Consider the following 112,541-nt stretch of genomic DNA (forward strand, 5'->3'; position numbering starts at 1 on the left):
TGCAACGGGTGCTTCGAAATCGGCATACACAGGCGCTTTGCCCGCTGCCTTCACGACTGCTGCTTTCATGGTGACTCCTTGTTGTGTGGTCGCCGCGAGGCGTCGCTCAGCGCGCGTCGACCCAATCGCGCAGCGCGACATCGCGAATGTCGAGCACGTCGAACAAGCCAATCGCGCGTAGCGCGGGCAGTGCGTCGAGCATGTCGGCCTCGGCTTCGGCGCGTGCCTGTTCACTCGTTTGCGGGTCGGTCCAGAGCCGCGCATTGGCGAGGAAAGCGCCTACCGTGCCCTTGCGAATCGTCGCGCCATGGATTTCGATTCGATCGGCGGAATCGGGGAGAACCTGTTCGGCTCGCATGTCATTGCCCTCCAGTCATTGAAAGAATGGAAGCGAGTGTAGGCGTGCAAAAGCGGCTGGTCTCCGGTATAAAGGCCATTCAATACGGTGTTCTAGCCATGCCGAAGCATTTAATCCGACCGGATCTCGTCACCTCGCCCGAAGGGCCTTTCCTCGCCGCGGCGGAGTTGACACAGAGCGAGGCGCGCGCGACGTCGTCGCATAGTCACGCGCGCGGGCAACTCATGGGGGCATTGAGCGGGCTCGTGTCGGTCGGACTCGATAAGCGCCATTGGGTCGTGCCGGCCACTCACGCGATCTGGATTCCGCCGCATTGCGTCCACTCGGTTCGCTCGTATGGTCCGTTCTCGGGGTGGAGTGTTTTCATTACCGAACACCGCTGCGAGCAGTTGCCGCGTGAGCCGCGCGCGATCAAAACCACGCCTTTGCTGCGCGAAGCGGTGAGGCGCGTCGCCACATGGCCGGGTGTGGAACTCGATCAGAGGCAGACGCGGATTGCAGAGGTGATCGTCGACGAGTTGATCGCGTCGAAAGAGGAATCGCTGGATTTGCCGCGCCCGGAAGACCCGAGGCTGGTGCGGATCACGGACGCGCTAGCTAGCGATCTGTCCGATAACCGGCGTCTGGAAGAATGGGCGACGTGGGCCGGGCTCGCGCCGCGCACGCTGAGCCGCCGCTTCGTGAGCGAGACAGGCATGTCATTCGCGCAATGGCGTCAACAGGCGCGGCTGCTGCGCGCGCTTGAACTCGTCGCGGACGGCGTACCCGTCACGACGATTGCACTCGAATTGGGTTACGACAATGTCAGCGCGTTTATCGATATGTTCCGCAGGGCAATGGGAACGACGCCGGGCCGATATCTCGCGGCGGACTCGCAGGAGCCGAGCGTCGCGCCTGGCTGATCATCGACCGCGACTCGAACGTGTTGATGGCGCAGCGCGCTCTCGCAAGCCACCTCACGGCGTGCAGTTCGCGCCCAACCTCACCTTGCGCTTATCCAGTTGCAAACGGTTGCCGCTCAGTCTGACCTTGCCGGAAAACGAATCGCTCTTCCACTGGATCTTGCAGGTCGACGCATCGATCGCATAGACCACCTGCTCGCTGCCGGAATACGTGGAGACGAAAAGCTGCTTGCCGTTCGTATAAAGCGGCCGCTCGACGATGCTCACATTCGGATCCACGGAGCACGATGCGCCTCCCGCACGGTTCAACGTGACCGGACCGAGCCAGGCCGTCGGACTTTCTGTGCCGTCGTTCTGGCCCAGATCGATGGACAGGTCGCCTACGCTGACCCTGCCCGTGCCGGGATTCACTTCGCTGTAATGACACGGCTGCGCGATAGCAACCGGCGCTGCAATCAACAGGCCCGCAACGGCCATGACCGCTCGCCTGATAAGACTCTGCTTCATGGTTTGATAGCGTAATACTGGACGTTCGCGAGATCCGCATGCGTCCAGGAAAAGTTAATGGCGGTGTTTTTCCGCCCGACGCCGCCATATCGGCCCCAATACGCGAGCGGATAAGGTTTCGATTGGCCCGGCATGATAATCACGACATGGCCATGATGCGTCGCCTTCAATCCGGCAACCACCAGATAGCCGAGCCCGGCATAAGCGACGGCCTTATCGGCATCCGATCCGAGTTGAGTCCATGGTGCACGGCCGATCTTGTCGATAATGCTATTCGCATCACCTGTCAGCGTTATATCGAGGTCCGCCGCGACGGCCTTGAGGAAGCCGCTGCAATTGGCCTTCCACTGTGTCCAGTGGTTCTCACACAGGGTTTTGATGTTTTGTCCGCCAGCCATTGTCGTGATCCGTTTTGCATGTGACGTTGTCAGTTTTTCTCCGGCCGCAAAAAAGCCGTGACGTAAGCGTTCGGATTATAACGAGGCTTACAGAAATGTAAATGAATGAATGCCGTAATGAATGCCGTATGCGGTGCGGATTAAAAATGATGCGTCTATTCTGAATGCAATCGTGGGTCGCCGCGATTCACGCGGCTTATCAATAAATGCCTCGCTTCATTTAACATTTGACGGAATGAGGTTCGGTAGCTGTGCGGCTAGCCTCAGGCAAGAGAGCTATATCTGTCGATTGACTTCGGCAACGTGCCCGAGCAAGACAGCGCCGAAACAAATGAAAACGGATGCCTCCAATCCTCCCAGACAACGATATCCCGCTCGCCGTGCGCACCGCCTCTTGTTATAATTCTTTCACCAAATCGAACAAAACGTAACGCCCCTCCACACACTGCGCGACAGGAGCTCCATGCTGAAACCCGACCGCCTCCGCGCCCTTGCCGATGCACTGGGCCGGCAAAACGTGATGCGCCTGCGCGACGCCGCCGGCCTGCTGGGCGTTTCGGAAATGACTGTGCGGCGCGACATCGCCGGCAGTCCCGAGCGATTCACGTATCTCGGCGGCTATATCGTCAGCGCGACCGACGTCCCCAACAACGCCGGCTACTCACTCGAAGAAGAGAAAGACCACTTCGCGCAGGCCAAGGCCGAGGCGTCGGCGATCGCGGCGGGACTCATCGGCAACAACGAGACGCTGTTCATCGACTGTGGCACCACGCTCACCACATTGGCCAGGCTGATTCCGGTCGAGCGGCATGTTACGGTGGTGTGCTATTCGCTGAACGTCGCGGAGATTTTGCGGCGCAAGCCCAATGTGCGGATGATTCTGCTGGGCGGCGTCTACGTGCCCTCTTCCGATTCGTTCGCGGGCGAAGAAAGTCTGGAGATGTTGCGCCGCATGGGCATCAACAAGGCGTTCATTTCCGCCGGCGGCGTAGACACGGCGCGCGGCGTGACGTGCTGGAATTTTCATGAGGTTGCGCTGAAACAGGCGGCTATGGCGAGCGCGGTCGAGCGGCACCTGGTGGTGGACCAGAGCAAGTTCGGCGTGGTGAAAGCCGTGCGTTTCTCGCAAGTGGACGACTTCGACTCCATCATCACCGAGAAAGGCCAGGAGCATCGCAAGCGCCGCTAGGCGCGCTTGCTCACCGCTGCATTTGCGGCCCCCGGCGAGCAACGCCGAGGCCGCCGCTTCAAAAATCTTCAGTTCTTGCGCTGCAAGGCGAACAGCGTCCCGGCGATCAGAATGAACGCGCCGATAATCACCTTCTGCCACGTACTCGGCACGCCCACCAGAATCAGCACGCTATTGATCAGCGTGACCAGCACCACGCCGAGCAACGTGCCGGCCACTGTCCCGGTGCCGCCCGTAATGCGCGCACCGCCCAGAATCACGGCGGCGATCACATCGAGTTCCGTGCCCACCAGATCGAACGGATTCGCGAGCCGGTTGTTCGACACGTGCAGAATGCCCGCTATGCCGGCCAGCATGCCGGTATAGCCGAACACGAACAGATGGATCGCGCGCAGGTTGTAGCCAAGCCGTTCGGCAATCGCGAGGCTGCCGCCCATCGCATAGACGCCGCGTCCCATCATCGTGCGATTCAGCAGCCACCACGTGACCACCGCGGCCGCCACCAATGCCACCACCGACGCCGGCAGCACGGCGCGCAAGCCGTCAGCGGTGTGATAGAAAAACAGCGGAATGCGGCCGAAATGATCCATGCTGTGCGGGATGTTCATGAAGAACGTCGTGCCGATAAACGTCAGCAGCAGCCCGCGATACAGATACTGCGTGCCGATCGTGACGATCAGCGAAGGCGCCTTCAGCCGATGCACCAGCAGTCCGTTCACCATGCCGAGCACGACGCCGCCGAGCGCGCCCGTGATCAGGATCAGCGCAAACGGCGCATCCGGCCACCATGCGAACACGGCCTTGGTGATGCCGTACATCGTCAGCGCGGCAATCGCCGTGAAGGACACGTCGATCCCGCCGGAGGCCAGCACGACGAGCGTGCCCAGCGCGAACAGCGACATGGTCGTCGCGGAATGCAACAGGTCGAACAGCGTCGCCAATTGAAAGAAACGCGGATTGATCGCACCGACGATCAGGCACGTCACCACGATTAATGCCAGGGTGAACCATTCGGGATTGCGCGCGAGCTTGGTGCGCAAGCTCGGCGGCTTGACCTCGGGGGCGACTTCGACGACGGTCGGGGTGGTCATAGTCTGGTTCAGGCGCGAATCGATGCGCGAGTTCATAAATGGGAACGTCCTTTATGCGGCTTCCGAAAGCAGCGCGTGATACAGATCGGCTTCGCTCAACGTGTCGGCCTGATATTCGCTGGCCACACGCCCTTTCTTCATCATCAAGATGCGGTCGCAGTTCTGCAGCAGTTCCGGCAAGTCGTCGCTGATCAGAATGATGCCGATGCCGCGTTGCGAGAGGCGCTGCATGATGCGGTAAATGATGTCCTTCGAGCCGACGTCGACGCCGACCGTCGGTCCATGCAAAATCAGCACGCGCGGATCGATGGCAAGCCAGCGGCCAATCAGCACGCGCTGCTGATTGCCGCCCGACAGCGATTGCACCGGCTTGTCGACACCCGGCGTGGCGATCTGCAAATCCTTCACCGTCTGCTCCGCAAGCGCCTGCGCGCGAACGCGGTCGATCTGGCCGAAGCGGTCGCGCAAGCTGGAGATCATCGCGGTGATCACGTTGTCGCGAATCGGCTTGTCGAGAAAAAGCCCTTCGTTCAGGCGGTCTTCCGGCACATAGCCGATGCGGTGATTCTTCGCGTCCGAGGGCGTGCGCAGTGAAATCGCTTTGCCGTCGAGCCTCACTTGCCCGGATTGCGCCGGCGCGACGCCCGCGAGCGCGCGCGCGAGTTCGTTGCGGCCCGAATCGAGCAGACCGGTAATGCCGAGAATTTCGCCGCCGTGCAGCGCGAACGACACGTCGCTGAACTGGCCGGCGCGCGTATAACCGCGCACCTCAAGCACGACGTTGGGCTCGTGCGCGCCTTCGCGATAGCGCTCATTCGAAAGATGCCGCCCTGTCATCAGCTCGCTGATCTGCGCCTTGGTGAATTGCGCGATCGGTCCTTGCGCCATTTTCTGCCCGTCGCGCAGCACGATCACTTCGCCGCCGATCGCATAGCATTCGTCGAGCTTGTGGCTGACGAACAGCACGGTAACGCCCTGCGCGCGCAGATTGGCTAACACGGCAATCAGATTGTCGACTTCCTTCTGCGTGAGCGACGTGGTGGGCTCGTCCATGATGACGAACTTCGCCTCGCTCGCGATCGCGCGGGCAATCGCCACGAGTTGCCGCGTGGCGAGCGGCAATTGTTCGATCAGCGTGGCCTGAAACTCCGCGTTGCCGGGCAGGCCGACCGCTTCGAGCGCGCGTGCGGCCGTGCGCGCCAGTTCGCGCCGGTCGAAGGTGCGGGCCAGCTTGCCTTGATGTGTGGCGAGTTCCGACGTAAGCGCGACGTTCTCAGCCACGTTCATGTTGGGCAGCAGCGAGAGATCCTGGTAAACAGTCTCGATACCGGCGGCGAGCGATTCGAGCGCGGAAAGCCGCGCATGCCGCACGCCTTCGATCACGAGCTCGCCTTCGTCGGGAGGCTGCGCGCCGGAAATGATCTTGATGAGCGTGCTCTTGCCGCAACCGTTTTCGCCGAGCAGATGATAGATCTGCCCGCGCTCGAACGACAGGCTCACGCCGCGCAGCGCATGCACGCCGGTAAAGCGCTTGTGCACGCCGACAACCTGCAAAAACGGCTGCGAGGCATCAGGCTGCGGTGACCACCGTGGTGACTGCGGTGAGGTTGCGTCTTGATTCATTGTAGCGAGTCACAGGTTGAGGCGTCCCCTTTCGAGGACGCCATGGCACATGAAACAAAAACCGGAAGCCGCAAAGTTCAGAACGGATACTGCTTGTAGTTCGACTTGTCGACGTTCACCCAGCCCTGCCCGCGCACGATGATGCCCTTGCCCGGACCTTTAGCGACCGTCACCTTCGTGTAGCCCGGAATGCCGAGGTCGGCGCCGTTTTCAACCGTCTTGCCGTCCACCAGCATCTGCGCGACCTTGTTCATCGCGATGCCCGCGAGCTTCGGATCCCAGAACGCGATGCCGTTGATCGCGCCGCTTTCGAGGAACTTGCCGGCTTCCGTCGGCAGACCCGTGCCGTAGACGCAGATCTTGCCCTGCATGCCGGCCTCTTCCACCGCGCGGCCAATGCCGATCACGTCGAGCGACGACGAGCCCTGGAAGCCCTTCAGGTCCGGATGCTTGCGCAGCACTTCCTTCGCGACTTCATAGGCGCGCTCGCCGTCGTTGTTGGTTTCGAGCTTCGGCTCGACCAGGTTCATCTTCGGATACTTGGCCTTGGCGTTGCCGATGCCGCCGTCCGCCCATTGCACCTGCGAGCGGCTGCCGAGCGAGCCCACCAGCACGGCCCACTTGCCGTCGTCGTGCATGCACGAAGCGAGCCGCTCGTTGAGGCCCGCGCCGTAAGCGGTGTTGTCGAACGCCTCGATGTCGACCATCGTGTTCTTGGCGTTGTCCGCTTCATGCGTGACCACCTTGATGCCGCGATCCATCGCCTTCTTCAGCGCGGGTTCGAGCGTCGGCGGATCATAGGGGACCACGGCGATGGCCGTGACCTTCTTGGCGATCAGGTCTTCGATGATCTTCAGTTGCTGCGCCGCGTCCGCACGGCCCGGGCCGGTCTGATACGCGTTGATGTTGGGGTTGTCCTTGGCGAACTGCTTGACGCCGTCGTCCATGCGGTTGAACCAGTTGATGCCGGTCACCTTGACGACCGTGACGATCGTTTCGTTCGTGGCAGCCTGCGCGGCGGCGATCACGCCTACCGTCAGCGCGCCTGCCGCGAGCGCGGCACCCAGTCGAGTCAATTTCATGCAATGTCTCCTTTATCGTTCGATGTCGCCCACTTCACCGTCACGGACAGCCTGGGCTCGTTGTCCGCCGCGTACTGAAACTCCATGCAACGCCGCTAACTTTTTGGCGTTGAACTCGCTGAACTCGCCGCATTCGTAGCGCCCGTCCCGCCGCCGAAGCCGAAGATCGCGCGCACCCGTTCGCCGCCCGCAAACGCCAGCGACAACAGCAACAGAAACCCCCACGCGCAGTCGCCGAAAAACTGCGACACGCCCATCAGATTGAACAGGCTGGAGAGAAACTGCAGCACCGTCGCGGCGAAAAACACGCAGATGATGCGGCCATGACCGCCGGCGGGATTCACGCCGCCCATCACCGCAATCAGGATCGCGATCAGCAGATAGGAATTGCCATAGTCCCACTTCGCGCTGGACGTATGCGTCACGCTGATCAGCCCGGCCAGCGACGCGAGCACGCCGCACATCGCATACGTCGTGATCAGCATGCGGGCGCGCGGAATGCCGGCATAAAAAGCCGCCTTCGGATTCGTGCCCATCAGATAGAGACGTAAGCCGAACGGACTGCGTTTGAGCAGCCAGCCGAGCACGATCACCGCCGCGATAAAGATGCAGAACGCGATCGGCACCTGAAACACCGTACCGTTGCCGATATTCGAGAGCGGGTCCACGTAATCGACGTGCACCGACGCGCCGTTGCTGAGCACCACCGCAAAACCGGTGAACAGCAACTGCGTGCCGAGCGTGCAGAGAATCGGCGTGAGTCTGAGGCGCGCGATCACCACGCCGTTCAGCAGTCCGCCGAGCAAACCCATCGCCACGACGATCACGCAAAAGAGCGACGTGTACAGCGCCGGCGAGTCGTCGCCATTGACGAAGCGCGGCACGACCAGCGCGGCCACCATGCCCGACAGGTTGGCGAGCCCGACACCCGAGAGATCGATGCCGCCGTTGCCCGACACCATCGAGAGCATGATGCCGAGTGCAAGCAAGCCGAGTTCGGGCAACTGGCCGCCCATCGACTGCAGATTGTCGATATCGACGAATTGGCCGCGCGAGAGCCACGTCGCGACCAGCACGACGAGCACGTTGACGATCAGCAGAAAATTCAGTTGCCGGTCGCCGAACAGTTTTCCAGCGGTGAACGCAGACTTCATGGTGACGACACGCTCCTTCAGGCTTCGCAAACGGTCAGTTCAGGATGGCTGGGATACGCCGGCCGGCTGGCTCGGCTGGTTCAGCACTTGATTCACTTCGTCGAGCGTCGGCATGGAAGGCGCCGTGCCCGGACGCGTCACGGAAATACCGGCGAGCGCGCAACCGAAACGCAATGCGGTGGTCGCATCGTCGCCACGTGCGAGCGCTGCCGCGAAGCCGCCCGTGAAGCCGTCGCCGGCGCCGGCGGTTTCCACCACGCGGCCACAGTGATACGCGGGCACGAGTAGCGATTGATTCGCCGAGTGCAGCAGCGCGCCGCCCTCGCCCAGCGTGATGATCGCCGTGCCGACGCCTTTGGCGAGCAACACGTCGGCGGCGCGGCGGGCGTCGTCGGCGTTCGCGATCGGCACGCCGGTCAAAGCGGTCGCTTCGGTTTCATTCGGGGTGATGTAATCGCACAGCGGGAAGATGGCGTCGTCGAGCGGCATGGCGGGCGCCGGATTGAACACGGTGATCACGCCGTGCTTGCGCGCCACTTCCAGCCCGCGGCGCGCGGCCGCGAGCGGCTGCTCGAGTTGCGTGACGAACACGCGGGCGTCGGCGATGTCCGCTTCAATTGCGTCGACGTCGGCGGCTTCCATCGTGCCGGCCGCGCCGGATGCGACGATGATCGCGTTCATGCCGGTGTTGTCGTCGACGAAGATGTGCGCCGCGCCCGTCGACACGCCGTCGATCACCGACGCGCGCGCGGTGATGCCTTCAGCGGCCCACGTGGCGCGTGCAATGGAGCCGAACGCGTCGTTGCCGATGCGGGTGCAGAACACCACGTCCGCGCCGACCCGCGCGGCAGCGACCGCCTGATTCGAGCCCTTGCCGCCCGGCCCCATGGCGAACGCCGTGCCCGCGATGGTTTCGCCGATCTGCGGCATGCGTCCCGCGCGGAACGTCAGATCGGTCACATAGATGCCGAGAATGACGACGCGCCCTTTTCCCTTGGGTTGCGCAGGCGTGTTCATGCGTGCTCCCCTTTTTGCAGGGCAGCCTGATTCAAAAGGCGTTGAGCCGATGCTTCACATGCGCACAACACCGCTGTCTGCAACGGCAAATCCAGATTCTTCAGCACGTTGTCTCCTCCATTTTCTGGTTGGCGTGCGTGTCTTTACATTGAGACGTTCGGTACGGTTACCGGATCAGCCGGTCAATCTCCGTACGGTATCCAGATGTTCTTCACCTGCACCGCCTGACGCAGGAACGGCCGGCCTTCGCTGGCGCGGTCGAACCAGTCGAACTGGCGGCCGTAATCCACAAACGTTCGCTTCAGGTTGCCGACCGATTCGCGCTCGACCAGCGTCGAATCCGCCGCGCTGCCGAAGCACCAGACCGCGTCGACGTCGTCGTGTTTGACGAGCGCGGGCAGCAACGCGCCGCGTTCACCCGTGACGATGTTCAGCACGCCGCCGGGCACGTCCGAAGTCTCGGCCACCTGATAGAGGTCGGTGACCGTGAGCGGCGACGCTTCGCTCGGCAAGACCACGACGCGATTGCCCATCGCCAGCGCGGGCGCCGCCAGCGAAACGAAGCCGAGCAGCGGCGCTTCGTCCGGGCAGGCGATGCCGATCACACCGAGCGGCTCATTCATGGCCAGCGCGACGCCGCGCAACGGCGGCGTGTGCACGGCGCCATCGAATTTGTCGGCCCACGCCGCGTACGTGAAAAGACGCTGCACGGAGGCATCCACTTCGGCACGCGCTGCGGCTTCCGTCGCACCGTTTCGCACGACGAGCTGGCGCACGAATTCGTCCGCGCGCACGGCGAGGTTTTCCGCCAGATAGAACAGCACTTGCGCGCGGTTATGCGTGCTCGCCTGCGACCATTTCTGCGCCGCGCGTGCCGCTTCGACCGCGTTGCGGATGTCCTTGCGATTGCCCGCGGCGACTTCGCCGACGGGTGTGCCGTCCGGCGCATGCACCGGCAGCGAATAGCCGCTGTCAGGACGCGCCTGCTTGCCGCCGATAAACAGCTTCGCGGTGCGATCGATCGAGGTGACGTTCGACAACGGATCGAGCGCGGCCACGTCGCGCACGACGGCTTGCGCCGTCCGACGCTCCGCAAGCTTGAGCCACGCCCGGGGTTTCAGATATTCGTAGATGCCCTCACGCCCGCCTTCACGGCCATAGCCCGATTCGCGATAACCGCCGAAGCCGACCGCCGCGTCGAACAGATTCGTCGCGTTGATCCAGACGACGCCGCTCGCGAGGCGCGGCGCGACATCGAGCGCGCGGCCGATGGTTTCGCTCCACACGCTCGCGGCGAGTCCATAACGCGAGTTGTTGGCGAGCGCGATCGCTTCGTCGGGCGTGCGGAAGCTCATCGTCACCAGCACCGGGCCGAAGATTTCTTCCTGCGCCAGCGTGGAAGCCGGTGCCACGCCGGTGACGAGCGTCGGCGGGAAAAAACAGCCGCCGGAAGGCATCGTCGTATCGGGCGACTGCCACACCGAGCAGCCTTCACGCCGGCCGGTTTCCACCAGCGATTGAATACGTTCGAGCTGCACCGGATCGACAATCGCGCCGAGGTCGATGCTCTTGTCGAGCGACATACCCACGCGCAGCGTCTCCATGCGCCGTTTCAGCTTGGCGACGAAACGCGCTTCGATGCCTTCCTGCACGAGCAGCCGCGAGCCCGCGCAGCAGACTTGCCCCTGGTTGAACCAGATTGCGTCGACCACGCCTTCGACCGCGCCATCCAGGTCCGCGTCGTCGAACACGATGAAGGGCGATTTGCCGCCGAGTTCGAGCGTCAGCGACTTGCCCGAACCCGCCGTGGCCGAACGGATCAGCCGGCCTACTTCCGTCGAGCCGGTAAAGGCAATCTTGTCGACTTGCGGATGCTCGACCAACGCCGCGCCGGTGCGCCCGTCGCCGGTCACGACGTTCAGCACGCCGGCCGGCAAACCCGCGCGATGCGCGAGTTCGGCGAACAGCAACGCGGTGAGCGGCGTGTATTCAGCCGGTTTCAACACGACGCAGTTGCCCGTGGCAATGGCCGGCGCGATCTTCCACGCGAGCATCAACAGCGGGAAATTCCACGGCACGATCTGACCGACCACGCCGAGCGGCGCGTAATCCGCGAACTCGCTCTCCTGCAATTGGGCCCATCCCGCGTGATGCAGAAAGTGACGCGCGACGAGCGGCACGTCGATATCGCGCGTTTCGCGAATCGGTTTGCCGTTGTCGAGCGCTTCGAGCACGGCGAACAGCCGGCTATGACGCTGCACCATACGGGCAAGCGCATACAGATGCCGCGCCCGTCCGGCGCCGCCCAACGCGAGCCAGCCCGGCTGCGCGGCGCGCGCGGCGGCTACGGCGGCGTCGATATCGGCCGCGTCGCCTTGGGCGATATCAGCGAGTTGCTCGCCGGTCGCGGGCGCGTTCGAAGCGAAACGCTCACCCGCCGCCGGCGCATGCCACGCACCGCCGATGAAATGCCCGAAGCCATCTTCATGCTGCGCCAGCCAGGCGCGCGCGGGTTGATCGTCCTCGGGTGCGGGACCGTACTCCATCGATGAAAAATACTCGGCTACGCTCATGGGATCGGTCTTCTGTTCAGGCTACGGGGTGACGGTTGAAAGCGGAGTAACGGCCGCTCACGTAATGTTCGAGCTGGCGTTCGATATCGGCCAGCAGGCTCGACGCGCCGATCCGGAACAGCTCCGGTTCGAGCCACGCACGGCCGAGTTCTTCTTTCATCAGGATCTGATACGACAGCACGGACTTCGCAGTCGATACTCCGCCCGCCGGCTTGAAGCCGATCAGCACGCCGGTGCGTTCCTGGTATTCGCGGATCATGCGCACCATCACAAGCGACACGTCGAGCGTCGCGTTCACGCCTTCCTTGCCGGTGGAGGTCTTGATGAAGTCGGCACCGGCCATCATGCACACCATCGACGCGCGCGCCACGTTCGAGAGCGTGCGAATGTCGCCGGTGGCAAGAATCGCTTTCAGATGCGCCGGGCCGCAAGCCGCGCGGAAGTCGCGCACTTCGTCGTAGAGCGCCTGCCAGTTGCCGGTCAGCACATATTCACGCGTGACGACGATATCGATTTCCTGCGCCCCGTCCGCGACCGAGGCTTCGATCTCTTTCAGCTTCAACGGATGCGGAATCAGGCCCGCAGGAAAACCCGTAGAGACCGCGGCAACCGGAATGCCGCTGCCGTGCAACGCATCGACCGCCGCCGCGACGAAGCGGTGATACACGCACACCGCGCCCGTCGTGATGCTTTGCGGCGCGATGCCGAGCGCTTCGAGCAGATCGGCGCGCACCGGCTGCCGGGCCTTCGCGCAGAGCCGCCGCACGCGGGCTTCGGTGTCGTCGCCGTTGAGCGTGGTGAGGTCGATGCAAGTGACGGCTTTGAGCAGCCAGGCCGCCTGCGCATCTTTCTTGACGCTGCGGCGCGTGCCGAGCGTGGCCGTGCGCCGCTCGACCGCCGACTGGTTGACGCGCAGGCCGTCGAGCCAGGAGGCGTCGAACGGCATGCCGGGATTGCGCTCGGGATGAACGATCGGTGTGCCGCGCAGCGCGACGACCGATGAAGACTGCATTGGGGCTTCTGGCATAAGACATCCGAAAATATGATGCGACGCACAACAGCCGCCGACAATTTGTTCGCACTTATGCTACAACGATTGATAGAATCATAACAAGCTTTGCGAGCAATCGTTACATCATCAAGCGGTTGAGCCCGGTGAACGCCCGTGAATGTTATTGACGCACCATATTCATGATGCGAAGATCACAACACGGTTTCGGCCGGATAGCGTTATACAAAGAAAAGAATTTCGTCGCGTGGACGAAGGAGACATGTCAGATGAGTGAGCCGGTTGCGGTCGCGGCCGCGTCATCGCCTCAGGTTCCATTGATCCGTGTTGCGGGCGTCACCAAACGATTTGGCGGCGTGCACGCGCTGCGCGGCGTCAACCTCGAAGTGTTGCCCGGCGAAGTCCACGCACTGCTCGGCGAAAACGGCGCGGGCAAATCCACGCTGATCAAGATCTTGAGCGGTGTGCATGCTTACGACGACGGCGTCATAGAAATCGCCGGCCAGAAAGTCGCGTTCGACTCGCCCGCGCAATCGCGCGACGCGGGTGTCGCCGTGGTCTATCAGGATTTGAGTCTCGTCGAATCGCTCTCGGTCGGCGCCAATCTCATGTTGGGACGCGAGCCGCGCACGCGTCTGGGCTTCGTGAAAAATCGTCAGCTCATGGCGACGGTCGGCGAGTTCCTGCGCTCGCACGGCATTCCACTCGATCCGAAAGTACCGGTCGGCTCGCTGCCCTTCGCTTACCGCCAGATGACCGAGATCTGCAAGGCGCTGATGGGCGAAGTGCGCGTCCTGATACTCGATGAACCCACTTCCGCGTTGACCGGCGGCGAAGAGCAGATTCTGTTCGACGCGATTCGCGCGGTCACGGCGCGCGGCGTCGGCGTGATCTATGTGACGCATCGCTTGAACGAGGTGTTCAGGATTTCGCAGCGCGTGACCGTGTTCCGCGATGGCGCGAATGCCGGCACATTCCAGACGGCGCAAACGGATATGAAGCAACTGGTGGCGGCGATCGTCGGTCCCGCTCATGCCGCGTTGCAGGCGCGGCAGAAAACGGCGGTGGGCGATGGAGCCGCAGTGGTGGCCACTACCGCAAGCGCGTTGCCGGTAGCGGAACCAGCGTCCAACGCCGACGCCGCGCCCGTGCTCAAGTTATCGAACGTCAGCAACGACCGCCTGCATCACATCGATCTCGTGGTTCGGCGCGGCGAAGTCCACGGACTCGCGGGATTGATCGGCAGCGGACGCACCGAGATTCTGCAAACGGTCTTTGGCCTGCGATCCGTCGACGCCGGCAGCATCGAGCTGGACGGTCGAACGCGCTCGCGCATCACACCCGCCGAGGCTATTCAACTCGGCGTGGCGCTCGTGCCAGAGGATCGTCACCTGGAAGGGCTCGTGCTCGATCATTCGATCGAACGCAATCTGACGCTGCCGCGCTTGCCGCATTTTTCCCGCTGGGGATGGCTGCGCAGCCAGGCCGCCGTTCAGCAGGCGAAGCGTTCCATGAAAGAGCTGGCCGTGAAAGCGCCCAACTCCTCCACCGCAGTCAAGTTTTTATCCGGCGGCAATCAGCAGAAAGTGGTCTTCGCGAAGTGGAATCAGCCGCGCCCCAAGCTGCTCATGCTCGATGAACCGACGGTCGGCGTGGATGTCGGCGCGCGCGAGGAAATCTACGGCGTGGTGAACGACGCCGCGCAAGCCGGCACCGGCGTGCTCGTCGTCTCGTCGGACCTCGATGAACTCCTGCGCCTGTGCGACCGTATTTCGATTGTCGCCGACGGCTGCATTGTCAACACCGTCGAGCGCGCGGAACTCGTCAACGCCGAAGCGCTGCATCACCTGATCCAACTTTCCCGTTCTTCCCTCGAGGCGTTAGCAACATGAATGAATCTGTCTCGCCGCTGACTGCCGAACGGCAGGCATCGCCGCCGCAGAAAAGCCGTATGCGGCGCATCGCGCAAGCCCTGCTGCAAGGCGACCGACCTTATGCGCTGTATGCCGCGTTCGCGATTCTGCTGGTGGTGTTCAGCTTCGCGTCGCCGTGGTTCCTGTCCATCGACAACTTCCTGAATATCGGCCGGCAAACCGCGCTCGTCTCGATCATCGCGATCGGCATGACCTTCGTGATCATCGCGCGGCAAATTGATCTTTCCGTCGGGTCGACGCTGGCGCTCTCGGGTATGTCGGCGGCGCTCGCCATGGCGTATGTGGGCAACAACTGGGTGATCGGCGCGATTGCCGGCATCGGCACCGGCGCGATAGTCGGCGCGATCAATGGGATCGTGACCACGCGCGTGAACATTCCTTCGTTTCTCGTCACGCTCGGCACACTGAGCGCCGCGCGCGGACTCGCGCTGATGGTCACGACCACCAAGCCCGTGATCATCGATAACGACTCGTTCATCTCGATCTTCGGCGAGGGCGATATTTTCGGCGTGCCGGTGCCGATCATCTGGACGCTGCTCGCCGTGATCGCCGGCATTCTGCTCTTGCACTACAGCGTGTTCGGCCGGCAAATCTACGCGGCCGGGGGCAATCCGACTGCGGCGCTGTATTCGGGCATCAACACGCGGCGCGTGACCACCCTCGCCTTCATTCTGACCGGCATGCTGGCCGGACTCGCCGCGCTCGTGCTCTCCGCGCGCTCGCACGCGGCACGGCCCGACGTCGTGCAAGGCATGGAACTGGATGTGATCGCATCGGTCACGCTCGGCGGCTGCAGTCTGTTCGGCGGACGCGGCTTCGTGCTGGGGACGCTGCTCGGCAGTCTGATCATCGGCACGCTCAATAACGGGCTGGTGCTGCTCGGCGTGAGTTCGTCGCTGCAACTGGTGATCAAAGGCGTGATCATCGTCGCGGCGGTTGCGTTTACGAGGAAGTAGGCAGGAAACAAGGCAGTTCGGACGTGAAGACGCGAAGCACAGACATGAAGACCAACGGAGGAGAAACATGAAACAACGTCGTGGTTCAAGAATAGCGTTAGCCAGTGTCATGGCGGTCGCCGCCGTCGCCTGTCTGGCTTCCTCGGGTGCTTACGCGCAATGCGTGACCGGCATTCCCGCAGGCTCGATCGGCCCGAAGGGCATCGTCGGGCAAGGACCGAACGGCGAAAAAGCCGCCTCGGTGGATGCCGTGAAGCTGACCGACGCCGACATCGCCAAGATCAAGGCCGGCAAGTTCAAGGTGGGCATTTCGATGCAGACCATGAATCTCGACTGGTCGCAACTTCAGGTGGCGGGCATTACCGATACGCTGAAGAAGTACGGCGTGGAAGTGATCGGCACGGCGTCGGCGGAATATCAGGTCGACAAGCAGATCGCCGATATCGAAAACACGATCCAGCGCCACCCGAACGGCATCATCTCCATTCCGGTCGACGGCACGGCGACGGCGGCGACTTACAAGAAAGTGTCCGCGGCCGGCATCAAGCTCGTGTTCATGGACAACGTGCCGACCGGCCTGAAGCATCCGGAAGAATACTCGGCGATGGTCTCGGCGGACAGCGAAGGCAACGGCCAGATCGCGGCGAAAGTGCTGGCCTCGTGCGTGCCGCAAGGCGCGACCGTCGGGCTCGTGAATTTCGGCGTGGATTACTTCAGCACGACGGAGCGTACCAAGGCCGTCAACGACTGGCTGAAGAAGAATCGTCCGGACATCAAGATCAAGCAGGTCGCCTTCACGGACCCGTCTAAAGTCGGTCAGATCGCGGGTGACTTTCTCACCGGCAATCCGGACGTGAAGGGTCTGTTCGCCGTGTGGGACCAACCGGCGCTGGACACGCTTACATCGATGCGCGCGCAAGGGGTGACGATTCCCATGACGACGGTCGATCTGGGCCTGCAATCCGCGATCGAAATCGCCAAGGGCGGGCCGCTGAAGGCGACCGGTTCGCAGCGTCCATACGATCAAGGCGTGGCCGAGGCCATGGCGATGATGAAGGCGCTGATCGGTCAGACGCCGCCGGCGTGGATCGGTGTGCAGTCGTTGCCGGTGGTTCAGTCGAACGTGCTTGAATCCTATAAGACGGTGTTCAAAAAGGATCCGCCGCCGCAACTGGCGGATGCGTGCAAGAAGGCCGCGCCGGCCTGCGGCTGACGCGGACAAGCCGCGTTCTTCCATCGCACTTCTCTCCTTCCGCTTCCGGACTCCGGCCTGACAAGCCGGCCTCGGGCGCGAATCCTGCTACTCGATAGGCCTACTACGTCGATTCGAACGAGGAGAAAAGATGACCCTGCTTATTTACCTGGTCGGCTGGATCATTCTGATCGGCGGCGTGTCATGGGGATTGATGGCCATGCACGTCGCGCAACATACGATCGCCATCGTGGCGGTCATTCTGCTCGGCGTCGCCGTTATCACCGGCGCGACGCGGGCACGCAGCCGAGACCGGTCATAGCGTCCAGCCTGCCTCCCTCCGGACTTCGCCGCCAGGTAAAAAAAGCATTTTCACCTTACATTTTCAACATGCTATGATGCGAATCGTTCTCATTTACAGAGACGCCGCATCATTCGATCCGGCGCACACGGCGGGTCATGGCGGCGAACAATCCGACCCTGCATGGCGACATGCAGGCGCTCTACAGCGATCATCACGGCTGGCTTCATACGTGGCTGCGCAGGAAGCTCGGCTGCGCGCATCGCGCGGCCGACCTCGCGCACGACACCTTCCTGCGCCTGCTCGCCCGTGATGAGCCTCTGGCGCTCGACGAGCCGCGCGCGTTCCTGACCACAGTCGCGCAACGCGTGATGGCCAATTACTGGCGCCGCGAGCAGATCGAGCGCGCGTATCTGGAGGCCCTCGCCCTCGTGCCGGAACAGTTCGCGCCATCGCCCGAAGATCGCGCGCTGCTGCTCGAAGCGCTGTGCGAGATCGACAGCCTTCTGGAGCGCTTGCCGATCGCCGTCAAGCGCGCGTTTCTGCTCGCCCAGCTCGACGGTCTGACGCACGCCGAGATCGCCGCGCAACTGAAAATCTCCATCGCGACTGTCAAACGCCATCTGGTGCGCGCCGGTGCGCAGTGCTTCTTCGCGCTCGCCGCGTAACCGCATGGCAGGCCTGAACGGGAGCGAGCGCCCCGACGTTGCGCAGCACGTCGCCATGCGCGCCGTCGTGTGGTGGATGGAACTTCAATCCGGCAAGGACACGCGTGCCCAGCAGCTGGCGCTCGCGCAGTGGCGCGCGGAGCATCCCGACCACGAACGCGCATGGCAGCACATCTGCAGTGTCAGCGGACGTTTGCGCAACCTCACCGATGCAACCGGCGACGCCGCCAGCGCGGCCGCCGCGCGTGCCGCGCTCACGCGCACCGGCGCGTCGCGGCGCCGGGCCGGCGTCAAGGCGCTGGCGACGCTGCTGTTCGCCGGCGGCGCGAGCTGGATCGCCAGCGAGCATGCGCCGTGGCGGGCATGGAATGCGGACGCGCATACCGCCCTTGGCGAACGCCGCAGCCTCACGCTTGCGGATGGCACGCGCGTCACGCTGAACACCGACAGCGCCATCGACATCCGCTTCACGAATGCCGAGCGGCGCGTGCGTCTCGTCAGCGGTGAAATCATGATCGCAACCGGGCATGCCGATGGCGAGCGGCGGCCTTTCATCGTCGAGACGGCGCAGGGCAGTTTGCGGCCGCTCGGCACGCGCTTCGCGGTCCGCCAGCAAAGCACGCTGTGCCGCCTGGACGTGTTCGAGGGCGCGGTACGGATCAATCCCGCGGAGGCCCCGGCCCTCGCGCCGGTCGTGCGCGCCGGGCAGCGTGCGCGTTTCACGCGCACCGACGTCGGCGCGCTGGAGCCGATCAGCGAGAACGATGCCGCATGGACGGATGGTTTGCTCGTCGCGAGCGGCATGCGGCTCGGCGATTTCGTCGACGAACTCGGGCGTTACCGGGCGGGCCATCTGAGTTGCGATCCTGACGTGGCGAATTTGCGTCTGTCCGGCACGTACCCGCTCGCGGACACCGATCGCGTGCTCGACACCGTCGCCAGAATCTTGCCGGTGGAAGTCGTCTTCATGACGCGCTATTGGGTCACCGTGCGCGCGCCGCGTGCATGACAACCTCCGCGCCCCTCGCCCGAAAAAAATATTTCGCCAGTTGTGAGCCGTTTTCGAATCTCGCGTGACAAGGGAGATGAGAGCAACACATCGTCTATCTTCCTGCGAGCTTTGAACATGGGACAGTATCGAAAGACCGGCGCCGGCCGGAGTCAGCGCGGCAGCCGCGGCGTTCCGCGCATGCGGGCGCCGGCGCACATGGCCCGGCATATTGCGACGGCCGCGCTGATTTCGGCGGGGCTGCCGTTCAACATGGCGCTCGCCGCCGAACCTTCAGCCGACACATCCGTCAGCACAGCGGCGGCGCGTAACAGCTACGACATCCCGGCCGGGCCGCTCGAAGGCGCGCTGAATCGCTTCGGTCGCGAAACCGGACTGCTGCTGTCGTTCCCGGCCGCGCTGACGGCCGGCCGCGCCAGCGAAGGTCTGCATGGCGACTACGCCGTGCCGCAGGCGCTCGAGCGCCTGCTGCGCGGCACCGGGCTCGAGGCGGTGCAACAGTCCAACGGCGGCTACACATTGGTGGAGCACGCCAGTTCGGCAGCGGAGGACGGCATGACGCTGCCCACCGTGGCCGTCACGTCGCGGCTGGTGAAAGCCGGCAGCTACCGTCCACCCGCCGAAGCCGTAGTGACGCGCTCGGACACGCCGATCCTCGACACGGCGCAGGACGTCGCCGTGGTGCCCGCGCAGGTGCTGCGCGACCAGCGTCCGCGCAATCTGGACGACGCGCTCGCGAACGTCAGCGGCATCGTGCAGGGCAATACGCTGGCCGGCACGCAGGACACCTTGCTCAAGCGCGGGTTCGGCGGTAACCGCGACGGCTCGATCATGCACAACGGCATGCCGCTCGTGCAGGGCCGCGGCCTGAACGCGGCGGCGGACAGCGTCGAAGTGCTCAAGGGGCCGACCTCGCTGCTGTACGGAATCATGGACCCGGGCGGCGTCATCAACGTGGTGAGCAAGCAGCCCTTGCTCACGCCTTATCACGCGCTCTCGGTGGGCGGCTCGACATACGGCCACGGCCGCAACGGCGGCGACGTGACGCTCGATACGACCGGTCCGATCGGCGACTCGGGGCTGGCTTACCGGCTAGTGGTCGATCAAACCGAAGAGCAGTACTGGCGCAATTTCGGCGAGCATCGCGAGACGCTCGTCGCGCCCTCGCTCGCATGGTATGGGCGCGATACGCAGGTGGTCGCCTCGTACGAAAACCGCAACTTCATGTATCCGTTCGACCGCGGCACCGCGCTCGATCCGAAGACCAACAAGCCCCTCGCGATTTCAAGCCGCGAACGGCTGGACGAACCCTTCAACGAGATGGACGGCGAATCGCATCTCGCGCAACTCAGCGTCGATCATCAGATCAACGCCGACTGGAAGGCCCACTTCGGCTACAGCTACAACCGCGAGACCTACGACGCAAACCAGTTGCGCGTGCAAGGCATCAACAGCACGACAGGCGCCGTTTCGCGCAGCAACGACGCGACGCACGGCGCGCTCAGCACGGACAGCTACGCGATTGCGTATGTGGACGGGCACTTCGACATCGCCGGTTTGCGCAACGACCTGCAAGTCGGCGTCGACGATGAATACCGGCGCATCTATCGCAAGGACTTGCTGCGCCAGGCCACGAAATATACGTTCAACTATTTCCGCCCGGTCTACGGTCTGGAAAGCCCGTCGACCACGGTGTCGGCGAGCGACAGCGATCAGACCGACACGCTGCACGACCGCTCGCTGTTCTTCCAGGACAGTCTGCACCTGGGCGGCAAGTGGATACTGAGCGGCGGCGCGCGCTTTCTGGATTACAACCAGATCGCGGGCAAGGGCCGCCCGTTCGTCACTAACACCGATATCAACGGCAGCAAATGGCTGCCGCGCGCGGGCGTGGTGTACAAATGGACCGAGACGGTGTCGCTGTACGGCAGCTACTCGCAGTCGCTCAGGCCGACTTCGACGATCGCGCCGCTCTCGTCCGGCGTGGTGATCGATTCGTCGGTGGCGCCCGAGCAAGCCACCTCGTGGGAGCTTGGCGCGAAAATGGCGATGCCCGGCGGCCTGACCGGCACGCTGGCGCTCTTCAATATCGACAAGAAGAACGTGCTGGTGCAGCAGTACAACGACACCACCAAGCTGACCGACTGGCGCACCGCCGGTAAGGCGCGCTCGCGCGGCGTGGAACTCGATGTGGCGGGTCAGATCGGCCAGCATTGGAGCGTGATCGCGAGCTACGCCTATCTCGACGCGAAGACCACCGAAGATCCGCTCTATGCCGGCAACCGTTTGTGGAACGCGCCGCAGAACACGGCGTCGTTCGCGGCGGTGTACGACTTCGGCGCGATCTTCGGCGGCGACCAGTTGCGCGTGGGCGGCGGCGCGCATTACGTCGGCGCGCGCCCGGGCGACTCGGCGAACAGTTTTACGCTGCCTTCGTACACCGTCGCGGATGCCTTCGCCACGTATGAGACAAAACTCGGCAACCGCCACCTGTCGTTCCAGCTCAACGTCAAGAACCTGTTCAACAAGACTTACTACCCGTCGAGCGTGAACAAGTATTTCGTGTCGGTGGGCGACGCGCGTCAGGTTGCCCTGCTCTCCACGCTCGAGTTCTGAACGGCGCGCGTATCGCGCGCAAGTGGAACATGTGCGCTCAATCGATCAACACGGCACGGGATATTTCATGAAACTCCTCAATCGCGGCACGCTCAGCGACCACGCGTTCGCACGCAAACGCCGCAGGCTGTTCACCGCCGCTGCCGGCCTCGGCGCACTCGCGGCACTCACGATGCCGGCAGCGCGTGCCACGTCGAATGACGGCCGTGGCACGGGCAAGAAGGTAGCAATGGTCGTGCAACTCGACGGCCCGGCTATCACCGTCGACCAGAAAATCGCCGCGCACCTCGGCGCGCGCGGCTACAACGTGCGCATGCTGGATCAGGCGCGGCCACCCGAGGCCGTCGGCGACGCCGATCTGGTTCTGATCTCGTCGACGGTGTCGTCGAAACAGGTGGCGAGCGGCTGGCGTTATCTGGCCAAACCGCTGCTCACCTGGGAGAACGACTTGCTCGACGACTTCGCGATGACAGGCAAGCGTCACGATGTCGATTTCGGCGAAGCGGAGAAGGAGCGCTATCTGTGGCTCGTCAATGCGCCGCATCCGATCGCGGCCGGCTTGCCCGCGGGTGTGACGAATGTCTACGGCAAGCAGGCCGCGATGAGTTGGGGCAAGCCGGGGCTCGGCGCGACGATCATCGCAACCCTGTACGGCCAGCCGGAGAAAGCGGCGATTTTCGCGTACGAGAAAGGCGCGACGATGGACTACGAGTCGCTCGCGCCCGCACGAAGAGTCATGTTTTTTCTGAACAACGATACGTTCGGCAATCTGTCGGCGGCGGGAAGCAGCCTGTTCGACGCCGCGGTCGAGTGGGCGGCGGCCGACACCTCCCGGCGATCCTGAACGGCTGGCAACCGGTCCGCTTCGAATGTGGGCTGAGCTACTCGCCCACGCCTCAATTCGAAGCCGGTTCTCCTTGCGCCGCCGGCATCTGCGCGGTGCGCGTCGCCGCAGCGCCATCCGTGCCGTGCTGGATCGCATAGATCTCCCGATTTCGCGCCACTTCGGCGGCCGAGGGCGGATAGTCGTTCTTGCGTGTCGGCAGCAATCCTTCGGCCTGCGCTTCATGCAACTGCGCCATCACATCGGCGTGCGTGAGCCCGGACGGACTCGTTTGCGCAAAGGCATTCGCGCCGAACACGAGGCTGAGCGCGGTGACGGCAACGGCGGTAAATAATTTCATGATGTCTCTCCGGGTAGGGGCAAGGAATAAGTGGCCTGAACCACGCTTCCCATTCTTGTCACTTCTCCTGTCGGAGCACTGACCATGAGATTACCGTTCTGTTATCTACACCAGCCTCTTGAGACGCCACGCGCCGTTTCGGTACGTCACATCAGCGCCCACATAACAGAACGGTAATCTAACCGACGGCAGCCCGTCAGCGCCCCCACGCCACACTCCTGACTCACGAAGCCCGCGTCACGCGCCCCACAGCGCTGCATCGACGCGTGCCTCCACCTATTTTCAGGAACCCGTCATGTGGATCGTCAGGCTGGCGCTGCGCCGCCCTTATACCTTCGTGGTCCTCGCCGTGCTGATCTTTATCGTCGGCCCGCTCGCGATACTGCGCACGCCGACCGATATCTTCCCGAACATCGATATCCCGGTAGTCAGCATCGTCTGGAGCTACAACGGCTTCTCGGCTCAGGACATGGCCAGTCGCATCACGTCGAACTACGAGCGTGCGCTGACTTCGGACGTGGACGATATCGAGCACATCGAATCGCAATCGCTGAACGGCGTCTCGGTGGTGAAGATCTTTTTTCATCCGGGCGCGGACATCAATCGCGCGATCGCGGAGGCGGCGTCCAATTCGGCCTCGATCCTGCGCGTGCTGCCGCCCGGCACATTGCCGCCGAACATCATCACGTATAACGCCTCCACGGTGCCGATCCTGCAACTCGGCCTCTCGAGCGACACGCTCTCCGAACAGCAACTCTACGACCTCGGCAACAGCCAGATCCGCACCCAACTGGCGACGGTGCAAGGCGCGTCGGTGCCGCTGCCGTTCGGCGGCAAGGTCCGGCAGATCATGGTGGATATCGACCCGCGCGCGTTGCAGGCCAAGGGACTCGCCCCGCTCGACGTGGTCAACGCCGTTAACGCGCAGAACCTGATTCTGCCGGGCGGCACGGCGAAGATCGGCACGAAGGAATACAACGTGCAAATGAACGGCAGCACCGACACGGTGGCCGCGCTCAACGATCTGCCGATCAAGACCGTGGCCGGCGGCGTGGTGTACGTGCGCGATGTCGCTCACGTACGCGACGGCTATGCGCCGCAGAACAACATCGTGCGCAGCGACGGCAAACGCGCCGCGCTGCTGACCATCGAAAAATCCGGCAGCACCTCGACGCTGACCATCATCCAGCAGGTCAAGGCGATGTTGCCGCATATCGCGGCCGGCCTGCCGAGCGCGCTGCATATCACCGCGCTGTCCGATCAATCCGTGTTCGTGAAATCGGCCGTGGTGGGCGTGGCGCGCGAGGCGCTGATCGCCGCCGCCCTCACCGCCGTGATGATCCTGCTGTTTCTCGGCAGCTGGCGCGCCACGCTGATCATCGCGGTGTCGATTCCGCTCGCCGTGCTGACCTCGCTGATCGCACTGTCCGCGCTCGGCCAGACCATCAACATCATGACGCTCGGCGGGCTTGCGCTCGCGGTGGGAATTCTCGTCGACGACGCCACCGTCGCCATCGAAAACATCACGCATCACCTGGAGAACGGCGAAACGTTGCAGGACGCAATCCTGAACGGCTCCGGCGAAATCGCCGTGCCGACTTTCGTCTCGACACTGTCGATCTGTATCGTGTTCGTGCCGATGTTCCTGCTCTCGGGCGTCGCGCGCTATCTGTTCGTGCCGCTCGCCGAAGCGGTGGTGTTCGCGATGATCGCGTCGTACTTTTTCTCGCGTACGCTGGTGCCGACGCTCGCGATGTATCTGATGCGCGCCCGCAGCAATGCGCCCGCCACCGGCAACGGTCCGATTGCGCGCCTGATCCGCTTTCAGGCTGGCTTCGAGCAGCGCTTCGAGGCGCTGCGCCAACGCTATCGCGGCGTGCTCGGCGCGGCCATAGCGAGCCCGAAGCGCTTCATCGCGATCTTCCTCGTGCTTTGCCTCGGCTCGCTCGCGCTGGTGCCGTTCACGGGTCGCGACTTTTTCCCGGCTGTGGATACCGGCGAGATCCGTCTGCATCTGCGCGCGCCGACCGGCACGCGCATCGAAGACACCGCGAGTATCACGGACCAGGTCGAAGCCCGCGTGCGCGACGTGATCCCGAAGCAGGAGCTCGCGGCGGTGCTCGACAACATCGGCGTGCCGGTGAGCGGTATCAATCTGACCTACGACTCGTCGGATCCGATCGGCCCCGAGGATGCCGACGTGATGATCACGCTCGCACCGAAACACAAGCCGACCGCGCAATATGTGGCGACGCTGCGCAACACGTTGACCAAGGATTTCCCCGGTGTCACGTTCGCCTTCCTGCCCGCCGACATCGTCAGCCAGATTCTCAACTTCGGGCTGCCCGCGCCGATCGATATCCAGATCGTCGGCAACAAGCTCGACGCCAACCGCGCGGTGGCGAACCGCCTGCTCGCGCAACTGCGCAGTGTGCGCGGCCTCGTCGACGCGCGCATTCAACAGCCCGGCGACGCGCCCGCGATCAACGTCAACGTCGATCGCACGCGGGCGATTCAGGCTGGCCTGTCGCAACGCGATGTATCGCAGAACCTGCTGATCTCGCTCTCCGGCAGTTCGCAGACCACGCCGAATTTCTGGCTCGATCCGCGCAACGGCGTGAGCTATCCGCTGATGGCGATGATGCCGCAATACGACATCAACTCGTTGCAGGCGCTTGCCAATATTCCGGTCGCGTCGAACGGTGGTGCGGCGACGATGGCAGCGGCCGCGGGCACGGCCTCGTTCCCGGCAACCGGTACCGGCCCCGCGCCGCAAAATCTGCTCGGCGCGTTGAGCACGCTGACGCGCGGCACGCAGCAAGCCGTCGTCTCGCATTACAACGTGCAGCCGGTGCTCGATATCTTCGCGTCGGGGCAAGGGCGCGATCTCGGCGGCGTGGCGGCCGACGTCAACCGGCTCGTCGAGCAGATCCGGCCGCAATTGCCGCCTGGCGCATCCATCGTCGTACGCGGCCAGGTGCAGGCCATGCACGATTCGTTCAGCGGTCTCGCGAGCGGCCTCGTGTTCGCCATCGGCCTCGTTTATCTGCTGATGGTGGTCAACTTCCAGTCGTGGCTCGACCCGTTCATCACGATCAGCGGCTTGCCGGGTTCGCTCGCCGGCATCGCGTGGATGCTGTTCAGCACGGGCACTCGCCTGAGCGTGCCGGCGCTCACCGGCACCATTCTGTGCATCGGCATTGCCACGGCCAACAGCATCCTGGTCGTCAACACCGCGCGTGAACTTCATCACGGCGGCAAGCCGCCGTTGCAGGCCGCGCTCGAAGCCGGCTTCAGCCGCTTCCGTCCGGTGCTGATGACCGCCCTCGCCATGCTGATCGGCATGCTGCCGATGGCGCTCGGCCTCGGCGACGGCGGCGAACAGAACGCGCCGCTCGGCCGCGCCGTGATCGGCGGCCTCGCGCTCGGCACGGTGTCGACCTTGCTGTTCGTGCCGGTCGTCTACGGGATGGTGCATGCGTGGCTCGATAAGCGCCGCGCGGCACGCAGCGAAAAGCATGAATCCGCAGTCACCGCCCGCACTCTTTGATTTCGACGAGACCTTTTTATGAACGATTCATCACTTCCGCCGGAGTTGGGTGGGCAGGCAGAACTGGCGGCGAACGCTGCTGAAACTTGCGCGCCAGGCGCCGCTCATGCTGCTGGAACTCACGCGCCGGGCGTCGCTGACTCCGCTCCAACAGCCCCGCCCGCGCGGGAATCAGACAGCGGCGCGCGCGCGCATGCCGCTGCGTCCACTGCGTCAGCTTCATCCTCTGAATCCACGCATGACAAACCAACCGCTGCCGCCATTTCAAACCGCGAGACGAACGCGGAACCGCGCCGCCGTCTCTGGCCGTTCGCGCTGAGCGGACTTGCAGCCGTCCTGCTGATCATCGGCATCGTGCCGCGCTTGCATGCGAGCGCCGCGCTGACAGAGCAGACGCAAGCGCAAAGCATGCTTAGCGTGTCGGTGGTCGCGCCGCGCGCCGCGCCGGCCGTCAACGAACTGCTGCTGCCCGGCGCCGTCACGCCGTTCGCCGAAGCCTCCATCTATGCGCGCACCAGCGGCTATCTCGCGCACTGGAACGCCGACATCGGCGCGCAGGTGAAAAGCGGCCAGGTGCTCGCGACGATCGAAGCCCCTGATCTGGACGCGCAACTGCGCCAGGCCCGCGCCGACGAAGCCACCGCGCAAGCCAATTTCGACTACGCGAAGACCACCGCGCAGCGCTGGCAGGACATGCTCAAGACCCAATCGGTCGCGCAGCAGGACGCCGACACCAAGGTGAGCGACATGGAAGCGCGGCGCGCGATGCTGGCGTCGGCGCAGGCCAACGTCGCTCATCTCGCGGAACTCGTCTCGTACGAAAAGATCACCGCGCCGTTCGACGGCGTGATCACCGCGCGCAACGTCGATGTCGGCGCGCTGGTGACGGCGGGCGGCAGGCCCGGCGCCGCGGGCATGTCGGGCGAGCTGTTCCATATCCAGCAGATCGGCGTGCTGCGCGTGTTCGTCGATGTGCCGCAGAACGACGCGCCGTACGTCACGCCGGCCACGGGCGTGTATCTGACCGCACAGCAGTATCCGGGCCGCCGCATCGCGGCGAAGGTGGCGCGCAGCACCGGTTCGATCGATCCTTCGAGCCGCACGTTGCGCGTCGAAGTCGACGTGGACAACAAGGACGGCGCGCTGCTGCCCGGCGCTTACACGCAGGTGCATCTGCAATTGCAATCGGTCACGCCCGCGCTCGATCTGCCGGTCAGCGCGCTGCTGTTCAGGCCGGACGGCGTGACGGTCGCCGTGGTCGACGGCAATGGCCGGGCGCTGCTCAAGACCGTACATATCGGCCGCGATTTCGGCACGCACGTGGAAATCACGACCGGACTCGCCGCCACCGACCGCGTGATCGACAACCCCGGCGATTCGATCTCCACCGGCCAGATGGTTCAGATCATGCCGGCCCTGCACGGCTGAGTGCTTCGTCAGATAAAGGATTTGCCGATGATCAACCTGTCTCTTTCCCGGTCGATGCCGCGCCGCGCGCTGGCGGCCACGCTGATCGGCGCGCTGCTCAGCGCGTGCTCGACCCTGCCAGCGTATCAACGCCCGAGCGCCGACATACCGGCGCAGTACGCGGGCGCCGTGCATACCGGCGCCGTGCATACGGGCGCCGTGCCAGGCTGGGCGCCGGCCGCCCCGGCCGACTCTGCGCCGCGCGGTCCCTGGTGGACGATCTTCAACGATCCCGTGTTGAACGAACTGGAGGCGCGCATCGACGTGTCGAACCAGACCGTGCGCAAGGCCGTCGCACAGGTTCAGCAGGCACGCTCGATGGTGGACTATCAGCGCGCCGGCTTCTTCCCCACCATCACCGCCGGTGTCGCGCAAGACCGCTACCGGACCTCGCAGAACGTCGAAGGGAAATCGCTCGCGGGCAAGACGGTGCCGGACTATTCGGCGGGTGTGTCGGCGAGTTGGGAACCGGATCTGTTCGGGCGCGTGCGCGACAGTGTGACCGGCGCGCAGGCCGATGCTCAGGCGAGCGAAGCGGACCTCGAAGGCGTGCGCCTGTCGATGAGCGCGGACCTCGCCGCCGACTACTTCTCGCTGCGCTCGCTCGACACGCAGAAGAAGCTGCTCGACGACAGCGTGAACGCCTACGCCGCCGCGTTGAAGCTGTTGCAGCAGCAGCTGAAAAACGGTGTGATCGATGCCTCCGCCGTCGCCCAGGCCACGACGCAACTCGAAGCGACGCGCACCCAGGACACCGACATCGACGTGACGCGCGCGCAGTTGCAGCACGCAATCGCGACGCTGATCGGCGAACCGGCATCGACCTTCACGCTGCCGCCGAACGGTTCGGCCGTCACTCCGCCGGCAATTCCAATTGGTGTGCCCTCGCAACTGCTGGAGCGCCGCCCCGATATCGCCGCCGCGGAACGGCGCGTGGCTTCCGCGAATGCGCAAATCGGCGTGGCGCATGCGGCGTTTTTTCCGGATCTGGTGCTCTCCGCGAGCGCGGGTCTCGAAAGCACGTTTTTCGCGCCATGGCTGAGCGCGCCGAGCCTGTTCTGGTCGCTCGGTCCGCAACTGGCCGGCACACTGTTCGACGGCGGCAAGCGCAAAGCCGCCCTGCACGGCGCGGCCGCGCAATACGACGGCGCGGTCGCGGATTATCGGCAGTCGGTGCTGGTGGCGTTCCAGCAGGTCGAGGACAACCTGTCCGCCCTGCACTCCCTCGCCGACGAAGCTGCCAGCCAGCAGCGCGCCACCACGGCAGCGGACCTGTCGTTGCGGCTCACGACGAACCGCTTCAACGCAGGCGCGGTCAGCTATCTCGACGTGGTGACCGCGCAGACGATTGCGCTGACGAACCAGCGCGTCGCTGATCAGATCGCCGCGCGGCAATTGGAGTCGAGTGTGTTGTTGCTGAAGGCGTTAGGTGGGACTTGGGGTAAGGAAGGCGAGAGTGCGGCGGGAGCAACTTAAGCAGTTCCCCACCCTCACCTGACCCGCGGAAACCTCAGCACGAACCGCGTGCCGCGCGCATCGCTCTCCGCGTGCACCGAGCCGCAGTGCAGCTCCATGATCGCGCGCACGATGGCAAGCCCGAGCCCCGTCGAACCCGTGGACCCTTGCGAAAGCCCCGCCGACGGCAGCGAACTGCGCGACGGATCGACCCGATAGAAGCGGTCGAAAATCCGTTCGAGATGCTCGGCGGGAATCGGCTGCCCCGGGTTCGCCACGCTCACGCGCACCGCGTCGGCCGACGCGCCGGCGTCGAGCACGATCTCGCCGCCCGGCGGCGTATAGCGAATGGCGTTGGCGAGCAGATTGCTCACGGCGCGGCGAAACAACTCGAGATCCGCCGTCACGGCGGCCGTGCCGCTCACGCGCAAACGAACATTCGCATCGTCGGCAATGCCTTCGAAGTATTCGGCGATATGCGTCAACTCCTGCCCCGCGTCGAACTCGCGCAATTGCTTGACGAACTGCGGATGTTCGGCGCGCGCCAGAAAGAGCACGCTCTCGATCATGCGCGAGAGCCGGTCGCACTCTTCCAGATTCGACGCGAGGAGCGCTTCGTATTCATCGACGGAACGCGGCCGCGCGAGCGCGACTTCGGCGGCGCCGCGCATATTGCTGAGCGGCGTGCGCATGTCGTGCGCGAGGTCGGCGGTGAAACGCGACAGATGCTGGAAGCCCTGCTCGACGCGTTCGAGCATCGCGTTCAGCGAGGCCACCAAAGCTTCGAGTTCGCTCGGCACGCGCGCCACCGCGATGCGCGTATCGAGCCGATTCACCGTGACGAGGCTCGCGCTCGCCGCGATATCGCGCAACGGCCGCAGCGCGGCGCGAATCAGCAGGTAACCGAGCAGCATGGCCAGCACCACGCCGGCCACGCCCGCGAGCGTGAGCTTGTCGCGGTAGCGGTCCAGCAGCAGCCAGCGGTCGCTCATGTTGCGCGCCACCAGCAGGCTCGCCGTGTCGCCGTTGCGCAGCCTCGCGTCCGTAAAAATGCCGCGGATCGGCGCGCCGTCGCGGCTGGTCCAGTCGCCGATATCGGCTTCCGTGATGCGCGCGGTCGCGGCAACGCGCGTGAGCGGCGGCAGCGCCGCAATGGTCGCGGCGCCGCTCGCCGCATCCGGCACGGCGAGCGCGGCGGCGATATTGTGTTCGATCGCCCGCTTGCCGTCGGGATCGAACACTTCCATCGACAGCGCTTCGTTGCCGAGCACGACGCTGGTCAAGCGCTCACTGTGCTCGCGAATGCTTGGCGCCGAGTCCAGTTCCTCGGCGAGGCGCCGTGCGTGACGCGCGGCGAGCACGATGTCGAGATTGTCCTGCGCCTTGATCTGCTTTTCGAGCGCGACATACAGGAAACTGCCGACCAGCACGAAAACCGTCAGCGTAGTGGCGCCGAACGCCAGCGCCAGCGCCGCGGCAAGCGGGCGGCGGCGCATCAAGCGGTGTCCTTCAGTTCGAGCACGTAACCCACGCCGCGCACGGTGTGAATCAGCTTGACGGGAAAGTCGTCGTCGATCTTGGTGCGCAAGCGGCGGATCGCCACTTCGACCACGTTGGTGTCGCTGTCGAAATTCATGTCCCACACATACGACGCGATCTGCGTGCGGCTCAGCACTTCGCCCTGACGGCGCGCGAGCAGTTGCAGCAGCGAGAATTCGCGTGGCGTGAGGTCGATACGCGTGCCGCCACGCTTTACGCGACGGCGGTTCACGTCCATTTCCAGATCGCCCACCTTGATCAGTTCGCTTTCGCGCGGCGGACCACGGCGCGCCAGCGTGCGCACGCGCGCCAGCAATTCGACGAAGGCAAAGGGTTTGACGAGGTAATCGTCCGCGCCGAGTTCGAGGCCGCGCACGCGGTCGTCGACGTCGTCGCGGGCGGTGAGGAACAGCACGGGCGTGGTGCGCTTCGCGCGCAAGGTCTTGACGACGGTCCAGCCGTCCATGCCGGGCAGCATCACGTCGAGCACGATCACGTCGTACTCTTCTTCCAGCGCGAGGATCAGCCCTTGCGGGCCGTCGTTGGCCACATCGACCGCATAGCCGGATTCTTCCAGGCCCTTCTTGAGGTAGGCCGCTGTTTTCAGCTCGTCCTCGATCACCAGGATGCGCATCGGTTGCTCCGCTTGGCGTTGACGGTGAAATCATACCGTCAAGCACTCGGGCGGGTGATTACGATCCGGTTATGTTGTTGCGCTCGCACGGCAGGCGCGGCGCGACGTTTCGGACTGGATCAGGTACGACGGAACGGCTTGCGGATTCGCAACCGCTAAAAAGCCCGCAGACCCGAAACTGTTATTCTTGCGTCTCTCCCGACCGTCAACTGGTCGCCTGCCGCCTTCGGGCGGCACTCCAAGCGGCGCTTTGCGTCCGACTTCCGAGAGACAGGAATTTGCATGTTCGGTTTTCTGCGCGGCTATTTTTCCAATGACCTGGCAATCGACCTCGGCACGTCGAACACCTTGATTTACATGCGCGGCAAGGGCATCGTGCTCGACGAACCCTCGGTGGTGTCGATTCGCCAGGAAGGCGGTCCGAATGGCAAGAAGATCATTCTGGCCGTCGGCAAGGAAGCAAAACAGATGCTCGGCAAGGTGCCGGGCAATATCGAGGCGATCCGCCCGATGAAGGACGGCGTGATCGCCGACTTCAACATCACCCAGCAGATGATCAAGCGTTTCATTCAGATGGCGCACGAGTCGCGTATGTTCGCGCCGTCGCCACGCATCATCATCTGCGTGCCTTGCGGTTCGACCCAGGTGGAGCGGCGCGCGATCAAGGAAGCCGCGCACAGTGCCGGCGCCTCGCAGGTCTATCTGATCGAGGAGCCGATGGCCGCGGCCACCGGCGCGGGCTTGCCGGTGTCGGACCCGACCGGTTCGATGGTCGTCGATATCGGCGGCGGCACCACGGAAGTGGGCGTGATCTCGCTCGGCGGCATCGTCTATAAAGGCTCGGTGCGCGTGGGTGGCGACAAGTTCGACGACGCGATCGTCAACTACATTCGCCGCAACTACGGCATGCTGATCGGCGAGCAAACGGCCGAAGCGATCAAGAAGGAAATCGGCTCCGCGTTTCCGGGCTCCGAGGTCAAGGAGATGGAAGTCAAGGGCCGCAATATGTCCGAAGGAATTCCGCGCAGTTTCACGGTGTCGAGCAACGAGATTCTCGAAGCGCTGACCGATCCGCTCAACCAGATTGTCTCGGCCGTGAAGATCGCGCTGGAACAGACGCCGCCGGAACTGGGCGCGGATATCGCCGAGCGCGGCATCATGCTGGCGGGCGGCGGCGCGCTGCTGCGCGATCTCGACCGCTTGCTCGCCGAGGAAACCGGCTTGCCGGTGTTCGTCGCCGAAGCGCCGCTTACGTGCGTGGTGCGCGGCTCGGGCATGGCGCTCGAACGCATCGAGAAGTTCGGCGGCGCGTTCTCTTACGATTGAGCCTTGGAGCGCATCGAGCCGCTCAGGAGACGAACGGCAGTTTGCTATCGTCAGTGGCGCTGGTGCGGCGCGGTTTCAGAAAATCGAGCCGCCGCACGATGCGGATACGGTCGGTCACTTCGTTATGCACGCGCAGCATTTCCGCGCCGCTTGTCGCGGCGCGCGCCGCAACCATTTCACTCCCGCTGCTAAGAATCGGCCAAATACTTCGTTGCTAGCACCTTGCCGTGTCCCTTACCGTTCTCTGATTGCGCCTCGCGCGCACCCCGTTTCGGAGAACCCATGTCCGCAGTTGAGCTAGCAATAAACCCCAATCACAGCATTGCCGACGCCGCGCAACTCTTCGGCGACGACCCGCTGATCCGCCGTTTCGCGCCGGTTTTCGCACGCATTGCCGAAGGCGCGGTCGAGCGCGAGCAGCATCGCGAACTCGCCTATGCGCCCGTCGAGTGGCTGCGCGAAGCCGGCTACACCAAACTGCGCGTCCCCAGACAATACGGCGGTGAAGGCATCTCGCTTGCACGGTTCTTCGCGCTGGTTACGCGCCTCGGCGAAGCGGACTCGAATCTGCCGCAAATCCTGCGCGTGCATGGCGGCTTTATCGAATCGCTGCTGGAACAAGGCGACGAAGCGTTGCGCGACCGTTGGCTCACGCGTATCGCACAAGGTCAGATTGTCGGTGGCGCGGTGTCGGAGCGCACTGGCGTCACCAGCAACAGCGTGCGTCTCACGCAAATCGAGGGCGGCTGGCATCTCGACGGCGAGAAGTACTACACCACCGGCACGCTCTACGCCGACTGGGTAGACGTCACCGCGCACGATGGCCAGAGCGATGTGCGCGTGCTCATCAAAGCCGATACGCCGGGCCTCGAACGCATCGACGACTGGGATGGTTTCGGGCAACGGCTCACGGGCAGCGGCACGGCGCGCTTCACGCATGTGCCGGTCACGCCCGACAATCTTTACCGCCGCTATCACGCCTCCGAACCGCGCCGCAACAGCCTGCTCACGGCTTACTACCAGGCGCTGCATGTCGCAAACCTGGCGGGCATCAGCCGCGCTGCGCTGCGCGACGCGGTCGCGTTCACGCGAACCAGAACGCGCACCTTCGGTGTGCCGGGCGAATCGAGTCCGCGTGACAATCCGCTCGTGCATCGCGTGGTCGGACGGCTCGCGAGCCTGGCTTACTCGGCGCAGAGCATCAGCGCGTCGCTCGCGCGTGCCATCGACGATGTCTCGGTCGCCCGGCAGGAAGGCCGCACCAGCGAACAGACTTACATCAACCTCGACATCCAGACTTTCCAGGCGCAACAGATCGTCATCGAGCAGACGTTGCAGGCGGCCACACTGCTGTTCGAGGTGGGCGGCGCATCGGCGACCAGCGAGACGCGCCGTTTCGATCGCTACTGGCGCAACGCACGCGTGCTGGCGTCGCACAATCCCGCGATCATTCGCGAGGCCGCCATCGGTGACTTTTACCTGAACGGCAACGCGCATAGCGAGCGCTTCGGCGTGGCGCGGGAAGCGGCGTCGGCAACCGAAGCGGCAACGGCGACGGCATAAGGAACGCTGCCACGGGGATCAGCCGCTTCATGTGGCACAGTATCGTCAGCCGCATGCGCTAAGCTTGCGCAACCGAACAGCCCTGACGAGCGACATGAAGAACTTGCCTGCCTACGAGCCGCCGGTCGACGAGAACCAGCTTCTGTTGAAATGGATCCGGCGCGCGCGCGAATCCCAGATGAGCCACTACGACATGGCCGATCTGCTGTCGGCGCGCGACCGCAAGGTCGGCTGGCTGGTGACCGCCCTCACCGCTTTCGTGGGCACGGCGGTGTTTGCGTCGCTGAATCTGTCGGCGGTTTCGCCGGCACTCAGGATCGTGGTCGGCCTCGTGAGCGTGACGGCCGCGGTCTCGGCCGCGTTGCAGACGTTCCTGCGCTACGCGGAGCGCGCCGAGAAACATCGCGCGGCCGGCGCACGCTATGGCGCGGTGCGCCGCCGGCTCGAAGCGATCTTCGCGGGCGACGCCGATGCGCGCGACGGCCACTACCTCACCGCTATCCGCGACGAACTCGACCGGCTCGCCGAAGATTCGCCCAACGTGCCGCCGCGCATTTTCTACCGCACGCAGCGGACGCTCTGTGCGGATGCGCAGCGCAAGCGCGGCGACTAATACGTGACCGGATCGTCGTAAATGTTTTGTGTCATGTGTAAATAGCCTTAACTGGAATCGGCACAGATCGAATACAAATACATTACGAACGCCGAACGCGCCGGCTTGCGTCTTTGTTCATGCGTTTTGGATGCGAAAGCGCCTCGCACGATTTCAAGGGCACTGCCCAAAGGCCTTGCAAGCGCCGCGCAATTACGCTTAAGCGTCACTTAAGCTCGAATACCCGATCATTCGTCACGTTGAAAATAGCCCGCTTCATCAGCGTCTATTTTGTCAGCCAATCGAAATGCACCCTTTGCGCCTGGACATTCAAATTTTACACTTGCCCGATTTTGAGTCAGCGCGCTTATGGTATTGTCCGGCCTACGCTCAAATGCGCACGTCACACTCAATCGGGAAGCGCCGTCGCTCCCCATAAATAAATATCATGGAAGTTCAGAACGCCCGACGCTGGGCACCACGGGGAACGCGCGCCTGGCTTGCCGCCGCTGCCGCATTGGCGATTGCCAGCGGTGTGCGTCTGTTGCTCCACCCATTCATCGGCCCATTTCTGCCGGGCTCCGCCTTTTGTATTGCGGCATCGCTGGTCGAATATTTTTTTGGGCTGGCGCCGGCATTGACGGTCATGCTGCTCGGCCTGTGTATTGCCGACTATTTATTCGTGCCGCCTTACGCGGACATTACCGTATTCGATCGCGCGGACCTGGCGCTGCTGATTTCCTATCCGCTCGTCACACTGCTGGTGATCGTTCTGATCGAGCGTTTGCGGCGCTCGCAATTTCGCGCGGAGCTCATTGCCTCGGTCGCGCAGTCGCGTTATGAAATGCTGCTGCGCCACGATAACGAACGCTTGCTGGCACGGCGCGCCGTCGACGAAACGCATCGGCTGCTGCGGCATCTGTCGCATCATCACAAGACCTTTATTTTTATTCAGGCGCTCGAGCGCAATGCCTTGCAGCCGGCGGACGACCTCAAGCCGCAAAGCGCGCTACCACGTTTGCCCAATGAAATCGCGCCGGGCCCGCGCTTTGCCGATGCTGATCCCGACGACATTGCACGGCTTAGCAAGGGACTGTGGCCGGGCAGCCATCGCGTACGCATGAAAAGCGGCGACGGTGCCGCGAAGCTCACCGAATGCGTGTGCGAGCGTTTCACGACGCACGCCGGCGACTTTCTCGTGCTGCGGATCGGAGCCTGAACCATGAGCCATCCGACCAGCCAGCCGACCACCCAGCCAAGCGCCCTGTTCTTCCCCGGCGACGACCACGCCGTGCTGATGTTGCACGGCCTCTCGAGTTCGCCGCTCGAATTGCGCTTCCTCGCGCGTTTTCTGAACGCCGAAGGCTTCACCACCTGCGCGCCGTTGTTGCCCGGCTATAGCGCCGGTTCCGACGAAGCCGCGATGGAAACGTGGATCGAGGCCGCCGTGCGCGAGTACGACGCGCTGGCCGCACGTTTCACGCGCGTGTCGATCTGCGGCCTGTCGATCGGCGCGGCGTTGGCGCTCGCGCTGGCGCAGCGCCGGCCGCAGGCGCAGTCGCTCGTGCTGCTTTCGCTCACGCTCTCGTACGACGGCTGGGCGATGCCGTGGTATCGCTTCCTGCTCGACTGGGCGTACTACACGCCGCTGCGCAAACGCTGGCGTTATCGCGAAGCCGCGCCGTTCGGCCTGCGCAACGAAGCGCTCCGGGCAAAGATCGCGCGCGCCATGCAGCGCAGCGATTTCAGCGAAGTCGGGCCGTCGACGATCTCGCTGCCTGCGTTGCACGAAGCGAGCCGCCTCGCCTCGAATGTGCGCGCGCTGGTGCGCGACATCAAGACCGATTGCCTGATCGTCCATGCGATCGACGATGAAACCTCGAGCCCGCGCAATGCCCGCTTCGTCGCCGGGCATATCGGCGCGGCCTTCTTGCGCACCATCTGGCTGGATGATTCGTATCACATGATCACGTCGGACAACGAGCGCGAGATCGTCGCGCGCGAAACCGCGCTGTTTTTGCGCGAAAGCGAAGCCGCTCACAGCGGCGACGAAGGCGGCAAACAACCCGTCGTTTCGAAGGCACTGGCGCGCCGCCTCAGGCAACTTGCGGCGCTCGGCAAGGAACGCGTATGACGGCGCGCAATCCTGTGAGGCCGACGCCGGCATCGTTGCTGCTCGCCGCGGCGCTGGGTCTTTCGGCCGCACCAGCCGCCCATGCCGACGACGCGGCCTCAAACGCGAATGCAGGTGCGGATGCAGGCACGAGCACTGTCGCAAGCACCGCCGCCGACAGCAAATGGAAGATCGGCGTCGGCCCCGGCGTCGTGATAACCCCGAAATACCCGGGCTCGCGGCAGCTGAGTTACATCCCCTTTCCGGCGCTCGATATCTCTTACGACGACCGGTTCTTCTCACAAGGCCCGGACGTGCTCGGCGTGAATGTGCTGCGTGGTCCCGCGTATCACCTGGGCGCCGCACTGAGTTTCGATTTCCAGTCGCGCAAGGAGTCGAACGATCCGCGCCTGCACGGTCTCGGCGACGTGGACGGCGGCCCCAAGCTGAAGCTGTTCGCCGACTACACGTGGTGGGCATTCACCGGCTCGGTCGCGTTGTATCAGGACATCGCCGGACATCATCAAGGGACGACGGTCAGCACCGACCTGCTGGCGTCGGCGCCGGTGGGGGGCTGGCTGTTTTCAGTGGGTCCGGGTTTCACGTGGGCCAACGGCACCTATACGCGGACCTTCTTCGGCGTGTCGGACCAGCAAAGCGCCGCGTCGGGACTGCCCGCCTACCGAACGAGCGCGGGCGTGCGGGACATTCATATGAACGCGATGGTGACGTATGATTTTTCGCGCCACTGGAATGGCTCGGTCGCCGCGACCTTCGGGCGTCTTCAGCATGATGCCGCGAACAGCCCGATTACCGAAAAGCGCTTCGAACTCAATACGCTCGCTTCAGTGAACTACAAGTTCTAGGCTTGCCGCTTTCCCGCCTGCCGCGCGTGAAGTCGTGCGCGACAGGCGAGGCGAACGCTATTCGCCTGCCGTGAGATCGCCGGCATCGATGCCTAGTTCCGCCGCCATGCGGCGCACCACGGTCTGCAGCCGGCTCACTTCGTCGGCGAGACGCTTCTGTTCGGCCTTGATTGCTTCGAACGCGGACAGCGGCACCGAGTCGTCTTCATCGCCCGGCTGCGCCAATTCGCTCACGCTCACTTCACCGCACAGCAGATGCATCCAGCGGTTCTCGCGCTCGCCCGGCACACGGGCCAGTTTCACGACCCGTGGCGGGTCGTTGGCCGCGAGTTCGTCGAGAAACGCCTCGACCGATGAGATATCCGCGAAGCCATGCAGACGCGCGCTATTCAGGCGCAATTCAGCCGCGGTTTGCGGACCACGCAGCAGCAAGATGGTGAGCAACGCCGCCGACTGGCTCGGCAACCCCAGCACGCGATTCATGTTGTGCTCGAAGCGCGGCACGCGGCTGCTACTGCCTTCCATCACGAGGCTCAGCCGCTTCAGGCCGTCCACGGCGGTCAGCACCTCGGCTTCCGTGGCGTTCATGACCGGCGCGCGGCCGGTCTTCTGGTTGCAGCCCAAAGTCAGCGCGTTCAGCGAAAGCGGATAGCTGTCCGGCACCGTGTGCTGCTTTTCGACGAGCACGCCGAGCACGCGTCCTTCGAGCAGGGTCAACGCGCGGATCGAAGGACGGGAAGAAGCGTCGGGAGTGGAATTCATAAGTGATGTCGCGGCAAATGCCGCCGGATCTCGTGGATGAGGTGCCTTACCGTTGCACAGCCGGACGGCGTTTTCTGGTTTGTGGGCACTATGATAAACGGCCCAGGCCGCGCGAGTGTGCGAATCTCGGCTGCATCGCGGCGCGCGCGGCGCTATCTGGCATGTCGCGTGCTGGCACAGGAAGTCCTTCATTCATGGAGTCGATCGATGCCACTACGCCGACAATCGGTGCTTCGCGTGAGCGCCCTTTCACTTGTGCTGGGCACGGTGTGCGTGCTCGGCGCCTGCGCGTTCAGCCCTGCCGGCAAGAGCGGCAACCCGCACGTGCCCGAGCCCGCCAAGCCCGTCGACCTGAGCCGCTATCTCGGCCGATGGTACGAACTGGCGCGCTATGAAAACGGCTTCGAACGCGATTGCGAAGCCGTCACCGCCGACTACGCCACGCGCGACGACGGCCTGATCGACGTCACCAACAGTTGCCACAAAGGCGGCGTGAATGGAGCGGTCGACGTGTCGAAAGGCCGCGCGAAAGTGGTCGCCGGCTCGCAGAATGCCAGGCTGAAGGTGTCGTTCTTCGGACCGTTCTTCTTCGGCAACTACTGGGTGCTCGATCACGCGGACGACTATAGCTGGTCGATCGTCAGCGAGCCGAGCGGCCGTTATCTATGGATTCTCACGCGCGAGGCCGTTCCTGCTGCGAGCGTGAAGGACGCGCTGATCGAGCGGGTTCGCGCGCTCGGCTACGACACGTCGATGCTGCGGATGACCCGGCACGAGTGAGCGAAACGCGCTGCTCCGGCTGAACCGTCAGCACATTTTTTCCGATTGACGAGTTTCCACATTCGAGATAATTTCCCGAATATGGAAACTACACTCACCGACGACAACGCCATCGACCGCCGCATCGCCCAGCGGCTGCGGGCGTTGCGCGCCGAGCGCAACTGGTCGCTCGACGACCTCGCCAAACTCAGCGGCGTGAGCCGCGCGACCTTGTCACGCCTCGAAAACGCCGCCGTGAGCCCGACGGCGAGCGTGCTCGGCAAGCTCTGCGTGGCCTACGGCCTGCCGATGTCGCGCCTGATGCACATGGTCGAGGAAGACTTCGCGCCGCTCGTGCCGCGCGCCGCCCAGCCGCTCTGGACCGACGCCAGCGTCGGCTTCCGGCGGCGCTCCGTGTCGCCGCCCGCGCAGGCGCTGAGCGGCGAGGCGCTCGAATGCGAACTCGACGCGGGCGTGAGGATCACCTACGACGCGTCGCCGCGGCCTGGGCTCGAACATCATCTGATCCTGCTCGACGGAGAACTGCAAATCACCGTCGACGGCCAGAGCCACGGCCTGCAACCGGGCGACTGCCTGCGCTATCAACTGTTCGGGCCCAGCGCATTCGTGACGCCCGCGCACAGCGGCGCCCGCTACCTTCTCTTCATCGTGTGAGCAAGAGCATGAGCGTGACTACCATCACTAACATCACCACCTTCACCGCCGACGATCTTGTGCGTCATCTTCCCGAACTCGGCGCGCTGCTGCGCGCCTGCGTGCATGACGGCGCAAGCGTCGGCTTTGTGATGCCGTGTGGCGTCGACGAGAGTGAAGCATTCTGGCGCGGCAAAGTATTGCCTCCACTGCGTGCCGGCGGTGTGGTGCTGCTGGTCGCGTGTCAAGGCGAGACGATCGCCGGCACGGTGCAACTTGATTACGACACGATGCCGAATCAACGGCATCGCGCCGAAGTGCGCAAGTTGCTGGTCCATCCGGGCTTTCGCCGCCAGGGCATCGCGCGGGCACTGATGACGGAACTCGAACGCCACGCTTCGGTATTGCAGCGCAGCCTGCTCACGCTCGACACCCGCACCGGCGACCACGCGGAGCCGCTTTACACGGACCTCGGCTATCGCACAGCCGGCGTGATCCCTGGATACGCTCGCGGCACGCACGCTCATGAGTTCGATGCGACCAGCATCATGTACAAGGCGCTATGAGCGTTCGCGCCTCAAGCCGGCCGTGAATATTTGAACGTGCCCTGCGCGCTGGCGATCAGCAGCTTGCCGTCCACCCAAGCCTCGCCGCGCGAGAAGAAAATCGAACGGCCCGCGCGCTCCAGAAAACCCTTCGCGGTGACGGACTTGCCGAGTCCCTTGTCGAGATAGTTGGTGGTCAGCGAGAGCGTGAAAGCATGGCGCGCCGGCGCGCCGCTTGCCGCGAAGATTCCCGCATAGCCCGCCGCCGCATCGAGCAGCGTCGCAATCGCGCCGCCTTGCAGCACGCCCTGGCGATTGAGCTTGCTCGCATCGATCGGCATGAGCAGTTCGGCGTAGCCATCGCGCCATTGCGTGAGACGAACGCCGAGCGACTCGAGGAACGGGTTGTCGATGGGAAAGTCGGACATGGGCTTGCAGTTCAACGGCGCGAATCGAGCGCGATGCGCACCGCGAGTCCGGCGAGCACGGTGCCCATCAGCCAGCGCTGCACTTGCAGCCACACCGGCCGGCCGCCGAGAAAGACGGCGATCGAACCGGCCATGCTCGCGATCAGCGCATTGACCGTCACGCTGACGACGATCTGCACGCAGCCAAGCGCGATAGATTGCGAGAGCACACTGCCGTGCCCCGGCGAAATGAACTGCGGCAGCAGCGACAGGTACATCACTGCGATCTTCGGATTCGCGAGGTTGGTGACGAGGCCCATGGTGAAGAGCGTGCGGCGGCTGTCGTGCGGCAGATCGCGGACCTGGAACGGCGAATGGCCACCCGGCTTGACCGCCTGCCAGGCCAGATACAGCAGATAAAGCGCGCCGCCGAAGCGCAACGCGTCGTATGCGTACGGCACCGTCAGCAGCAGCGCGGTAATGCCGAACGCGGCGCAGAACATGTAGAACACGAAGCCGAGCGCGACGCCGCCGAGCGAAATGAGACCCGCGCGCCGCCCCTGGCACAGCGATCGCGAGATCAGATAGATCATGTTCGGTCCCGGTGTGAGCACCATGCCGAGCGAGACCAGGCCGAAGGCGAGCAGCGTTGTGAAGGCGGGCACGGCATTCTCCTCAGTGAGCGGATTTGGGCAGTGGCGTCGAATATAGCCGATCCAGGCATTCGTCGTGCTTCGACACGGCTGCCGTTGCCGGCTACAAAATCCCGTAGGTCTGCTAGTGTTCTCTCCATACATATCACCGCTGCGGAGAACCCATGCCTCACGCCCGAGCAGAAAAACATAAAGCAGACAGCGCACAATTGAGCGACGCGCAGATCGCCGCGGAGGCGACTCGGCGTCTCGCCTGGGACGCCGCGGTCCCTGAACACGCCGTGAAAGTCCACGTCTCGCACGGCCGCATCACACTGCGTGGCGAGCTGCAACGCGATCAGCAACGCACCGCGGCGCTCGAAGACGTGACACGCCTGTTCGGTGTGACCGGCGTATCGGATCACACCGTCGTCAAGCCTGAATGAAGGTCAGGCCTGCGTTGCCTGCTGCAATAGCGTGCGGCAATGACGCGCGATCTGCTTTTCTTCTTCGGTGTGAATCGCCCTCACCTTGCCGGCCGGATCGCTTTCCGTTAGCCCCATGAAAGCGAGCCCGTCGCACACGCGTTTGCGAATCTCCTGACTGTGTTCGCCGATGCCGCCGGTAAACACCAGCAAATCGATTCCGCCCAGCAACGCCGCATAACCGCCGATCGTCTTGCGCACGGCGGTCGCGAACGCATCGAGCGCCAGCGACGCATTCGCATCGCCAGCCGCGGCGCGTTTTTCCAGCGCCTGCATGTCGCTTTCACCATCCGCGTAACCGGCGAGACCGCTCTGGCGATTCAGCAGCGTCTCCAATGCGCCGGCATCGAGCTTCTCCACGCGCATCAGGTACAGCAGCACGCCCGGATCGAGATCGCCGCTGCGCGTGCCCATCGGCACGCCGCCGGTGGGCGTCAAGCCCATCGACGTATCGATCGATCTGCCGTCGCGCAATGCGCACACGCTCGAACCGTTGCCGAGATGGGCGAACACCGCGCGCGCCGGCAAGCCGGCGCCGAGCCGCGCGACCAGCGATTCGTACGAGAGTCCGTGAAAGCCGTAGCGCATTACGCCGGCCTCCGCGTAACGGCGCGGCAACGCAAGGTGTGCCGCGCGCGGCGGCAGCGTGGCGTGGAACGCCGTGTCGAAACAGGCGAAATGCGGCGCGTCGTCGAAAATCTTTTCGGCCTCGTCGATCAACGCAAGCGCCGGCGGAATATGCAGCGGCGCGAAGTGCACGGCCTCCTGCAATTGACGGCGCACGTCGGCGGTAATGCGCTGATGCGTGCGCAAACGCGGTCCGCCATGCACCACCCGATGCCCCACCGCCGCAGGCCGCGCATGGTGCTGTTCTTTGAGCACCTGCGCGAGCTTTTGCAACGCGTCGATTTGCGATTCGAGCACGCGCTCCTGCTGCACCAGCACGCGGCCATCGGGCGCCTTGATCCGCAAACTGCCGTCGTCGCGCCCGATTCCTTCGGCACTGCCTTCCAGCAGCAGGGATTCGTCATTGCCCGCGTGCCTGAACAGGCCGAACTTCAGCGACGAGGAACCGCTGTTCAGCACCAGAATCGTTCGATCGTCAGCGCTGTTTTCAGTGTGCATGGTCATGCCTCGCTCAGCCTTTCCACGTCCAGTTGCGGATTTCTTCCTTATCGATGCCCTCGGCGTGCGCATAAGCCAGATGCTCAATGATCTGGCCACGCAGCCATTCCTTCGCATGATCACCGACGCCGCGCAGCCTCGGCACGCGATCGATCACGTCGATCGCCAGCGAAAAACGGTCGACCTGATTGATGATCGCCAACTCCAGCGGCGTGTTGATGTTGCCCTTCTCGTGATAGCCGTGCACATGCAGGTTGTCGTGATTGGTGCGGTTATAGGTCAGCTTGTGCACCAGCGACGCATACGAGTGGAAGTTGAAAATCACCGGCTTGTCAGCGGTGAACAACGAATCGAAATCGCGGCTGGACAGGCCGTGCGGATGCGCATGCTCGGGCATCAGGCGAAACAGGTCGACAACATTGACGAAGCGGATCTTCAGGTCGGCAAACTGCTCCTTCAGAATCTGCACGGCGGCGAGCGCCTCCATGGTCGGGATATCGCCGGCGCAGGCCATCACCACGTCGGGCTCGGCGCCCTGATCCGTCGACGCCCAGTCCCAGATGCCGATGCCCTTGGTGCAATGCGTGACGGCCGCGTCCATGTCGAGATACTGCAGATGCGGCTGCTTGTCGGCGACGATTACGTTGACGTAATCGCGCGAACGCAGGCAATGATCGGCGACGCTCAGCAGGCAGTTCGCGTCCGGCGGCAGATAAATGCGCACCACGTCCGGGCTTTTATTCGTGACGACATCCAGAAAGCCGGGGTCCTGGTGCGTGAAGCCGTTGTGATCCTGACGCCAGACGAGCGACGTGATCAACAGGTTGATCGACGGCACCGGCTGGCGCCAGCCGAGATCGCGCTTGGCTTTTTCCAGCCACTTGGCGTGCTGGTTGAACATCGAATCGATCACATGGACGAACGCTTCGTACGTGGCGAACAACCCGTGGCGGCCGGTCAGCACGTAGCCTTCGAACCAGCCTTCGAGCGTGTGCTCGCTGAGCATTTCCATCACGCGGCCGTCTACCGCGAGTTCGCCGCCGTCCGCGTCGCTCGGCACGGTTTGCGCAAGCCAGGTTTTTTCCGACGCCTCATAGATCGCGGTCAGCTTGTTGCTCGACGTCTCGTCGGGGCCGAACACGCGGAAGTTCGTCATGTTGTTGCGCATCACATCGCGCAGGAACTTGCCGAGCACCTCGGTCGGCGATGTGTACGAGCCGCCTGGCTTTTTCACCGCCACCGCGTAATCGCGAAACGGCGGCATGGCGAGCGTCTGGCAGAGCACACCGCCGTTCGCATGCGGATTGGCGCTGATGCGGCGCGCGCCTTCGGGCGCGAGTTCGCGCAGTTCTTTCACGAGGCGCCCTGCTTCGTCGAACAGCGTTTCGGGCTCGTAACTGCGCAGCCAGTTCTCGACCAGCTTCAGGCTCTTGCCATTGGTCGCCGGATCGAGCACGGGCACCTGGTGCGCGCGCCACGAGCCTTCCACCTTGTGTCCGTCGACTTCCTTCGGGCCGGTCCAGCCTTTGGGCGAACGCAGCACGATCATCGGCCAGCGCGGCCGCGACGCGTCGTTGCTCTCACGCGCATGCTGCTGGATCGCGCGGATTTCGCCGATGCATTGCTCCAAAGTCGCGGCCATCTGCTGGTGCATGACGGCGGGATCGTCGCCTTCGACGAAATACGGTTTGTGCCCATAGCCGGTCAACAAGGCTTCGAGTTCTTCACGAGGAATGCGCGCGAGAATGGTCGGATTGGCGATCTTGTAGCCGTTAAGATGCAGCACCGGCAACACCGCGCCGTCGCGGATCGGATTGAGGAACTTGTTCGAGTGCCACGAGGTGGCGAGCGGACCGGTCTCCGCTTTGCCGTCGCCGATCATCACCGCGACGATCAGATCGGGATTGTCGAACGCGGCGCCGTAGCCGTGCGAGAGGCTATAGCCGAGTTCGCCGCCTTCGTGAATCGAGCCTGGCGTCTCCGGCGTGCAATGCGAACCGATGCCGCCCGGAAACGAGAACTGCCGGAAGAAGCGCTCCATGCCGGCGACGTCCTGACTGCGGTCGGGATAGATTTCCGAGTAATGGCCTTCGAGATAACAATTGGCCAGCGTGGCCGGTGCGCCATGACCGGGACCGGCCACATAGATCACATTCAGATCGAGCTTTTTGATCAGCCGGTTCAGATGCACGAGCAGGAAGCTCTGCCCCGGGTCCGAGCCCCAGTGGCCCAGCAGGCGGTTCTTGATGTGTTCGGGCTTCAGCGGTTCGCGCAGCAGCGGATTGTCGCGCAGATAGATCATGCCGGCCGAGAGGTAGTTGCAGGCTCGCCAGTAGCGATCCATGTTGCGCAACGTGTCGGCGTCTAGAGTTTGCGGCGGTGTGGGACGAGAGGTTGCTTCAGCCATGGTGTCACTCCTTGAAAAGGACTGTCAGGCAGGTTGGCAAATGCGGCAATGGTGGTTCGTGGTTCGTGAGGCGGCCGGCGTGAAAGAATCGGCAACGCCGGTCATCCTGTCACGCGAACGACACAAGAAAAGTGTACGGGTGGCGCCCTGTATTGGCGGCGGGCGCGAGCCCTTATCTGGCGAGCCTCAGTGTGACAGGAAGCGCGCCGCATGGTTCGACGCAATCGCCCAAAGCTTGATCCAACTGCGACTTCGCGACGGCCGCAAGCGACGGACGCAAGCGTCGGCCTTACGCCGCATGCGCTAGACTTTAAGCGCATATTAAGTGAATGCCTTTATGCTCTCCTTTTAAGCTCCCCTTCATGCTCCTGATGCCGCACGCGCGACCGCGAACCGCATCAGGCGCATCCCGCCTTGCTCACCTCTTACCCGAACGCTCAATCATGCCGACACCCAGCCGCCTCAAAGCGCCGTTGATCCTCGTTCTGACCTTCGTGTTCCTGTTCGCGGGTGTCGCTATCCTGATCGGCGTGTTCGGCTTGCTGGTCAAGCTGTTCGGCCACGCCTGAGCGCCGCCGCGTGGGCGTCGCCGGCGCAACCTGTGTATCCTGAGCAATCTTCCCTGCGCCTTCGCACAGGATCTCGTGCCTTCCCGAGACCCGGGCGCCCGGCTTCATTGCAAGGAGTTTCCATTGACGGACCACGCTGATACTTCCCCGCCCTCCGGCCAGCCGATCGATCCGGAATTGCTCGAACTGGCGCATCAGGTTTTCGACCTCGCGCGGAGCGGCGATGCCGCCATGCTTGCGGCAGTGATCGAAAAAGGCGTGCCGCCGAATCTGCGCAATGACAAAGGCGACAGCCTCGTCATGCTCGCCAGCTACCACGGTCACGCGGACGCCGTGTGCACGCTGCTCGAACGCGGCGCCGATCCAAATCTGCGTAACGACAACGGACAGACGCCGATTGCGGGCGCGGCCTTCAAGGGCTTCGACAAGGTGATCGAAACCTTGCTCGCGCATGGCGCGGATGTGGAAGGCGCGTCGCCGGACGGACGCACCGCGTTGATGATCGCGGCGATGTTCAATCGCACGGCGATCATGGAGTTGCTGATCGCGCATGGCGCGGACCCGAAGGCTCGCGACGCCAACGGCGTGACGGCAATGGATGCGGCCGGCCGCATGGGTGCCGGCGATGCGCAAGCGCGCCTGAAGGAACTCGGTTCATAAAGCGAACCGTGATTGGCTCGCGGCGCGCTCGCATCTCCCTACGCATGACACGTACGCGGAGATGCGCAACACGCCGCGTACCGTTAGCCTTTGTCCGCCAACAAAGACTCCACGTCGATCTCCGCCAATTCGCCGATCCGCTCCACCGTCACGTCCGCCGGTGGATTGCTGGCGATCTCTTTCGGATCGAACGCATAATGCCCCTGACGGGGAAACACCGTCGTCAGTTTGCTGCCCCACGCTTTTTTCATCGCGGTGAGAATGCGCAGCTTGTCGTCGACCATCACATAGTGGCGCGCGGGATAACACTCCATCACCTGGTCGAGCATCAGCTCTTTGTGGATGTAGATCAGCACGCGTCCTTCGACCTCGTCCCATAGCCCCGAGCGGGCGATCTTGCGCGGCTGGAACACCACGTCGCCGTCGGAAAGGATCACCGTGGGGCCGCGCTTGCCCACGTGATCGAGCGCATCCAGCGCGCCCGGATACAGGCGGTTCGCAAACGGATACTCGATCAGGAACGACGACATCAACAGCAGCCGCGTGTCCCGTGGACGCTCCGAGCGATACCGCTGCAACGCGCCCAGGTAGTCGGCATAGCCGAGTTCGGCGCGCAGGTTTTCGAAGATTTCCCAGTACCGCGCGCTGTTCTCCGCGCCGAACTCGCGCATCATGTGCGCGCGTAGATCCGCGAGCACATGGTCGTTGTCCAGCAAGGTGTTGTCGCAGTCGAACAGAAATACGACGTCGTGCGGCGTAGAGGTGGTGGCTGGCATCGCGGCTCCCTGGAATCAGCTTTTCGGCTTATCGGACGGCGTGGCCGCTTTCTCGGCGTGGCCACCGAAATCATTGCGCATGGCCGAGAGCACCCGGTTCGCGAAATCCGCCTCGCCGCGCGAACTGAAACGCGCAAACAGCGCCGCGCTCAGAACCGGCGTAGGCACGCCTTCGTCGATGGCGGCCGCCACGGTCCAGCGCCCCTCGCCCGAATCGGATACGCGTCCTGCGTAGTTCTTCAGATCGACGTCGCTCACGAGCGACCCGGCGATCAGATCGAGCAGCCAGGAACTGATCACACTGCCGCGCCGCCAGACCTCGGTGACGTCGGCGAGATTCAGATCGTATTGATACAACTCGGGGCGGCGCAGCGGCGAAGTTTCGGCGTCGGCCTCGCGCGCGTGCTTGCCGGCGTCGGCGTGATGCAGAATGTTCAAGCCCTCGGCATACGCGGCCATCATGCCGTACTCGATACCGTTGTGAACCATCTTGACGAAGTGCCCCGCGCCCTGCGGCCCGCAATGCAGGAAGCCCTGATCCGCGGTGCTTGACCCAGCGACACGCCCCGGCGTGGCCGGCTCCGAGCCGGCACCCGGCGCGAGCGTCGCGAAAATCGGTTCGAGCCGCTTCACGATCTCCGGCTCGCCGCCGATCATCAGGCAGTAGCCGCGCTCGCGGCCCGCCACGCCGCCGCTCGTGCCGACGTCCACATAGTGAAGCTTGCGCTCGGCCAGCTCGGTGCCGCGGCGAATGTCGTCGTGGTAATAGGAGTTGCCGCCGTCGATCACGATGTCGCCCGGCTCCAGCAAGGGCACGAGTTTCTCCAGCGTTGTGTCGACCACGGCGGCCGGCACCATCAGCCACACGGCGCGCGGCTTCTCAAGCTGCGCGACAAGGTCCTCCAGCGACGCCGCGCCCGCCACGCCGTCCTGTTTCAGCTTCTCGACCGCCGCCGGCTGCACGTCGTAGGCGATACACTGCTGACCGCCCTTCGTCAGACGCCGCACCATGTCGGCGCCCATGCGTCCCAATCCAATCATGCCTAGCTGCATATCTCGCTCCGGAAAGTGCCTCGTTGCGCTGCTGATGTGTTTCGACGATTTGCTTCGTTCTACTGCGGCTCTGCTGCGTTTTCACTGAGCGCTTCAGTCGCGGCGCCAGATTTTTCACGCGCGGCTATGCTCACTGTAGTAGTGTTTTTTCGCGTGCGCCGGACACACGGTAGCAGCCCTGAAGCGCGCTTGCAGTGAAGCGGGCAGCGCCGTACGCATCGAAAGACGATACGCCCTTTTGCAGAGGTTTTGCGCGGCGTAAAGTTCCTCCCGGTTGCAGTTGCGCTGTATTGCGAGGTGCGGCGCGCGCGCACGTTTCGATTCGGCTGACTGCCTTCTTACAGTTCGTTTCGCAGTTGGAGCGGTCGCGGCCGTTTCAGCCCACGCGTCTAGCGCTGCCGCTCCCGCTGTCTGGCCTGGAGCTTGCCATACTGCGAACGCGCAAAACGCTTCACGGCTTTCCACATCAACGGATAGCGGTATCCCGGTACGGCGAACAGCACCAGCGCGCACAGCGCCAGCAAGCCGCAGAACAGAAACGTGCCGCGATAGCTGAACGCCTGCACCAGCAAACCCGACAACACGCCCGAGAGAATCGAGCCGACGCGCGCCGCGTTGAAGAACAGTGCAGTGGCGCGGCCCGGCGCGTGCGGCATCAGATCCTGCACATAGGTCATGCCAAGACACGAAGTCACGGCGACCACGAAGGCGTTGAGCATCTGCATCGGAATCAGCACGTGGACGCCCCCCGCCAGCGACATGCCGACGAAATACACCGCGTGCACGGCGGCGCAGGCGGCTAGCCAGTTAGGCTTGTGCAGTGCCGACGACTTCGCGCCGAGCGCGAGCATCATCGGAATTTCCATCAAGGCGCCGAGGCCGAGCATGATCGACACGTCCAGGTGCGTGCCGTTCAGCCCGTGCACGATATAGAGCGGCAGCACGATCATGGTCGCGTTCGCGGCGAGGCCGAGCAGCGTGAGCGCGGCGACCGCGCGGCCGATGTCGTTGGCCGAGGCGACGCCCGGCAGATCCTCGTGCGCCTCTTCGCCCGGCGTGGTGAGCGGCGGCACGGTGATCGAGGCCGACGGCTCCGACGCGGTGTCTTCCACCGTGTGATCGCCCAGATGGCCTTGCGGCTCGCGCATGCGCCAGACGATCGTCGCGCACGCGCCGAAACTGGCCGCGGCGAACAGGAAGAGCCCGTAAAATCTGCTGGCGGCGAGCACCAGCGCGCCGACCGACGGCCCGAACACCCACGCCGCCGACAGAATGGTCCGCAAGGTCGCGCTGGCGAACACGCGCTCCGCCGGGTCCGCGACCGGCAAGGCGGCGCGGCTGAACGAGAACACCATTGAAATGGCCGAGCCGCCCGCACCGATAAAGACGATGCCGACCACCAGCAGCAGCCGGTAATCACGCACCACGCATAAACACAAATAGCCTAGCGCCGCGGCGATCAACGCGGCCAGCAGCAAGGGCCGGTGCCGTCCGCTCGCGTCGCTCCAGCGGCCCGCGAAGGTGCTGGCGAGCACACCGCTCGCCGCGATCAACGTCATGAACACGCCGAGCCTGAACGGCGTCATGCCGGCGCGCTCGACGCCGAACAGCGAAAGATAGGGAGCGGTGAACGACATCGCCACACCGAGCATGAGCGTCGCGGCGGCGAGCGGCTTGAAGCCGGGAATGCGCAGTAGATCGAAAAAACGCGAGGTCTTTAACACGAGGGGCGGTGGGTCAGAGAAAGCGAGCCTGCGACGCGCGATGCACGCCGCACACTTCGTGGCCGGAACGACCGGGGCATTATCGGCTTAGCTTGCGGGCGCGTAAACCCGTGCCATTGCGTCCCAAAATTGCAGGCCATCCGATTGCCGCACGGCTGGCGGTGTAAGCACGCTACTTGCCGTCCGTTGCGCGCATTTGCTGCGCTTGCGCCTTGTAGTCGTAGGTCGGATAAAACTCGGTGCGATAGCCGCCCCACGCGGTCGTTTCGATCGCCCGGTTGACTTCGCGCAGACGGCTCGCCGGCACGCGCAGCGTGACCACCTGGCCGATGCCCATCATCACGTACCACGACACCACTTCGATGCCGGGCGGCGGAAAAGTCTTGAAGAAACCTTGTGCGCGCAACTGGTCGTTGATCTTCGGCAGCGGCTTGGATTCGTCGTGGCGCAGGAAGATGGTGAGCAGGAAGGTGTCGTCGGAAGCCGACGCCGCCGATGCTGCCGGTGCGGAAGCTGACGCTGCGGTGGTGGTGGCGCTCGACGCGCCGGGTGAGCCGGTCATCCCGGCGCCTGGCGCTGCGCTCGGGTCCGCGCCATATGCAAGCGGCGCAATGCCGAGCGACACGGCCAGCGCCGCGCCGGCCAGGTTGCGACGCAGCAGGCTGGACAAGCCGATGGAACGGCGTTGAGCAACTGCATTAGGCATGGGATGCCTCCATGACGCGGTTGGGAATATGTTTGACTGCGCGCGCGTCGGTCTCTTTGTTTCGTTTCGTTTCGGTGCAAGCAGCGCGCGCGGCGTAGGGCAAGCAATATCCACTCCCGCGCGACACTCCCGACCGCGCGTTACAGCACGACGTAACCGCGTTTCTCCAAGGTCCAGCGGTGCCACTGATTGCCATACATCCCGCAAGCGATACCGAACAGCACCGACAGCACGAGTCCGATCAGGTCGGCAGTTTCGCCCCATAGACCCGAGCAGAAAAGCAGCAGGTTGATTGCCAGCATGACGAAAGCAGCAAACCACATCTTCTTCGACAATGCCCACACGAAGCCCAACAGACACGCGCCCCAACTGAAGCCGGTGGCCACCGCGACGGTTTCGTCCTTGCCGGGATACCGCAGATAAATCTTTTCGCCCATTTCTTCCCTTTTCGCCCTCGATGATTCGCCGCACGCCGGCGACACCCGGACGAATGTTTAACACGCCATGCCGGCAAGAATATGAGTTTGCGCGAAATTCACACCGCCGAGCGTCGAGCCGCGCCGCACCGCGCATCCAGGCGAAGCCACGCTCACTGACGATCCCGCGCATAGCTGCTACTCTTTGCGAATCCATCCGCAGGGGACGCCACGACGGCGCGATCCCCTGCCTGCACAGGTTAAACCGCTCCGGAGCACGCATGGCAACCCAGACAGCCTATTCTTCCAAAGCCCCCTCGCGAGCCCAGCTCGATGCCCTGCCGGGGGCCACCCTCGTCGAATTCGGCACGGACTGGTGCGGCTACTGCCAGGGCGCGCAGGCGTCGATTGCCCAGGCTCTCGAAGCGCACGACGGCCTCAGGCATCTGAAGATCGAAGACGGCCCGGGCCGGCCGCTCGGCCGCTCGTTCAAGGTGAAACTCTGGCCCACGCTGATCCTGATGCGCGACGGCGCGGAAGTCGCGCGCGTGGTCCGCCCGGCCAACGCCGCGGCAGTCGCGGACGTCCTGACGCCGCTCTGAGGTCTGGCGGCGCATGCGGCATCTTATGCGCCGCGCCATGTCCACCCGATCACTATCATGCGACAAGCCATCCATCATCTGAGCGTCAAGGCCCGCAGCCGCGGCCTCGTCGAATTCACCGGCGAAGCGCGCCGCTTCGTCGCCGCGCAAGGCATCGACACAGGCCTGCTGACGCTGTTTTGCCGCCATACGTCCGCATCATTGCTGATTCAGGAGAACGCCGACCCTTCGGTGCAACGCGATCTGGAGCGCTACTTCGCGAGCCTCGCGCCCGAAGACGCCGAGCGCTACGAACACGACGCCGAAGGCCCGGATGACATGCCGGCCCATTTGCGCACCGCGCTCACGCAAGTGCAATTGTCAGTGCCGGTCGAACACGGGCAGATGGTGCTCGGCACATGGCAAGGCCTGTATCTGTTCGAGCATCGCCGTCACACGCAGCAGCGGGACATCGTGCTGCATCTGATCGGCGAATGACGCCAGTTCACCGCCTCACAGCGGCGCCCCGCCGAACGCCTGGCGCTGCGCGAGGGACACGAAGGCCTGCGCGTCGCGCGCCGCCTGCACCACCGCTGCCATGCCGAAGAACTCGTGCGTCGCGCCCCGATAGTTGCGATGCTCGACGGGCACGCCCGCGCCGTGCAGTTTCTGCGCGAGCTTCTCGCCGTCCGAGCGCAGCGGATCGATGCCCGCCGTCACGATCACGGCCGGCGGCAAGCGTGACAGATCCGCGCTCACCACGTCGATCAACGGACTGGTGAGATCGCTCTCGCTGTTGATCACGTTATGCATGAACCACAGCATCATCGGCTTGTTCAAGGGTTTGGCGTTGCGGTTCTCTTCATAAGAGATCGACACGATGTTGTTGCTCGCCACCGGATAGATGAGCGCCTGATGCATCGGCATGCGGATGCCGGTATTGCGCGCGCGGATCGCTACGTTGATCGCCAGATTGGCGCCTGCGCTCTCGCCCATGATCGCGATCTTGTCCGGGTTGCCGCCGAGGCTCATCGCATTGCCGATCAGCCAGCCCCATGCGGCGAACGCGTCGTCATGCGCGGCGGGCAAGCGGTGCTCGGGCGCCTGGCGGTAGTGCGCGGACATCACGATGGCGCGGCTTTGCGCGGCCATCGAGCGCGGCGTGGCGTCGTAGGTATCGAGTTCGGCGAGCACCCAGCCGCCGCCGTGGAAATACAGAATCAGCGGGAACGGCCCCTCGCCTTGCGGCGTGTAGACGCGCGCCGAAATGCTGCCGGCCGCGCCCGGAATCATGATGTCCTGAGTGCGCACCGCTTCCAGTTCCAGCGCGGGACGCGCGCTGAATGCCGGGTCCTGCATGAGTTTCTTGACGGCGTCGGCAGGCGTGGGCTGCTGCCTCGCCTCCTCCACCGTGCAATCTTCGATGGGCTTCGGGTCGAGACTCTTGAGCGCCTCGAGCACCGCCTTCATGTCGGGATCGGCATGCCCCGTTGGATCCATGCCGACCATGCCTTTGATCGTATCGCCGAGTGTCATGTCCATGCTCCTGCGGAAAATGAGGGGCACGGATTCATCGGAGGCTTTCACGAACGGCGCTCGACAACCGTGCATGCAGTCAATTTCAGCAAGGGCTATACCTGTGAATGGCATACCGCCGGCTACGGTTGCATCACTGTCCCTTCGTATCGCTGCTAGCGTTCGCGCCCGGCATATTGGTCGAGTCGGTTGCCGGCTTCGTTTTCGACGACTTCATGTGATGCTTTTTAGCCGACTTCGAATGCGCCATCGCGCCGGATGCCTGCATGTCGCCGCCTTCACGCGTTGCGCCGGCATTGGTGCCCGCGTTCGGGTCGTTGCCGGCCGGACCGCCGCCACCGCCTCCACTGCCCTGCGCCATCGCAACCGACGAAGCGGCGAGCAAGGCCGAGATGAGAATCGCGCTGCGAGTCTTGCTTCTGGTGTTCATGACTTTCTCCTGTCCGAAAAGAAGTGGGTTGCGTCGGCCGGCTCGGCCAGATACGCATAACCTCGTCTTCTTCTCAGCAAGGGGTATGCCGCAAATCAAGGAACACTTCGAACATCCCAGGCCGCGTGCCGCGAACGGCGAGCCTTACGGTTCACACGCCACGAGCGCGTGCAGTTCGTCGATGTTGAATGGCTTGGCGAGTATCGCCACGCCCAGGCGCCGCGCGCGCTCGAGTTCGTCCGCGTAGCCGGTCATCAAGGCGATCTTCTGCGACGGCCACGCGCTGCGCACCTTTTCCGCGAGGTCGATGCCGTTGAGCTTGCCCGGCATCTGGATGTCGGACAGCACGAGTTCGAAGCGCGCGCCGCCCGTGAGGACGTCGAGCGCCTGGTCGGCGGTCGGCTCGTGACGCACCTCGCAGCCGAAAGTCTCCAGCACCGCCGCCACGCCTGCCGCGACTTCTTCGTTGTCTTCGACCAGCAGCACGACCCCGCTCGGCGCCAGCACCGGCGCAGGCACTGTCTCGGCTTGCACGACCGTTGTCTTCCGGCGGTCGCGATAGCGCGGCAGATACATCCTCACCGTCGTGCCGCTGCCCGGCACGCTGTCGATCTTCGCCGTGCCGCCCGCCTGTTCGCACATGGACAGCACCTGTGCAAGGCCGAGGCCGGTGCCCGAACCACGCAGCTTGGTCGTGAACAGCGGCTCGAAGGCGCGCCGCGCGACGGCTTCGGGCATGCCCTCGCCGTCGTCGGTACAGGCGATCAGCACGTATTCACCGTCGGGCAGCAAGGTGTCGCTGCCGACCAGCCGGTTGTTCTGGCAACGAATCACGAAGCGGCCGCCGCGGGGCATCGCGTCGCGCGCGTTGACGGCCAGATTCATGATTGCGAATTCCAGATCGGTCGGATCGGCCAGCACCTGCCAGACGTTCTCGACCATGTTCAAGGCGAGCTCCACGTTGTCGCCGAGCGCGGCGTCGATCAGTGGCGCGGCGGCGGGCAGCCACGTGGCGAGTTCGAGCGGCTGCTGTTTGAGCGGCTGCTTGCGCGCCACGCTCAGAAGGCGCCGCGTGAGCGATTCGGCGCTGGCGGTGGCGCGCTCCACCGCGAGCACTTCTTTCTCGACGTTGTTGAAGCGCTTGAGCCGCGCGAGCTCCGTGTTGGCGGAAACGACCATCAGCAGATTGTTGAAATCGTGCGCGACGTTGGCGACGAGATTGCCGAGCGCGCCCATGCGCTGCAGTTGTCTGCTCGAAGCTTCTGCGGAGAGACGCATCGCCACCTCGCCCTGCCAGCGTTCCCACGCGCGGCGCTCGCCTGCCAGTTGACGCAGCGAGTAGAACACCAGCAGCCAGATGGCGATGCAGGGCAGCGCAGTCAGTGCAGCGATCATGATGAAGTGCTGCTGCCATGCTTTGCCGATGGACGAAGTGGCGTAGGCGCTCATCACGTAGAGCGGATAGTCGCCGACGCGGCGAAACGCCAGCAGACGTTCCACGCCGTCCACCGTCGAATTCAGACGGACGTGGCCGGACAGTTGTCTGTCGCGCAATGCCTGGGTGAATTTGCTTCGCGGGCTGGGCTTCGCGCCCGCCGGCCACGGCGGATAGCGCACCAGCAGGCTGCCGTCCTGGCGGTACAGGCCCAGCGCGAGCGACGCATCGCCGTTGGTCAGCTCACGATAGAAGCGCGAGAAGTACTCGTTGCGCAGCGCCACCGAGACCACGCCGAGGAACTCGCCGTTGTCGTCCGAGCGGCCTGTCGCGGTGGTGAACACGTTGGTTTGCGAGAGCGGGCCGAACATCGGCAGAGAAAAATACGGCTGCGGGCGCATCGCTTTCGCGCCGGTGAAGTCCTCACGCTGCGCGATCGACATGGCGGGCGCGGGATACGTGCGGCTCGACACCAGCAGATCGCCTTGCGCGCCAAGCAGATAGATCGACGAGACCTGCGGAAAGTCGCCGCCGATTCCGTGCAGGCGGTCGTGCAGCAGCGCCTGGCGCGCGCGGATCTGCGCGTCGTCGTCATTGCCGAGCAGTTCGACGATGCGCGAGGACATCTGCTGGTTCAGATCCATCACCTTGACGGCCTGTTCCTCGGCGACGCGCGCGAGCCGGTCGATCATGTCGTTCGAATCGGCGATCCGGCGCTGGTAGTCGAAGTAGCCGTAGCCCGCAAGGCAGAGCAGAGGAAACGCAATCGACACGGCGAGGACGATCAGCAGCATGCGCCGCGTCGCCGCGAAATTGCGCGACGGCATGGGGAAATCGACTGCTGCACGTTCCGCACGTTGCACGGTCACGATCTCCATAAAGGTCAACACAGGTCAGGCACGTCATGGCGCGTCATGCTCGCCGCATGTTCGTGCGCTGTTTCTTTTTCCCTGAATTTACCGCACTTCAGCGGTTCTCCATAGTGCGCCGGGTGAGGAAACCGCACTTGTGCCGGTGCGCGCCGGTGGGCACATGAATTGCTGGACCATAAGGGTTATACGACCTGAAAGCGTGCTGCATTGCGGCGTGCTCATGCGTGTTTGCGCTGCTTACGCTGCTCTGCGCTGATCTGTGCTGTGCTTTCTCACTCCAGCGTCCGCGAGGAACCCGCCATGCCTACGACTGCCCGATGCGTCGCTCAGCTCTCGCAACTGCGAACCGACCGCGCTGAACGTGTCGTGGTGAACGACGAAAAGATTCTGCTGGTACGCGACGGCGATACCGTGCACGCCTATTCCGCCGATTGCCCGCACGCGGGTGCGCCACTCGAAGAAGGCGCGCTCTGCCACGGCCGGATCATCTGCCCGTGGCACAAGGGCACGTTCGACGTCGCCACCGGCAACGTGCTCGAACCGCCCGCGCTGGTCGGGCTCGACCGCTATCCCGTGACGGTGACGGGCGACGACGTGATGGTCACGCCGGAAAAGATTCCGCAACCGGCGGGCAGCGCCAAGGCCAAAGAACCGCATTACGTGGTAATCGGTGCGGGCGCGGCAGGCGCCGCCGCTTGTGCGGCCCTGCGCGAATCTGACTTTAGTGGCCGCGTCACGCTTGTAGGCTATGAACCGCATGCGCCTTACGACCGCACGTCGCTAAGCAAATTCGTCCCCTCCGGTGAAATGGCGCCCGCCGATGTACCGCCGCTCCTCGCGCCGGACTGGCTTGAGAAGCACGACGTCGAGCGCATCGTGCAGAAGGTTGCGCGGCTCGATGTGCCCGCCCGCACGATTCATTTCGAAAGCGGCGCCGCGCTGAAGTACGACACCGCCTTGCTCGCGACCGGCAGTGTGCCGAAGCTTCCTCACATTCCCGGCGTGGAACTCGGCGGCGTGCACGTGCTGCGCAGTCTCGACGATGCCGCCGCGCTCGTCGACGCCGTCGGCGACGATGCCGGCCAGACCCAGGTCGTCATTCTCGGCAGCAGCTTCATCGGACTCGAAACGGCTGCCGCGCTGCGCAAACGCGGCACGCCAGTGACCGTCATTTCGCCGGAGAAAGTGCCGTTCGCGAGGCAGTTCGGCGAGCGCGCGGGCGCGATGTTCCGCGCGCTTCACGAGCGCAACGGCGTGGTGTTCCATCTGGAAGCGAAGGTCGCCTCGCTCGAAGGCGAAGAAGGCAACGTGCATCAGGTGATGCTCGAAAACGGCGAGCATGTCGCTGCCGAGGTCGTGCTGTTAGGCACGGGTGTCACGCCGGCTACCGGTTTTGTCGAAGGCCTGCCGCTGCAAAAAGACGGCGGCGTGCTCGTCAACGCGGGCATGCAGGCCGCGTGCGGTCTCTACGCGGCGGGCGATATCGCCGTGTTTCCGCTGCACGAGGATCAGGAACCGGTGCGTATCGAACATTGGCGCGTTGCCCAGCAGCATGCGCGCATTGCCGCGCAAAACATGTGCGGCGCGCGGCATCGCTATGCCGGCGTGCCGTATTTCTGGACCTATCACTTCGGCAAGAACTTCGAATATCTCGGCCATGCGAGCGAGTGGGACGAGATCGTGACCGACGGCGACCTCGACCGCCAGCAATTCCTCTCGCTGTACCTGAAGGACGACAAGGTGGTCGCCGTGCTCGCCTGCGAACGCGAAGCGCAGACCGCGCAGCTAATCGATGCCATGAGAAGCGGTGTGTCGCGCGCGGATGCGTTGGCAATCGTCGGCGGCGCTTCGTGCGTCACGAAATGAACAACCGGTAACCTGAAGGAGAAACGCCATGACAGAACACAAGGAAAAGCACCCGCACTCGAACAAGAGCGAAAAGCAGATCGACAAGCAGGTCGAAGACAGCTTCCCCGCGAGCGATCCGCCTTCCACCGGCGGCACCACGAAGATCGTCCCCGACAAGGATGCCGCTTCGAAAGACAAGTCGGCCGCAAAGAAACCGGCTGCACACTAGGCCGCGGTGAGCCGCGTCAAGCGGAGATGAACCGCCCTGCCGCGTTGCCGGCGGGCGGTTTTTTTCAACGATGTATCGCACCGTTCAGACGCGCTGCAGTCGCATCGCCGAGCAAAGAGAACAACTTTCAGTGAAGTCGTGGCGACTTAACCGTTGACCACGATGGGCAGCTCCTCCTCGGCCCGGCTTCTCGCCGAATCGACACGCCAGCAAGCCGCGAGAATCTCCTGCAGCGTGCGCGCATAACACTGCGCCCCCATTGCGCTTTGCAGATCCGCGCGCCACTTCTCCGTATCGGGGTCCGCCCACAATCCGACCACGATCGACACGTTCGGCAAGCGTGCGCGAATGCGCCTGACCAGATAGCGCAAATGCGACGGAACGCCGTCGATCTGCAAGTAGAGAATACAGACGATGCCGATATCATCCGCGTCGAGCTGATCGATCGACGCGCGCGATGCGGCCTCATGCGGCAACGCACGTGACTTGAAGCCGTGCTTGCCCAGCAGCTGCAACAGGATAGTGGTGGCTAATGCGTCTAGCGGGCCGCGTCCGGGAATGCATAGCACGCGGCTGCAAGCAGCGAGCGGCGACGGGTTCGTTGCATGTGCTTCTCCCGAATGGCCTGGCGCAACGGGCCGTGGATTCGCCGCTTCAGTTCGTGCAACATCGGATGCGTCGGACGCTGAAGGCGCCAACGGCCCTGTCGGACTCCAGTTCTCGTCCACCGCAGCAGTAGCTGGTTCGCGGTCGTCGTAACCGTCGAGGCCGTCCACGAGGTCGTTCGTCGTCGCCTCGATGCGTGCAAGCTGCGTTGCCGTCACACTGCCGCGCATTACGTCGTTGGCCGCGAGCTGCAGGCCCTTGATCGCGACCTCGTCGTAGTACGAGGACAAGGAGCGCTCGCGCAGCAGGAGTTCCGCCTGCTCGATCGCTTCGTCCGGGTCGCCCGCCAACGCACGCTGATAAAAATTTTCCACGGGCGTCAGCGCGGGCTGGTCGCCTAACAGCACGTCGAGAAACTCCAGGCGCCGCACATGCCGGCCGAGCACGAGCAGGCAAAGCGTCAACGGCGTGGACAGAATCAAGCCTATCGGCCCCCAGATCCAGCTCCAGAAAATCGCGGCCACCACGACCGAAAACGGCGAGAGCCCCGTGCTGCGTCCATACAGCAGCGGCTCGACGATCTGCCCGACCAGTACTTCCACGCTGACGAACAGCGCCAGCGACCAGATCGCCATTGTCCAGCCCGGACTCACGGCGGCGGCGAGCGCGGTGGCCAGCGTCGCCGAGATCCATATGCCGACGTAAGGCACGAGCCGCAGCAGCGCCGCGAGAATGCCCCACAGAATCGGACTCGGCACACCGATCATGAACAGCCCCGTGCCGATGATCACGCCGACGCCCGCGTTCAGGCCGAGTTGCGAAACGAAGTAACGGCTCAAACGCCGCGCGGCTTCGTCCATTACCGTGGTCGTGCGGTGCAGGTCACGCGAGCCGAACAGACGGATGGCGCGGTCGCGCAGATCGTCGCGTTGCAACAGGATCACCACCATCACGACGAAAACGATAAACGCCGTTTCGAGCGGACTGATCGCCGGCGACAATACACGTCTCGCGAGTTCGAACGGCGTCGGCACCGGCTCGCGCACTTCGACCGGCACGGCAGCGGGCTCGCTGGCTGTCGAACGCGCACTGTCACGAGACGCCGGGCCACGCTGCGGCGCCGGTTGCGGCGGCTCGACTGTCGCGCGTTGCAGCGCCTGGCCTGCCGCGCTCGCAAACCGGTTCAGTTTGCCGATGGTCAGGCTGTGCGCCGTCTCCATCTTCTGCTCGATGGTCGCCTGATAACGTGGCATGCCGGCCGCAAGATCGGTCAGTTGCGTGGCAATCACCGCGCCGAGCATTCCGATCACCGATACCGAGATCACCACGGCGGCGAACACCGACGCCACATGCCCAAGCCGCAAACGCATCAACGCATTGGCGAGCGGCGCGACGAGAAAGCTGAGCAGGATGGCGAGCGTGATCGGAATCAGCACGGCGCTTGCGAAGTAAAGGCAAGCGACCGCCGTCACGCCCACCGCGAGCGAGATCAGGCTGTCCAGGCTGAAGGCCGTGGCGGGCGCTCGAATGTGCGCGGCCGGCCTCACGCCGCGCGGTTCGGGGATGTCCTTCATTTGCGCAAAACTGTCCGGTTGTGTTGAGTTCCCGTTCCTGTCAGGCGAGACGTGCGAGGCGAATTGCACACGCGGATGGTGGCGACGTGCCGACGCGCTGTCGCGCCTCGCTCATGTGTTCAATCTTCGCGTTCAACCTTCTGTCGCGTTGCGATAGCGCGCTTACTTCACAGGTTCGCCGGAATCCGGCCCACTTTCCACTGGCGGCGCTTCCTTCTCTATCTCGGCGCGTGCCTGATCCCAATACTCGTCGGGCGTGCCCTTGGGATCGTCAGCCTGCTCCCACAGGTAATAAGCGCGCATGCGGATCTGTTCCTCTTGAGAGGTTTGTTCCTGTTCCATTTGATCACCTCGGTTGAACCTGGCGTGGGCGGATGTCGGCTGCTGAACTGCGCGCAGGCCGCCGCAAAACAGCGGCGCGCGTGCAGTCTCTTGCAATCGAGCAAGCGCTATACCCGGCGGCGCAAGCTCGACTGCGTTTCACGCCCGGGCCCGTCACGCTCCGGCGGAGGGTTCGCTTTCGTCAGTGGTGAGCTGCTCTTCGAGGCGGTCGAAGACACGCTGCGTCGCGCGGTTCGGTGCGTCGAGGGCGAACAGCAGGAGTGAGCGTCCCGTCACCTGATACGCGTCGCCGGCGCTGAACAGCGGCAATTCGGAACGAACCGGCATGTTGGTGTCGACGAGGCAGGTCCACCGGTCGCCCTCGGGAACATCGGGTAGCGTGAAGTTGACGACATCGTGATGCGCGTTGAACACCAACAGCAAGGTCGCGTCCGAGGCCGGCCGGCGTATGCCGCTCGCCTGTGCGCGGCCGTCGATCACGAGGCCGAAGCAGCGCATCGACGGATCGTCCCACTGTTCCTGCGAGAGATCCGTGCCGTCCGGCGAAAGCCAGCGCGCGTCGGTCACGTCCAACGCCTCGTTGTATTCGCCGATGATAAAGCGGCCACGCCGCAATACCGGCAGACGGTGACGAAGCGTGGTCAGATTCTTGACGAACTCGGTAAGCGCGCGGCCGTCGTCGTCGATGGCTTCCCAATCCACCCAGCTGATCTCGTTGTCCTGGCAATAGGCGTTGTTGTTGCCCTGTTGCGTGCGGCCGAATTCGTCGCCCGCGAGAATCATCGGCGTGCCTTGCGAGAGCAGCAACGTGGCCAGCAGATTACGTTTCTGGCGCTCGCGCTGTTGACGAATCTCCGGATCGTCGGTCGGACCTTCCACGCCCATGTTCCAGGACTTGTTGTCCGAGTGGCCGTCCTTGTTGTCCTCGCCGTTGGCTTCGTTGTGTTTGTCGTTGTATGAAACCAGATCGTTGAGCGTGAAGCCATCGTGCGCGGCAATGAAGTTCACGCTGGCCCACGGGCGGCGGCCGCGATGATTGAATTTGTCGCCCGAGCCGGTGAGGCGCGTGGCGAGATCGGCGACCTTGCCTTCGTCGCCCTTCCAGTATTCGCGCACCGTGTCGCGAAAGCGGTCGTTCCACTCGGCCCAGCCGGGCGGAAAGCCGCCGACCTGATAGCCGCCCGGGCCGCAGTCCCACGGCTCGGCAATCAGCCGCACGCTCGAGAGCACCGGGTCTTGCCGGCAACTGTCGAGGAAACCGCCGCCCTCGTCGAAGCCGTGCAGTTCGCGGCCGAGAATCGTGGCGAGATCGAAACGGAAACCGTCCACCTTCATTTCCGTCACCCAGTAGCGCAGGCTGTCGGTCACCATCTGCAGCACGCGCGGATGCGACAGGTTCAGCGTGTTGCCGGTGCCGGTATCGTTGATGTAATAGCGCGGCTCGTCGGGCATCAGGCGATAGTACGACGCGTTGTCGATGCCCTTGAACGAGATCGTCGGGCCACGCTCATTGCCTTCCGCGGTGTGGTTGTAGACCACGTCGAGAATGACTTCGAGATTGTTGTTGTGAAAGCGGTCCACCATCTCCTTGAACTCGCCCACCGAATCGATCGACGAGGCGAAGAAACGTGGATCGGCCGCGAAGAAGCCGATCGTGTTGTAGCCCCAGTAGTTGGTGAGGCCTTTATCGAGCAGATAGCTGTCGTTCACGAAGGTCTGAATCGGCATGAGTTCGACCGACGTGACGCCGAGGTTCCTGATGTAGTCGAGCACGACCTGTTGCCCGAGTCCGGCGAACGTGCCGCGCAGATTTTCCGGTACTTCCGGATGCCGTTTGGTAAATCCGCGCACATGGGCTTCATAAAAAATCACGCGCTCCCACGGCAGCGCATTCCGCTCGGGATGACTCCACGAAAAGTTGGCGTCGACCACCTTGCATTTGGGCACGAAGGGCGCGCTGTCGCGCTCGTCGAAAGAAAGGTCGCCCTCTTCGGAATCCAGCGTGTAGCCGAAGATTTCCGGCGCCCATTTGAGCTCGCCAATATGCGCCTTCGCATAGGGATCGAGCAGCAGCTTGTTCGGATTGAAGCGATGGCCCTTCTCGGGTTCATAAGGGCCATGCACGCGATAGCCGTACACCGCGCCCGGTTTGAGGTTCGGCACGAACACGTGCCACACCTCGTCGGTATATTCAGGCAGTTCGATGCGTTCGATTTCGTTTTCGCCCGTTTCATCGAACAGACACAATTCGACCTTGGTGGCGTGCGCCGAGAACAGCGCGAAGTTGACACCGCTCCCGTTCCATGTCGCGCCGAGCGGAAAAGGGGTGCCCTCCGCGATGCGCGACGAGTAGTTGGCCTGGAATGACATAGTGGTTCCTGTGGAAGCAAGAGGCGCTGGCGCGCGTGTTTTAGTTCAAGGGTGGATCAGTCGATGCAGGAATTTCCGGCCGCATGGAATGCACCATCGGAACGCCGAACAGCAAGCCCACTAAATAGCAAATTCCGGACCTGAGAGCATTCGTGCGAGTGTTTGGGTGCCGCGGCACAACTCTTGCAGCCGGCATGGTGAAGGCCGACTCAGTGAGGCGCGGCGCGGTACAGGAAGCGCCGCACATTTCATCAGGGAGAAAATCATCATGCAACGAAAGATCAAGCCGCTGGCCGCCACCGCCCTGCTTCTCGCCACGCTGGCCTCGTATGGCCATGCTTACGCTCAGGGCGCGCCTCAGGCAATTACGGAGAAACGTACGGACGTGGTGCAACTCGCAAGTGGCTACCGCGCGTCCAAGTTGAGTGGCGCCGATGTTTATAACAAGTCCAAGGACACGATCGGCACGTTGGACGATCTGATCGTCTCACCGAGCGGCGACCGCAGCACGTATGCAATTCTGTCGGTAGGGGGATTTCTCGGCATGGGCAAACACCTGGTCGCCGTGCCGTTCAACGATCTGCAGATCAATAACCGCCGTGTGGTGCTGCCCGAAGCCACCAAAAAATCGCTTGAGGCGTTACCTGAATTCAAGTACGCCCCGGACTGATCAAGGCCTTTCGATTCCATTGACCAGCTGCAAGGAACTAGCCTTGCAGCTGGATTTTTCTATAGCGTCTGCAATGTGTGATCAGAAATTCGCTCGGCACGACGATATATTCAATTAACCTAAATAATCTGCGTGCCGCTAAACGCTCGATCTGCGGCGAATTCCACTACTGCTGCATGGAGAATTTCTTTCAAACCGTGTGCAGCCTTTACGACGGGCCGGCCACGTGCAGCGCCGCCGCCGATTCAAGCACCCGCAACAGACGCTCGGGCGTCAACGGTTTCGCGCAATGCGCATCGAAACCAGCGGCTTTCGCACGTGCGCGGTCATCACGTGAGGCAAACGCTGTACACGCCACCAGCAACATATGAGAAGTCAAAGGATGGGCGCGCAGGCGCCGGGCCAGTTCAAGGCCATCCAGCCCCGGCATCTTGATGTCCAGCACCACCGCGAACGGCTGCCATTCACGCGCCATCTCGCAGACGGCAAAGGGATCCTCGAGCGCGCGGCACTCGAAGCCGTCGGCAACCAGCAACATCTGCAATGCTTCTGCCGCTTCCTGGTAATCGTCCACCACGAGGACGCGCCGGTGCGACGCCATCGCGTACTGGATAGGCCGCCACACTACGACGTCTTCGTTATCGTCCATCCGGTCGTCGAACGTCACCATCTTCTCCTTGGCATTTGCGCGTGCCACTCGCGGGCACTTCGAAACCTGCGTGCAAGATTCGCTCCTGCCACGCGGACAAAACTCATCGTTTGCCGGACGATGGTCTTCCAGTTGCGTCGCGTTCGCGACGTACGCCTTACCTCATCACCTTAGCTCAGGCAATAAAATGCCGCTGGCTAAAAACCCTGCACCTTTTTAGGGATTTGTACTCAGCGGGTTATCCCGCACGATCGTCGATGAAGCCCTTTAGCATTGCCAGCGTATCGGCGTCGTCGATATGTTTATCGGTCCGCCAGCGCAGCATGCGTGGAAAACGCACCGCCACGCCGGACTTATGACGCGGACTCGCCTGAATGCCTTCGAAGCCGATTTCGAAGACCAGCGTGGGCGTGACGCTGCGCACAGGGCCGAATTTTTCGATCGTGGTCTTGCGCACGATCGCGTCCACCTGACGCATTTCTTCGTCGGTTAGACCGGAATAAGCTTTCGCGAAGGGCACCAACGTGCGCACGCCGTTCGCCTCGTCCCAAACCGCGAAGGTGAAATCGGTGTAGAGACTCGCACGGCGGCCGTGGCCGCGTTGCGCGTAGAGCAGCACCGCATCGATTGCATACGGATCGATCTTCCATTTCCACCACGTGCCGGAGGCTTTGGTGCGGCCCACGCCGTACATCGATTCGCGTTGCTTGACCATGAGCCCTTCCACGCCACGCGCACGGCTCTCGTCACGTAACGCTGCAAGCGCCTGCCAGTCCGCTGCGCCAACCAGTGGCGACACGCGCAGCAGATCTTGCGCGAGTGTGCCTTCGATTGAAACAGCCAGCGCCTCCAGTCGCGCGCGCCGCTCGACGAGCGGCGTCATGCGCAGGTCCTCACCGTGCGCTTCGAGCAGATCGTAGGCAAGCAGCGTGGCCGGCGAATCGGCGAGGATTTTTTTAGTCAGCGTTTTGCGTGCAATGCGCGGTTGCAGGCGCGCGAACGGCAATGGCGCCATGTCGCCGGGTTCCCAAGCGAGAATCTCTCCGTCGACCACGAAACCATCCGGCAAGGCTTCGCCCAACGCCGCCACTTCGGGGAATCGATCCGTGATCAGATCCTCGCCGCGTGACCATAACCAGACACGCCCGCCACGTTTGACGAGTTGCGCGCGAATGCCATCCCACTTCCATTCGATCTGCCATTGCGATGGATCGCCGAGCGTCGCCGGATCGGCTTGCAATGGATGCGCGAGAAAGAACGGATATGGCAGGCCGAGGTCGCTCTCATGCGGATGATCTCCGGCCTGTGTCTCATCGCCTGTCGCTTCCGGTGCGATCAAACGCAGATAGCGCGCGGCATCGGGCTTCTGTTGCGAGTCGGTCCAACCGACCATGCGTTGTGCGATCCGCTTATGATCGACGCCCGCGACTTCCGCCAGCGCCCTCACCACCAGTTGCCGCGCAACGCCCACCCGAAACCCGCCGCCGATCAGTTTGGTCAGCAGGAAACGGCCGCCCCAGTCGAGTTCGTCCCAGTAGCTGAGCAAACGCGTGCGCAACTCTTCCGGCGTCGCACCACGCAAAGTCAGCACGCGTTGCTCGATCCATTGCGTGAGACCCAGTTCGGAACTGCGTTGCGCGGGCGGCAGGATATGAGCGATGGTTTCGGCCAGATCGCCCACTGCGTGATAGGACTCTTCGAATAACCACGCGGGCAAGCCGGCACGCTCGCGGGCGATCTCGGTCAGCAGACGCGTCGGCACCGATTGGCGCGGTTTGCCGCCGGCTAGAAAATACGACGCCCACGCGGCGTCTTCCGGTTCGGCCACGGCGAAGTAGCTGGTAAGCGCTTCGAGTTTGTCGTGCGTGGACGTGGTCGCGTCGAGCGCGGTGTAGAGGGCGGCGAAACGTTTCATACGCGGCTCGACGGGTTGGACGCGTTGGCCGTGTCATCAGTGGAGGCGTCGCGCCCGGCGGCTTGAGCGAACTCGTGCGGCACGCTGCCAGTCGCGGCGGTTTCATCCGCGCCCGCGGCATCGGCTTCGACCGTATCGTCGCCATATTGCGTTTCAAACGCGCCGGCCTCGAGGCCTTGCTCGCGCAACCATCGCACCATCGGCTCCACCGAGCCGTGCGTGACGATCACGCGTTCGGCGCCCGTTGCCTGAATGGCGGTTTGCAGGCTGGGCCAATCGGCGTGATCCGACAGCACGAAGCCACGGTCGACCCCACGCCTGCGGCGCGCGCCACGCAGACGCATCCATCCCGACGCGAACGCATCGCTATAGTCGCCAAAGCGCTTGAGCCATGCGCTGCCCTGCGCGGACGGCGGCGCCACGATCAATGCCTGGCGGAACGCCGCCTTGTCCTTGACCGGTATCTCGCTCACGAGCCGCACCGGCGGTAAATGCACGCCGGCGTCGCGATATGCGCGATTGAGCGGCTCCACGGCGCCGTGACAGAAAATCGGCCCAATGCCCGCATCGACACTCGCGAGCACGCGCTGCGCCTTGCCGAACGAATAGCAGAACAGTACGGACGCGCGTCCTTCGGCAGCGTTATGACGCCACCACGAATCGACACCGTCGAATACGGTTTGCGGTGCGTCCCATCGGTAGATCGGCAGGCCGAAGGTCGACTCGGTAATGAAAGTGTCGCAGCGCACCGGCTCGAAGGCATCGCAGGTCGGGTCGGGGTCGAGCTTGTAGTCGCCCGAGGCGACCCACACGCGACCACGATGTTCGATCCGCACTTGCGCCGAGCCGAGCACATGCCCTGCGGGATGCAGCGACACGGTCGTGCCGTTGAGATCTACACGCTCGCCATACGGCAGGGTTTGCAGTGATATGCCGGGCAAACGCGACAGCAGTACCTCCGCTCCTGCATGCGACGCGAGGTAGTGCCGGTGCCCGAAGCGCGCGTGGTCGGAATGCGCGTGAGTGATCACCGCCCGTTCGACGGGACGCCACGGATCGATATAGAAGTCGCCAGGCGGACAATACAAACCCTCCGGCCGCGCCACCACGAGGTCCGCAAGATCTGCTTCGTCAGAGGCTATAGTCAATGGTGGTTCCGATGAAAAGCGGGTGTCTTGCAGGACGCTGATGCAACTGCGCGCAACCTCGATACAACCGCCAAGCAAACTGCATTCCTGGCACCTGCCAGTAACTCGGAATGCCGAAGAGAAACGGCAACGTGAGCGTGGCTGCATTCTTGCTTGAGTATGCACGAGCAACAAGGCTAGCGCATCGGCAAAGCCAGCAGTCCGGCAGGCCAGCCACGCGCGCTGTGAGGTCCCATGCAAACCATCATCGATGACCACGCGTTATATGTGGCGAAACATCCCGGTGCTTTCGCGCTGCAAACCTTGAAGGCATTTCGCGCCAACCAGGGCTTGCTGCTTGCGGGCGCGGTCGCGTATTACGCGCTGTTGTCGATCGTACCGCTCATGATCCTGATCGTGATTGCCCTGTCGCGCTTCGTGCCGCAGCATGTGTTGCTTGCGGCGCTCGCGCATCTGTTGCAGTGGCTGGTGCCGGGCCAGTCGAACGCATTGGTGCACGAGCTGGCCAATTTTCTCTCGCATCGCGCGGTGATCGGCTGGGTCCTGCTGCTGACGATGATCTTCTTCAGTTCGCTCGCCTTCACCGTGCTCGAGAATGCGATGTCGCTGATTTTCGTCCACCGCGTGGTGGTCCGGCGGCGGCACTTCCTGCTCTCGGCGATGCTGCCGTATTGCTACATCCTGTGTCTCGGCGTCGGCATCCTGATCGTCACCTTCGTGTCGAGCGGACTGGAAGCGATCGGCGCCGAAGGCATCGATCTGTTCGGCCTGCATGTTTCGTTGCAGGGACTCTCGCGAGTGGTGTTGTATCTGCTCGGCCTCGCGGGTGAGGTCTTCGTGCTGACCTCGATCTATATGGTGATGCCGGTCGGTCGCCCTTCACTCAAGCATGCGCTATTCGGCGGCGTGGTCGCCGCCGTGCTGTGGGAGATTACGCGGCACGTGCTGGTCTGGTACTTCGCCACGCTCTCGCAGGTCAGCGTGGTGTATGGGTCGCTGACCATGGCCATCGTCATCCTGTTCAGCCTGGAATGGCTTGCGACCTTGCTGCTGCTCGGGGCTCAAGTGATTTCCCAATACGAGCGGTTCGGGCTCGAACCGCTTCAGGCGCCGCAGCCTGACATCAAGACCGGTTGAGCGCTCGCCGCGATGCGCGTTATTGCCTGGCGACGAGGTCTCGCGGCAAGACTGCTGTAACATTCCGTTGAACACCGGCCGAGGCGCACGCCTGGCATAACCGCCGCTTCGATCCGGCAGGCTTCAGGACCCACGATGAGCATCACCCAGCGCAACAACATACAGATTTCCGGCAGCGGCAAACGCACCATGGTGCTGGCGCACGGCTTCGGTTGCGATCAAAGCATGTGGCGCTTGCTTGCACCGTCGTTTCACGACGAATACCGCACCGTGCTGTTTGATCACGTCGGCAGCGGCTCGTCGGATCTGAGCGCCTACGACATCGACAAATACGACTCGCTGTATGGCTACGCCAGCGACCTGATCGAGATCATCCGTGAAGTTGCCGAGGGCCCGGTGGTGTTCGTCGGTCACTCGGTTAGCGCGATGATCGGGCTGATCGCGAGCCTCAAGGCGCCGCAGCTTTTCTCCGCTCTGATCATGGTGGGCCCATCGCCCTGTTACGTGAACGACGGCGACTACATCGGCGGCTTCTCGCGCGAAGACATCGAAGATCTGCTGCGCACGCTCGAAAGCAACTACCTCGGCTGGTCGAGCACCATGGCGCCGGCCATCATGGGCGCGCCGGAGCAACCGGAGCTCGGCGTCGAACTGACCAACAGTTTCTGCCGCACCGATCCCGAGATCGCGCGGCAATTCGCGCGTGTCACGTTTCTCTCGGACCATCGCGCGATCCTCTCGCGCACCACCACGCCCACGCTGATTCTGCAATGTAGCGACGACGTCATCGCGCCGCGCGTGGTCGGCGAATACCTGCACCGCGTGATCCCAGGCAGCACGCTGCATATCATCGAGAACGTCGGCCATTGTCCGCATCTCAGTTCACCGGGCGCGAGCGCGGAAGCGATGAACGCCTTTCTCGAACCGATGAGTCTGTAGCACGATGCACAGCACGGACCGCCCGCTGCCCTCAGCCGATACGTTGTTCGAGCACGCCGCCTGCGGCCTGCTCGTCACCGATGCCGACGGCCGCATCCTGCGCGTGAACGCGACCTTCTGCGGCTGGCTCGGCTACGAGACCGCGGAGCTCGCCGGGGCGAGGCAAATCCAGGATCTGCTGAGCGCCGGCGGCAAGGTGTTCTATCAGACGCATTGGGCGCCGCTTCTGCAAATGCAGGGTTCGGTGGCCGAGGTCAAGCTGAACATGGCGCATCGCGACGGCCACATGGTGCCGATGCTGCTCAACGCGCTGCGCCGCCGTCATGGCGACGTGATCTACCTCGAAGTGGCGGTGCTGATCGTCGCCGACCGTCATAAGTACGAACAGGAGCTGCTGCTCGCGCGTCGCAATGCCGAGGCGTCCGTGGCTGCGCATCAGCGCGCGCAGCGCGAGTTGCAGGAAAGCCGCGACGTGCTGAGTCTCGCCATGCGCGGCGCGCGCATGGGCGCGTGGTCGCACGAGCCGAAGTCGGGCAAGTTCTGGTGGAGCCGCGAACTCGAAGCGCTCGCGGGCTACGCGGAAGGCCGTTTTGCCGACACGCCGGGCGGCTTTTTCGAACTGATTCATCCGGGCGATCTGATCGCGCTGAACGAGGCAGTAGACCACGCGGTGGAAAGCGGTGACGACTATGTCGCCGAGTTCCGCTTTCTGCATGCGAGCGGTGACTGGTGCTGGATGGAAGGCCGCGGGCGCGCCACTTACGACCGCCACGGCGAGCCGCTGACGATCTACGGCCTCGGCATCGACATCACCGAACGCAAGGAAGCGCAGACGGTCCTGCTGCGCCAGGCGGCAATCTTCGAGCACCTGAGCGACGCGATCGTGATCACCGATCTGCGCGGCAATATCACCGACTTCAACGTGGGCGGCGAACGCATGCTGGGTTATCGCATGCGCGAGATTCTCGGCAAGCCGGTCGCGCTCTTCCTCCCGCCGGAAGAGACACTGAACATTCGCCGCGAAGCACTCGCCGCCCTCGCCGCCGAAGGCACGTGGCGCGGCGAATTGCCATTCGTGCGGCGCGACGGTTCGCGCGGCGTGTGCGAAACCGTGATCAAACCGCTCGCCAACGCGCGCGGCGATATCTACGGCGCGGTCAGCATCAATCGCGACATCACCGGGCGCCGGCATGCCGAACAGCAACTCACGCGGCTTAACCTCGAACTCTCGAACGCCGATCGCCGCAAGGACGAATTCCTCGCCACGCTCGCGCACGAACTGCGCAATCCGCTCGCACCAATGCGCAACGTGCTCGAAATTCTGCGCCTGAAGGAATTCGCCGATCCGCAGTTAAGCTGGTCGCGCGATGTGTTCGACCGGCAACTCCAGCACATGACGCATCTGGTCGACGACCTGCTGGAAGTTTCGCGTATCACGCAGGGCAAGCTCGAGTTGCGCAAGCAACGTCTCGAACTGGCCCGTGCGATGCAGTCGGCCATGGAAGCGGCGCGGCCGACCGTACAGGCCTCGTCGCACCATCTGAGCGTGACGCTGCCACGCGAGCCACTTTATCTGGTCGCCGATCCCACGCGCCTGTCGCAAATGATCCTGAATCTGCTGAACAACGCCGCCAAGTACACGCCGCCCGGCGGCACGATTTCGCTCGCGGCGGAACGCGAAGGCGACGAGGCGATGATCGTCGTGCGCGATTCCGGTATCGGCATTCCGGCCGAGCATCTAAACAGCGTGTTCGAAATGTTCTCGCAACTCGCGCCGGCGTTGGACCGCTCGCAAGGCGGACTCGGCATCGGCCTCGCGCTGGTGCGCGGCCTCGCGGAACTGCATGGCGGCACGGTCGCGGCCTTCAGTGACGGTCCCGGCAAAGGCAGCGAATTCGTGATCCGGCTGCCGGTGACGAAAGCCGCAACGCTGCCGTCCGATAGCGAACCGGTCGAAGCGCCGCACGCGGGCGGCCTGCGAGTCGTGATCGTCGACGACAATGCGGACGCCGCCGAAAGCCTCGCGATGGTGCTCGGACTCGAAGGCCACGAAGTGCGCACGGCCGGCGACGGTCTCGCCGGTCTCGAACTGATCCGCGCGTTCGAACCGCAGGCGGTGATTCTCGACATCGGCTTGCCGCAACTGAACGGCTATGAAGTGGCGCGGCGGATTCGCCGGGATTATCCGGACGCGGGCATTGTGCTGATCGCCGTCACCGGCTGGGGCCAGCAGCAGGACAAGCAGACGGCTCTCGCCGCGGGTTTCGACCATCACTTCACGAAGCCGGTCGATCCAGGCGAGTTGCAGCGGGTGTTGAGCCGGCAGCGGGTATGAGCGATGAACGCGCCTTGTTAAACTGACGCGATTTCCGCCCGCCGCCCTTTCTTCATGTTTATCGACACCGCCGCCCTCCTCTCCTGCGAAGCCGGTTTGCCACGCACCGGCACACCTGCCCATGCTTGAAGACGCTCAGATCACACGCACCCTGGCCGCGCGCGGCATCGTGCCCGACGCGAGCCAGCGCGAAGCGATCGCCGCGCTCGTCACGTTGCTCGACGCGAACGGCAGGCGCGCGAGTTCCAGTGCGACATCGCCGCATCAGGGCGTGTATTGCCATGGGCTGCCGGGGCGCGGCAAGAGTCTGGTGGTCGATACGGTGTTCGAGCTGGCGACCTGCCGCAAGCGGCGTCTGCACTTCCACGAATTTCTGCGTGAGATGAACCGGCGGCTCGTGAGCGAGCCGCGCGGCGACGACCGGCTCGGCTCGGTGTCGCGGCAATGGCTCGACGGTATCGAGCTGCTGTGCTTCGACGAATTCCACGTGCACGATATCGCCGACGCATTCCTGATGGGCCGCTTTCTCGATACCGCGATCGGTCTCGGCACGCGTATCGTGCTCACCTCGAACTACGCGCCGGACGGCCTGCTCGCCGACCCGGAGTTTCACGAGCGTTTTCTGCCGACCATCGAACAGATCGAACGCTGCTTCAACGTGATTCATTTCGACGGCGCGCGCGACTATCGTTTCGGCGGTGAAGAAGCGCAAGTGCCGCATTTCTTCGCGCCGCTCGATGCCGCGACCCGGGAGACCTTGCTGCGGATTTTCGTGCGCTATGAAGGCAGCGAAACGCTGGATCCGGTCACGGTGAGCGCGGCGGGCCGTCCGCTTGCCGCACGCGCGGCGGGTGCAGCCTTGCTGTGGGCGGACTTCGAGAATCTGTGCGTGGCGAGCCGCTCGCATCTCGACTATCTGGATCTAGCGGAGCGGTGGCATGGTCTGATCCTCGACAATCTGCGCACGGAGCGGCTGAGCACGCCTCACACACTGCAACGGCTGATCTGGCTGGTCGATATCTTCTACGACCGCAAGCGTGCGCTGTTCATTGCGTCGGATGAACCGATCGAGACCGCGCTAAGCGGTTTGGAAGGCGCGCACGACCTGTCGCGCACGCTGAGCCGCCTCGCCGAAATGCAATCGCGCGCCTATCGCAACACGCTCGACGGAACGCGCGACGTTTCGGCGGACATGCCCGCAAATGCGTTGGACGGTTCCGCGTAACCTCAACAACCAAGGGCGCGTTTTCTGCAAATCTTGCAAAACAATCGCAAATCCTGCGCGCCTGTCCGAATCGCCGTCCTCAAGAAAAGACCGCTATTTATAGGATGAAACGATAAAAAGCGCCTGCGCGCCGCAATTCGGGAATAGCACCTGCTACCGCCGTTGCGAGCCCATTCTTCAGCGGATAACGCACCGCTCTTCCCGTTCTCATGATCAGAACCGCTTCTGTTGCCGCGGCATTGTGCGCGGCCTGCCTCACTTCCGCCTGCGTGCACATCGGACCATCCCGCCTCAAAGCCGACCAGGTCGACTATGCGCGCGCCCTCGGCGATGCGAAGAAACGCGAGATTCTGGCCGCCGTGGTCGGGTTGCGCTACGGCGACGCGCCCGCGTTCCTGACGGTCAGCAGCATCATCGCCGCCTATACGTTCGATGCCACCGCGGGTGCCACGGCCAACGTCGGCTCGGGCAGCCAGCCGAACTACGCGCTCGCCACAGGCGGAGTGTCCTATTCGAACCACCCCACGTTCACCTTCACGCCGACCACGGGCGAAGCCTTCGCGTCGGCGTACATTCGCCCGCTGGCGCCGTCGCTGGTCTTGCCGCTTGCCGAAGGCGGCATTCCGATCGACCTCTTGTTGCGTATCACCGCGCAATCAGTGGGCGGCTTGCAGAACGGCAACGCGCTCGGCGGCGAAAACAGCGCCGGCGCGCCAGGGTTCTTCGAGTTGCTGCAAGCATTGCGACGCCTGCAACTGGCCGGCGAACTGAACGTCGAGTCGCGCCAGGCGGACGGCAAAAGCGGCTCGATGGGTGTGTATCTGGTGATGGGCGCGACCACCAGCGGCGAGTCGCCGGCCACGGCGGCCGATCTTGCGCGGGTGCGCAAACTGCTGCATCTGTCGTCGACTACACGGACCTATGAGATCGTCTACGGGCCGTCGTCGGCATCGCAAAAGGGCGACAGGATTCCGATGGTGACACGTTCGGTGCTCGGCATCCTTTCCGATCTCGGCGCGCAGGTGCAGGTGCCGGTCGAGCGTATCAGCGACGGCTCGACCAAGCCGACCGTCGGCCTGATCGGCGGCGAGACGCGGCCGACCATCATCGTGCATTCGGGCAAGACGCCGCCTGAGAACGCCTACGTGATGATCGCCTATGGACCGTCGACGTATTGGGTCGATCGCAACGACTTCGACTCGAAATATGCCTTCACGGTCGTGCAAAATCTGATGGCGCTGGCCGAAGCCGATACAAGCAGCAAAGCGCCGGTGGTGACGATTCCGGCGAATTGATCGTGCGATAGCGGCGGCCAGCGGATTTACGATTTTGCGGATTTGCCGGGTGGCGTAAAAAAACCGGCGGTTCTCATCGAACCGCCGGTTTTTCATTGCGCACCTTCTCGTACTTTATTCCGGGCTGCGCTTCGACTTCACCCGCTCGATCTGCTGCTTCGCCGCTTCATACACATGCTCCGGCGTGAAGCCGAACTTCTTCTTCAGATCGGCGAGCGGCGCGGACGCGCCGAACGTGTGCATCACCACCTGTGCCCCGAGCCGGCCCACATAGCGGTCCCAGCCGAGCGAGGCAGCCTGTTCGACGGCGACCCGCGCGTGCACGTCCGACGGCAAAACCGATTCCTGATACGCCTCGTCCTGGCGCTCGAAGATGTCCCACGACGGCATCGACACCACTCGCGCCGCGATGCCCTCGCCCTTGAGCTTCTCGTACACGTCGACACACACCGAGAGTTCGCTGCCCGTCGCCATCAGGATCACTTGCGGCTTCTGTCCGTCGGCTGCATCGGCCACCACATAAGCGCCCTTCCGCATGCCGCTGGCGCTGGCATAGCGGCTGCGGTCCAAGGTGGGCAACGCCTGACGCGACACCACGATGCACGACGGCCGCCGCGGATCCGACAGCGCCACACGCCAGGCCTCGGCGACTTCGTTGGCATCGCCCGGGCGCAGCACGGTGAGCCCCGGCACGCCGCGCAGCGAAGCCAGTTGCTCGATCGGTTGATGGGTCGGACCGTCTTCGCCCACGCCGATCGAATCGTGCGTGAACACGAAGATGGACGGCACTTCCATGATGGCCGAGAGGCGGATCGGCGGCTTCATGTAGTCGCTGAAAATCAGGAACGTGGAGCCGAAAGGCCGCAGATTCGACAGCGCGAGGCCGTTCACCGCCGCGCCCATCGCGTGTTCGCGAATGCCGAAGTGCAGATTGCAGCCGCCGTAGCTACCGTGCTCGAAGCTGCCCGCGCCCTCGAATTTCAGATTGGTTTTGGTGGACGGCGAGAGATCGGCCGCGCCGCCGATCATCCACGGCACGCGCGCGGCAATCGCGTTGAGCACCTTGCCCGACGAATCGCGCGACGCGACGCCCTTCGGGTCGGCATCGAACGTGGGGATGTCGCTGTCCCAGCCCGCCGGCAATTCGTGTGCTTCCATCTGCGCGAATTCACGCGCGAGTTCCGGGTACTTCTTGTTGTAGGCGTCGTACTGCGCCTGCCACGCCTCGCGCGCCGCCTTGCCGCGCGCGCCGATGCCCGCCGCGAAGCGCTCGTGTACGCCGTCGGGCACATAGAAGAATTTATCCTCGGGCCAGCCGTACGCCTTCTTGGTGAGCGCCACTTCTTCGACGCCGAGCGCTTCGCCGTGCGCCGATGACGTGTCCTGCTTGTGCGGCGAGCCCCAGCCGATAATGCTATGCACGACGATCAGCGTCGGCCTGTCGGTGATGCTTTTCGCCTCGACGAAAGCGGCTTCGAGCGCGGCGGCGTCGTTGGCGTCGTTCACGCGCAGCGTATGCCAGTTGTAGCCGTGGAACCGGCTTTCCACGTCGTCGCTGTAGGCGAGGTCCGTGTGGCCCTCGATCGTCACGCGGTTGCTGTCGTAGATCCAGATCAGATTGGACAGTTTCAGATGCCCGGCGAGCGAGGCCGCTTCATGCGAGATGCCTTCCATCATGTCGCCGTCGCCGCATAGCGCGTAGACGCGATGGTCGAAGAGCTGCGCATCCGGCTTGTTGAAGTGGCTCTCGCACCAGCGCCCCGCCATCGCCATGCCGACGCTGTTGCCGAGTCCCTGGCCGAGCGGGCCGGTGGTGGTCTCGACGCCGGTGGTCATGCGGTATTCGGGGTGCCCCGGCGTATTGCTGTCGATCTGACGGAAGTGCTCGATGTCATTTAGCGAGACGGCGGGCGCGCCGGTAGGCTTGCCTTCGTCGTCCACCGCTTTCACATTGGCCAGATGCAGCAGCGAATACAGCAGCATCGACGCATGCCCTGCCGAGAGCACGAAGCGGTCGCGGTTCGGCCACAACGGCTCGTCGGGATCGTACACAAGATGGTTTTGCCACAGATGATAGGCCACGGGTGCCAGTGCCATCGGCGTGCCGGGGTGACCGGAATTGGCCTTTTGCACAGCGTCCATCGACAGCGTGCGGATCGTGTTGATGCACAGCTGATCGAGGGCGGGATCGTTTTGCATGGGACACTCCTTGTTCGGCGGTTGAAGAGAAAGCCGGAACGCACTGTGTCGGCGCATCCGGCGAACCGTGTTACGTGGAAGAACGCATGAGGAACCGCTGCGAGGCTCAACGATAATGCGCCGATGCGCGCAAATCTGCACGGAGCGTTACACGCGGCATTTGGGCGGACTTGCAGCGGGAAGCGGATCTTTCAGCGGGCTTGCGATTCGAATCCGCCCGGATCGGCGCGGAGACGCAACATGAAACGGCGTACGCCAGCATCAAGCCGCGCGCAGCCAATGCTCGACTAGCGGACCCTGCTTGCCGTCAATCGGATCCAGCGGCGGAAAAGGCAATGCCTCCATGGCCGCCAGTTCGTCCGGGGTCAGCGCCTCGCGGCGGATGTCCCACTGCTGGCCCTCCGGATAGCCGGCGACGACCTGAAAATGCCGCGCGAACGATTGCAGGCAGTGGCCCGTGCCGGCCGGCAGCAAGATCGCGTTGCCGGCGGATAGCGTCACCACTCTACCGCCCGGACCGCCGATGATCACCTGCGCGGAGCCATCCGTTACGCCGAGTATTTCATGCGCCGTGGCGTGGAAATGGTGATAGTCGAAGATGCCGTCGCGCCATTGCGGCGGCCATTCATTGCGCTCAAAGAGGATTTCGAAGGCAGCCGCGAGGTCGCCGCTCTCCGGCATCAGCGCGTGCCGGTAGATCACGACGGGCAGGTGGCGATTATTCGGCACCCAGTCATGCGGCTTGAGCATGAAGGCTTCGTACTCAGTTTTCGCGGCGTCGAATCCATGCTTTGAATCGTTGAACATGGTTTGCTCCTTGGCGTCCTGAAGATCGCAGTGCTCCGTTGAAGCCGGCGTCGAAGACACTGCGCTCGTCGGCTCGGGCGATCTTTTCAGCGCCGCATAAAGCGCGCCTGCCCTGGCATACGCTTCTTTTCTGGCATGTTTGTACGCGCTGCCGTGACGGTGGACGAATTTGGCAAACATATGAGGTATTGCTCGCTGGTTACGCCGCGTGGCATCGGCGGTGACGGTCGAGCGCCGCGCAAGCCGGAAACGGGTCAGCCGCCGCCAATGCCTTGCAGCACTTTGCCCGTGCCGCCGCACATCGCGCATTGTTTGCCGTCCACCGTGCCGGTGCCGCGACACGCGGCGCACGTGTCTTCGCCGACGCCAGGCGCATCGGGCGATGCTTCGTCGCCGGGGTTCAGCGGTTCGTTTTCCTGTTGCATCAATCTCTCCCTCAGATTCCCGACTTGTAGGTTCAAGCCGGCCTACGCCGCATCATTGCTTGTGCTGCGATTCACGTCCCCCGCCTCCGGGCGGCTCCGCATGCGTGTCGGTGCCGAGCGGCACTTCGGCGGTTTGTGCCGGGCGCTCGTTCGAACGCGGCGGATTGGTTGCCTTATCGACGCCGGTCTGCTCGACGGGCTCGATGCCGAGCGGACTGGGTTCGATATAGTGCGTGCCGCTCGGCTTGTTGCGCTGTTTGACCTCGTCCGTGACCAACGCGTCCAGCTCGTCCTGCGATTTGATGTTCTGCATGCCGCTCTCCTCGTGACGTCGGATATAGGTTCGATGCAGCAACATCCGGTCCCTCTCCGTCAACCCGTCCACTGCACGTGAACGGCCGGCTGGGCACGGCCGTTGCGGAAAATACGCTGAAGGTCTGGACCGACATTTGTAAAAAGGAGATCCTCATGACGATGACGACGATTCGCGTGTCCGATACCGAAGTGCAAGTCGAACGCACGTTGTACACATTCGCGCAAAGGAGCGACGCGGACGCATTCCAGCGCTGCCTGGCCGATTCCTCGATCGACAGTTGCTACCGCACCCATCCGCCGCTCTCGGCGCAACCGACCCTGCCTGACGCACAACCCGACGACCCGGCCCGCGGCAGCACGATTTCTCCGTCGCTTGGCGGCATGCCATAAGTCAATCGGTCTTTCCGGCGGCGCGCATGCGCCGCCACTCGTCACTCACCCTCCACTCACCCTCACTTCTCAGGGCTCGCACGATCCGCGGCCACGATCTCTCGCCCATAGTCGATGGCCGCGCGGCGCGCTTCATCGGCGGTCGCGTAAGGCCCGATCTCGGGCGCGCCATCGAATGGAAACAGAATTTTTCGATCTGCTTTTCTGACGACCTTCAGTCCACCTACGTAACGGCCGTCGCCTGTTCCGTGATAGCTGGCGTAAATCTCGAAGTTGTCGTCGGCAACGTCGGCCTTATGTCGCGCCATTTGTCTTTCCCTTATCCCTGCACTTCAGTGCATCATGTTCCGTGTGATATCGCGGTGTCTGCCGCCGCTGCGGCGTACGCGCTTGCGGTGGTCGAGCAATAGCTGTTCCACACGGTGCGCGCCCGCGTTGCGGGCGGCTCGCGCCAGTGGCATGCCGGTTGCGCCGTGGTCGTGGCTCACACACAGCACATCACGGAGATCACGATGACAATGACGAACACGCGTTGCATGCCGGGTCTGCATCTGCACACGCCGATGCCGCCGGAAATCGACCCCGACGCGCCGCAGCCGACAAGCGATCCCGATCCATCGCCGCCGCCTGACGATGTGCCGCCGAATGATCCGGATCGTGCGCCTCAAGGCGATCCGCCTGCCAGGCCGCCGCCGGTCAGCGCCGCGTGAGCTCTGCCGACGCGATCGCGGGCAGTGAAATCAAGGCAGGCTCGTTGTAAGCGCAAATTAAACCAGTGGTCCAGTAATTGCGGGCTCTTCGGTTAAACCGGTGCGCAAGGACCGGCAACCCGCCAGGAGTCACCATGAGCACCGATCACACCGTCGACAGCGCGCGAGAGAGTGGAGCGAACGACACACCCGGCAAACCCGACAGCGAGCCCATCAAGCCATATCGCAACGCCGCCGGAGGCTGGGGCTCGGTGAAAGCGGTCGCGTCGATCCTCGTGCAGGAACACGTGGCGCTGAACGGCAGCCGCATCCTCGCCAGGCAGAACAAGCCTGACGGCTTTGCCTGCGTGAGTTGTTCGTGGGCCAAACCCGCGGACCCGCATCTTTTCGAATTCTGTGAGAACGGCGCGAAGGCGACCGCGTGGGAAATCACCGCCAAACGCGTCGACGCGGACTTCTTCGCCGACCATACGCTGAGCGAATTGCGCTCATGGAGCGGCCTGGAACTCGAATCGCGCGGCCGCCTAACCACGCCGATGCGCTGGGATTCCGCCACCGACCGCTACGTACCGACCACCTGGCAACATGCGTTCACCGAAATCGCGAGCGAACTGCAAGCGCTGGATCCGAACGAAGCGGTGTTCTACGCGTCGGGCCGCGCGTCGCTGGAAACGTCCTACATGTATGCCCTGTTGGCGCGCCTGTACGGCACCAACAATCTGCCGGACAGTTCGAACATGTGCCACGAAAGCACTTCGGTCGGCTTGCCGAAGACGATCGGCGTGCCGGTCGGTACCGTGCAACTCGAAGATTTCGAGCACACCGACTGCATGCTGTTTTTCGGCCACAACACCGGCACCAACGCGCCGCGCATGCTGCATCAGTTGCAGGATGCGCGCAAACGCGGCGTGGAGATCATCACCTTCAATCCGCTCAAGGAGCGCGGGCTCGTCACCTTCGCGAACCCGCAGTCGCCGCTCGACATGCTCACCCCGGCCGACACGCGGATCAGCACGCAATATCATCAGGTCAAGATCGGCGGCGACGCGGCTGCGATTGCGGGACTCTGCAAGCTGCTGATCGAGTGGGACGACGACGCGCAACGCAACAACGAGCCACGCGTGCTCGACGCCGCCTTCATCGCGGAGCATACGCACGGTTTCGACGAGTTTGCCGGGGCGATGCGCGCGACTTCATGGCAAGAGATCGAGCGCCACTCGCAACTCAGCCGCGCCGCGCTCGAAAACGCGGCACGTGTCTACGCGAAAGCGAATGCCGCAATGGTCCTGTACGGGATGGGCATCACCCAGCATCGCAGCGGCGTGCACAACGTGCAGATGCTCTCGAACCTGCTGCTTCTACGCGGCAATATCGGCCGGCCCGGCGCGGGCATCTGCCCGATTCGCGGCCATTCGAACGTGCAGGGGCAGCGCACGGTCGGCATCACGGAAAAGCCTGAACTTGCGCCGCTCGACAAGCTGAAGGAACTCTACGGCTTCGAGCCGCCGCGCGACAAAGGCATGACCACGGTCGACGCCTGCCGCGGCGTGCTCGACGGCAAGGTCAAAGCGTTCATCGGCCTGGGCGGCAATTTTCAGGTGGCGATTCCCGATCATCATGTGATGGACCCCGCGTGGCAGCGTCTGCGTCTCACGGTGCAGATCGCCACTAAACTCAACCGCAGCCACCTGCTGCACGGCGAGGTCGCGTATCTGCTGCCCTGCCTTGGGCGCATCGAGATCGACCGTCAGGCGAGCGGCGAGCAATGGGTCAGCGTGGAGGACAGTACGGCCTGCGTGCACGGCTCGCACGGACTCGCCGAACCGGCCGGCGACATGCTGCTGTCGGAGCCCGCCATCGTCGCGGGTCTTGCAAAGGCGCTGCTGCCGCGTAATCCGAAGATCGACTGGGATGCCTGGGTCGACGACTACTCACTGGTGCGCGACGCGATCGAACGCACCTATCCGGATCAGTTCAAGGACTTCAACCGGCGCTTCAGGGAACCCGGCGGCTTTCACCGGCCGCTCGCGGCTTGCGAGCGCAAATGGAAGACGGAAAGCGGCAAGGCGAATTTCATCGCGCCCGACACGCTCGACGAAGACGCCGACATGCCGTCGCGAGGCCCCGACGTGCTGCGCCTGATGACGGCCCGCGGCGACAGTCAGTTCAACACCACCGTCTACGGTCTCGACGACCGCTTCCGCGGCGTGTACGGCAGCCGCAACGTGCTGCTCATGCATCAGGACGACATGACGCAGCGCGGCTTCGCGGAGGGTGACGCGGTGTGCATCACCACCGTCTCCAACGACGACGTGACGCGCGAAGTCGACGGCATGCATGTCCACGCGTTCGACATTCCGCCCGGCTGCATCATGGGCTACTACCCGGAATGCAATCGCCTGATTCCCCTCTCGCATCACGCGGAATCGAGTCAGGTGCCGGCGTCGAAGTCGATTCCGGTGCGGTTGCGCAAGTCGGTGGTGAGCGAGGGTCTGGCGGCGTAAGGATGGACAAAGGGTGCACCGGGGTGAACCGGGGCGCCCTTCCCGCTATGCCGACCTACTCGTCCTCTGCACCGTGTCTAACCGACCGTGTCTAACCGACCGTGTCTAACCGACCGTGTCTGACCGACCGTGTCTAACCGACCGTCTCAGAACTGATGCAGCATCCCCACATACGCGCCGGTTTGCGATTCGCCCACCAGCGGACTCGTATTGCTGGTCGCATCGCGCGGCGACGCTTCGAGCGAGAAATTCGAGTTACTGCCATTGCGCACGTAGCCCACCGTGCCGTACAGGAAGGTGCGCTTGGACAGGTTATAGGTGGTGCCGAGCACGTACATCATCGCGTGGCCGGAGGGGTCGTGCGCGGCATCGCCCGAGCCGTCGCCGACCTTCACATAGAAGCCGCCCGCCGTCATCGCCCAGCGCGGCAGGAAGTTGTAGGTGGCGCCGAGCCAGTAGTGATCGGCCGAGTCGGCGACGCCGACCGGCGAATCGGGCGCCGAGTAATGCGTATAGGCGCCCTGGATCTTCACCGAGTCGAAATGCACGTTCACGCCGGCGAAATATTCGCGCGATGCCTGGAAGATGTTGCTGAAGCGGCCGTTGCTGTCGCGCAGTTCGTCGTAGATGCCACGGACGTCGAAGAGCGGCGAGTGATAGGTCAGCATGATGCCGTCCGAGCGGCCGAACTCGCCGGCGGCGCCGCTGTTGAAAGCGCCCGCCTGATTGCCGAACGCATATTGCGCCTGCACGTCGAAACCCCAGAACACCGGGCTGTGATACTCGACGTTGTTGCTGGTTTGCTGCCAGTTGCGCCCACGCACGAGCGAGGCCGACGAAAACGCCTGCTGCACGAACGGATCGAATTCCCATACGCCGTCGCTGTCGATAAACAGATTACGGCCAGCCTGCAACGTGCCCCACTGCTCGCTCTTCAAACCCACGAACGCGCGCCGCGACCAGAGCCGCCCGCCGCTCGTCGTACCGTTCATGACCTGCAAACCGGTTTCGAGGTTGAAGATCGCATTAAGGCCGCCGCCCAGATCTTCGTTGCCTTTGAGGCCGAGCATGCTGGTGCCCCAGTCGCCGCCTTCCGCGCTCCAGCGGCTCGAACTGCCGCCCGCGCCATTATTGATGTGATTCAGGTATTCGAGGCCCGCGTCGAGACGGCCATATAGGCTCACGCTCGTTTGACCATAGGCCAGCGGACTTGCCACGGCGAGGGCCGCCATTAGTTTCGTATGTAGTCTCATTGTTTTGCCGTCAATTTTTTGTGTCGCGATGCAGGCCAAAGCGGACTGCGGATGCTTTCAAACACGATCGGCGAGAAAGATACGCATAAAACCACAGCGCCAGGTCCGACGAACTATAGGCGACAGGCACTTCATGGCCTATTCGATTGACGCAATAAATATTTGCCCGGCATGTGGTCGACAAAGCCCGCTTGCCAATGGCACGGAAGATCGAAAGGCACTCAAGATAAGATAGTCGGTCATCCGGCCTCGGCCAAATTGGAATGCATGATCGTTGTTGACTATTCAAGCTCTGCCATGAACGCGCCCGAACTGACCGAAGACGAAAACCTTGGCCTTTACCAACGCGCAACGGAGAACGGCGCGGAATGGTGGCGCGTCAGCGTGGCCGACCGGCCGGACAACTATCGGCTCGAACATGGCGTCGACAATGGCGGCGGCCTTGGCGCGGTCGATATCGATCTCGTGGTCGACGCGGAAAATCTGCGCGCCAAGCTGAAGAAATGGCGCCGCGAAGGCTTCGCGATGGATACGGCCGACGCCGCGAGCGAGCAGTCCGCAGCGAGCCGCGTCGCCTTCATGCCGGAATTGCAGCGCGCGGCGGCGCGGGCTTCGGCGGCGAAACATCGGCAGCCGGAAGGCACCGGCGAGACCATGCGCATCGGTCATGTGGAAGTGCCGTGCGGCGTCGGCAATCCGCTCGTGCCGCGCGTCAATCCGGCCTATCTGTTCTCCGAGCGCTTCAACGACATTGTCGAGGACATCGTCGAGAACCGGCGCGTGATGCTGATCGGTCACACCGGCGCCGGCAAGACCAGCCTGATCGAGCAGGTCGCGGCGCGTTCGCGCCACGGCGTGCTGCGCTCCAACATGAACGGGCAGACCACCGTCGGCGACTTCGTCGGCTTCTGGACCGTCAAGGGCGGCGAGACGCTGTGGGTCGACGGCGTGCTGCCCACGGCCATGCGCGAGGGGCTCTGGCTGATCGTCGACGAAATCGATTTTGCCGAACCGTCGATTCTCGCCGCCCTCACCGCCGTGCTCGAACCGCACGGCCGCCTCGTGCTGAAGGAAAAAGGCAACGAGATCGTCGCGCCGCATCCGGCCTTCCGCCTTTTCGCCACGGCGAATGCGGTCGGCGCGATGAGCCAGTTCCGGCATCTGTATCAGGGCGCCAATCTGATGAACGAGGCGTTTCTGGATCGCTGGCGCGTGTATCTGCTCGACTATCTGACGCCTGCCGAAGAAGCCGACGTACTGGTCGCCACCCTCACCCCGCATATGACGCGCGCGCTTGCCACCACGCTCGCCGCGATTGCCGCCGACTGCCGCGCGGCGTTCGCGCGCGAGGATCTTTCGAGTGCGTTCTCCACCCGGCGCCTGCTCGACTGGGCCGAACTGATGCTGCGCACGGGCGATCCCGAACGCGCCGCCGGGCCGGCCATCTACGCGAAGGTGAGCCCGGAAGACGCCGCGTTGATTCGCGGCATCGTTCGTCATCACATCGCGCCCGCCCAGGAAGCGTGAGCGCGATGCATGCAACCCGCGACACGCGCGGCTTCGCGTTCGAATCCACGCTCGGCAAGGTCGCCCGCGTACTAACCGGGCAATACGGCGTGACGGTCGTGTTCAGTCCGGACGGTCCGCGCGTGGAGCCGGGCCGCATTGTGATTCCCGACTACGAATTGAATGGCGAGATCGAGCGCGACGTGCTGATCGGCTATCTGGATCTGCTGGTCGCGCGCGCCAAGCATGCGTCGCTCGCGCAACTCGACGCGCTGCCGGCGGGCGTCGAGGCGAAACTCGCGCAAGTCATCGACGACCGCCGCGTGTGTGCGCAGTTGCTCGACGAATATCCGGGCGCGCGCTGGTTCATCGGCAAGCTGCGCCTGCATGCGGCCGAGCGCGTGCAGCAGCGCTGGCCGAAGCTGCACTGGCGCGACCGGCTGGTCTGGCTGGTCGAGCGCGCGTTGTGGGACGAACCGCCCACCCGGATCGAAGCGAGCCATTCGCTGCTCGCCGCCTTGCATGCCGCGCAGGATTCGCTGCACGAGGCGCGCGCGAGCCGCTCGACCGCGCAGAGCATTGCGGCGGCGCAGGCGCTGGTGGCGCGCGTACGCGCGCTGTCCGCGGGCGAGGTGAACGGCATGATGTTCACCGCGGACCCGGTCGAGGACATCGATACGGACTCGGCGGCTTCATCGTCCGCGCCAATCGGCGATGACGACACCGTGCTGCCCGATCAGGACAGCGCGAACTCCCCGCCATCCGACCGAAGCGGTGGCGCGCAGGCGGACGACGCGGTCGGCATGGGTCAATCGCTGGCGGACGCGCAGCAGCCGTCCACGCGTTCCTCAGAAAGCAAAGCGGGCAGCTCGAATACACATGCATTGAAAGCCACACTGTCGATCCCGCTCGCCACCGAATTCGACGACATCCGCGATCTCACGGGCCAGGGCGACAGCGCCGCGTGGCGCGAGCTGCGCGCGCAGGCTCGCGCGGACACCGCGCCGCTCAAGGAAAAGCTCGAACGCGCGCTGAGCGCCGACGAACGCACGCACTGGCGCCGCGAGCAGGAGCGCGGCGAGATCGATCGCACTGCGCTGGCGAAGCTCGCGACCTCGCCCGGTTACCGCACGCCGTTTCGCACGCAGCGGGCCGCTAAAGGACGCGACGTCGCCGTGACGCTGCTGATCGACCGCAGCGGCTCGATGGCCGGCCGCAAGATCGAACTCGCGCGCCAGTGCGCGGCCGCCTTGTGCGATGCGCTCACGCAGTTGTCGTTCGATTGCGAAGTGCTCGGTTATTGCTCGGTCGAATCCGCGCCCATGAAGCAGCTCTACGAGCGGCAACTCGCGGGCGGCGCGGATCTGCGGCGCTACAACCGCTTCGTCGAACGGCTCGATCTGAAGGTTTATAAGCGCTTCGGCGCGACCGACCTGAGCGGGATCGCCGCGATCGACTGCGGCCATGAGAATCCGGACGGCGAGGCGCTGGCCTGGGCCGCGACGCGCCTCGCCGACCATCAGGCCGAACGGCGCATTCTGATGATGTTCTCCGACGGTTATCCCTCCACCGGCGACGGCGACCCGCAGGTATTGCGCAGCGATCTGCGCGAGCGCGTCGCGGCCATCGGCAAGCGCGGCATCGAGCTGGTGGGAATCGGCGTGCTGACCGACGCGGTCGAAGACTTCTATCCGCACAACGTGGTGGTCAGCCGCCTTGCCGAATTGCCGTCCACCGTGTTCTCCGTGTTGAGCTCAATGCTCCTCACGCGTTGACGCCGGCGCTCCCCCGCTTCACGCCAGTCACGCCGCGTGCGGCTTGAACGGATACTGTTCGATCTCGCCACCGCGCGCCACCACCGCCGTGCTCTCGGGAATCTCCTGCCACCAGCCGGGCAGGTCCGCGAGCGGCTCGGACAGCACCAGAAACGCATTCTCGCCGGCCGCCGCGATACGCGGATCGTCCGGATACAACGCGTGCAACTGCTGAAACGAACTGCTGTGAAAAAGCGAGCGCGACTGCCCTTCGCTCGAATAGCGCACCGCGACGATCTGCTCGCCGTCGGTGGCGCACACGGTCATGTTCAGCGGTTCAGCCACGCCGTGCTTGTGGGCGGTCTCTTCGACGAAGGCCACCATCCGCTCGAGCGCGGTGACCGGCGCCAGTTCGAGGCCGAAGCTCAGCGCGAGGAAAAACATCACCTCGGAGTCGGTCGAGCCTTCGATGGACGGAAACAGATCGGCGTCGATCGCCAGCATCAGATCGCGGCGCACGGCCGGATAGTTGCGGATCAGCCCGTTATGAGCGAAGAGCCAGCGGCCATAACGGAACGGATGGCAGTTGGTTTCCTGCGAAGGCGTATCCGTCGCCGCGCGGATGTGCGCGACGAACAGCGGCGCGCGGATCGCCCGCGCGGCCTCGCGCAGATTGCGGTCGCTCCACGCCGGCTGGATGCAGCGGTAGCGAAACGGAATATCGGTCGGATGGCCGTACCAGCCGATGCCGAAGCCATCGCCATTGGTCGTGGTCTGGCCGAGCCGCGAATGCAGGCTCTGGTCGATCAAGGAATGCTTGGCGTTGAACAACACCGTTTCGAGTTGAATCGGGTTGCCCGTATAAGCGAGCCAGCGGCACATGAGCTTCTCTCCTGTTCGGTTCCACGCAAGACAATGGCTGTCCGGTACGCATGAACTCTCCGGCGCAGCGTGCCGCCGGGTAGGCGTTACTTGGCTACGGGCTGCATCGTCGCGATAGGAATCAGGAATTCGGAGAAGCCGGTCAACATGATCTGCACGCCGATGCACAGCAGCAAAAAGGAAGATACACGCATGGCGACCTTGGTGCCTTCCACCCCGAGGTACCTGGCGAACACCACCGCGCGGCTGTAGACCAGATAGACCGTCACGGCCACCGCGAGCGAGATCACCACCGAAGCGATGCTCGAAATCACGAACTCGGAGAGCTTATGCGTGCGGTTCGCGGTCAGCGCGACAGCCGTGGCGATCGAGCCCGGCCCGGTGGTCAGCGGAATGGTGAACGGGAAAAATGCCTTTGACATCGCATTGTCCGCGTCCACCCGCTTGACCGCGGGTTTTTCGGCCGGCTGCGTGTCGGGCGCATTGAGCATCTGCCAGCCGCCCACCGCAACGGCGAGCCCGCCGCCAATGCGCAGCGCCTGCATGGAGATGCCGAAGAAATGCAGGATCGGCGTGCCGATAAAGAACGCCACCAGCAGCACGCACATCACGTTGATGGCGATCTTGCGGGCGAGCGCGGTGCGCTCCTCCGTGGTCAACGAAGCAGTCCGGTCCAGGAAGACGAAAGCAATGCCGATCGGGTTGATGATGCTGATCAACCCGGTAAAGCCAAACAGAATGTCCGAGATCAGACTTTCGACCATATGCGTTCCGTGTCGAGCAGCGGCTCGGGCGGCTCGGCCGCACACCCGGCACGCCGCGCCATGTTGATGAACCCGGAATCTCTCCGGCGCTCCGGAGGTTATCCAGAAGTTGCTCGCGTTGCGTGGCGAGATGATATCGCGCCGCGCCAGCCAGAGCCGTAAAAAAGCCAGGCGCCGGCAGCCGTGCGGCACCGCGCCACGCTATGCACGCCGCCTTGCAGCGCAGCAACCAACCGCATAAAGATGCGCCCACAACTTTCAGAAAGCCTACACTTTTTTGACCCACTTTACGGGACCAGAGCATCCGGCATACAGTCCCCAGCGAAGCCGCACTTTCAACGAGACGTACTTACCAGTTCGAGGAGTTGCCCCCATGTTGCTTCGTGTACTCGCCGCGCTGCCGTTCGTCGGCATTTTGCTCGGTGTCCCGTTTGTGAATCGTGTCGAGCCGCTGATGCTCGGCATGCCGTTCGTGCTGGCCTGGATCGTTATGTGGGTGGTGCTCAGTTCGATCATCATGGCGATCGTCTACCGTCTGGATCCGTCCAACCGTCAACTCGCCGCCGACGGCGAGGAGGTCAGCTCATGAGCGCACTCGTCATCATTGCCGCAATCACGCTGTTTGCGCTTTACCTGGGCGTGCGCGCCAAGCGCGGCCACGACATGAGTCTCGAGCAATGGACCGTGGGAGGCCGCAGCTTCGGCACCGCCTTTGTGTTCCTGCTGATGGCCGGTGAAATCTATACGACCTTCACCTTCCTCGGTGGCAGCGGCTTTGCTTATGGCAAGGGCGCGCCCGTCTATTACATTCTGGCGTACGGCACGCTCGCGTATATCCTCTCGTACTGGATGCTGCCGCCGATCTGGCGTTATGCGAAGAATCACCGGCTCGTCTCGCAGCCGCACTTCTTCACGCGCAAATACGACAGCCCGGCGCTCGGCACGCTCGTCGCGCTGGTCGGCGTGGCCGCGTTGATTCCCTACCTCGTGCTGCAACTGAAGGGGCTCGGCATCATCGTCGCAACGGCCTCGTACGGCGCGATTTCGTCGACGGCGGCCGTGTGGATCGGCGCCTGTGTCGTGACAGCCTATGTGATCGTCTCCGGCGTACGCGGCTCGGCGTGGAATTCGGTGGTGAAGGACCTGCTGATTCTCGCCATCGTGCTGTTCCTCGGCATCTATTTGCCGCTGCACTACTACGGCGGCTTCGGCGACATGTTCCGCGCGATCGATGCCGCGCGCCCCGGCTTCCTGACCTTCCCGGCGAAGGGTTCGAGCGTGACGTGGTTCCAGTCGACCGTGCTGCTGACCGCGCTGGGCTTCTTCATGTGGCCGCATACCTTCGGTTCGATTTTCACCGCGAAGGACGAACGCATTTTCCGCCGCAACGCGATGGTGCTGCCGCTCTACCAGCTGATTCTGCTGTTCGTGTTCTTCGTGGGCTTCGCGGCGACGCTGAAGGTGCCGGGTCTGAAGGGCGGCGACATCGACCTCTCGCTGTTCCGCCTGTCGTTGCAGACCTTCGACCCGTGGTTCGTCGGCGTGATCGGCGCGGCCGGGATTCTGACCGCGCTGGTGCCGGGCTCGATGATCCTGACCTCCGCATCGACGCTGCTCGCCAACGACGTGTATCGCGGCATGGTGAGCCGCAACGCGTCGGACGCCACGGTGGCGAAGCTCGCGCGCTTCCTCGTGCCGGTGGTGGCGCTGGTGGCGGTCGGCTTCACGCTGCAAGGCGGCGAAACCATCGTCGCGTTGCTGCTGATGGGCTACAGCTTCGTGACCCAGCTCTTTCCGGCGGTGATCTGCAGCCTGCGTCCGCATAACCGCGCGACCAAGCAAGGCGCGTTTTGCGGGATCCTGGCCGGCGTCGCGGTGGTGGCCGTCACGACCACGATGCACCTGAGCATCGGTCAGTTGATGCCGTTCCTGCCCGATGCGTTGAAGGACATCAATATTGGCTTCCTGGCGCTGGCGGTGAACATCATCGTGTTCGCGCTGGTGAGCGCGATGACGCAGCCGCGGCCGGTCGAGCAGACGCACGCGCCGGTGCATTGATTCCGGCTTGCCTGTTTGCGTGGTGACGAAGGGCTGTCGTTTCGGCGACAGCCCTTTTATTTTTTAGACGCCACGCCGGTTTGTCAAACTTGAGTGTCAAACCTACACACGAATGAAAGAACGGCGCTGGCGACGGCTGAGCGTCAAGCCAGATAAATACGCTTTTCAAGCCAAGCATCCGCCCACCCGCACTGCACCACAAACCCTCCTCGCGCCCCCTTATATAACCGCTGACCTCAGGCACATGCCTTGCTGTACTGACGCGTCCGCGAATCCCACCGCACTGTGCAAGTGCAAAAACCCGTCCTTGGGGGCCACTTTGCCGCTTAACGTCCTTCTCGTCGCTTCCGAAGCCCTGCCGCTCGCCAAATCCGGCGGCCTCGGCGACATGATCAGCGCCTATGCCGCCGCGCTGCGCGATGCCGGCGTCGATGTCTCGATCCTGATGCCCGCTTATCCGGCCGCGCTGGAACGCGCGGTCGACGTCGAGCCGGTCGCGCGCATGACCGGCCTGCCCGGCGGAGACGCGCGGCTGCTGCGCGGCCAGATGCCTGACACCGGCGTGCCGGTGCTGCTTCTGCAAATGGATCACCTGTTCGCGCGCGAAGGCCTGTATCGCGATCCGCAAGGGCGCGATTATCTGGACAACCTCACGCGCTTCGCCTCGCTCGCGGCAGCGGCCGCGCGAGTCGCGCGCGGCGTGCGCAACGTAAGGCGCCCCGACATCGTGCACGCGCACGATTGGCATGCAGGACTCACGCCGCTGTACCTGCGGCTCGCGGGCGTCGCCGCGAAAAGCGTCTTCACGATTCACAACCTGGCATTCCAGGGCAATCATCCGCTCGCCATGGGCGGCTGGATCGGCGTGCCGCCGGAACTGCTGGCGCCGGCGCTCTCCGACGAACGCAGCATCGAGTTCTACGGCTCGCTGAGCATGATGAAAGCGGGCATCGTCCATTCGGACCGCGTCACGACGGTCAGCCGGCGCTACGCACGCGAGATCCTGACGCCGCACTTCGGACACGGCATGGAAGGCGTGTTGCAGGCCCAGGCCGCCAAGCTGTCGGGCATCGTCAACGGTATCGACACGAGCGTGTGGAATCCGGCCACCGACAAACATATCGCGCGCCCCTACTCCGTCGACGACACCGCCGGGAAGCAGGCCTGCAAGCGTGAACTGCAACAGGCCTTCGGTCTGACGCGCGATCCGTTCGCGCCGCTGGTGGCTATCGGCAGCCGCCTGACGGAACAGAAGCTTGCCGATGTCGTCGTCCATACGCTGCCGGCCCTGCTCGAACGGCATCCGCGGCTGCAGTTCGCGATTCTCGGCCAGGGCGAGCCCGCGCTCGAACAGGCTTTGCAGGACGTCGCGGCCGCGTGGCCGGGGCGCGTCGGCGTGCAAATCGGCTATGACGAGCGGCGCGCGCACATGCTGCACGCGGGCGCGGACATTCTGCTGCACGGCAGCCGCTTCGAACCGTGCGGCCTTACGCAGCTCTACGCAATGCGCTACGGCACGATCCCGGTGGCCTCGCGCGTCGGCGGCCTGGCCGATACCATCGTCGACTACGTACCGCACGACCCTCGTGGCGAGCAGAAGGCAACGGGTTTCCTGTTCGACGGCGAAAGCCCGGACGACGTGGTGCATGCGCTCGGCCGCGCGCTGGCCGCGTTCGTGCAACCGTCGTCGTGGCACGCGCTGCAGCGCAATGCGATGAGCCGCGACTTCGGCTGGGACGCGTCCACCGCGAACTATCTCGCGCTGTACGCGGATCTGGTCGATGCACGTCCGGCGCTGCGCGATACGCGGGCTCGCAAGACCCCGATTCGGGCGCGTACGGCGGTCGCCGCGGGTACACACAGGGAGGAGTTCAACGCGGGCATCGGCGAGATGGCGCGCAGCGCCTGAACCTTCTTGACGCACTCGGGCGCGCTGCGGCGCGCTATGCTTTGCGGCACACCCGTGTTTCGTGGAGTTGCCGATGCAGCCGCCCGTTCTCCGAGTCGCTCGCCCTACCAACGATCTGCATAAGGTCGCTGATTTCTATACGCGGGGATTGGGCTTCGAAGTCCTCGCGAGCTTCGAGAATCACGAAGGCTTCGATGGCGTGATCGTCGGGCGGCGAGACTGTGCATGGCACATCGAGTTCACCCATCAGCACTGCGTGAGCGTCGAACGCGCGCCGACCACCGAGCACCTGCTCGTGCTCTATCTCCCGGAAAGCGACGCATGGCGCGCGGCCGTCGAACGGCTGGAAGCGCTCGGCGTGCCGGCGTGCGCATCGGAGAATCCGTACTGGGACCGTCAAGGTAAAACGTTCGAAGATCCGGACGGGTATCGGATCGTTTTGCAGAATGCAGCTTGGGGATGACGAGGCGCGGCAGCCCGCAGCCGATGCGTTCTGGCCGGTGGCCAAGCCTGCGCTGCCGAGCGCTGACTGCGCGTTCGCTCGCCGATTGCGCATAGGCACGCGCCGGGAACGGCGGTAGACTGTCCGCCGGATCGAAACCGGACCTCAAGCCACTATGCCCCGCGATTCCACCCCTTACGTGCTTTACTATTCGCCCGGCGCGGCAAGCATGGCCGTGCACTGGATGCTGATCGAGCTCGGCATCTCGTTCGAATCCCAGTTGATCGACATCGACGCCGGCCGGCAGCGCGACCCGGCGTATCTGCGGCTCAATCCCGCGGGACGCGTGCCCACGCTGATGGTCGACGGCACGCCGCGCCATGAGTCGGCCGCGTTGCTGATCCTTCTGGCCGAGCGGCATCCCGAGGCCGCGCTCGCCCCCGAGCCGGGTTCCGTCGATCGCGCCGCGTGGCTCGAAATGATGGTCTATCTTGCCAACACGATTCTGCCCGCCATGCGCGACTGGTTCTACGCGTGCTCCGATGGCGACCCCGGCGGCGCCGAAGCGGTTCGCGCGCTGGCCTGCCGTCGTCTCGACGCAGCGTGGGACAAGCTCGATGCGCACCTCGGCGAAAGCCATGACTATCTGATCGGCGACAAGCTCAGCACCGCAGACTTCATGGCAGTCATGTTGATGCGCTGGACCCGCAATATGCCGAGGCCCGCGCTCGGCTGGCCGAATCTTGCCCGCTATATCCGACAGCAACGCGCGCGTCCTTCGTTCATCGAATTGAATGCGCGCGAAGGGCTGACGGAATGGCGCAACGAAGAGGCGTGACGCGCGCCTGAACGGGATCGCGCGGGCGCCGGTTTGCTGTGGCCGCACTCGCGTGAGCCGCCTCTCGTGCCGCACGATTGAATGTCGCGGCCGCCTCGGCAAGCCGCCATCAACCCGGCCGCTTGCCGATGATCACGATGCCGCGTGAAATGCCGCTGACGCTATCCACCGCCAACGCGGCTGCGTACAACTGCGCGACCGGCACCCACACGGCCGGATATTTGTAGCGCGCCACGTCGAGCAGCAACGCGCTGTCGCTCGCCGAATCGTACGCGGCGAGCGGCGACCAGTGTCCGCCACCCGTCTCGCCGATTTCCACCCGCCTGAAATTCAACAGCACGAAACGGTCGCTGTGGCTCGCGGTCGCGCGCACCAGATCGCGGAACTGGCCGAGCGACAGGTCCGCCGCGTGATATTTCCGGACGTCGACCGGAAAGGCCTTCAAGGCCGTGCTGAGCTGATCAAGCGTCATGCCCTCCTGCGAGACCTTGGCGGCGTTGGCCACCTGCGGATCGATGCCGCGGAAGAAATCTTCCTGCGAGAAGAACGGAAAGTCCGGGTACAGGGTCGACTGCGGCCGGCGGATGCCCAATGCGTTGAGCGCCATGACCGAGGTCGCGACGGAGCAATAGGCCTGGTTGCGCTGGGTTTCGAAATACTGCGAGAGCGGCCAGTACGACTGGTTGGAGGTGGCGCTCGTCAGGCGTTTCTGGCCGGCCGGCTGCGTCAGCGCGACGAGGTTGGGCGGCACGGCCAGCGGGCCGTCGGCCGGGAGTCCGGAGGCTTCGCTGTCGGGCTGAAAAGCGGGCTGAACAGCGGGCCGAATAACGGCAGGCGGAACGAAGGCCTGATTGCTGGCCGGTGGCACCGGCGCACAGGCGGCGAGCGCCGCCGCCATAACGGCGACGATCCACTGAGGCTGGCTCAAGCGCCCAACGGCGCGCATCAACGAATATCTGAACATGGATCTTTCCGATTTGGATGAACCCGGATGACTGTGGCTCCGCACGCGCATGAACCGGCGCGCACGCGCAAGCCTCGATTTTGTAGCACGAAACAAGACTCCGCGCGCGCGACGATGCGCGCGCTTTGGCCCGCAAAGCGCGCTTCTCCCCTACAATGCTGCAGCATTTTCTAACCGACTCTCGCCGATCACCGTCGAGGTCGACCCCTCGGAACCGTTAGTCGGATCATGACAATCCAGTCACCCTGTATCGATATCTGCAAACTCGACGGCAAAACCGGCTTCTGCCTCGGCTGTCTGCGTACGCGCGACGAAATCCGCGCGTGGAAGACCATGAGCGACGACGTGCGCCTCGCGGTCATCAATGAACGGCCAGGTCGGGAAGCGATACTAAAAACGGAATCGGAAAGGGAAACGCAAGCGGCGCAAGCAACGCCCGAAACCCATATCTGCTGAGCGCGCCGTTCAATCAGCCTGAGCCGCGAAAGCGTAGCCGTTCTTGCCGCCACGCTTGACGTGATACATCGCGTCGTCCGCGGCGGCGACGAGGCGCTGATAATCGCTGACGAGATCGGGATAGCTGGCAATGCCGATGCTTGCGCGCACCACGCCGATGCCCATCTCCGTGTCGGTCTCGACCACGCACGCAATCAGCCGCCGGGCAATCTCGGCCAATTCATCCGGCGTCGAATACTCTCGAATCAGAACCGCGAATTCGTCGCCGCCAATGCGCGCGACGACATCCCCTTTGCGCACCGACTCGCGAAAGGCCCGCGACACCGCAATCAGGAATTCATCGCCGACGCGGTGGCCGAGCGTGTCGTTGACCTGCTTGAAGCCGTCCAGATCCACATACAGCACGGCGATCTTGCGAGACATCGGGCCGGCGTGCAAATTCGCCGCCACTTCGTCGAGCATGGCGAACAGGCTGCGCCGGTTCGGCAAGCCGGTCATGGAATCGTGCAGCGCCGCGTACTCGAACTCGTACGACTCGCCCGCCAGTTGACGATTGCGCTTAGCGTACATGCCGAGCGCGGTGAGCAACATGCAGAACAGCAGCGCGGCCAGCGCGATCAATACATTCGCGACATGGGCAATGCGCAGGCGCACGTCGGCGCCATCGGCATCGCGCTGCGCGCGCCAGTACGGCGGGATCGTGGCAAGCAGCGCATCGGTGCCGTTCAGACTGGCATCGGGCGTCAACGCCGACGCCGGCATCCGTGGCGCCGCCAACGGACTGGCATTCACCAATGCCGCAAGCGACTTCAGGCGATCGGCGAGTTCGATGCGTGCATGGCGATAAGCCTGCGTCTGCGTCTGACCGTCGCCGGCGTGTTGCTGCCACACGCCGACCATTGCGCGAGCGCTTTCCGCGCGCTCCGCCGCTTCGAGCACGAGTCCGGCGTATTCCTGTTTCAGTTGATCGGAGAAGATGGTCCTGATCTGCAGCGCGAGATAAAGAAGACCGACCAGCAGACAAAGCAAAGACGCGCCGGCAAGCAGCGCCGGAGCCCGTCTGAAGGGGCTCACGAAGGCGCCTTTTGCACCGGCGCGCCCGGCGCGGCGCCGCTCACGGATGGGAGTAGATGTCTTGCCGATTGGTGTTGCCATGCTGCCGGTAACTCACTCGACGAAAAAAGAGCCCCATGCGGGCGAACAGATTGTTCTTGTGGCGCGCGCTTTCTGGCGCGGCGCGGCGCTCCTGAGGCGAGGCGCGGCCATCTTTGCCCGGACGCGCCGCGGCCAGTTGCTGCGTCGGTGCGGCGTTTGCGTTTGCTGGACGGCGAGTGGACGCGGGCGGCGGTGGCGTGGATGCGGACGTGCCGGACGCCACATTCGCCGCATTCGCAACGACCGTGGGCTGCGCCGCCGGTGCCTTGACCTGGCCGGACCAGGACGCGAACTGCCCGCCCGCTTCCTGATCCACGACGGCTGGCGATGCCGCCACCGTCGCGCCGCTCGTCACCGTTGCATGCAACGGCTGCGGCAGTGTTGCCGGTACGGCCGCTGCCGCCGCTGCGGTCATGCTCGTGGTTTTTGCCATCACGGCCGCATTCGCCGACGCGCCGTTGCCGAGCGCCCGGCGTGCGCCGGCCATGGCTTCGGCGTATGCCTGCTGGTCGTGGTTGAACCAGACGCTATACGCCACCGTACCCATCACGCCGATGACCAGCGCGCTGGCCGCGGCCACGCACATGGCGAGGCGTCCGAACCTCGGCGGCGTGGCGGAAATTGACAGACCGCTCGCCTGGCCGCCGGCATCCTGGCCATCGAGCACCGATTTTGGCGAGTCCGCATCGTTGTACATCGCAATAACTCCGGAATCCTCACGTCTGGCCGGGAGGCCGACTTTGTTCACACGATTTCGCAGGTTTTCGCAGGTCATACGCCGCTCGAAGAATCTGTCCTGCCCATCGCACGAGAACGTCAACATGGCAATGCTGCGCTTTAAACGCAGTCTTTGCGAGGCAGTTTTGCACGGAAGAAACAGGCAAAACAACGCAAAACGTTTCATGCCGCGGGTGGTCACGCGCGATGTCCGGGAAGGGCTAGCTGGCTGTCTGTTTAAGCCGAACAGGCATGCGCGGCAGAAGCCGCTGGTGGCTTTGAAGCACACGACAGCCACGCCCGAGCGCAGTAGAGACGTCGACGCTTCGAGGGGCACCAAATTAAACGCAAGCGCTGTTCCTGATGCCGGGTTAGCAGCCGTTGGACGGATTATTTTAGGGAGCGCTCCAGAGCTACTCTTTCTGTTTTCACCCTTACCTCTGATCCGCAGCACGCGCGCCATTTCCGGCGTGGCGACGAAAGGCACTACTCGGATTTCCAGTCTGTTCGCCTGCTGAAGAAGCCGCTGAACAAACTGTTGGAACTGCATGGGCGCGCGCTCAGGGCGCTTCACGCATTGCATGCAACCGATCTGCAGGCAATGCGCGAGCGCCCTGATCGCGGTCTATAGAAGGGTCTCCCGCGACGCTCACGCTCACTGCACCGTGATGGTCTCCTTCATATTCGGATGAATACCGCAGAACACTTTGTACACGCCCGGCTTGTCGAACTTGAACTGGTACGTGTCGTTCTGGTCGAGCGCGGCGGAGCGGAACATGCCCGAGTCGTTCACCACCGTGTGCGGCTCGCCGTCGAGATTCTTCCAGGTCACGGTCGAACCGGCTTTGACCGTCATCTCCATCGGCATGAACATGAAATTCTTGATGGTGACGGTGTTCGGCGTTTCCGCGCGAGCCACGGACAACCCCGACGATGCCGCGAACAATGCCGAACTTGCGGCCATTGCGAGCAAAACGCGGCGAATGTTTTTGGTTTGCATAACTGATCTCCTGCGATAGAAATGAACTGATGTTTAAACCAGCGTGGTGTCGTCGAGCGTGGCCTTGAGTGGATGCCGGGCAATCTTGATGCTGGTCACCCCGAGCATTTTCGGCAGCTGGTCGCTGGCCACCGTCAACGGTCCAGGACCCGTGCCGTTGCCGGCGGTCGGCTGCGGATAAGCCGTCGAGCGCGCCGTGTGGAACGTGATGTTGCCCTCCACTTTCGACACGATCTGATGAATGTGGCCGTTCAGTACGGTCACCGAGCCGAAGCGTTTCAGATAGCTCATCGCCTGGCCGGCATCGCCCGTGCCCCAGCCCCACGGCTCGTAGATCGTCCACATCGGCATGTGCGCGAAGACGACGATCGGCGTGCTGGACGAGCGCCCTTTCAGATCGTTTTCGAGCCACTCGAGCTGTTCGTCGCCGAGGCCGCCCAGGCCGTTCGGCTTGAAATGCATCACGTTGACGAGGCCGATGAAATGCACGCCCTGATGGTCGAAGCTGTAATAACCCTTGTTGTCCGAGGCCTTGCCGAAGCGGCTGAAATATTCGGTTCCGGGGCCGTCCGTCACGTCGTGCTCACCGGGCACGGTGTGCAACTCCGTGATATTCAGACCGGACATCAACTGGGCGGCCAGATCGAACTCCGATGCCTTGGAAAGATGCGTGATATCGCCGGTATGAATGGTCAACGCGGGCTTGACCGGCATCGCGTTGACGTAGTCGATGGTCTGTTTCAGCGTGCCCGCCACGTCGGGATTGGCTTCCTTGTTAAAGCCGATATGCGAGTCGCTGATCTGCAGGAAAAGCGGCACACCGCCTTTTGCAGCGGACGAGTTCGGGTCGGCCGCGAGGGCTAACTCCACGGGCGTGAGAATGCCGCCCGCCAGAACGAACACCGTGCCGAGACCGCCGAACGCAAGGCACTTGAGTGCGCCGCGCCGCGACGCGTTGATTGAATCATGTGTTGACATGTTGACCTCACGATTAAGAGTCGCAGTCGAGCCGTGGATCATCCGGCGGCCCTCGCGAGTCGTTCGTCAGGCATGACTGCGCCGATGCCGGTTTTATTCCAGCTTCGATCACGCGGCGGATGAATCGTGTTGCGACGTCGGCGGACTGATAGCGGGTTTACGTCGCGGCGGGCGAACGCCGGGCCCGCGTCCGGCACATGCGCTGCGTGAGTCGCCCATGCCTGATAGGCATGCCAGCCAGCTTATAAAGTCTTTTTACTCCGGCCGGGAAGTCACTAAATTGCACTCGAGGCAGCGATTCAAAGCAGATCACATCCCGCTCAACCAGCCTCGGCCTGCTTCGCCCCCATACCGCAAATACATACCCATCAGGAGTTTGAAATGACCCAGCCCGTCGTTCTGATCACCGGCGCCCTTACCGGCATCGGCCACGCCACTGCCCTCGCCTTCGCCGACAGCGGCGCCCGTCTTGTCGTCTCCGGCCGTCGCGAAGCCGAAGGCAAGGCGCTAGAAAAAGAACTGCGCGAACTCGGCGCGGACGCCCACTTCATTCAGGCCGATGTGCGCCGCGACGACGAAGTCGCGAACCTCGTCGACCAGACGGTCGCGCGCTTCGGCCGCATCGACGCCGCCGTGAACAACGCCGGCACCGAAGGCCAGCCCGGCGCGATCACGAGTCAAACCGTCGAGAGCTATAGCGCGACGTTCGACACCAACGTGCTCGGCACGCTGCTCAGCATGAAGCACGAACTGCGCGTGATGTCGGCGCAAAAGAGCGGCAGCGTGGTGAACGTTTCGTCGACGTACGGCCACGAAGGCGCGGCCTTCGCTTCCGTGTACGCCGGCAGCAAGCATGCGGTGGAAGGCATGACGAAGTCTGCGGCGCTCGAAATGGCGTCCACCGGCGTGCGGGTCAACGCCGTCGCCCCCGGGCCGACCGACACCGGCATGCTCGACCGCTTCACCGGCACGCCAGAGAACAAGGCCGCGCTCGCCGCCAAAGTGCCGCTCGGCCGGGTCGGCCAACCGGTCGATGTGGCGCGCGCCATCGTGTTCCTCGCGTCGGAGGCGGCGTCGTTCATCACGGGGCAGATCGTGACCGTGGACGGCGGCAAGACGGCGGGCTGATCGCCGCCAAATCGCGGAGGCGCGCTGCAACGCGCGCCTCGATGCATCATTCAAAGGACTGTGAACATGACTACCGAAACATTGACGCTTTACCATTCCACCGCGTCGCCGAACTCGCGGCGCGTGCGCATCTTTCTCGCCGAAAAAGGCGTGACGGTGACGCTCGCGGCGGTCGACCTCGGCAAACGCGAGCAGCACGGTGACGCCTATCGCGCGATCAATCCCCGGCGCGTCGTGCCGACGCTGGTGCTCGACGACGGCACGTCGATTGGCGAGGTGCCCGCCATCCAGCGCTACATCGAGGACGTCTATCCCGACGCACCGCTTTTCGGCAGCACGCCGAAGGACAAAGCGCTGATCACGATGTGGGAGCGGCGCGCGGAACAGGAAGGGTTTGCCTCGGTGATGGAAGCGATCCGCAACACCGCGCCCGGTTTGAAGGGCCGCGCGATCGCCGGCCCGCACGACTACGAGCAGATTGCCGCGCTCGCCGAACGCAGCCGGCAACGGGTAGTCCATTTTATGGAGGACCTCGACGATCGCCTCAAACAGTCCGCGTTCGTGGCGGGCGAGCGCTTCTCGGTTGCCGACATCACCGCACTGGTGACGATCGACTTCGCCGCGAAAGCAATCGACTTGCAAGTGCCGGCTGATCTGAAATCGCTCAGGCGTTGGTACGACGCGGTGTCCTCGCGACCCAGCGCGACGGCGTGACTTGTGGCGGCATCCGTAGCGGCATGAAGAAAGCGGCCCGCATCGCAGCAACACACGATGCGGGCCGCTGAACTACCCGGTACGCCCGCTTATTGCCCCTGCTGCGCCTGCGGCTTCAGTTTGAACTTGCCCTGATAGCGGATCGTCGGACGCTGCGATTGCGTGGTCGGCGCCGTCATCAGCAACTGGCGTGCGAGCGGTGTGGCCGCCGGGCTCAGCGAGCCGATACTCGTGACGCGCGACGGATCCGCGAGACCGTTGTTCACCAGCAGCTTCGCTTCGAGTTGCAGACTGGTCAGCAGGACCGGATCCTTCAGCGCGTTACTCTGCGCGAGCAACTGGCTCCACGCGTTGTTGCTGTAGTTGGTCACGTAGTAGTCGAGACCGCTCGGATCGGCGAGCACCGCGGAACAGCCGTTCAAACGCACCTGGGTTTGCGTGTCCTTCATCGCCAACGTCTTGCGCGAAGTGAGGCCATCGCCGTATGCGAGTGTCAACGGAATGGTCCACTGCGTGCCCGGATACTGATTCTGGTTCGGGAACGGCGACTGTTTCAGCGTGACCACGGTCTGGTTAGTCGTCAGATCGCACTGCGTGTCGAGCGAAATCAGCGGCACGCCTGTCTGCCGCACGAAGCTGTCGCCGATTGCCACCATCGGCTGGCCGCTCGCTTTCGACAGTTCGTCCCACAAACGCTTGGGGGTAACGTTGCCGAGCGAATAGTCGGCGAGATACGACTGCAGGCCCTTGCGCATCACTTCTTCACCCAGGTAATTCTCCAGCATCTTCAACACGTGACCGCCTTTGTCGTACGTGAAGGCGCTCGCGCTCAGCACGAAGTCGTTCGACGCCCAGCCGTTGAAATTCGGCTGCACCGGGAACGCCGTGGACTTCAGGTCAGCGTTGATCACCGCGTACTTGTTCTTCACGTCGTCGACCCAGCTGAAACGGTCCGGGAAGAAGCGCACCTTGGTTTTGTTCTCGAAGAACGTCGCGAACGACTCGTTCAGCCAGACATCGTCCCACCAGTCCAGTGTGACAAGATCGCCGAACCATTGGTGCGCCGCTTCGTGCGTGAGCACCGTCACGCCGTAATCGGACATGGTCGTGCCCGGCGCCGGCAGAATGTCGTCGGCGAATTCGAGAATGGCGCCCCAGTTCTCCATGCCGCCGAAGTTCAGGTCCTTCTGCTCCTTGAACGCGTCGTTGGCCGCGATCGTGTCGAACTTGGTGAGCGGCAGCGGAATGCCGGTGTAGCGATAGTAGTAATCGAGCGCCTGCTTGGTCTGCTGCATAGCCGGTTTGGCCCAGTCACGCATGCCGGGCGGCGTGAAAATCCGCAGATGCAAACCTTTGCCGTCGGGCAGCGGGCTCGTGAAGTCGTCTTCGAGAATGTCGAACTGGCCGCCGCCGAAGAACAGCAGATACGACGGCATGGGCGGCGTCTTCTCGAACGACACCAGCTTGTAGCCGCTACCCACGTTCACCGCCGGTTTCTCGGCCGCGTTCGAGACCACGTTCCAGTTCTGCGGGACCTCCGCGCTCACCTCGTAGGTGGGCCGGAACGCCGGCTCGTCCCAGCCGGGGAACCATTGGCGCGCGAGGTTCGATTCGCCTTGGGTGAGAATCGCGCCGCTCGTCGTGCCGTCGGTCGACTTCAGATCGACGCGGAACACGCCTTCGGCCGCGGAGCAACCCGGATACGGATCGTCGCCGCAACTGCCGCCGGTCTTGGCGACCGGATCGTCATAGGTCTTGAAGTTGATGATGCCGCTCCACTCCATATGCAGCGAGTAGTTGCCGGCAGCGATCTGCCCGCTCACAGGGCGCAACTGATAGAAGTCGCCGTCGTCCTGCGGCGTGGCGATCAGCGCGATGTTGCCGGGCTGAAGCGTGATCGTGCCGTTGGTGAACTTGACCCGGTGCCCGGCGATCGTGATCGCGTTGACGGCCTTCTGCACCTTGATCTGCACGTCGGCGCGGCCGTCGAACGAAGACAGCGCGGGGTTCGGCCGGAACCACAGCTTGTAGTTGACCGGCGTGACCGTGTCGGGCAACTCGACCGGCGGCACCGTCTTGTTGATCGAGGTGTCCGCCACGACCGGCGCGGCGGGCGGGGCCAGCGCCACTTCGGAGGCGCCTGACCCGGCTACGGGCGCCTGCCCGGATTTGCTCGTCAAGGAAGACGAGCCGTCGCTGCCGCCGCATCCCGCCAGAATCGCAATTCCGGCTAGTGCGAGGCACTGCATCTGCAATCGGAAATTTATACGCATGATTAATCCTCGACTGACAATATCGGCAAAATAAAGTGCGTTGAGTGCTTAAGCTGGTTTTCTCTTTTTTCAGCGAAAAAGGTCTCCCGCACTAGCACCGAATTGCTAGCGAGAATATAAGGACGTGTTGGCGCCTCAGCACTTGTGGCTGATTTTAGAATTGCGGCACACGTTTATTACAATGCTTTCATATCGACAGCCGAGGAGATTTTCCCTGGCTGTTATTCGATCGTCTGAATGAATCGGCAAAGCGGCAGCTTGCCTGCGTCTCCGGGCAGGTGGATTAAACCGAATCAGTTTTTTGACGACAGTGCGTAGCCTAGTTTGGCAAACGTTCCCGTGTCAACTTCCTTTCACAAACTTTCTTCACTCGTGCGATTTGCATGCAAATCGAATGGCATCGGTAATGAAGCCGAGTTAATCCTCTAAGAATCGTGATATCGCGTATGACTACGGGAAACTTTATTTTTCTCGGCGCGCTATTGTGCTATGCAAAATGGCGGGAGCGAATAACTTCGAGTGAGGTTTTAATTTGAACTAGCTGGAGAGTTCACAACGGAATTGGCGCGAATAATATGCAAACGATCGGTTAACCATTCACCGTCGCCACGATTCGCTCGCACATCGCCTTGTCGGGTAATGGACCCGAACCGGCCCGAATGTTGTCCGCCATGTATTGCGGACGCCCCGTGCCGGGAATGACGACCGTCACCGCGGGTTGCGCGAGCACGAACTTCAGAAGAATCTGCGCCCAGCTCGTGCAGCCGATTTCCGCCGCCCACGCAGGCAGCGGCGTTTTGCCGACGCGTGCCAGCAAGCCGCCGCCGAAGGGCTGATTGATCACGACGCCCAATTCGGCCGCGAGCGGCAGGATGCGCGTTTCGGCGGCGCGGTCGTCCGCGGCGTAGTTGATCTGCACGAAGTCGGGCTTCTCGCTGCGCATGACAGAAGCGACTTCGTCGAACGCACTCGACGTGTAGTGCGTGATGCCGATATAGCGAATCCGTCCGCGCGCTTTCCAGTCGCGCAGCGTGGCGAGTTGCGTGCGCCAGTCGAGCAGGTTGTGGACCTGTATCAGATCGATGCGCGGCTGCTGAAAGCGGCGCAGCGATTCTTCCATTTGCGCGATGCCCGCTTCGCGTCCTTCGGTCCAGACCTTGGTGGCGACGAAGGCTTGGTTGTGCGCATCCAGTTGCGTGAGCAAAGCACCGGCCACTTCTTCCGACGAGCCGTACATCGGCGATGAATCGATCACCGAGCCACCCGCTTCGAACAGAATGCGCAGCACGTCGGCGAGTTGCGCGCGGCCGGCGGGATCGGTGCCGACATCGAAGGTGCGCCAGGTACCGCAACCGACCACGGGCAAGCGTTCGCCCGTGGCGGGAATCACGCGTTGCGACATGCGTGGGAGCGGCGTGGTGGCGGATTCGGTTTGCGGTTTGGACGATGGCGTTTGGCTTGGCGTTTGCATTTGAGCCGCCGCCATCCGCGGCAATGCGAGCGTCGCCGACAAGCCGACCGCAGTGCGTCCTGCCGAGCGGAGAAACCGGCGCCTGCCCGAAATCCCCACACCGTTTTTCGACGAAAGTGCCATGACGTGCCCTCGATTCGCGCGCAGTACAGTGACTTCGTACGATACGGCAAATCGGCACAGCACGTTGAAGCCAGGCAGGACGCCGCGCGCACTATCGAATAAAGTGCCCGCAAATCGGCATGCTACCCAGCCGCGCGATCAACGACGACTGTTGTCCATCACCCGCCACCGCAAACTGGTCCGCCGCCATGGCGGACCCCGCCGCCGCACCGATCGCGACGACCGCGATCGCAATCCGGCGCAGCCGCCCGATGCGGCCCGCGAGCGAGCCCGACATGCTGCGCCAGCTCGCCAGCAAGGTCATCGTGAGTGCAACTATCGCGCAGCACATGACTCCTCCTCAGGCGTTCGCCGTGGCGCGCTCCTGCCGCGCGGGAAACGGATCGCGCCATGCATCCAGCGCGTTCAGCTGCTCGTGCCAGCGCACCACTTCCGGAAACTCTTCAAGCGGCATCGCCGCGCTTTTCGCGTACGGCAGCGAAATCCCGACCGAAAAATCCGCGACCGACAGGTCGTCGCCAAGCAACCACTTGCGTCCCTTCAGATGCTGATCGAGCACGGCGGCATGCTTGCGGAAAAACCCTTGCGCCTCGGCGACCTTCGAGGCGTCGGGCTCGCCCAGTCCGACCCACGGCTTGATCAGGTACTCGAAGTACAGCGCGCCGGCATGCCGAAGCAGATGCTGGCTATTCCAGCTGAACCAGCGCACCACGTCGAGCTGCTGCTGAGCGCCGCGCGGCCAGAGCGAAGATTCCGCGCGCTGCGCGAGATGGCACATGATCGCGTCGGCCTCCCAGATGATCTTCTCGCCGTCGACGAGACACGGCACCTTGCCGTTCGGATTGATCGCCAGATAGTCCGGCCGGGCATGCTCACCTTTGCGCAGATCGACAAAGGCATAGTCGATTGGCAACCCTAAGTATTGGGCTAGCGCGCAGGTTTTCCTGGGAGACAGCGTTTCAGCATAGTAAAGCTTCATGGTCGACCTCAGTATGCGTTGACTTCGGTGGGATGTGCTTCATCGGGCCTCGTTTTCCAGCTCGGCTATCAGTGCGTTCAGCTTTTCGAACGCACCGGTCCAGCCGGTTTGATGACCGTCGCGCGCGGCCTCGTCGAAGAATTGCGCGTGAGTGAAATACAGTTCGGTGCCCTCTTCTATCGGACGAAACCGGATCGTCACCAGCGACCGTCGCTCGGGCAGCGTGACCCACTCCCATGTGAAGACGAGCTTGCGGTCCGCTTCCACTTCCTGGTACTCGCCGCGGCAGTCGTGCGTTTCGCCGTCCAGCGTCTGAAACACCACGCGAAAGCGGCCGCCCACGCGCGGATCGGCTTCGGCGCTCAGCACCGGCCCGGCATCCGGTCCCCACCAGCGCGCCATTAGTTCCGGCCGCGTCCATGCTGCGTAGACTCTTGCAGGCGGCGCCTTGATGCGCCGAATGATGGTCAGGCTGGGCTTTTCGTTCATTCGTCGCTCCTCTCCACAAATTCGGCGAGCCGGTCGAGACTCGCAGACCAGAAGCGTTCGTAGCGCCGCAGCCACGCCATCGCCTCTTCCATCGGACCGGCGACCAGTTCCACCGAAACGGTCCGGCCATTCTTCGTGCGCGCCACCAGACCCGCCTCGCTCAGCACGTCGAGATGCTTCATGACTGCGGGCAGTTTGAGCGGCAACGGACGCGCGATTTCCGTGACCGACAGGCCCGGCTCGCGTTCGAGGCGTGCGAGGATGGCCCGCCGCGTGGGGTCCACGAGGGCGGAAAACGTGCGATCGAGTTGACTGACTGGAGACTTTGCCATATGGTGAACTATAGGCCCTGAACTTCGGGAGTCAAGGTTTTTTGCGGCCGACTCCGTGAACCCGTAGTCCCGTTCACACTGTCCGCCCTGGACGCGCCACGGCTATCATTCCAACGATTCGCAATCACGGATTCGCTCAGCGTCGAGAGGACAGCACGGTATGGATCTTCTTCAAGGCATGGCAGTGTTCAAGCGCGTCGTGGACGCGTCCAGTTTCTCGAAAGCGGCGGATTCACTGGAGATGCCGCGCGCTTCGGTGTCGACGGTCGTGCAGAATCTGGAGAGTCATCTCGGCGTGCGCCTGCTGAACCGCACGACGCGCCGCGTGCAGGTGACCGACGACGGCGCGCTTTACTACGAATACTGCGCACGCATTCTCGCCGAGGTCTCCGACGCCGAGTCGGCGCTATCGAGCAAACGTCAAAGTCCGCGCGGCACGGTCCGCGTGGACACGTCCGCCACCTTCGCGCATCACGTGCTGATTCCCGTGATGCGCGATTTCAACGCGCGCTATCCCGACATCACGGTGAAGCTGGGACTGGCCGACCGCAACGTGGATCTCGTGCAGGAAGGCGTGGATTGCGTGATCCGCATCGGCGTCCTCGACGATTCGAACCTGGTGGCGCGCTCGCTCGGCAGCGTGCGCATGACGATCTGCGCCGCCCCTGCATATCTCGAGCAGATGGGCGAGCCCGCCACGCCCGACGATCTCGACCGGCACCACGCGGTGAATTATTTTTCCGCGCGCACAGGGCGCGTCTATCCGATGGAGTTCGAAGCGGACGGCGTACTCATCAAGAGACCGATCGAGGGCAAACTCGCGGTCAATGAAGGCCTGGTCTATGTCGCGTCCGCGGTGGAAGGGCTGGGTCTGATCCAGACGCCGCGTTTCATGGCGGCGAAGGCAATCGAATCCGGCGCGCTACGCGAGATTTTGTGCGACTGCCATTGCGCCCCGTTGCCGCTCTCGATTCTCTATCCGCACCGTCGTTTGAGCATGTCCGTGCGGGTGTTCAGCGAGTGGGTGCACGAACTGGTGCAGCAGAATCCGGACTTCTGCGAATAGCACGTTTGAAAATAGTCACCCTTGCAATCCCGCATCGATCGCGCTGTTCCCGTTGCAGGCGGTGTCGTCGACGAAAAGCGTGCGGGCCGCGGGCATGCCAAGTTGCTCTACACACAGCGTGATCGATGCGATCATGCTGTCGGCCCCGCGTCGAAAGCTCTCAGAAATGAAACAACCGCGCGACGCGATAACGTCGAACGGTTGCCTGTTTCTATGGTGCCTCGACAAAACCATGACCGCCGGCATCGGCAACGCCATCGACATCGCCCGGCGTCACGGTTTTCTCACAGACCTCGGCAAAGCAGCAGCTCAATACGGTCCGCTTTCAAAAAAAGGCCATCACGCGCCGCTGCCGCCAACCGTCTTGACGCTTTTCCACTGGCCCTGCTCGACCTGGAACAACGTGTACGGCGGCTTGATCAGATCGCCGTAAGGATCGAACGTGATATTGCCGGTGACGCCCGTGACCGTGACCTTGGCGAGGCTGTCGACGATCTTCGCGCGATCGAGCGAGTCGGCGGCGTGAATCGCTTTCAGCATGGCGAGCGCCGCGTCATAGGAAAACGGCGCATACAGTTCGACATCCTGATTGAAGCGCGCCTTGTAGCGCTTGCCGAACGCCTGCGCGGCCGGCAGCTTGTCGAGCGCGGGGCCCGGCTCGAGATCCTGCGTTCCGTTGCCCGCCGTGCCGGCGATCTGCAGGAATGCATTGCTCTTCAGCGCGCCGGCGCCGAACAATTGCGTGCTCATGCCCAGCGAGCGCATCTGCTTGACCAGCATCGCGCCCTGCTCATCCAGGCCGCCGAAGAAAATCAGGTCGACGTTCTTGCTCTTGAGCGTGGTCAGAATGGCGCGAAAGTCGATCGCCTTGTCGTTGGTGAATTCGCGATCGACGATATTGCCGTTCGCTTCCTTCACGCCCTTCTCGAACGCATCGGCCAGCCCTTGCCCGAAGGCGGTGCGGTCGTCGATGATGGCAATGCGCTTCGCCTTCATCTGCTCCACCACGAAATGCCCCGCCACGACGCCGCCGATACCGTCGTGGCCCATCGTGCGAAACACGTTCTTGAAGCCTTGCTTGGTCAATTGCGGATTGGTCGAGCCGGGCGTGATCATCGCCACGTTCGCCTGGTGATAGACCGTCGAGGCCGGAATGCTGCACCCCGAGTTGTAGTGGCCGATCACGCCGACCACGCCGTCGTCGACCAGTTTCTGCGCGACCTGAATCGCCACGCGCGGATCGGCCTGATCGTCCTGCACGTCGAGCACGAACTTGACCGGTTTGCCGCCGATCGTTGGGTTCTTCGCGTTCTCTTCATCGAGCGCCAACTGCGCGCCGTACTGCAAGTCCTTGCCGACCCGCGCAACGGGCCCCGTCAGCGGTCCGACGAAACCGATCTTGACGATCTGGGGGTCGGCGGCCCACGAAAACGGCATATACGTGGCGAGTGCACAGACCGTGGCACTCAACAGCCAATAGCGGCGATTCATGATGCGCTCCTTGCGAGATGTGACGTCGCGCGTGTGTGGGCAGATTGGCCGATCCGATGCGCGACGCGTCGAAACCGCTCTGCGATGCTGGTGGTAAAACCTTTAAAAAAATCTGCTAACCAACCCTCTGCTGCAATCAAAAGCGCGTGGCCGCGTAGGGCGCGAGATCGAGCGGCGGCGCACGCTGTGCGATCAGATCGGCGACGATGCGCCCGCTCACGCCTGCCAGCGTCAAGCCCAGATGCTGATGACCGAACGCGTAGATCACGCGCTCGCTCGCGCGTGAGCGTGCGAGCACCGGCACGCCGTCGGGCAACGTGGGCCGAAAGCCGAGCCAGTTGCTATCCGGCGTATCGAGCGCGGGCAGCGCACGCTTCGACGAAAACGTCAGCAGGTCGAGCAGCGAACGGTTGCGCGTGTCGCCGAAGCCGGCGAGTTCGACCGTGCCCGCCACGCGCAGGCCGTCGCTCATCGGCGTCATGTAGAAACCGCGCTCGGCCCAGCCGACCGGCCGCGACACCAGTTGTTGCGCGCCGGGAAAGCGCACGTGATAGCCGCGTTCCGTATCCAGCGGAAGCGGGTCGCCGCACTGGCTGGCGAACTGCGCCGAGCGCGCGCCGGTCGCCACCACCACGTGATCGAAACGCCGCGCCACGCCGCCGACCGTCAGGCTCGCGCTGTCCGTGCCGGGTTGCACCGCGTCGACGGTCGAGCGTTCGAGCTTCAGACCCTGCGCGGCGAGTTGTTCATACAGCGTCTGCAGAAAGCCTTGCGGATCGGAAAAGTGCCAGCTATTGCTGAACAGCACGCCGCGCTCGAAGATCGGCGCCAGCGCCGGTTCAAGTGCGCGAATGGCGGCGCCGTCGAGCACCTCGAAAGCGACGCCCAGCTTGTGCCGCAGATCGAGCGCGGGACGTGCGGCATCGAACGAAGCCGCGTTCGAGTACAGATAGAGACACTCGCGCGGCCGGACAAAACGCGCCAACTCCGCATTGGCGAGCAGCGGCGCGTAGCCGTCCTGCGCGCAATCGAGCAGCGCGGCGAGCGCACCGGCGCTCGTCTCATAGCGCCGCGGCAGCGAGCTCATCATGAAGCGCACGAGCCACGGCGTGAGGTGCGGCAGATACCCCCAGCGCAATCTGAACGGGCTTTGATTCGACAGCAGGAAGCGCGGCAAATCGCGGAACACGGACGGGTTGTTGACCGGGATGCACGCGTAGTGCGCGAAGGTTCCGGCATTGCCGAACGACGCGCCCTGCCCCACGCCGGCCGGATCGAACAGCGTGACCCGATGGCCGTCGCGCATCAGCGCCGCAGCGCTCGCGAGGCCGATGAATCCCGCTCCGATGATGGCAATCTCCGGCATCACTTGCGTCCTTCGAATGCTTCCGGGCCGATCGGCGACCGATAACCCGTGGCCGTGCCGCCGCTGTCCTGACGGTGTTGACGCCTCGCCACCAGCATATAGGCCGCCGACGCCACCGCGACGCTTGCCGCGCTCGCCATCAGTTGCGGACGCAGCGATGCATCCGAGCCCATCGCGACGAGCACGCCGACGATCGCCACCACCACCGCATACGAGAGCCACGGAAACAGCCACATCTTGAGCGTGAGCCGTTGCGGCTCGGTCGCCTCGATGCGCCGGCGGATGCGGATTTGCGCGAGCGCCGTCGCGAGATAAACGAACAGCATCACGGCGCCCGACGCGTTCACGAGGAACAGGAACACGCCCTGCGGCGACACGATAGCCGCGACGATCGCCACATAACCGACCACGCTGCTCAGCAGCACGGCGAGCCGCGGCACTTTGTGCGGCGTGAGCTTGAGCAGCGACTTCGGCGCGTCGCCGCGTTCGGCGAGACGGAACAGAATCCGCGACGACACGTACAAGCCTGAATTCAGCGCCGAGAGCACGGCGACCAGCACGATGGCGTTCATGATGTCGGCCGAGCCGGGAATCCGCATCGTTTCGAGCGCGGCGACGAACGGCGAGTGGCCGGTGACGATGCTGCCCCAAGGCACGATGCACGCAATCAGGAACATCGACCCGACATAGAACGTGATGACCCGCAGAATCACCGAGCGCGTCATGGCCGCGACGCTTTTGGCGGGATCGTCCGATTCGGCCGCGGCAATGGTGGCGATCTCCGCGCCGCCCACCGCGAAAATCACCGTCGGCACGGCCGCGAAAATCGACATCGCGCCGAACGGCATGAAGCCGCGATTGCTGCTCAGATTCGCCAGCGCGCTGCCGGCATGCCCGAAACCGAACACATAAGCCGCGCCGATGGCGATAAACACGATGATCGCCGCGACCTTGATCGACGCGAACCAGAACTCGAACTCGCCATACGATTTGACCGAGAGCAGATTGATCAGCGTCATCACCGAGAGCAGCACGAGGCCGATCATCCACACGGGCGCGGGTATCCAGCGCTGCAAGATCGCCGCGCCCGCCACGGCCTCGACCGCGACGACGATCACCCAGAAGTACCAGTAGAGCCAGCCGTTGGTGAATCCGGCCCAGTTGCCGAGGCCAATGCGCGCGTATTCGGTGAACGAACCGACGCCGGGCACCGCCAGCGCCATTTCGCCGAGCATGCGCATAACCATCAGCACGACAATGCCGGCCACGAGATACGACACGCACGCGGCCGGCCCGACGGTGGCGAGCGTCGCACTGCTGCCGACGAAAAGGCCCGCGCCGATGATGCCGCCAAGCGCGATCATCGTGACGTGCCGCTGCCGCAGCGCGGCGCCGAGTTTCGGCGTGGTGTCGGGTGCTGAGGACTGGGGAATACTCATCGGACAACTCCTGCTGACAGATTGAACACTGCCTTGACGACGTCTCGTGATTCACGCCACCAGACAAACGATGACACTCAGAATCACACAATATTTTTTTGTGTGCAATTAAAACGCGCATTGTGTGGCCCTGGCATTTTCCCTGGATCGCAGCGGGTGCGCTCCTTGCCAGCGTGTCGCAAGCGCCATGACTCGTCGGTTGAAGGCTTGCAGTCAGGCATGTCTGGTATAGAATCGGCAAAACTCCGCACAATCGCGGACAAAGCCGGTTTTGTATGGAGACACCTGATCTTATGGCTTCTGACAAAGACGCCGCCCGCTCCGCCTCTGGCGCGCCGGAGCAGGCGAAACGCTCCACCTATATCGAGGTGTCCAGCTCGATCGAAAACGAGATCCGCAGCGGCATCTATCCGCCAGGCAGCCGTCTGCCGCCGCAGCGGCAACTGGCCACCGAGCTGGGCATCAACGTGTCCACGGTGTCGCGCGCGTACAAGGAATTGCAGCTGCGCGGGCTGGTGATCGGCAGCAAACGGCGCGGCTCGCTCGTGACCGGGGGCGCGATGCCGAGTGTGGAGCCGGCGCAGGCCCAGGCCACCAGCAACGCGGCGATCGATCTGACCGTCAACCGTCCTGCCACGGGCGAGTTTCTGAACTGTCTTGCCCGCACGCTGGCCGATTTGCCGCGCGATCCGCGCTACCCGCAATTGCAGGAGTACCAGCCGCCACAGGGACCCGCGTGGGCGCGCGCGGCCGGCGCGCGCTGGATGGCCGCGCCCGGCTTTGCGCCGTCGGCCGATCACGTGGTCGTCACGAGCGGCGCGCAGCATGGCCTGTATGCGGTGCTGAACAGCCTGATCGGCACCGACGGCGTGATCCTCGCCGATCAGCTCACCTACTACGGCCTCAAAGCGCTCGCGCCGGTGTTCCAGTTCGAGATCGTCGGTATTCCTAGCGATCGCG

At 63.7% G+C, this 112,541-nt stretch carries 106 protein-coding genes and 1 pseudogene (2 of these 107 only partly in view); 50 read left to right on the top strand and 57 right to left on the bottom strand.

The genetic code is table 11. From position 1 onward, the window contains the following. Together ACFSNN_RS33105 and ACFSNN_RS33110 are read right to left on the bottom strand one after the other, a co-directional pair. Window positions 1-69, bottom strand: partial view of a quinone oxidoreductase family protein gene (locus tag ACFSNN_RS33105; protein WP_134464610.1) — the 5' portion only. Its footprint begins 891 nt before the window's first position; only the first 69 of its 960 coding nucleotides appear in the window; it begins with the start codon at window positions 67-69; its stop codon lies off the left edge, out of view. Between the two features lie 37 nt (window positions 70-106). After that, window positions 107-358 (bottom strand): hypothetical protein, encoded by a 252-nt coding sequence (locus tag ACFSNN_RS33110; protein WP_134464609.1) that lies wholly within the window; start codon window positions 356-358, stop codon window positions 107-109. Window positions 359-456: 98 nt separating this feature from the next. Here ACFSNN_RS33110 and ACFSNN_RS33115 point away from each other — a divergent pair, with 98 nt between their 5' ends. After that, window positions 457-1,260, top strand: coding sequence for an AraC family transcriptional regulator (locus tag ACFSNN_RS33115; protein ID WP_134464607.1), 804 nt, complete (start codon window positions 457-459; stop codon window positions 1,258-1,260). 54 nt (window positions 1,261-1,314) lie between these two features. Here the strand turns inward: ACFSNN_RS33115 and ACFSNN_RS33120 are convergent, their stop codons facing one another. After that, window positions 1,315-1,767, bottom strand: a complete 453-nt coding sequence (locus ACFSNN_RS33120; protein ID WP_134464605.1) for a hypothetical protein — start codon at window positions 1,765-1,767, stop codon at window positions 1,315-1,317. Beyond that, window positions 1,764-2,165 carry a hypothetical protein gene (locus tag ACFSNN_RS33125; protein ID WP_208949589.1) on the bottom strand — a complete coding sequence of 134 codons (402 nt, stop codon included), beginning with the start codon at window positions 2,163-2,165 and terminating at the stop codon, window positions 1,764-1,766. The genes ACFSNN_RS33120 and ACFSNN_RS33125 overlap by 4 nt, the downstream gene beginning before the upstream one ends. 463 nt (window positions 2,166-2,628) lie before the next feature. On the opposite strand from ACFSNN_RS33125, the gene ACFSNN_RS33130 reads away from it, so the two are divergent. After that, the gene (locus tag ACFSNN_RS33130; RefSeq protein WP_106308974.1) at window positions 2,629-3,354 is read left to right on the top strand and encodes a DeoR/GlpR family DNA-binding transcription regulator; all 726 of its coding nucleotides are present in this window, start codon (window positions 2,629-2,631) and stop codon (window positions 3,352-3,354) included. A 68-nt stretch (window positions 3,355-3,422) separates the two neighbouring features. On the opposite strand, the gene ACFSNN_RS33135 is transcribed toward ACFSNN_RS33130, so the two are convergent. The 7 genes from ACFSNN_RS33135 to deoC all read right to left on the bottom strand — a co-directional run bounded on the left by ACFSNN_RS33135 (window position 3,423) and on the right by deoC (window position 12,921). Beyond that, the gene (locus tag ACFSNN_RS33135; protein WP_134464603.1) at window positions 3,423-4,481 is read right to left on the bottom strand and encodes an ABC transporter permease; all 1,059 of its coding nucleotides are present in this window, start codon (window positions 4,479-4,481) and stop codon (window positions 3,423-3,425) included. Window positions 4,482-4,496: 15 nt separating this feature from the next. Continuing rightward, window positions 4,497-6,068: a sugar ABC transporter ATP-binding protein gene (locus ACFSNN_RS33140; protein WP_134464601.1), complete on the bottom strand. Its 1,572-nt coding sequence runs from the start codon at window positions 6,066-6,068 to the stop codon at window positions 4,497-4,499. Window positions 6,069-6,145: 77 nt separating this feature from the next. Continuing rightward, complete coding sequence (locus tag ACFSNN_RS33145; RefSeq protein ID WP_012427059.1) at window positions 6,146-7,150, bottom strand: autoinducer 2 ABC transporter substrate-binding protein; 1,005 nt, start codon at window positions 7,148-7,150, stop codon at window positions 6,146-6,148. Between the two features lie 95 nt (window positions 7,151-7,245). Further along, window positions 7,246-8,304: an ABC transporter permease gene (locus ACFSNN_RS33150; protein ID WP_134464599.1), complete on the bottom strand. Its 1,059-nt coding sequence runs from the start codon at window positions 8,302-8,304 to the stop codon at window positions 7,246-7,248. Between the two features lie 39 nt (window positions 8,305-8,343). Next, the gene (gene rbsK, locus ACFSNN_RS33155; protein WP_134464597.1) at window positions 8,344-9,321 is read right to left on the bottom strand and encodes a ribokinase; all 978 of its coding nucleotides are present in this window, start codon (window positions 9,319-9,321) and stop codon (window positions 8,344-8,346) included. A 182-nt stretch (window positions 9,322-9,503) separates the two neighbouring features. Further along, window positions 9,504-11,894: an aldehyde dehydrogenase family protein gene (locus tag ACFSNN_RS33160; RefSeq protein ID WP_134464595.1), complete on the bottom strand. Its 2,391-nt coding sequence runs from the start codon at window positions 11,892-11,894 to the stop codon at window positions 9,504-9,506. A 16-nt stretch (window positions 11,895-11,910) separates the two neighbouring features. Next, window positions 11,911-12,921, bottom strand: coding sequence for a deoxyribose-phosphate aldolase (gene deoC, locus ACFSNN_RS33165; protein WP_134464593.1), 1,011 nt, complete (start codon window positions 12,919-12,921; stop codon window positions 11,911-11,913). A 251-nt stretch (window positions 12,922-13,172) separates the two neighbouring features. Between deoC and ACFSNN_RS33170 the strand changes: the two genes are divergently transcribed. The 8 genes from ACFSNN_RS33170 (at window position 13,173) to ACFSNN_RS33205 (ending at window position 22,423) form a co-directional block, all read left to right on the top strand. After that, window positions 13,173-14,795 (top strand): sugar ABC transporter ATP-binding protein, encoded by a 1,623-nt coding sequence (locus tag ACFSNN_RS33170; protein WP_134464591.1) that lies wholly within the window; start codon window positions 13,173-13,175, stop codon window positions 14,793-14,795. Further along, window positions 14,792-15,793: an ABC transporter permease gene (locus ACFSNN_RS33175; RefSeq protein ID WP_106308951.1), complete on the top strand. Its 1,002-nt coding sequence runs from the start codon at window positions 14,792-14,794 to the stop codon at window positions 15,791-15,793. The genes ACFSNN_RS33170 and ACFSNN_RS33175 overlap by 4 nt, the downstream gene beginning before the upstream one ends. A 67-nt stretch (window positions 15,794-15,860) precedes the next feature. Beyond that, window positions 15,861-17,006 (top strand): substrate-binding domain-containing protein, encoded by a 1,146-nt coding sequence (locus ACFSNN_RS33180; RefSeq protein WP_134464589.1) that lies wholly within the window; start codon window positions 15,861-15,863, stop codon window positions 17,004-17,006. Window positions 17,007-17,136: 130 nt separating this feature from the next. Next, complete coding sequence (locus tag ACFSNN_RS33185; RefSeq protein ID WP_012427067.1) at window positions 17,137-17,307, top strand: hypothetical protein; 171 nt, start codon at window positions 17,137-17,139, stop codon at window positions 17,305-17,307. Window positions 17,308-17,444: 137 nt separating this feature from the next. Next, window positions 17,445-17,954 (top strand): sigma-70 family RNA polymerase sigma factor, encoded by a 510-nt coding sequence (locus ACFSNN_RS33190; protein ID WP_134464587.1) that lies wholly within the window; start codon window positions 17,445-17,447, stop codon window positions 17,952-17,954. A gap of 4 nt (window positions 17,955-17,958) precedes the next feature. Further along, a complete protein-coding gene (locus tag ACFSNN_RS33195; RefSeq protein WP_134464585.1) occupies window positions 17,959-18,963 on the top strand; it encodes a FecR domain-containing protein in 1,005 nt (334 codons plus the stop codon). A 252-nt stretch (window positions 18,964-19,215) separates the two neighbouring features. Further along, window positions 19,216-21,579, top strand: a complete 2,364-nt coding sequence (locus ACFSNN_RS33200) for a TonB-dependent siderophore receptor (RefSeq protein WP_377689181.1) — start codon at window positions 19,216-19,218, stop codon at window positions 21,577-21,579. 67 nt (window positions 21,580-21,646) lie between these two features. Continuing rightward, the gene (locus ACFSNN_RS33205; protein ID WP_134464583.1) at window positions 21,647-22,423 is read left to right on the top strand and encodes a hypothetical protein; all 777 of its coding nucleotides are present in this window, start codon (window positions 21,647-21,649) and stop codon (window positions 22,421-22,423) included. A gap of 52 nt (window positions 22,424-22,475) precedes the next feature. Here the strand turns inward: ACFSNN_RS33205 and ACFSNN_RS33210 are convergent, their stop codons facing one another. Continuing rightward, window positions 22,476-22,763 carry a DUF4148 domain-containing protein gene (locus ACFSNN_RS33210; RefSeq protein WP_134464581.1) on the bottom strand — a complete coding sequence of 96 codons (288 nt, stop codon included), beginning with the start codon at window positions 22,761-22,763 and terminating at the stop codon, window positions 22,476-22,478. A gap of 295 nt (window positions 22,764-23,058) precedes the next feature. On the opposite strand from ACFSNN_RS33210, the gene ACFSNN_RS33215 reads away from it, so the two are divergent. From ACFSNN_RS33215 to ACFSNN_RS33225, 3 genes are read left to right on the top strand one after another with little or no spacing between them, the layout of a single operon-like run. Beyond that, a complete protein-coding gene (locus ACFSNN_RS33215) occupies window positions 23,059-26,313 on the top strand; it encodes an efflux RND transporter permease subunit (RefSeq protein WP_134464579.1) in 3,255 nt (1,084 codons plus the stop codon). 18 nt (window positions 26,314-26,331) lie between these two features. After that, window positions 26,332-27,741 carry an efflux RND transporter periplasmic adaptor subunit gene (locus ACFSNN_RS33220; RefSeq protein ID WP_134464577.1) on the top strand — a complete coding sequence of 470 codons (1,410 nt, stop codon included), beginning with the start codon at window positions 26,332-26,334 and terminating at the stop codon, window positions 27,739-27,741. A 27-nt stretch (window positions 27,742-27,768) separates the two neighbouring features. Then, on the top strand, window positions 27,769-29,256 hold the full coding sequence (locus ACFSNN_RS33225) for an efflux transporter outer membrane subunit (RefSeq protein WP_134464575.1): 1,488 nt from the start codon (window positions 27,769-27,771) through the stop codon (window positions 29,254-29,256). A gap of 14 nt (window positions 29,257-29,270) precedes the next feature. Here ACFSNN_RS33225 and ACFSNN_RS33230 read toward each other — a convergent pair whose 3' ends face one another. Both ACFSNN_RS33230 and ACFSNN_RS33235 read right to left on the bottom strand, forming a co-directional pair. Next, window positions 29,271-30,731, bottom strand: a complete 1,461-nt coding sequence (locus ACFSNN_RS33230; RefSeq protein ID WP_134464573.1) for a heavy metal sensor histidine kinase — start codon at window positions 30,729-30,731, stop codon at window positions 29,271-29,273. Further along, on the bottom strand, window positions 30,731-31,408 hold the full coding sequence (locus ACFSNN_RS33235) for a heavy metal response regulator transcription factor (RefSeq protein WP_106308931.1): 678 nt from the start codon (window positions 31,406-31,408) through the stop codon (window positions 30,731-30,733). The genes ACFSNN_RS33230 and ACFSNN_RS33235 overlap by 1 nt, the downstream gene beginning before the upstream one ends. Before the next feature lie 282 nt (window positions 31,409-31,690). Between ACFSNN_RS33235 and ACFSNN_RS33240 the strand changes: the two genes are divergently transcribed. After that, on the top strand, window positions 31,691-32,734 hold the full coding sequence (locus tag ACFSNN_RS33240; protein WP_012427102.1) for a rod shape-determining protein: 1,044 nt from the start codon (window positions 31,691-31,693) through the stop codon (window positions 32,732-32,734). A gap of 46 nt (window positions 32,735-32,780) precedes the next feature. On the opposite strand, the pseudogene ACFSNN_RS33245 reads toward ACFSNN_RS33240, so the two are convergent. Next, window positions 32,781-32,894, bottom strand: a pseudogene (locus ACFSNN_RS33245) (GntR family transcriptional regulator); the annotation flags it as partial. A 122-nt stretch (window positions 32,895-33,016) separates the two neighbouring features. Here ACFSNN_RS33245 and ACFSNN_RS33250 point away from each other — a divergent pair. The 5 genes from ACFSNN_RS33250 (at window position 33,017) to ACFSNN_RS33270 (ending at window position 37,868) form a co-directional block, all read left to right on the top strand. Further along, the gene (locus tag ACFSNN_RS33250) at window positions 33,017-34,297 is read left to right on the top strand and encodes an acyl-CoA dehydrogenase family protein (protein ID WP_134464571.1); all 1,281 of its coding nucleotides are present in this window, start codon (window positions 33,017-33,019) and stop codon (window positions 34,295-34,297) included. 94 nt (window positions 34,298-34,391) lie between these two features. After that, window positions 34,392-34,910, top strand: coding sequence for an SLATT domain-containing protein (locus tag ACFSNN_RS33255; protein WP_134464569.1), 519 nt, complete (start codon window positions 34,392-34,394; stop codon window positions 34,908-34,910). Window positions 34,911-35,337: 427 nt separating this feature from the next. Continuing rightward, a complete protein-coding gene (locus ACFSNN_RS33260; RefSeq protein ID WP_134464567.1) occupies window positions 35,338-36,108 on the top strand; it encodes a DUF4118 domain-containing protein in 771 nt (256 codons plus the stop codon). A 3-nt stretch (window positions 36,109-36,111) separates the two neighbouring features. Beyond that, window positions 36,112-37,023 carry an alpha/beta hydrolase gene (locus tag ACFSNN_RS33265; RefSeq protein ID WP_134464565.1) on the top strand — a complete coding sequence of 304 codons (912 nt, stop codon included), beginning with the start codon at window positions 36,112-36,114 and terminating at the stop codon, window positions 37,021-37,023. Further along, entirely contained in the window at window positions 37,020-37,868 is an 849-nt protein-coding gene (locus tag ACFSNN_RS33270) for a MipA/OmpV family protein (protein ID WP_377747601.1), read from the top strand. The genes ACFSNN_RS33265 and ACFSNN_RS33270 overlap by 4 nt, the downstream gene beginning before the upstream one ends. A gap of 57 nt (window positions 37,869-37,925) precedes the next feature. Here ACFSNN_RS33270 and ACFSNN_RS33275 read toward each other — a convergent pair whose 3' ends face one another. Beyond that, window positions 37,926-38,630, bottom strand: a complete 705-nt coding sequence (locus ACFSNN_RS33275; RefSeq protein ID WP_134464563.1) for a YceH family protein — start codon at window positions 38,628-38,630, stop codon at window positions 37,926-37,928. Window positions 38,631-38,837: 207 nt separating this feature from the next. Here ACFSNN_RS33275 and ACFSNN_RS33280 point away from each other — a divergent pair, with 207 nt between their 5' ends. The 3 genes from ACFSNN_RS33280 (at window position 38,838) to ACFSNN_RS33290 (ending at window position 40,609) form a co-directional block, all read left to right on the top strand. Then, window positions 38,838-39,410: a lipocalin family protein gene (locus tag ACFSNN_RS33280; protein ID WP_134464561.1), complete on the top strand. Its 573-nt coding sequence runs from the start codon at window positions 38,838-38,840 to the stop codon at window positions 39,408-39,410. Window positions 39,411-39,491: 81 nt separating this feature from the next. Then, the gene (locus tag ACFSNN_RS33285) at window positions 39,492-40,064 is read left to right on the top strand and encodes a helix-turn-helix domain-containing protein (protein ID WP_134464559.1); all 573 of its coding nucleotides are present in this window, start codon (window positions 39,492-39,494) and stop codon (window positions 40,062-40,064) included. Between the two features lie 8 nt (window positions 40,065-40,072). After that, a complete protein-coding gene (locus ACFSNN_RS33290; RefSeq protein WP_134464557.1) occupies window positions 40,073-40,609 on the top strand; it encodes a GNAT family N-acetyltransferase in 537 nt (178 codons plus the stop codon). An 11-nt stretch (window positions 40,610-40,620) separates the two neighbouring features. Here ACFSNN_RS33290 and ACFSNN_RS33295 read toward each other — a convergent pair whose 3' ends face one another. Next, the gene (locus tag ACFSNN_RS33295; RefSeq protein WP_134464555.1) at window positions 40,621-41,016 is read right to left on the bottom strand and encodes a PaaI family thioesterase; all 396 of its coding nucleotides are present in this window, start codon (window positions 41,014-41,016) and stop codon (window positions 40,621-40,623) included. 11 nt (window positions 41,017-41,027) lie between these two features. Further along, on the bottom strand, window positions 41,028-41,660 hold the full coding sequence (locus ACFSNN_RS33300; RefSeq protein ID WP_134464553.1) for a LysE family translocator: 633 nt from the start codon (window positions 41,658-41,660) through the stop codon (window positions 41,028-41,030). Window positions 41,661-41,812: 152 nt separating this feature from the next. On the opposite strand from ACFSNN_RS33300, the gene ACFSNN_RS33305 reads away from it, so the two are divergent. Further along, a complete protein-coding gene (locus ACFSNN_RS33305; RefSeq protein ID WP_134464551.1) occupies window positions 41,813-42,073 on the top strand; it encodes a BON domain-containing protein in 261 nt (86 codons plus the stop codon). 3 nt (window positions 42,074-42,076) lie between these two features. Here the strand turns inward: ACFSNN_RS33305 and ACFSNN_RS33310 are convergent, their stop codons facing one another. Together ACFSNN_RS33310 and ACFSNN_RS33315 are read right to left on the bottom strand one after the other, a co-directional pair. After that, window positions 42,077-43,237 carry an acetate/propionate family kinase gene (locus tag ACFSNN_RS33310; protein ID WP_134465616.1) on the bottom strand — a complete coding sequence of 387 codons (1,161 nt, stop codon included), beginning with the start codon at window positions 43,235-43,237 and terminating at the stop codon, window positions 42,077-42,079. Between the two features lie 13 nt (window positions 43,238-43,250). Beyond that, complete coding sequence (locus tag ACFSNN_RS33315) at window positions 43,251-45,644, bottom strand: phosphoketolase family protein (RefSeq protein WP_134464549.1); 2,394 nt, start codon at window positions 45,642-45,644, stop codon at window positions 43,251-43,253. Window positions 45,645-46,087: 443 nt separating this feature from the next. Here ACFSNN_RS33315 and ACFSNN_RS33320 point away from each other — a divergent pair, with 443 nt between their 5' ends. Continuing rightward, window positions 46,088-46,213, top strand: a complete 126-nt coding sequence (locus ACFSNN_RS33320; protein WP_277352290.1) for a hypothetical protein — start codon at window positions 46,088-46,090, stop codon at window positions 46,211-46,213. A gap of 123 nt (window positions 46,214-46,336) precedes the next feature. After that, complete coding sequence (locus ACFSNN_RS33325; RefSeq protein WP_134464547.1) at window positions 46,337-46,873, top strand: ankyrin repeat domain-containing protein; 537 nt, start codon at window positions 46,337-46,339, stop codon at window positions 46,871-46,873. Window positions 46,874-46,956: 83 nt separating this feature from the next. Here the strand turns inward: ACFSNN_RS33325 and ACFSNN_RS33330 are convergent, their stop codons facing one another. The 5 genes from ACFSNN_RS33330 to ACFSNN_RS33350 form a co-directional block, all read right to left on the bottom strand. Then, complete coding sequence (locus ACFSNN_RS33330) at window positions 46,957-47,649, bottom strand: HAD family hydrolase (protein ID WP_134464545.1); 693 nt, start codon at window positions 47,647-47,649, stop codon at window positions 46,957-46,959. Window positions 47,650-47,664: 15 nt separating this feature from the next. Beyond that, window positions 47,665-48,738, bottom strand: coding sequence for a phosphogluconate dehydrogenase (NAD(+)-dependent, decarboxylating) (gene gnd, locus ACFSNN_RS33335; protein WP_279631195.1), 1,074 nt, complete (start codon window positions 48,736-48,738; stop codon window positions 47,665-47,667). Between the two features lie 353 nt (window positions 48,739-49,091). Further along, the gene (locus tag ACFSNN_RS33340) at window positions 49,092-50,426 is read right to left on the bottom strand and encodes a sugar efflux transporter (protein WP_134464541.1); all 1,335 of its coding nucleotides are present in this window, start codon (window positions 50,424-50,426) and stop codon (window positions 49,092-49,094) included. A gap of 172 nt (window positions 50,427-50,598) precedes the next feature. Further along, the gene (locus tag ACFSNN_RS33345; RefSeq protein WP_134464539.1) at window positions 50,599-51,132 is read right to left on the bottom strand and encodes a hypothetical protein; all 534 of its coding nucleotides are present in this window, start codon (window positions 51,130-51,132) and stop codon (window positions 50,599-50,601) included. Between the two features lie 140 nt (window positions 51,133-51,272). Beyond that, on the bottom strand, window positions 51,273-51,569 hold the full coding sequence (locus tag ACFSNN_RS33350) for a DUF2628 domain-containing protein (protein WP_012427147.1): 297 nt from the start codon (window positions 51,567-51,569) through the stop codon (window positions 51,273-51,275). Window positions 51,570-51,829: 260 nt separating this feature from the next. On the opposite strand from ACFSNN_RS33350, the gene ACFSNN_RS33355 reads away from it, so the two are divergent. Both ACFSNN_RS33355 and ACFSNN_RS33360 read left to right on the top strand, forming a co-directional pair. Further along, window positions 51,830-52,150, top strand: coding sequence for a thioredoxin family protein (locus tag ACFSNN_RS33355; RefSeq protein WP_134464537.1), 321 nt, complete (start codon window positions 51,830-51,832; stop codon window positions 52,148-52,150). 57 nt (window positions 52,151-52,207) lie between these two features. After that, window positions 52,208-52,627 (top strand): secondary thiamine-phosphate synthase enzyme YjbQ, encoded by a 420-nt coding sequence (locus ACFSNN_RS33360; protein WP_134464535.1) that lies wholly within the window; start codon window positions 52,208-52,210, stop codon window positions 52,625-52,627. A gap of 15 nt (window positions 52,628-52,642) precedes the next feature. On the opposite strand, the gene ACFSNN_RS33365 is transcribed toward ACFSNN_RS33360, so the two are convergent. The 3 genes from ACFSNN_RS33365 to ACFSNN_RS33375 all read right to left on the bottom strand — a co-directional run bounded on the left by ACFSNN_RS33365 (window position 52,643) and on the right by ACFSNN_RS33375 (window position 56,393). Beyond that, window positions 52,643-53,665 (bottom strand): alpha/beta hydrolase, encoded by a 1,023-nt coding sequence (locus ACFSNN_RS33365; RefSeq protein WP_134464533.1) that lies wholly within the window; start codon window positions 53,663-53,665, stop codon window positions 52,643-52,645. Between the two features lie 133 nt (window positions 53,666-53,798). Further along, the gene (locus ACFSNN_RS33370; RefSeq protein ID WP_134464531.1) at window positions 53,799-54,095 is read right to left on the bottom strand and encodes a hypothetical protein; all 297 of its coding nucleotides are present in this window, start codon (window positions 54,093-54,095) and stop codon (window positions 53,799-53,801) included. Window positions 54,096-54,239: 144 nt separating this feature from the next. Continuing rightward, a complete protein-coding gene (locus ACFSNN_RS33375; RefSeq protein ID WP_208949588.1) occupies window positions 54,240-56,393 on the bottom strand; it encodes a hybrid sensor histidine kinase/response regulator in 2,154 nt (717 codons plus the stop codon). A 309-nt stretch (window positions 56,394-56,702) separates the two neighbouring features. Here ACFSNN_RS33375 and ACFSNN_RS33380 point away from each other — a divergent pair, with 309 nt between their 5' ends. Then, complete coding sequence (locus tag ACFSNN_RS33380; RefSeq protein ID WP_134464527.1) at window positions 56,703-58,268, top strand: FAD-dependent oxidoreductase; 1,566 nt, start codon at window positions 56,703-56,705, stop codon at window positions 58,266-58,268. A gap of 28 nt (window positions 58,269-58,296) precedes the next feature. Further along, window positions 58,297-58,479 (top strand): hypothetical protein, encoded by a 183-nt coding sequence (locus ACFSNN_RS33385; protein WP_134464525.1) that lies wholly within the window; start codon window positions 58,297-58,299, stop codon window positions 58,477-58,479. 146 nt (window positions 58,480-58,625) lie between these two features. Here ACFSNN_RS33385 and ACFSNN_RS33390 read toward each other — a convergent pair whose 3' ends face one another. The 3 genes from ACFSNN_RS33390 to glgX form a co-directional block, all read right to left on the bottom strand. Next, window positions 58,626-60,659 (bottom strand): AI-2E family transporter, encoded by a 2,034-nt coding sequence (locus ACFSNN_RS33390; RefSeq protein WP_134464523.1) that lies wholly within the window; start codon window positions 60,657-60,659, stop codon window positions 58,626-58,628. 162 nt (window positions 60,660-60,821) lie between these two features. After that, on the bottom strand, window positions 60,822-61,001 hold the full coding sequence (locus tag ACFSNN_RS33395) for a DUF2934 domain-containing protein (RefSeq protein WP_134464521.1): 180 nt from the start codon (window positions 60,999-61,001) through the stop codon (window positions 60,822-60,824). A gap of 153 nt (window positions 61,002-61,154) precedes the next feature. Then, a complete protein-coding gene (glgX, locus tag ACFSNN_RS33400; RefSeq protein ID WP_134464519.1) occupies window positions 61,155-63,371 on the bottom strand; it encodes a glycogen debranching protein GlgX in 2,217 nt (738 codons plus the stop codon). Between the two features lie 268 nt (window positions 63,372-63,639). Here glgX and ACFSNN_RS33405 point away from each other — a divergent pair, with 268 nt between their 5' ends. Beyond that, window positions 63,640-64,041 (top strand): PRC-barrel domain-containing protein, encoded by a 402-nt coding sequence (locus ACFSNN_RS33405; RefSeq protein WP_208949587.1) that lies wholly within the window; start codon window positions 63,640-63,642, stop codon window positions 64,039-64,041. A 208-nt stretch (window positions 64,042-64,249) separates the two neighbouring features. On the opposite strand, the gene ACFSNN_RS33410 is transcribed toward ACFSNN_RS33405, so the two are convergent. The 3 genes from ACFSNN_RS33410 to ACFSNN_RS33420 form a co-directional block, all read right to left on the bottom strand. After that, the gene (locus tag ACFSNN_RS33410) at window positions 64,250-64,708 is read right to left on the bottom strand and encodes a response regulator (RefSeq protein ID WP_377689639.1); all 459 of its coding nucleotides are present in this window, start codon (window positions 64,706-64,708) and stop codon (window positions 64,250-64,252) included. Between the two features lie 220 nt (window positions 64,709-64,928). Beyond that, a complete protein-coding gene (locus ACFSNN_RS33415; protein ID WP_134464517.1) occupies window positions 64,929-66,605 on the bottom strand; it encodes an ATP-dependent DNA ligase in 1,677 nt (558 codons plus the stop codon). Next, window positions 66,602-67,753: a ligase-associated DNA damage response exonuclease gene (locus ACFSNN_RS33420; protein WP_134464515.1), complete on the bottom strand. Its 1,152-nt coding sequence runs from the start codon at window positions 67,751-67,753 to the stop codon at window positions 66,602-66,604. Before ACFSNN_RS33420 ends, ACFSNN_RS33415 begins: the two co-directional genes overlap by 4 nt. Window positions 67,754-67,987: 234 nt before the next feature. Here ACFSNN_RS33420 and ACFSNN_RS33425 point away from each other — a divergent pair, with 234 nt between their 5' ends. From ACFSNN_RS33425 to ACFSNN_RS33445, 5 genes are all read left to right on the top strand, one after another. Further along, window positions 67,988-68,890, top strand: coding sequence for a YihY/virulence factor BrkB family protein (locus ACFSNN_RS33425; RefSeq protein ID WP_134464513.1), 903 nt, complete (start codon window positions 67,988-67,990; stop codon window positions 68,888-68,890). A 135-nt stretch (window positions 68,891-69,025) separates the two neighbouring features. After that, window positions 69,026-69,829: an alpha/beta fold hydrolase gene (locus tag ACFSNN_RS33430; protein ID WP_134464511.1), complete on the top strand. Its 804-nt coding sequence runs from the start codon at window positions 69,026-69,028 to the stop codon at window positions 69,827-69,829. A 4-nt stretch (window positions 69,830-69,833) separates the two neighbouring features. Beyond that, window positions 69,834-72,164, top strand: a complete 2,331-nt coding sequence (locus ACFSNN_RS33435) for a hybrid sensor histidine kinase/response regulator (RefSeq protein ID WP_134464509.1) — start codon at window positions 69,834-69,836, stop codon at window positions 72,162-72,164. A gap of 121 nt (window positions 72,165-72,285) precedes the next feature. After that, on the top strand, window positions 72,286-73,389 hold the full coding sequence (gene zapE / locus ACFSNN_RS33440; protein WP_134464507.1) for a cell division protein ZapE: 1,104 nt from the start codon (window positions 72,286-72,288) through the stop codon (window positions 73,387-73,389). Window positions 73,390-73,598: 209 nt separating this feature from the next. Next, window positions 73,599-74,684, top strand: a complete 1,086-nt coding sequence (locus ACFSNN_RS33445; protein ID WP_134464505.1) for a hypothetical protein — start codon at window positions 73,599-73,601, stop codon at window positions 74,682-74,684. Window positions 74,685-74,798: 114 nt separating this feature from the next. Here the strand turns inward: ACFSNN_RS33445 and tkt are convergent, their stop codons facing one another. The 4 genes from tkt to ACFSNN_RS33465 all read right to left on the bottom strand — a co-directional run bounded on the left by tkt (window position 74,799) and on the right by ACFSNN_RS33465 (window position 78,428). Further along, window positions 74,799-76,883: a transketolase gene (gene tkt, locus ACFSNN_RS33450; protein ID WP_134464503.1), complete on the bottom strand. Its 2,085-nt coding sequence runs from the start codon at window positions 76,881-76,883 to the stop codon at window positions 74,799-74,801. A 261-nt stretch (window positions 76,884-77,144) separates the two neighbouring features. Further along, window positions 77,145-77,690, bottom strand: a complete 546-nt coding sequence (locus ACFSNN_RS33455; RefSeq protein WP_134464501.1) for a cupin — start codon at window positions 77,688-77,690, stop codon at window positions 77,145-77,147. A gap of 254 nt (window positions 77,691-77,944) precedes the next feature. Beyond that, the gene (locus ACFSNN_RS33460) at window positions 77,945-78,115 is read right to left on the bottom strand and encodes a hypothetical protein (RefSeq protein ID WP_166799370.1); all 171 of its coding nucleotides are present in this window, start codon (window positions 78,113-78,115) and stop codon (window positions 77,945-77,947) included. Between the two features lie 52 nt (window positions 78,116-78,167). After that, a complete protein-coding gene (locus ACFSNN_RS33465) occupies window positions 78,168-78,428 on the bottom strand; it encodes a hypothetical protein (RefSeq protein WP_134464499.1) in 261 nt (86 codons plus the stop codon). A gap of 155 nt (window positions 78,429-78,583) precedes the next feature. Here ACFSNN_RS33465 and ACFSNN_RS33470 point away from each other — a divergent pair, with 155 nt between their 5' ends. After that, on the top strand, window positions 78,584-78,820 hold the full coding sequence (locus ACFSNN_RS33470) for a hypothetical protein (RefSeq protein WP_134464497.1): 237 nt from the start codon (window positions 78,584-78,586) through the stop codon (window positions 78,818-78,820). Between the two features lie 62 nt (window positions 78,821-78,882). Here ACFSNN_RS33470 and ACFSNN_RS33475 read toward each other — a convergent pair whose 3' ends face one another. After that, on the bottom strand, window positions 78,883-79,128 hold the full coding sequence (locus ACFSNN_RS33475) for a DUF6723 family protein (protein WP_012427171.1): 246 nt from the start codon (window positions 79,126-79,128) through the stop codon (window positions 78,883-78,885). 204 nt (window positions 79,129-79,332) lie between these two features. On the opposite strand from ACFSNN_RS33475, the gene ACFSNN_RS33480 reads away from it, so the two are divergent. Then, entirely contained in the window at window positions 79,333-79,530 is a 198-nt protein-coding gene (locus ACFSNN_RS33480) for a hypothetical protein (RefSeq protein WP_134464495.1), read from the top strand. A 134-nt stretch (window positions 79,531-79,664) separates the two neighbouring features. Continuing rightward, window positions 79,665-82,034, top strand: a complete 2,370-nt coding sequence (locus ACFSNN_RS33485) for an FdhF/YdeP family oxidoreductase (RefSeq protein ID WP_134464493.1) — start codon at window positions 79,665-79,667, stop codon at window positions 82,032-82,034. Between the two features lie 146 nt (window positions 82,035-82,180). On the opposite strand, the gene ACFSNN_RS33490 is transcribed toward ACFSNN_RS33485, so the two are convergent. Further along, complete coding sequence (locus ACFSNN_RS33490) at window positions 82,181-83,266, bottom strand: porin (protein ID WP_166799415.1); 1,086 nt, start codon at window positions 83,264-83,266, stop codon at window positions 82,181-82,183. 318 nt (window positions 83,267-83,584) lie between these two features. Between ACFSNN_RS33490 and ACFSNN_RS33495 the strand changes: the two genes are divergently transcribed. Next, a complete protein-coding gene (locus ACFSNN_RS33495; RefSeq protein ID WP_134464489.1) occupies window positions 83,585-84,814 on the top strand; it encodes an AAA family ATPase in 1,230 nt (409 codons plus the stop codon). A gap of 5 nt (window positions 84,815-84,819) precedes the next feature. Further along, window positions 84,820-86,568 carry a cobaltochelatase CobT-related protein gene (locus tag ACFSNN_RS33500; protein ID WP_134464487.1) on the top strand — a complete coding sequence of 583 codons (1,749 nt, stop codon included), beginning with the start codon at window positions 84,820-84,822 and terminating at the stop codon, window positions 86,566-86,568. Between the two features lie 27 nt (window positions 86,569-86,595). Here the strand turns inward: ACFSNN_RS33500 and ACFSNN_RS33505 are convergent, their stop codons facing one another. Next, window positions 86,596-87,429, bottom strand: coding sequence for a class II glutamine amidotransferase (locus ACFSNN_RS33505; RefSeq protein ID WP_134464485.1), 834 nt, complete (start codon window positions 87,427-87,429; stop codon window positions 86,596-86,598). Window positions 87,430-87,515: 86 nt separating this feature from the next. Continuing rightward, entirely contained in the window at window positions 87,516-88,193 is a 678-nt protein-coding gene (locus ACFSNN_RS33510; protein ID WP_134464483.1) for a MarC family protein, read from the bottom strand. A gap of 373 nt (window positions 88,194-88,566) precedes the next feature. Between ACFSNN_RS33510 and ACFSNN_RS33515 the strand changes: the two genes are divergently transcribed. From ACFSNN_RS33515 to ACFSNN_RS33535, 5 genes are all read left to right on the top strand, one after another. Next, the gene (locus ACFSNN_RS33515; RefSeq protein WP_134464481.1) at window positions 88,567-88,782 is read left to right on the top strand and encodes a DUF3311 domain-containing protein; all 216 of its coding nucleotides are present in this window, start codon (window positions 88,567-88,569) and stop codon (window positions 88,780-88,782) included. After that, on the top strand, window positions 88,779-90,251 hold the full coding sequence (locus ACFSNN_RS33520; protein ID WP_134464479.1) for a sodium:solute symporter family protein: 1,473 nt from the start codon (window positions 88,779-88,781) through the stop codon (window positions 90,249-90,251). Before ACFSNN_RS33515 ends, ACFSNN_RS33520 begins: the two co-directional genes overlap by 4 nt. 319 nt (window positions 90,252-90,570) lie before the next feature. Continuing rightward, window positions 90,571-92,160, top strand: coding sequence for a glycogen synthase GlgA (gene glgA / locus ACFSNN_RS33525; RefSeq protein ID WP_134464477.1), 1,590 nt, complete (start codon window positions 90,571-90,573; stop codon window positions 92,158-92,160). A gap of 73 nt (window positions 92,161-92,233) precedes the next feature. Then, a complete protein-coding gene (locus ACFSNN_RS33530; RefSeq protein ID WP_134464475.1) occupies window positions 92,234-92,623 on the top strand; it encodes a VOC family protein in 390 nt (129 codons plus the stop codon). Window positions 92,624-92,777: 154 nt separating this feature from the next. Next, window positions 92,778-93,440 (top strand): glutathione S-transferase family protein, encoded by a 663-nt coding sequence (locus ACFSNN_RS33535; protein ID WP_134464473.1) that lies wholly within the window; start codon window positions 92,778-92,780, stop codon window positions 93,438-93,440. Window positions 93,441-93,549: 109 nt separating this feature from the next. On the opposite strand, the gene ACFSNN_RS33540 is transcribed toward ACFSNN_RS33535, so the two are convergent. Beyond that, a complete protein-coding gene (locus ACFSNN_RS33540) occupies window positions 93,550-94,404 on the bottom strand; it encodes a phytochelatin synthase family protein (protein ID WP_134464471.1) in 855 nt (284 codons plus the stop codon). Window positions 94,405-94,632: 228 nt separating this feature from the next. Between ACFSNN_RS33540 and ACFSNN_RS33545 the strand changes: the two genes are divergently transcribed. Next, on the top strand, window positions 94,633-94,860 hold the full coding sequence (locus ACFSNN_RS33545) for a DUF1289 domain-containing protein (RefSeq protein ID WP_134464469.1): 228 nt from the start codon (window positions 94,633-94,635) through the stop codon (window positions 94,858-94,860). Window positions 94,861-94,869: 9 nt separating this feature from the next. Here the strand turns inward: ACFSNN_RS33545 and ACFSNN_RS33550 are convergent, their stop codons facing one another. From ACFSNN_RS33550 to ACFSNN_RS33565, 4 genes are all read right to left on the bottom strand, one after another. Beyond that, window positions 94,870-95,934 (bottom strand): GGDEF domain-containing protein, encoded by a 1,065-nt coding sequence (locus ACFSNN_RS33550; RefSeq protein WP_134464467.1) that lies wholly within the window; start codon window positions 95,932-95,934, stop codon window positions 94,870-94,872. 40 nt (window positions 95,935-95,974) lie between these two features. Then, window positions 95,975-97,282, bottom strand: a complete 1,308-nt coding sequence (locus ACFSNN_RS33555) for a hypothetical protein (RefSeq protein WP_377765127.1) — start codon at window positions 97,280-97,282, stop codon at window positions 95,975-95,977. Between the two features lie 105 nt (window positions 97,283-97,387). Next, a complete protein-coding gene (locus ACFSNN_RS33560) occupies window positions 97,388-97,732 on the bottom strand; it encodes a cupredoxin domain-containing protein (RefSeq protein ID WP_134464461.1) in 345 nt (114 codons plus the stop codon). 33 nt (window positions 97,733-97,765) lie between these two features. Next, the gene (locus ACFSNN_RS33565) at window positions 97,766-98,710 is read right to left on the bottom strand and encodes a metallophosphoesterase family protein (RefSeq protein WP_134464459.1); all 945 of its coding nucleotides are present in this window, start codon (window positions 98,708-98,710) and stop codon (window positions 97,766-97,768) included. 381 nt (window positions 98,711-99,091) lie between these two features. Here ACFSNN_RS33565 and ACFSNN_RS33570 point away from each other — a divergent pair, with 381 nt between their 5' ends. Continuing rightward, window positions 99,092-99,838 carry an SDR family NAD(P)-dependent oxidoreductase gene (locus tag ACFSNN_RS33570; protein WP_134464457.1) on the top strand — a complete coding sequence of 249 codons (747 nt, stop codon included), beginning with the start codon at window positions 99,092-99,094 and terminating at the stop codon, window positions 99,836-99,838. Window positions 99,839-99,904: 66 nt separating this feature from the next. After that, window positions 99,905-100,552: a glutathione S-transferase family protein gene (locus ACFSNN_RS33575; protein ID WP_134464455.1), complete on the top strand. Its 648-nt coding sequence runs from the start codon at window positions 99,905-99,907 to the stop codon at window positions 100,550-100,552. 89 nt (window positions 100,553-100,641) lie between these two features. On the opposite strand, the gene ACFSNN_RS33580 is transcribed toward ACFSNN_RS33575, so the two are convergent. From ACFSNN_RS33580 to ACFSNN_RS33605, 6 genes are all read right to left on the bottom strand, one after another. Further along, on the bottom strand, window positions 100,642-102,825 hold the full coding sequence (locus tag ACFSNN_RS33580) for a M1 family metallopeptidase (protein WP_134464453.1): 2,184 nt from the start codon (window positions 102,823-102,825) through the stop codon (window positions 100,642-100,644). Window positions 102,826-103,414: 589 nt separating this feature from the next. Beyond that, window positions 103,415-104,419 (bottom strand): aldo/keto reductase, encoded by a 1,005-nt coding sequence (locus ACFSNN_RS33585; protein WP_134464451.1) that lies wholly within the window; start codon window positions 104,417-104,419, stop codon window positions 103,415-103,417. Window positions 104,420-104,510: 91 nt separating this feature from the next. Then, window positions 104,511-104,750 (bottom strand): hypothetical protein, encoded by a 240-nt coding sequence (locus tag ACFSNN_RS33590; protein WP_134464449.1) that lies wholly within the window; start codon window positions 104,748-104,750, stop codon window positions 104,511-104,513. A gap of 9 nt (window positions 104,751-104,759) precedes the next feature. After that, complete coding sequence (locus ACFSNN_RS33595) at window positions 104,760-105,398, bottom strand: glutathione S-transferase family protein (protein WP_134464447.1); 639 nt, start codon at window positions 105,396-105,398, stop codon at window positions 104,760-104,762. Between the two features lie 39 nt (window positions 105,399-105,437). Then, the gene (locus tag ACFSNN_RS33600) at window positions 105,438-105,887 is read right to left on the bottom strand and encodes an SRPBCC family protein (protein ID WP_134464445.1); all 450 of its coding nucleotides are present in this window, start codon (window positions 105,885-105,887) and stop codon (window positions 105,438-105,440) included. After that, entirely contained in the window at window positions 105,884-106,219 is a 336-nt protein-coding gene (locus ACFSNN_RS33605) for an ArsR/SmtB family transcription factor (protein ID WP_134464443.1), read from the bottom strand. The genes ACFSNN_RS33600 and ACFSNN_RS33605 overlap by 4 nt, the downstream gene beginning before the upstream one ends. Before the next feature lie 160 nt (window positions 106,220-106,379). Here ACFSNN_RS33605 and ACFSNN_RS33610 point away from each other — a divergent pair, with 160 nt between their 5' ends. Further along, a complete protein-coding gene (locus tag ACFSNN_RS33610; protein WP_134464441.1) occupies window positions 106,380-107,285 on the top strand; it encodes a LysR family transcriptional regulator in 906 nt (301 codons plus the stop codon). Window positions 107,286-107,300: 15 nt separating this feature from the next. On the opposite strand, the gene ACFSNN_RS33615 is transcribed toward ACFSNN_RS33610, so the two are convergent. The 4 genes from ACFSNN_RS33615 to ACFSNN_RS33630 all read right to left on the bottom strand — a co-directional run bounded on the left by ACFSNN_RS33615 (window position 107,301) and on the right by ACFSNN_RS33630 (window position 111,581). Beyond that, window positions 107,301-107,543: a hypothetical protein gene (locus tag ACFSNN_RS33615; RefSeq protein WP_377689634.1), complete on the bottom strand. Its 243-nt coding sequence runs from the start codon at window positions 107,541-107,543 to the stop codon at window positions 107,301-107,303. Window positions 107,544-107,624: 81 nt separating this feature from the next. Continuing rightward, complete coding sequence (locus ACFSNN_RS33620; RefSeq protein WP_106278151.1) at window positions 107,625-108,776, bottom strand: branched-chain amino acid ABC transporter substrate-binding protein; 1,152 nt, start codon at window positions 108,774-108,776, stop codon at window positions 107,625-107,627. Between the two features lie 136 nt (window positions 108,777-108,912). Beyond that, window positions 108,913-110,142 (bottom strand): NAD(P)/FAD-dependent oxidoreductase, encoded by a 1,230-nt coding sequence (locus ACFSNN_RS33625; protein ID WP_134464439.1) that lies wholly within the window; start codon window positions 110,140-110,142, stop codon window positions 108,913-108,915. Continuing rightward, window positions 110,142-111,581, bottom strand: a complete 1,440-nt coding sequence (locus ACFSNN_RS33630; protein ID WP_134464437.1) for an amino acid permease — start codon at window positions 111,579-111,581, stop codon at window positions 110,142-110,144. The genes ACFSNN_RS33625 and ACFSNN_RS33630 overlap by 1 nt, the downstream gene beginning before the upstream one ends. A 293-nt stretch (window positions 111,582-111,874) precedes the next feature. Between ACFSNN_RS33630 and ACFSNN_RS33635 the strand changes: the two genes are divergently transcribed. Further along, a protein-coding gene (locus tag ACFSNN_RS33635) for an aminotransferase-like domain-containing protein (protein WP_134464435.1) crosses the window boundary here: on the top strand, window positions 111,875-112,541 show its 5' portion. It continues 743 nt past the right edge of the window; 667 of the gene's 1,410 nt are visible here — the first part of the coding sequence; it begins with the start codon at window positions 111,875-111,877; its stop codon lies beyond the right edge, outside the window.

The organism is Paraburkholderia dipogonis, from assembly GCF_042680985.1.
GTDB lineage: Bacteria > Pseudomonadota > Gammaproteobacteria > Burkholderiales > Burkholderiaceae > Paraburkholderia > Paraburkholderia phytofirmans.

What these genes read in the sequence shown, in the direction of transcription:
- ACFSNN_RS33185 (WP_012427067.1), top strand. Translation starts at nt 17,137, where the DNA reads ATGACCCTGCTTATTTACCTGGTCGGCTGGATCATTCTGATCGGCGGC.
- ACFSNN_RS33365 (WP_134464533.1), bottom strand. Translation starts at nt 53,665, where the DNA reads ATGACACTCGGCGATACGATCAAAGGCATGGTCGGCATGGATCCAACG.
- ACFSNN_RS33505 (WP_134464485.1), bottom strand. Translation starts at nt 87,429, where the DNA reads ATGTGCCGCTGGCTCGCTTATACGGGCAACCCGATTCAACTCGAAACG.
- ACFSNN_RS33545 (WP_134464469.1), top strand. Translation starts at nt 94,633, where the DNA reads ATGACAATCCAGTCACCCTGTATCGATATCTGCAAACTCGACGGCAAA.
- zapE (WP_134464507.1), top strand. Translation starts at nt 72,286, where the DNA reads ATGCTTGAAGACGCTCAGATCACACGCACCCTGGCCGCGCGCGGCATC.
- ACFSNN_RS33465 (WP_134464499.1), bottom strand. Translation starts at nt 78,428, where the DNA reads ATGCAGAACATCAAATCGCAGGACGAGCTGGACGCGTTGGTCACGGAC.
- glgX (WP_134464519.1), bottom strand. Translation starts at nt 63,371, where the DNA reads ATGTCATTCCAGGCCAACTACTCGTCGCGCATCGCGGAGGGCACCCCT.
- ACFSNN_RS33280 (WP_134464561.1), top strand. Translation starts at nt 38,838, where the DNA reads ATGCCACTACGCCGACAATCGGTGCTTCGCGTGAGCGCCCTTTCACTT.
- ACFSNN_RS33235 (WP_106308931.1), bottom strand. Translation starts at nt 31,408, where the DNA reads ATGCGCATCCTGGTGATCGAGGACGAGCTGAAAACAGCGGCCTACCTC.
- ACFSNN_RS33605 (WP_134464443.1), bottom strand. Translation starts at nt 106,219, where the DNA reads ATGGCAAAGTCTCCAGTCAGTCAACTCGATCGCACGTTTTCCGCCCTC.
- ACFSNN_RS33290 (WP_134464557.1), top strand. Translation starts at nt 40,073, where the DNA reads ATGAGCGTGACTACCATCACTAACATCACCACCTTCACCGCCGACGAT.
- ACFSNN_RS33160 (WP_134464595.1), bottom strand. Translation starts at nt 11,894, where the DNA reads ATGAGCGTAGCCGAGTATTTTTCATCGATGGAGTACGGTCCCGCACCC.
- ACFSNN_RS33350 (WP_012427147.1), bottom strand. Translation starts at nt 51,569, where the DNA reads ATGGGCGAAAAGATTTATCTGCGGTATCCCGGCAAGGACGAAACCGTC.
- ACFSNN_RS33460 (WP_166799370.1), bottom strand. Translation starts at nt 78,115, where the DNA reads ATGCAACAGGAAAACGAACCGCTGAACCCCGGCGACGAAGCATCGCCC.
- ACFSNN_RS33355 (WP_134464537.1), top strand. Translation starts at nt 51,830, where the DNA reads ATGGCAACCCAGACAGCCTATTCTTCCAAAGCCCCCTCGCGAGCCCAG.
- ACFSNN_RS33315 (WP_134464549.1), bottom strand. Translation starts at nt 45,644, where the DNA reads ATGGCTGAAGCAACCTCTCGTCCCACACCGCCGCAAACTCTAGACGCC.
- ACFSNN_RS33415 (WP_134464517.1), bottom strand. Translation starts at nt 66,605, where the DNA reads ATGAAACGTTTCGCCGCCCTCTACACCGCGCTCGACGCGACCACGTCC.
- tkt (WP_134464503.1), bottom strand. Translation starts at nt 76,883, where the DNA reads ATGCAAAACGATCCCGCCCTCGATCAGCTGTGCATCAACACGATCCGC.
- ACFSNN_RS33190 (WP_134464587.1), top strand. Translation starts at nt 17,445, where the DNA reads ATGGCGGCGAACAATCCGACCCTGCATGGCGACATGCAGGCGCTCTAC.
- ACFSNN_RS33565 (WP_134464459.1), bottom strand. Translation starts at nt 98,710, where the DNA reads ATGTCAACACATGATTCAATCAACGCGTCGCGGCGCGGCGCACTCAAG.
- ACFSNN_RS33240 (WP_012427102.1), top strand. Translation starts at nt 31,691, where the DNA reads ATGTTCGGTTTTCTGCGCGGCTATTTTTCCAATGACCTGGCAATCGAC.
- ACFSNN_RS33585 (WP_134464451.1), bottom strand. Translation starts at nt 104,419, where the DNA reads ATGGCACTTTCGTCGAAAAACGGTGTGGGGATTTCGGGCAGGCGCCGG.
- ACFSNN_RS33175 (WP_106308951.1), top strand. Translation starts at nt 14,792, where the DNA reads ATGAATGAATCTGTCTCGCCGCTGACTGCCGAACGGCAGGCATCGCCG.
- ACFSNN_RS33590 (WP_134464449.1), bottom strand. Translation starts at nt 104,750, where the DNA reads ATGTGCTGCGCGATAGTTGCACTCACGATGACCTTGCTGGCGAGCTGG.
- ACFSNN_RS33285 (WP_134464559.1), top strand. Translation starts at nt 39,492, where the DNA reads ATGGAAACTACACTCACCGACGACAACGCCATCGACCGCCGCATCGCC.
- ACFSNN_RS33390 (WP_134464523.1), bottom strand. Translation starts at nt 60,659, where the DNA reads ATGAAGGACATCCCCGAACCGCGCGGCGTGAGGCCGGCCGCGCACATT.
- ACFSNN_RS33120 (WP_134464605.1), bottom strand. Translation starts at nt 1,767, where the DNA reads ATGAAGCAGAGTCTTATCAGGCGAGCGGTCATGGCCGTTGCGGGCCTG.
- ACFSNN_RS33215 (WP_134464579.1), top strand. Translation starts at nt 23,059, where the DNA reads ATGTGGATCGTCAGGCTGGCGCTGCGCCGCCCTTATACCTTCGTGGTC.
- ACFSNN_RS33625 (WP_134464439.1), bottom strand. Translation starts at nt 110,142, where the DNA reads ATGCCGGAGATTGCCATCATCGGAGCGGGATTCATCGGCCTCGCGAGC.
- ACFSNN_RS33250 (WP_134464571.1), top strand. Translation starts at nt 33,017, where the DNA reads ATGTCCGCAGTTGAGCTAGCAATAAACCCCAATCACAGCATTGCCGAC.
- ACFSNN_RS33145 (WP_012427059.1), bottom strand. Translation starts at nt 7,150, where the DNA reads ATGAAATTGACTCGACTGGGTGCCGCGCTCGCGGCAGGCGCGCTGACG.
- ACFSNN_RS33560 (WP_134464461.1), bottom strand. Translation starts at nt 97,732, where the DNA reads ATGCAAACCAAAAACATTCGCCGCGTTTTGCTCGCAATGGCCGCAAGT.
- ACFSNN_RS33540 (WP_134464471.1), bottom strand. Translation starts at nt 94,404, where the DNA reads ATGTTCAGATATTCGTTGATGCGCGCCGTTGGGCGCTTGAGCCAGCCT.
- ACFSNN_RS33225 (WP_134464575.1), top strand. Translation starts at nt 27,769, where the DNA reads ATGATCAACCTGTCTCTTTCCCGGTCGATGCCGCGCCGCGCGCTGGCG.
- ACFSNN_RS33220 (WP_134464577.1), top strand. Translation starts at nt 26,332, where the DNA reads ATGAACGATTCATCACTTCCGCCGGAGTTGGGTGGGCAGGCAGAACTG.
- ACFSNN_RS33405 (WP_208949587.1), top strand. Translation starts at nt 63,640, where the DNA reads ATGCAACGAAAGATCAAGCCGCTGGCCGCCACCGCCCTGCTTCTCGCC.
- ACFSNN_RS33255 (WP_134464569.1), top strand. Translation starts at nt 34,392, where the DNA reads ATGAAGAACTTGCCTGCCTACGAGCCGCCGGTCGACGAGAACCAGCTT.
- ACFSNN_RS33480 (WP_134464495.1), top strand. Translation starts at nt 79,333, where the DNA reads ATGACAATGACGAACACGCGTTGCATGCCGGGTCTGCATCTGCACACG.
- ACFSNN_RS33360 (WP_134464535.1), top strand. Translation starts at nt 52,208, where the DNA reads ATGCGACAAGCCATCCATCATCTGAGCGTCAAGGCCCGCAGCCGCGGC.
- ACFSNN_RS33195 (WP_134464585.1), top strand. Translation starts at nt 17,959, where the DNA reads ATGGCAGGCCTGAACGGGAGCGAGCGCCCCGACGTTGCGCAGCACGTC.
- deoC (WP_134464593.1), bottom strand. Translation starts at nt 12,921, where the DNA reads ATGCCAGAAGCCCCAATGCAGTCTTCATCGGTCGTCGCGCTGCGCGGC.
- ACFSNN_RS33130 (WP_106308974.1), top strand. Translation starts at nt 2,629, where the DNA reads ATGCTGAAACCCGACCGCCTCCGCGCCCTTGCCGATGCACTGGGCCGG.
- ACFSNN_RS33230 (WP_134464573.1), bottom strand. Translation starts at nt 30,731, where the DNA reads ATGCGCCGCCGCCCGCTTGCCGCGGCGCTGGCGCTGGCGTTCGGCGCC.
- ACFSNN_RS33135 (WP_134464603.1), bottom strand. Translation starts at nt 4,481, where the DNA reads ATGAACTCGCGCATCGATTCGCGCCTGAACCAGACTATGACCACCCCG.
- ACFSNN_RS33320 (WP_277352290.1), top strand. Translation starts at nt 46,088, where the DNA reads ATGCCGACACCCAGCCGCCTCAAAGCGCCGTTGATCCTCGTTCTGACC.
- ACFSNN_RS33500 (WP_134464487.1), top strand. Translation starts at nt 84,820, where the DNA reads ATGCATGCAACCCGCGACACGCGCGGCTTCGCGTTCGAATCCACGCTC.
- ACFSNN_RS33180 (WP_134464589.1), top strand. Translation starts at nt 15,861, where the DNA reads ATGAAACAACGTCGTGGTTCAAGAATAGCGTTAGCCAGTGTCATGGCG.
- ACFSNN_RS33260 (WP_134464567.1), top strand. Translation starts at nt 35,338, where the DNA reads ATGGAAGTTCAGAACGCCCGACGCTGGGCACCACGGGGAACGCGCGCC.
- ACFSNN_RS33445 (WP_134464505.1), top strand. Translation starts at nt 73,599, where the DNA reads ATGATCAGAACCGCTTCTGTTGCCGCGGCATTGTGCGCGGCCTGCCTC.
- ACFSNN_RS33310 (WP_134465616.1), bottom strand. Translation starts at nt 43,237, where the DNA reads ATGCACACTGAAAACAGCGCTGACGATCGAACGATTCTGGTGCTGAAC.
- ACFSNN_RS33615 (WP_377689634.1), bottom strand. Translation starts at nt 107,543, where the DNA reads ATGGCGTTGCCGATGCCGGCGGTCATGGTTTTGTCGAGGCACCATAGA.
- ACFSNN_RS33370 (WP_134464531.1), bottom strand. Translation starts at nt 54,095, where the DNA reads ATGAACACCAGAAGCAAGACTCGCAGCGCGATTCTCATCTCGGCCTTG.
- ACFSNN_RS33385 (WP_134464525.1), top strand. Translation starts at nt 58,297, where the DNA reads ATGACAGAACACAAGGAAAAGCACCCGCACTCGAACAAGAGCGAAAAG.
- ACFSNN_RS33485 (WP_134464493.1), top strand. Translation starts at nt 79,665, where the DNA reads ATGAGCACCGATCACACCGTCGACAGCGCGCGAGAGAGTGGAGCGAAC.
- ACFSNN_RS33270 (WP_377747601.1), top strand. Translation starts at nt 37,020, where the DNA reads ATGACGGCGCGCAATCCTGTGAGGCCGACGCCGGCATCGTTGCTGCTC.
- ACFSNN_RS33305 (WP_134464551.1), top strand. Translation starts at nt 41,813, where the DNA reads ATGCCTCACGCCCGAGCAGAAAAACATAAAGCAGACAGCGCACAATTG.
- ACFSNN_RS33630 (WP_134464437.1), bottom strand. Translation starts at nt 111,581, where the DNA reads ATGAGTATTCCCCAGTCCTCAGCACCCGACACCACGCCGAAACTCGGC.
- ACFSNN_RS33495 (WP_134464489.1), top strand. Translation starts at nt 83,585, where the DNA reads ATGAACGCGCCCGAACTGACCGAAGACGAAAACCTTGGCCTTTACCAA.
- ACFSNN_RS33470 (WP_134464497.1), top strand. Translation starts at nt 78,584, where the DNA reads ATGACGATGACGACGATTCGCGTGTCCGATACCGAAGTGCAAGTCGAA.
- ACFSNN_RS33530 (WP_134464475.1), top strand. Translation starts at nt 92,234, where the DNA reads ATGCAGCCGCCCGTTCTCCGAGTCGCTCGCCCTACCAACGATCTGCAT.
- ACFSNN_RS33475 (WP_012427171.1), bottom strand. Translation starts at nt 79,128, where the DNA reads ATGGCGCGACATAAGGCCGACGTTGCCGACGACAACTTCGAGATTTAC.
- ACFSNN_RS33455 (WP_134464501.1), bottom strand. Translation starts at nt 77,690, where the DNA reads ATGTTCAACGATTCAAAGCATGGATTCGACGCCGCGAAAACTGAGTAC.
- ACFSNN_RS33275 (WP_134464563.1), bottom strand. Translation starts at nt 38,630, where the DNA reads ATGAATTCCACTCCCGACGCTTCTTCCCGTCCTTCGATCCGCGCGTTG.
- ACFSNN_RS33125 (WP_208949589.1), bottom strand. Translation starts at nt 2,165, where the DNA reads ATGGCTGGCGGACAAAACATCAAAACCCTGTGTGAGAACCACTGGACA.
- ACFSNN_RS33170 (WP_134464591.1), top strand. Translation starts at nt 13,173, where the DNA reads ATGAGTGAGCCGGTTGCGGTCGCGGCCGCGTCATCGCCTCAGGTTCCA.
- ACFSNN_RS33265 (WP_134464565.1), top strand. Translation starts at nt 36,112, where the DNA reads ATGAGCCATCCGACCAGCCAGCCGACCACCCAGCCAAGCGCCCTGTTC.
- ACFSNN_RS33430 (WP_134464511.1), top strand. Translation starts at nt 69,026, where the DNA reads ATGAGCATCACCCAGCGCAACAACATACAGATTTCCGGCAGCGGCAAA.
- ACFSNN_RS33490 (WP_166799415.1), bottom strand. Translation starts at nt 83,266, where the DNA reads ATGGCGGCCCTCGCCGTGGCAAGTCCGCTGGCCTATGGTCAAACGAGC.
- ACFSNN_RS33425 (WP_134464513.1), top strand. Translation starts at nt 67,988, where the DNA reads ATGCAAACCATCATCGATGACCACGCGTTATATGTGGCGAAACATCCC.
- ACFSNN_RS33435 (WP_134464509.1), top strand. Translation starts at nt 69,834, where the DNA reads ATGCACAGCACGGACCGCCCGCTGCCCTCAGCCGATACGTTGTTCGAG.
- ACFSNN_RS33555 (WP_377765127.1), bottom strand. Translation starts at nt 97,282, where the DNA reads ATGCAGTTCCAACAGTTTGTTCAGCGGCTTCTTCAGCAGGCGAACAGA.
- ACFSNN_RS33295 (WP_134464555.1), bottom strand. Translation starts at nt 41,016, where the DNA reads ATGTCCGACTTTCCCATCGACAACCCGTTCCTCGAGTCGCTCGGCGTT.
- ACFSNN_RS33210 (WP_134464581.1), bottom strand. Translation starts at nt 22,763, where the DNA reads ATGAAATTATTTACCGCCGTTGCCGTCACCGCGCTCAGCCTCGTGTTC.
- ACFSNN_RS33150 (WP_134464599.1), bottom strand. Translation starts at nt 8,304, where the DNA reads ATGAAGTCTGCGTTCACCGCTGGAAAACTGTTCGGCGACCGGCAACTG.
- ACFSNN_RS33330 (WP_134464545.1), bottom strand. Translation starts at nt 47,649, where the DNA reads ATGCCAGCCACCACCTCTACGCCGCACGACGTCGTATTTCTGTTCGAC.
- rbsK (WP_134464597.1), bottom strand. Translation starts at nt 9,321, where the DNA reads ATGAACACGCCTGCGCAACCCAAGGGAAAAGGGCGCGTCGTCATTCTC.
- ACFSNN_RS33200 (WP_377689181.1), top strand. Translation starts at nt 19,216, where the DNA reads ATGGCGCTCGCCGCCGAACCTTCAGCCGACACATCCGTCAGCACAGCG.
- ACFSNN_RS33115 (WP_134464607.1), top strand. Translation starts at nt 457, where the DNA reads ATGCCGAAGCATTTAATCCGACCGGATCTCGTCACCTCGCCCGAAGGG.
- ACFSNN_RS33535 (WP_134464473.1), top strand. Translation starts at nt 92,778, where the DNA reads ATGCCCCGCGATTCCACCCCTTACGTGCTTTACTATTCGCCCGGCGCG.
- ACFSNN_RS33140 (WP_134464601.1), bottom strand. Translation starts at nt 6,068, where the DNA reads ATGAATCAAGACGCAACCTCACCGCAGTCACCACGGTGGTCACCGCAG.
- ACFSNN_RS33600 (WP_134464445.1), bottom strand. Translation starts at nt 105,887, where the DNA reads ATGAACGAAAAGCCCAGCCTGACCATCATTCGGCGCATCAAGGCGCCG.
- ACFSNN_RS33570 (WP_134464457.1), top strand. Translation starts at nt 99,092, where the DNA reads ATGACCCAGCCCGTCGTTCTGATCACCGGCGCCCTTACCGGCATCGGC.
- ACFSNN_RS33205 (WP_134464583.1), top strand. Translation starts at nt 21,647, where the DNA reads ATGAAACTCCTCAATCGCGGCACGCTCAGCGACCACGCGTTCGCACGC.
- ACFSNN_RS33575 (WP_134464455.1), top strand. Translation starts at nt 99,905, where the DNA reads ATGACTACCGAAACATTGACGCTTTACCATTCCACCGCGTCGCCGAAC.
- ACFSNN_RS33510 (WP_134464483.1), bottom strand. Translation starts at nt 88,193, where the DNA reads ATGGTCGAAAGTCTGATCTCGGACATTCTGTTTGGCTTTACCGGGTTG.
- ACFSNN_RS33395 (WP_134464521.1), bottom strand. Translation starts at nt 61,001, where the DNA reads ATGGAACAGGAACAAACCTCTCAAGAGGAACAGATCCGCATGCGCGCT.
- ACFSNN_RS33610 (WP_134464441.1), top strand. Translation starts at nt 106,380, where the DNA reads ATGGATCTTCTTCAAGGCATGGCAGTGTTCAAGCGCGTCGTGGACGCG.
- ACFSNN_RS33345 (WP_134464539.1), bottom strand. Translation starts at nt 51,132, where the DNA reads ATGCCTAATGCAGTTGCTCAACGCCGTTCCATCGGCTTGTCCAGCCTG.
- ACFSNN_RS33620 (WP_106278151.1), bottom strand. Translation starts at nt 108,776, where the DNA reads ATGAATCGCCGCTATTGGCTGTTGAGTGCCACGGTCTGTGCACTCGCC.
- ACFSNN_RS33595 (WP_134464447.1), bottom strand. Translation starts at nt 105,398, where the DNA reads ATGAAGCTTTACTATGCTGAAACGCTGTCTCCCAGGAAAACCTGCGCG.
- ACFSNN_RS33580 (WP_134464453.1), bottom strand. Translation starts at nt 102,825, where the DNA reads ATGCGTATAAATTTCCGATTGCAGATGCAGTGCCTCGCACTAGCCGGA.
- ACFSNN_RS33520 (WP_134464479.1), top strand. Translation starts at nt 88,779, where the DNA reads ATGAGCGCACTCGTCATCATTGCCGCAATCACGCTGTTTGCGCTTTAC.
- ACFSNN_RS33110 (WP_134464609.1), bottom strand. Translation starts at nt 358, where the DNA reads ATGCGAGCCGAACAGGTTCTCCCCGATTCCGCCGATCGAATCGAAATC.
- ACFSNN_RS33380 (WP_134464527.1), top strand. Translation starts at nt 56,703, where the DNA reads ATGCCTACGACTGCCCGATGCGTCGCTCAGCTCTCGCAACTGCGAACC.
- ACFSNN_RS33515 (WP_134464481.1), top strand. Translation starts at nt 88,567, where the DNA reads ATGTTGCTTCGTGTACTCGCCGCGCTGCCGTTCGTCGGCATTTTGCTC.